Raw genomic sequence first — 115,343 nt, forward strand, 5'->3', positions numbered from 1 at the left:
TTTGAAGGTATGGTGCACAGCAAAGTGGCCGATACCAGTCAGGGCCATCAGGCTCTGATCAATATAGATGCTGAGAGCCCAGGCGAAGTGGATGCAATGGCAGAGACTGTCCGGAAGGCAGGCGGTAAAATATTTGCAGAACCAAGCCCTGCAGAGGGCTGGATGTATGTATTCGGATTCGAAGATCCGGATGGCCACCGCTGGGCTGTACTGCATATGGACATGTCAAAAATGCCGAGTCAGTGAAACCAGTATAAGTCACCGTTTTCGATTCTTAAATAATTCACCATCATCAAATCTTATTCATATGCCTACCATCAATCCTTACCTGAATTTCAACGGTAATGCCGAGGAAGCCTTCAGATTTTACCAATCCATATTTGGCGGACAGCTTTTTATCCAGAAAATGGGCGATGCTCCCGGTTCAGAGAACTTTTCGGAAGCAGATAAGAATCTGGCGATGCACGTTTCACTGCCAATTGGCAACAACATATTGATGGCTTCCGATTGTGTCGAATCCATGGGTCACAAACTAGTTCCCGGCAATTATTCCTACATCTCGCTCAGCCCCGACTCCAGAGAGGATGCAGACCGCGTCTTCAATGCGCTGGCAGACGGGGGCGAGATTGAAATGCCTATGGAAGATATGTTCTGGGGTGATTACTTCGGATCGTTGAAAGACAAGTTTGGTATTCTCTGGATGATCAACTACAATACAACTACGCAACCATAATAGCCTGAAATAACAACAACGCCTTCGTAAATGAAATGCGAAGGCGTTGTTGTCATTTAATTGATATGTAACTATCAATTATCATTTGATGGATTAAATGCATCAAGAATTTTAGATCTCTGTGACCAAGGTCTGATAAAAGGTTTTGTAACACCAGTAACGACCAGTAACATTTATTATCTCCTAAAAAAAACAGCATATCGCCGTAAGGTAATAGATAACTTAAAAACGCTATTATTCTATTATGGATGTTTTTAAAATGAGCAGAAGCACTATTTTGGATACACTAAACTCTGATTTCAAAGACTTTGAGGATGCTTTTGAGCACTTCTCTGCGCTTAGGGAAAAAGAAATACAAATCATTATTATGAGGAATATCAAGGACTACAAAACAAGTGAACTATCCGTAATGACTCCTGAAAATTATTTAAAATAAATCCTGGGACGATCCACCCTGAGTCGATAGGTATAAATCCCAATCCACTACTTTTATTACCTCAACCAAACTGGTAAGGTATGAAAGCATATCCTACATCTCTGATTGTCTTATTATTATTCGGCTTGCTGTCAAACTGCAGCAAATCAACAGACAAACGCAACGCCTTTTGGTATGATTTTAACGGATCCGCTACCATCGAGGTGGTTTATTCCAACAATGCACAGGAGCAGCCTAGCAGTGTATCTGCTTATAAAATGTTTCCTGAGCAAGACACTAAAATCACAGATACGTTGAAAACCGGATCAGGTACACTGACGTTCCATGTACCCACAAGCTGGCCCCAAAGAATAACGTTCTCAGCGGCAGGTAAGGATTACAAGATGATGTTACTTCCAGGATCCCATCTTACATGTCAAATTGATTTTTCGACTCCCGATAAAATCAATTTTGAAGGTCCTGATGGTCTTTCAGCTGTGAATGACTACATATCTCAAAAGGAGTCTTCCGGTTCTGAATCTTTCAAAAGCAGGCGGACGATGGCGCTGCAATCTTCCCCGGATCTTGAAACATTCAGTAAAACTATTGATGTCATCCACACTCAGGAATTGCATTTTTTTGATCAATATAAAAACACACTTCCTGACTGGTTTCAGAATTACGAATACTGGGATATCCGCTACGGTGACGCCATGTTGCGGTTACATTCCATTCCCCAAAGGGCCTATGCAGGAAAAGTAGATGAAAAGATTCCTGAAAAGTATTTCGATTTTTTAAAGACGACCAAGGTAGATAACCAATCGGCGCGAAACTCGATATCTTATTATTTGTTTCTCTATGAATTATTTAACGAAGGTTTAAATGATAAATCTTTCGTTAACTGCCCACAAAAAGATTTCCTAAATTATCACCTGTGCTGGGCAGATCATGAATTGTCCGGAGAGGTAAAAGACATGTTCAAAGCCTACACCATTCAGAATGTTTACAACTACTACAAAAGGGATGTGGCCATGGACTACCTCAAATCTGCCGGGCCTGTTTTCATTGATAGTGTATGGAAACAGCAACTGCAGACTTACTTTCAGGACAAAGAAATACAATCGCCAAAGATCAGCTGGCTCCTAACTTTGTACTCGCAGATCTTCAGGATTCGCTCACTTCCCTTCGCTCTTTTAAAGGAAACATTGTGGTGTTGTCCTTCTGGTTCTCCGGATGCAAACCATGCATTGAAGAATTTCCTGCTGAAAATTCCCTCGTAGAGCATTTCAAAGATAAACCCGTTAAAATTGTGAGTGTTTGTGTAAATACTACTGAAGAACAGTGGCTGCAGGCAAGCAGAAAGTTTCAACTGAACACCATTAATCTTTGGGCTAATCCGGAATGGCAGAAAACAATTATTGAAAAATATGACCTGTATGGTTTTCCCAGATATGTTTTGATAGATCAGCATCAAAAGATTGTAAATTCTAATGCAGACAGGCCTAGCCTGAGCTTGGAAAAGCAGATCAGTGAGCTGCTTAATAAATAGTCTGTCATACAAAACAGCAACGCCTTCATGAATGTATCACAAAGGCGTTGCTGTAGTTAAGAAGCTTAGGAAGGTTACGGTTGGAAAATACCGTCGTAAGGATTCTGGTCAGCACTTACAAGATTTTTATTACTGTTGAATTCATTGACAGGTATCTGCAGAACGAATTGCCATGAACGCGCCGGAATCGTTACTTTCGCCGGATGGTCCCCGGTCCGGGTAAATCCTTTCTGTGTACGCTTCAGGTCAAACCAGGCTTTCCCTTCGGCATAAAGTTCTTTTCTTCTTTCGAGCAGAATACTTTCTACCAAAGCAGTGCCAGTAGTTGCAACGCGGGTCGCCTTTCTTGCATCCTGCAATTGCCATAAAACGGTCTTCGCATCAGCTTCTTTTCCCTGGCGTGCAAGCGCCTCAGCCTCGATCAGATACATTTCTGCTGAACGCATCAGTACCACATCTCCGAAAAAGTCGTCCTGCGCTTCTCTGAATTTGTCAGAAGTCCAGTGTCCGTGATCCGTTCTGAACCAGAACTGGTTACGTACATCGCCAGCCTCAAAAAGGTTTTTAAATGTGTCATTTACATAAAGGAAATCGAACGTCCAACGCGTACCTCTTGTCTGATTCGCCCAAAGTGTAAACGGAGATCCGTTACCGAAATTCTGGGTAGAGGACTGATTGACACCCCACATCCACTCACCCAAAGTCCAGTCATTAAACCCTGACTTAAACTGTGTTTCGGTCATCAGAGGGAAGTTTGTTTTCGCCGCTTTCGCCATCGCTTCCGCATTGGCCCAGTCCTCCATGGTCAGATACACCTCTGACAAAATACCCTGCGCCACAGGTAAGTTGATCTGGCTCTTATAATTACGGGAATAACCTCCCAGCAAATCAATCGCACCTTTCAGGTCATTGACGATATTTGTGTAAATCACTGAGACCTTCTCACGAGCCTTGCCTTCTGTAGTTCCGCCCACAGCATAGTAAGGTACTCCCGGCTGGTCTTTGGCAATAGAATAAGTCTGCTGATAGAAACGTACCAGATAAAAGTAGGCCCAGCCACGGATGGCCATCGCCTGCCCCTTGATATTATTCTTCTGTGTTGCGCTTCCTTCTGCCCTGTCGATATTATCCAGAATAATGTTGACGTTATTGATAATCGTGTAATAATAGGCCCACACGTTGGACGTCATCGCACCATCGGCTCTGGTCGGGTTGGTGTTATGGGCATAGTAGACCTGCATCTGTCCCATCGAATTGCGGACAATCAAGTCCTGCGCCATGATGTCAAAACCATTGTTGTATTGCAGTATGGTACCGAATTCAATGTCCTGATTACGCAGACGCATGTAGTTGTACACACCGTTGATCGCATTCTGAGCACCTGACACCGTTCTGAACAACAGTTCATCCGAAATAGCTGTAGAAGGTCCTGTTTCCAGAAATTCATTGTCACAACCTGTCGATGCCACTGCCAGCATCGCGGTCATTCCATATATAAAAGCATTTTTAAATCTCATGATCTTAATATTTTACCTTGATAGTATCTCGATTTACAATGTAACCTGAAGTCCGAATGACCAGCTCTTACGGATAGAGCCTGCACCGCTTCCGTTTGTCCCGTTCGCCACTGTTCCATTCAGCCCTGTTTCAGGATCTGTTCCTCTTCTGGCTGCTGCTCCCCAAGTCAGCGGGTTAGTCGCCTGACCAAACACTTTGATGTTACCAACATATAGCTTCTGAGCTACCGCTCTTGGGATGTTGTAACCCAGTGATACGTTACGTAGTCTCAGGAAACTGTTATCAAACAAATACTGAGAAGAAGCCACAGTGATGTTGTTTTGTGTAAACTCAGACAAACGTGGAATACGGGTATCTCTGTTTTCAGGAGTCCAGCGGTCAAGGATATCAGTACTCATGTTAAAACCTCTTCTGTAACGTACACCTTCAGCATAATCCTGATCGTACATTTTACCACCTACACTGTAATACAGCATTACTGAAAGATCAAAACCTTTGTAAGTAAATGTGTTTGTCAGTGCGCCGAACAGATCAGGCAGTGAGCTTCCCTGGAAACGCTTCTGATCGTTGTTGCTTACCTCTGTATACAATTCTGTAGCCACCCGGCTTCCGTCTTCATTGTATTTCCACCAGGTATTGTTACCAGTTTCAGGATTCACACCAGCCCAATCCACCAGGAAAAACTCGTAACGCGACTTTCCTTCCACCATCTTAAAACGGCCGTCAATAATTTCAGCTTGAGGTAGACGGGTAACCACATTTTTGTAGTGAGATGCATTTAAATCGATATCCCATGAGAATTCTTTATTTCTTACTACGTAAGTACCCAGTTCTACCTCAATACCATTGTTCCTGATATCACCAATGTTCTCAGATATACTGTTCAAACCCACAGAAGGAGCAAGTGGTCTGCTGAAGATCAGGTCTTTTGATTTACGACTGAATAAATCTACCGATCCGTGAAGTCTGCGGTTAAATAACTGGAAGTCAACTCCAAGATCCGCCTGCTCGTTACTTTCCCAGATCAGATTAGGCGTAGGTAACTTGGAAAGCAATACACCTGCATCGTTATAGTCGTTATACCCTGTAGCATATAATCCCTGATACGCGTAGTAACCTACCTCTCTTGACATCTGATCATTTCCGACAGTACCATAGCTCGCTCTGAGTTTCAGATTATTCAACCAGTTAGCTCCGGCCATAAAGTTTTCTGCTGAAAGGATCCAGGCTCCGCCCACGGACCAGAAGTTACCCCAGCGGTTGGCTTTTGAAAAACGTGAAGAACCATCCTTACGGAAAGAAGCGGACAAGTAGTATTTCTGATTGTAGTTATATTCAACTCTGGAAAGGTAGCTCATCAGGCGATAGTTGTCTTCCGAAGAAGTCGAAGATGACATCTGTGCAGCTGCACCCAGTTCGTAGAGTCCACCCAATGCGAAACGCTCTTTTGCAGCATTCAGGTAGTTATATCGGGCGCGGTACATTTCCTGGCCTACCAATACGTTGACATTGTGCTTGCCAAAATCTTTATCAAACGTAACCAGATTGTTGATCGTATAGGTAAAGCGGCGATCCGACCAGCGTGAAGACCAGCCACCGTTGCCAGCCGTAGAAGTAAGCGTTGCAGACTGATAGTTGTGTCCTCCACTAAGTTGAAAATCAGTACTGATACCACTGCGGAATTTCAGGAAAGGAAGAATCTGAATCTCTGCAAAATTACGGGTAGATATGTTGTCATTCTGGTTAAAGCTGAAATGCCAGTCGTACGGATTTTTGTAATCACCTACAAAAGCCGGGTTCCATCCTCTCCATTCCGTTCTTGTTGCGTCACCGAAGTCAGGCAGCAGGTTTCCGTAAGGGTCACGTTTGTAAGCACTGGCAGTATAATCCCATTCATATACAGGATAAACTGAAGGCATTACACGTGTAAACCGCGCTTCGACATTCGGATTCTGTTGTTTTGTATGCGTGTAGGTAAGGTTTGTTCCTACATTGAGCCATTTAGTTACCTGAGAATTCAAATTAGACCTTCCGGTAAAACGTTCAAAGCCCTGTACTTTGAAACTTCCTTTGTCATTCAGATACGCTCCCGAAATGAAGTAAGAAGTTTTGTTGTCAGTTCCGGTAGCACCGCTGATATCCAGACTGTACTCTTGTCTGAGACGCGGTTTAAAATATTCTGTTAACCAGTCACCAGAGAAAAGCTGAACTGCATCTGATTTCAATTTACCGTCCAGTCCGATGGGTGTGGGTGTATTATAAATGTTTCTGTTACGGTTCTGGAAATACTCCTGAACCACGTTGTCCGTAGCATATTGTGCAGCAGCTTCCGGAGTCAATCCTCTGTCCATACGGCCATTTCGCAATGCTTCCCAGGCCAGTTCCATCACTTGCTGCGGCTGCGCTTTATCAGGATAAGCAACTGCCATATCTGAATAACCCCAGTTGCTTCTTACGTTAACGGTCGGCTTGCCGGCTTTTCCTTTTTTGGTGGTGATCACCAATACCCCGTTGGCAGCACGTGAACCGTACAGGGTTGTAGCTGCGGCATCTTTCAGCACGGTCATGCTCTCAATATCATTGGGGTTAATTGAGTTCAGACTCCCGTCGTAAGGCATACCATCCAGAATATATAAAGGATTGTTACCGCCTCCTACTGAACTTAATCCACGAATCACGATCGTCGCATCACTTCCCGGGGCGCCGTTGGTGTTCAGCACCTGTACACCAGGACTTGTTCCCTGTAGTGACTGCGTGATGTTTGTGGGTTGAGTCGACATCAACCTCTCGCTGCTTACCACAGTGGCCGAGCCGGTAAATGCTTTTTTGTCAGACGTACCGTATGCAGCGTTGATTGTAACCTCCTGCAAAGAAGTGGCGTCTTCTGAAAGATAAATCTTATAATCTGTTCTGGAATCAATAGCAATGGTCTGCTTTACATAACCAATAAAGGAGATCGAAAGCGTTCCCTTGCCTGAAACCTGAAGAGAGAAAACGCCGTCAGAATTGGTCTGCGTACCTGAGCTCGTACCTTCCACCAGAACGGTAGCACCGGGTATGGGCTTATCATCATTTTTCCCGATCACCGTTCCGGTGATGGTCTTTGTTTGGGCCAGCACTACCTGGGCGAGCAGCAAACAGAACATTAAATAAACATACTTTCTCATACTGTATCTACTGGTTAAAGGATGAAAGTGGGGTTTAGAAATAGCATACAACAGACATGGACTGGCGCAACTGCACCATCCGAAACTAAAAAAGCAAACAATTGCAGGCATGCCCGTCCCCCTGCTACAGGAACAGCATGAATACATCATCCTGAATGCGAAACACACAGGCCGCTTCAAAGGAAACGATTCGGTTACGCGTCAATCCGCCAGATATCTGCAAACCGGAATAGCATAACGTACACAGATATACGCAAAGCATAGCTTACTTTAAGATTGAGCAACGATTCATTTTTTATCACATCATAAACAAAAATTGTGGAGCGCTAAATAACATTTTTCAAATACCCATGGTAAGGCGATTCCGGTTTCGCTTTTACAATATTAGTGACATTGAAAGAGCATTTCTTTACCGATATTAACACAAAGAGTATCTTTTTTAACTTATTTTAAACTAATATTTGGCATAAATACATTATTACAATCGTATATATCACCAAAGTGTATTTATGTGGAATATTATATCAGATTTATACAATATTATTACTTTAACAAGAATAAAGTTTTGACATAACGCAAGTATAGCAAATCTATAAAATCAACAATTTTTATGCATGTAGTAAAAAATCACGTTCCCAAAACGAAGTTCAAGAGTATAAAAATTTCATTTTGTAGCAAAACAGGATTATAAGCATTTTCTACAAAACATACCTTGCTAACAAAATAGTACCATTTTATGGCCAGCGGCAGAATCATCATATAGTACCTGAAACTGTGCCCAAACTCCCTGAATAGCGTTGTTGTATCAGTCTGTCATTGCAAAAATCAAACAACATCCTGTTTTTTCATCCTGACCTGTCTTTTCCTGCTGACAGATATATATCTTTGCGATATATCCGACAATACATATCGAAACCAATGAGAAAAAAGCTACTATTTTTCATGCTGAGTGAATGTTCAGCCACATTTGCCAATGCACAACAATCCACTAACACTTTAGCTGCTAACAGGACCTTTCAGTTGGGCGAAGTAACCATTTCGGGCTTGCCCGGCAAAGACAGTAGCTCGGTGCTGTCCTACCAGCGTGTTGAAAAATTCAACCGCAACGATCTTTCCAATGCACTCAATATCCTTCCCGGCGTCAACATTGCCAATGTAGGTCCCCGAAACGAGTCGGTAGTGTATGTACGCGGTTTCGATCTCAGGCAGGTCCCTGTATCTATAGATGGTGTACCGGTATATGTTCCCTACGACGGCTACGTAGACATGGGCCGTTTCACGACTTTCGATCTGGCCGAAATTAATGTATCCAAAGGTTTTGCTTCCATATTATATGGTGCCAATACGATGGGTGGTGCTATTAACCTTGTATCCCGCAAGCCAGTCAGTAAATTCGAGATCAACGGACGCACAGGTGTGTTCAGCGGAGAAGGTTACCGCTGGAACGTAAATGCCGGTTCCCGCTTTGGTAAATTCTTCTATCAGGCCGGCGCATCTCAGTTGAAGCAGAAGACCTATCCGTTGTCGGCAGATTTTGTACCAAGGCGGTATCAGCAAACCGAAGATCGTGAAAGTGCCTACAGAAACGATCTTAAGTTCAGTGTAAAAGCCGGATTCACCCCTAACGCTACCGATGAATACGTAATCGCTTATGTGAATCAGCAGGGTGAAAAAGGAACGCCTCCTTATAGGTGATGATACCAGGATCACGACCCGCTTCTGGAAATGGCCTAAATGGAATAAGCAGAGCCTTTACTTTATATCCAGCACAAATCTGACCGAAAAAAGCAAGATCAAGTCCCGGCTTTACTACGACACCTTTGTAAACCAGCTTTTCAGCTACGACGATACTACCTACACGGCACAGACACGCGGATATGCTTTTCAGAGTTTCTACAACGATTATACTGTGGGTGGAAATGCCGAATACGAATCCCGAGCTATTGAAAACAATGTATTCAAGCTCAACGTGCAGTACAAACGCGATATTCACAGAGAAAACAATCTGAACGAACCCGTACAGAGCTACATTGACAACACACTTTCCATTGGTATTGAAAACACTTACCATATTACACCTGCACTTGCTTTCATTCCAGGCGCCAGCTTCAACATGCGAAACAGCGACAAAGCGGAAGAATACAATGCTACGACAAAAGAAATTACCAATTTTGCTGACAGTAAAAACAATGCTTTCAATTTGCAAGCTGGTTTGTTCTGGGACATCAATACCAGTCATTCATTGAAAGGATCAGTTGCACGCAAGACTCGCTTCGCAACGATCAAAGACAGATATTCCTACCGCATGGGACAAGCCATCCCTAATCCTGACCTGCATGCAGAAACGGCTGTAAACCTGGACCTGAGTTACACCGGAAAAATTGCTCAGCGACTTGGTATCCAGGCAAGTATTTTCAATAGTGCTATTAATGACATCATCCAGCAGGTTGACAACGTACAGCCTAACAGATTCCAGTTACAGAATGCAGCTAAAGCCCGTTTTTATGGAGCAGAAGCCGGACTGGATTACGCTTTAGCGAAAGGATTGAAAATAGGATCGAACTATTCGTTTATCAAAAGAAAGAATATCAGCAACCCGAATATCCTTTTTACCAACGTACCCGAGCATAAGGTATTCGCCTACGCAGATTACACATTCCTGGGAAGAGCGAATGTTCTGGTCAGCTATGAACACAACAGCGACCGGTACAGCACCTCTTACGGCACACAGGCAAAAGCTTACAACCTTGTGAATGCCAAGGCAAGCGTGAAACTTTACAAAGGGATATCTGCCGAAGCGGGTATCAACAACATTTTCGATAAGAATTACAGTCTGGTGAAAGGCTTTCCCGAAGCAGGACGAAACTTCTTTGTAAATTTGGTTTTCAGTCATTTCTAAAATGAATCAGAGCAAGCCAAAGAACAGTAATTTTCAAAAGCCGGGACGGATCAAACTCGTCCTGGCTTTTGGCGTTCTGCTCTTTTGTATAGTTATCCAAAGTTTCCGCCCGGCTGATGAGCCCATTCTGAAATATCCTTCCAATTTCGGCTCCCGGTTTACCATTCCGGCCGACAATCCAACGACCGTCGCAGGGGTCAAACTCGGAAGGCACCTGTTTTATGAAAAAGCACTTTCTGCTGGCAACAAGCTATCCTGCGAGAGTTGCCATGAACAAAAACTGGCTTTTACGGATGGGCGCCGAGTCAGCATGGGCGTCGATGGCAACTTCACCAGCCGAAACGCGATGTCTCTGGCCAACTTGCTATGGGTCAGAAACTTCTTCTGGGACGGCCGCTCTTCGTCCCTTGAGGACCAGGCGCAGTTCCCTCTTACCGACGCGCACGAAATGGGACAATCGTTGTCTGAATCCATTCAAAAAATCAGCAGGATTTCTGCATATCCCCTCTTGTTTAAGCAGGCATTCAGTACCAACCAAGTCACAGAAACCAATATCCTGAAAGCCCTGGCACAATTCGAACGCACACTGATCTCAGCCGGATCGGACTATGACAAGTACCTGGCAGGTCAGTATAAACCAACACCACAACAACTGAGAGGTATAGCATTGTTTGAAAATGCCCCGAATCCGACGACCGGCAAACGGGGTGCTAACTGCGCGCATTGCCACGGGACACCAAAAATGTATAAGGAACTGTTTCACAACAATGGTCTGGATGCCGATCCAGCAGACCGCGGAATAGAAAAACTTACAGGACAGCAAACAGATCGCGGAAGGTTCCGGGTGCCTACGCTGCGCAATATCATCCTCACAGCTCCTTACATGCACGACGGACGTTTCGCTACGATTGAAGAAGTGCTGGATCATTACAGCGACCATATTCAGCAGAGCCCTTCACTTAGTATCTTTCTTCAGGATATTTCCAATGACAAGCATGGCACTACGCTTGCCCTCAAAACTGAAGAGAAAAAAGATATTATTGCCTTTCTTCAAATGCTGACAGACTCTTCCTTTATCAACAATCCTGCCTTTTCAAATCCGCACACCAGACTTACATCTAACGGACCAGATTAATGATTTCGGTAAATTGCAAAGACTTTTCCTTCGCATTCACTTCGACATTTTTCAAAATCAGATTATCGACATACTGAAACTGACCTGCATCCTGAGCCTGTATAGCCACGTTCTCAAGCAAAACATTTTCCGCATGCGCCAGTGGCCATCCGAGAAAACTAATTCCTTTTTTCATTCCTGTAGCTTTCACATTGCGGATCGTAATGTTTCTGTAACGCGGAGTAGCCCTGGCAAACGGAACTACATTTTTTTGCCATTCGTCGACATAATCATCCCCATTTACCTTCCTGAGTGCATAATCAATAGCCGTACCGCCATTTTTGATTTCCCAGCCATCGTGCGTGATATTCTCTACCACCCCTCCCCTTCCGGGCCGCGGTTTAAATTTGATGGGAGCGCTGTTACCATCCGCTTTACAATTACGTACCAGCACATTACGGACACCGCCGGCGGTTTCTGTTCCCATAGAAACCCCACCGTGCCCGGCTTTGAATAAACAGTTCTCTATCACCACATTTTCGGTAGGTGTATTGACACGCAGGCCATCTGATCCCCGTCCGGATTTGACCGCAATACAATCATCATCCACCGAAATGGTGCAATTGCTTACTAAAATATCCCGGCTCGAATCAATGTCTATGCCGTCCGTGCTGGCAGCCCGTTTCCCCTCTTCATTGATCGGACTGAATATATCAAGGCCATCAAGCGACACTGATTTACTGTAGCAGATATGCACCGTCCAAAACCCCGAATTCATCAGTTTCAGCCCCGAGATGCGCGAGTTGGTTACTTTATCAAAAAGCACAAGTCTGGGGCGTGGTACATACCAGTCAATCAAATCGCCAGGAATCGTTTTAGAAAGTGTATCCCGTCTGCCCCAGTAATTTTCCCACCAATAGTATCCCGAGCCGTCGATAGTCCCCTCACCTTCCAGCACCACATTTTTAGCTTCAATGGCATTTATAAAAGCAGACGGCCAGTCCATCTCAATTCCGGCAATACGGGTATTTTTTAAAACCGGATAGTTTTCAATACCAGCCACTGCACGGAGTTTAGCCCCTTTGTCAACACGAAGATGTACATTGGATTTCAGGAAAATCGCACCTGATGAATACACACCTCCGGTCACAAGCACGGTACCGCCGCCCAGGCGGAAGCATTCATCCACCGCCTTTTGAATCGAACTGGTATTGACCCGTACCGAATCGCCCACCGCACCGAATTTTCTAATATCCAGCACCCTGCCCGCAACAGAAGCTTTGTTTGAAGACTGGTTCTGTGCCAGCAAGCCCTCTGCTGTATAGGCCATTAACACGATAAACAATATATATTTCAATGCTTTTTTCATTGTTGGCCTGATATACTTTGTAGTTGCCTATGGTGACGGAATATGGGTGGGTTGACCCTGGGTTGGGAGAGGGAAGAGTATTTTTAACGTGAAAAAGAGTTTACCATAAAATAGGATTTCATTCTAACCGGTGACCGTTAACTCAACGACCACCGGAAAATGATACTAAGCAGAGAATAAAATCCGATATTTGTAGTTACATTTCAGCTATCTCGTTTGTCTATCTGCAACTATAGGAATCAACGAGAAAACTCATAAGAAACATAAAACACTAATAATCAAACAAATAAAAAACCACAACCCTTACTCTCGTTAATAATTCCCACCAACGTATATGATTCATAAAAACTTCCGTATTACATAAATCCATGGCTGACGTACATTCCAGGGAAGTAAGAAGCTATAATATGAGCCGGATTAAAGGGAAGGACACCAAGCCTGAACTTTTGATAAGAAAATTCTTGTTTGCGAATGGTTTCCGATTTAGATTGTACGATAAAAAACTTCCCGGGAAGCCGGATATCATTCTACCAAAATATAAGACAGTCATTTTTGTCCATGGCTGTTTTTGGCATGGACATGAAGGTTGTAAATCAGCCACCCTGCCTAAAACAAGAACGGAGTGGTGGCAACAGAAAATTGATAATAATATTAAAAGGGACCAAAATAATATTCGAGAATTAAAAAGTATGGGATTGAATGTTTTACTAGTGTACACATGCGAACTAAAAAAACATAGCCTCCAACAAACATTAAACCAATTGTTGGTAGACATACAAAAATAGTTTTCGAAACAAGTGAAATATGAAGGCAAAGACCAATAACAACTTAAAAGCAGTAGATTTTTTCTGTTCCGGTGGGGGCATGAGCTATGGTATACAGGAGGCAGGAATTCAAGTTATTGCTGGTATCGATTTCGATAAAAATTGCAAAGAAACTTATGAAGCTAATATCAAAGGAGCTCAATTTATCGAGGCTGACGTTTTTAAGTTAAAAGAAGATGAACTTCAAAATAAACTTTCTTTAAATAAAAACGATGACGACCTGATCCTCATAGGATGCAGTCCTTGCCAATACTGGAGTAAAATAAATACTGACAAAAGTAAATCATTGAATTCTAAAAATTTGCTTTCTGAATTTGCACGATTTGTAAAATACTTCCGCCCTGGATATGTGATAGTAGAAAATGTTCCAGGAGTTCTGAAAAGGAAGGAAGAAAGTGGATTAACCGAATTCGTCAATTGGCTGATGGATAATGATTACACTAATCCTCATTTCAAAGTTCACAATGTAGGAGACTACGGCGTAGCGCAAAATAGAAAACGATTTACTTTGATTGCCAGTAGGGTAACAAATAATGAAATTTCACCCACCGTGAATTTGGAAAAGAAGAAACACGTTAGGGATGTTATCGGTCAAGAAAATGGATTCCCAAGAATTGAGGCCGGACATCGAGACTCTACAGAGTTTTTACATACTGTACCCGGCTTAAACACCTTGAATCTTAATAGACTTAAAAAAGTCAAAAAAGATGGAGGTAACAGATTTGGATTTGCAAATGACCCGGAACTACAACTAAAATGTTTTGTCGGGAAAAACAAATCATTTGCTGATACATTCGGTAGATTATGGTGGGATAAACCCGCACCTACAATCACTACCAAATTTATGAATATATCAAATGGACGTTTCGTTCACCCGGAAGAAGATCGTGGACTTTCTTTAAGGGAAGGTGCAGTCCTGCAGTCTTTCCCCAAAACATACATATTCAGAGGCTCCAGCATTGCAAATATTGGAAGAATGATTGGTAATGCTGTACCTCCGAAATATGCCACCGCAATCGGTCGCGCAATAATTCAAAATCACAAGGATGCAGTTTAGAACAAAAGCAAGGGCAGTTGACTTATTGGGTAAAGGGCAAATTGCAGATTTGCCTACTGCCATCACAGAGCTGTGGAAGAACGGCTATGACGCATATGCCGATAATCTAAGAGCTGAAATCTATGAACAAGGCTACAATGGACTTAAAACGTCTCATTTTCTAATTTCTGATGATGGGAAAGGTATGTCCTACAAAGATATAGTTGAGAAATGGCTAGTTCTAGGCACTGACTCAAAATCCCGACCGAAAGTAGAAGAATTTGAATCAGAAGAGACTCTTTGGAAACGTCCTAGAATAAAAGCAGGAGAGAAAGGTATAGGGCGCTTATCGGTGGCTTATCTTGGAAATCCAATGCTAATGATTACCAAAAAAATTGGGCATTATCCGCAAGCGATGTTCTTTGATTGGCGGATTCTTGAAAACTTCAACTTGTTCCTGGACGACATCTCAATACCTGTAAAAGAATTGAGGCATCATGATGACTTCACACAAGTATTTCAAATACTGAAGAAAGAGTTTCTTAACAATTTCGAAAAGGACTCAAGTTCCGATGGTAATGAAATTTGGGAGTCTCACCAAATTTCATTAAGAAACGAAATTATTTCATCTACATCGAGCGCTACCGTTGAGAGCTTCCTACAAAATGATCTACTTCAACAACTAACCGGAACAAACGATCATGGGACCAAATTTCTAATCTTCGAACCAATACAACAAGTTGTACAATTAGCTGAAAGAGACGTAGATGACTTAGGAGACAGAGCATTTGTTATATCAAGTTTATCTGGATTCACTAATCCTTTTAAAGAGATAGACATTAATGTTAAGACATCATTCCCTATACACAAAAGCCAAAAAAACGATTATGACCTCTTAACAAGCCAAGGAAATTTCTTTACAATTGAAGACTATAGCCTCGCCGATGTAGTTATAGATGGATATTTTGATGGGCAAGGATCTTTTGATGGATATTTGAGAATATATGACACTAAACTAAAATACTCCTATACAAATCCTAGGAAAAAGGATCCTAGAAATGATTATGGAAAAACATTCATAAAAGTTGGGTATTCTCAGGGAGAAGAAAAATCATCACAGTTGGACGAAATTTCGTTTAAAAAATTAAAAGCGAAAGTTACGTTATATGGAGGACTATACATCTATAGAGATGATTTCAGAGTCTTGCCTTACGGTCGAGACAATGCCGACTTTCTTAATTTTGAAGCCAGACGTTCAAAAGGAGCTGGATTCTATTATTTTTCTTACAGAAGAATGTTCGGATACATCGACATATCCAAGGAAAGGAATCCGAACCTCAAAGATAAATCCAGCAGAGAAGGATTAATTGGCAACTCCCAATATAGAGCATTCCACAATGATGTTAGCAATTTCTTTGTAGAGCTGGCTAAAGATCATTTTTCTAACTCCGCAAGAGAGAATATATTTATCAACAAGAAAAAGGAGATCAATGATCGATATGGGTCTATTAAGATTGATAAAGCAAGAGAAAAACAAGCAAAAATAAATTTCACTAAATCTTTAAACGAGTACCCTGAAAAATTAAAACAATATCAAGAAGAATACGAAAATCTATTAGAAACTCTCGACACTCAGCTCAGTAAAGCCGAAGTTGCATACACTGAGATAGAATCAGCACTTGACAAAATTCACCAGCTAGATGCAGAATTCAACAAGTTACTACCAAAAGTATCTAAAAGATATGAACCAACAGACAACCAACTTGACAAGCTCTATAAATATTCATCTCAGCTAAATTTGTTTAGCGAAAAAATTGCGACAATAAAACATCCAATTTTTTTAAAAGCACAGGACAAACTAAATGTTAGAGATCTAAAAATTGATTTTTCTAGAAAAATAGCTAAATACAATGGTCACATAGAAAGTATAATCAACGAGAACAGACTTACCCTAAAAGAATCGTTTAACAACATATCTAACGAATATAATAATCGATCTTCAAGAATTATTGAACATCTAAATGTTGACAAAAATAAAATACTACTTGATATTGACACAAAAGAAAAATTACCATTTTATACTTCCTTAATTGAAAATAGATTCAATACTTTACTTGACGAAGTAAACAACAATTTAATTCCATTGGTTAATCATATTAAAAGTTTAAACTTTGATTTTGACGAAGAATTAATACAAGGAGCTTACAAGGCGGAGTATGATCAAATGAAATATCTTTGGGAACAAACTAGAGAAACTGCTCAATTAGGTATAGCCGTAGAAATAATTGATCACGAATTTAATCAATTATATGCAAAAATAAACAGTCAGTTAGAATTTATTGTTGAGCAAACCGATCTAAACACTGGAAATAAATTAGATCTACTAATAAAAAACTTTAAGCAACTAGAAGACAAATACACATTACTTTCTCCACTTTACAGAATATCAGGAGCACTCGCAAAAAATATATCCTGTGATCGAATTTTAAATTACTTGACCGATTTTTTTGAAAATCAATTAACAGAATATAGAATTGAAATAAAAGCATCTCAGGATTTCATCAATCATTCAATATTCATTAAAGAGCCAATTATTCACACCGTATTTATCAATATAATTAATAACTCAATTTATTGGATGCGAAATAGTAAAAGTAAAATAATTAGTATAGATTACAGAATCGACTTAAATGAAATTATTATTGCAAATTCAGGAGAAAAAATACCAGACCATAAGATAGAAAAAATATTTCAATTATTTTACTCCCAAAGACCTAACGGACGAGGAATCGGGCTATACTTATCTAAGCAAAGCTTAAATGAGTCAGGCTTTGATATTTATGCCACCAATGATAAAAATTACAATTTACTAAATGGAGCTTGTTTCGTAATCAATTCAGTTAGCTATGACTTATAGTGATAAAACATTAGAAATAGTAAAAAAATCCATTAGATCGGCAATATTCATAGATGAAAAAGCCAGGGATGCTTACGAATATGAAAATTTAAATGACAATCTATTAGAGGAGAAATTATCGGTTTCTATATTTAAAAAATTTAAAGCTAGTGGAATATCATTGTCAGTACACAAGTTTAGGACTACCGATCGAGAAAATAAAGATCTACTCGAATATTTATTTAACAACAGGGATTTAGTCTTACTGGATTGGAAACTACAGGGTGAGATGGGAGAAGAATACTCTCTAGAACTGCTATCTCATGTTGTAGAATACAATCACATTAATTTTTGCTGTATATATACAACAGAAACCAACATAGACAATATCTTCTTTAACATACTTTCATATTTTTCAGGCATTGACGAAGACACTTTTACAAGTATTAAAGATAAATATTTTTTCGAATTCGAGGAGTCGTTGAATGAGATTAAAGGGACTTATAATTATTTAGACTACAATAGCCCTAACAATGGTAGACATCTAGGCAGGATTCACAGAGAAGGATTAAACTTCAATGAATTAATACAATTATGTGGAGGAAATATAGACAAGAAAGAAGCATTCTTTCTTTTAATGCTATCCATTGAAAATTATCATAAAAGCTCAAAACCTAATCAGAGACCAACGTTAGTTTCTGTGGAAACCAAGTCAATGATAATTAACAACACCATCATCTGTATTCTAAATAAAGAAAATGCGATTAATGAAGAGTCTATAGAAATAATTAAAAATCTTGCCAAAAAAATTGAATTATCAAAGAACAGTTTTACTCAATTATTAGGCATAGAGATGCAGAACATCTTCAACTCAGATGGTTCTTTTATCGATGAAAACTTAATAAAGATATCAAAGGAAGCGCTATTTGCTCATCGTCAGTATATAAAAAAGAAAAATGAAGAAAATGATATTCCTTTTAAAACTTTAATAAAACAAGTATTATTGGAGCATGCGTATCTTAAGCTAAGAACAGCAAAATTGTCTTTATTAAACGATGAGTTTCTAGAGTTACAAGTTAGTGACACAAGAGATCTACAGAATGATGAGGTAGCTCTAATAAATACATTTTATAATTCCGTAAGTATAAACGGACTTAATGAAGATAGTCAGCCAAATTTAAACTTTGGAGACGTGTTTAAAGACAAGAACAATGACTACTTCCTTTGTATTACAGCTCTTTGCGATTGCTTAAGGCCAGAAAAAATAAAACAAAACTACTATTTTGTTAAAGGAAAAAAAATAGATATAGAATTTGCAAATACTCTAGGTGACTCAGCTTTTATAAGTTATGTTGGTCAGAACGAAGCGATTTGTTGGATAGCACTGGAACCAGATACACCAATTTCAGTTGACGAAAATGGAAAAACTAACTCAGAAATAGAATTAGAACGATTGAGAATTGAAAATAAAATATTACATTCTCATAAATATCTCCCTGTCTACATTAAGCCTCATTCATTTAATGTTAAAGATCCTAAGATAAAAAATTCAACAATTGAGATTAGAAGAATCGAATCAATAAAAGTAGAAAAGGTGACTCATGATAACGGCGATATTTCATTTGGTGAAATAAAGTATATCACCACACTTCGGTCTAACTATACACAACGTATTGCAAACCATGCTTTTACTCATCCTGTAAGAGTTGGTATTGATTTCGTGAAAATTTAAGATGTACTAGGCATTTCTTACTGTATAATTCCCCATGCTCTCCCCACTCCACCAGCACATCATCAAAATCCTGAATAACGATCCTGCATTTTCGGAGGAGATCAGTGATAGCTTTAGGCGATTGAAAGTGAAGAAGAAAACCGTTCTTCTGAGTGAAGGCGATCCTTGCCGCTATATCTATTTTGTGGAGAAAGGATGTTTGAGGCTCTATTTTACAAAAGATAACGGAACACAGCAAACCACACAGTTCGCTCTGGAAAACTGGTGGTTGAGTGACTATACCGCATTTAACGCACAAACTACAGCCCAGTTTGCAATTGAAACAGTAGAGCAAAGCGAGGTTCTCTGTATCGACTCTCAGGGTTTGGAGAAATTATTTGCAGACCATCCCGCATTTGAAAAGTATTTCAGACTTGTCCACCAGAGAGCTTCTGCAGCAGCACAAAACAGGATCCGCTTTCTGTACGAATTGACCAGGGAAGAAATGTATACCAACTTTATTACGAAGTACCCCGACTTCTGCCAACGTATCCCACAATACTTGCTGGCTTCCTTTCTGGGTATCACACCTGAATACCTGAGTGAGATCAGAAGAAAGGCTGCGCAAGGGAATGGGTGATTTGTTTATATACTGGAGGAATGTACATCGGACAAGCAACTGGCTAAAAACTGTCTATCAATTTTCTTCCTCATCAGAAACAGCATCAGCATGTGACTCAGCTTCATAACTGTCTGCGTATTTAATCTCTTCCAACCAATATGCTGAACTGACAATATCGTAAGTAACAGTAGTCTCGGTTTTTGAAACGACGTTCAGTTGCCATAGAATGTCCTTTGCTTCTTCAAACTTATCGCCTTCCAGTTGATCCGTAAACAAGCGGCTGATCAGACTCCGGTCCGACATACCGGCAGCAAGAATCCTTACTAAAGGACCAGCAGGATGCGCATTAAAAATACTGACGTCTCCCTCAATCTCAACGGAGAAACGAACTGCCTCGGCACGCGGAAATTTTCCATTGTAAGCATCATAAAGCAACTGCGTGGATCTGAAAAGATCCGGATGCAAATGCAGCTCAGGATATTCTTCCCAAAGTTTTTCGCTCAGAATTTCATGAGACAGGTTTTGGATCTGTCCGTTTGTCAGGCGTCCGTCAATGGTGTAGTCCAAAACGATCTTAGCCGCTTCTTCAGGTTCAAAGTCGGTCAGCGACATCATACACATTTCTTTTATTTCAGCATCTGCAATCTCTGACGGATTATCATAATCCATCGCATTCAGCAGATTCAACAAATCATTCTTTTCCCAAGAGCCCGGCAATTCATGAATCTGCTCGAAGGACAAAATTTTAACTTTGTAGTTACTCATATTTTTTATTTGATTAAAGGTCTTAGCGGTGAACTGTGGCTTTATACCCGTTTACTTATCTTATTCATGCTGATCTGCCTTTGCATATTCGATTTGAATCGCAGATCCTCATTCCCCGGCAATTTCATATGTTTGGTGACCCGCCCTTGTACACGCTCACGCCACATTCTGAAACTGCGGGGCCGCATTTCATTACGCATCATCGCGATCACCTGCTGTTCACTTAGTAGAAACTGCGCCTTGATTGCCTCAAAAGGCGTCCTGTCTTCCCAGGCCATTTCAATGACCCTGTCAACGTCTTCCGGCGTTAATTTTTTATCGTTCTGCTTCATACTGATAAATATCTCTTGCTGGTAAACTGCCCGACGCATACAAGCGATCGGTATTCCAACATGTCTGTATAAGTGTATCAATATTATGCCATCGAACCTGATTGCCTCTGTTTCGTATGCCGCATAACAATGCCCGAACGTTATTAAAGACCAAAAACCAAAACGACTTATGTCTGAAAATGTCTGTTGATCTGGTTTAAAGAGCACATCATTTTCATATCTCAGGATTTCAATCCAACAATATCATCACCATACCGGACTGAGGAGATTTTATTTTTTTATATAAGAACCCGAATGAGTAACTTCTGATTATCCCAATGATATACGTTGATATCTTAAAGTATTCAGCAAAATTCCCGACAGCAGGTGGATCACATGCTAATCCGAACAATACATTGTAAGGTCATATCTGGCTAAAAACAAATCTGATTTCTGCATTTTCCTAAACCAGTTTAAGTTTTCCCGAACCTGGATCCACCACCTTTGTCATGTTAATCAAACAACACAAAAAACAAAGGAAACCATGGAAAACCGATTCAATATGCAGCACGTACAACCAGAGGGATATAAGGCAATGCTTGGTCTGGAAGGTTATTTACAGAAAAGCGCACTGAGCAAAACACATAAGGAACTGATCAAACTGAGGGCATCCCAAATTAATGGCTGCGCGTACTGTCTGGATATGCACAGCAAAGATGCGATCAAACTGGGAGAAAGTATTCAGCGGATTGTACTGCTGGATGCCTGGAAGGAAACCAATCTGTATACCGAACAGGAGCGCATCGTACTGGAGCTGACGGAAGCAGTGACGCTGATTCACCAGGGTGGAATCTCAGATGAGTTGTACCAAAAGGCGGAAGCTGCTCTTGGAAAGGAATATGTAGCGCAGGTGATTATGATGATCGTCACGATCAACGCCTGGAACCGTATTGCGATCAGTACACATTTGCAGCCGGGAGAATAAAGATCATTTACATTGATCAAAAAGAGGAAGCCACTTTTTCGGGTCGCAGAAGTGGCTTTCTCTTTTCGTAGTATTTGAATTATTTCTTTGAAATCACAATTCCTTCGTAGTCTTCCAATCGGTTCAGATCAAGTGTAAGATAACCCTCTTTCCAGGTATATTTCACAGGCTTCTTGGATTTCATAGCAAAGACTTTGGCCGGTTTGAAATCAGATTGAAGGGTAAACTTCAGATCCAGAACGGGAAGTGGCTCGAAATAGGTATTGCCACTGAAACCAGTCAGGTTCACCAGATGCAGCATCAAACCTTCCATTTGCCGTGTCTTCCGGTTTTCCGGCGTATTGCGTGCATATTCCTTCAGGATCACTTCCACCTTTGCAGGTGCGTTGGTCTGTACTAGCTTCCCAGCATCAGGCATCACGTGATCCAGCGCTTCCAGTAGTATGTTTTTGTGCTGCTCATAGCCATGCACAAAGTATAAACGTCCTACATTAATTGGCAATAGTGCCGCTTTGCTCTTCGCATGTTTCTTTACCCCCATCGCATAATAACCGGTAGGCTCATGCCCGCCAATGATCTCTGGCGGACCCGGACGACCGCTGCTCAGGATCGGGAAGAATTTCTCATCTGCCCCACTGAAATCAAAGAGTCCCAGATTGAACTTCCAGAACAACATCTTTTGTAGAGCGAATCTTTTGAATTCTTTTTGATCCGGAACCAGATAATTACCTGCGCCGTCATTTTCTTTACTGACCACTTTGGCACCGAAGACCTCCGAGAGAAAAGAAGGATAAGCTGAAAACGAGCGGTTCGTTCCGATCAGGTTCGTTCCGCCGGCAGCCGCTTGTTTGAGTACTTCCAATGCCTCTTCTGAAAGGTTGGTTATTTCAGGAAAAATCACCGTTTTGTAACCTTTGATACGTTCTGCGAGTTTGGCGATCTGGGTAAACTCAATCACATCGAACTGAATATGTGCCTCTTTCAGGATCAGCGATACGCCGCGGTACTCCTGCCCCTGCTCACCATGCACCCACGAACCGGGCGCAATCACCGCTACTTTGGCTACAGACTTGTAGTTGCCATAATAAGGCTCAAATTTTTTGTGGTGGGTGTATACCTTTCGGATCACATTGAAATTGCGTTCATCTTCGTAACTACGCGTGTCACCTGCCATGCTCAGATCAAGCCCTGAGCCATTGGCGATGTTCTCATACAGCCTGATCTGTACCTCCATAGGTTCCACGGCGTTGAACCTGGATTGAAAGGAGATTTGCTGAATGGAGGCATTGCTGATGATATGGTCCGGATAGGAATTGCCAGCATTGGACACATTATCCGAAGCCGTATAAGGCCAGTATGGTAACGATGTATTGTTCTGGGATTCGTGACGGATGATATCGACGTGCTTGTCCATATAGGTACAAATCGCCGTCTGTTTATTTTTTGCTTTTACAATTTTATTCAACCGCTCAGACCATTGATCTACCGTAAACTTTTTGAACTCCATGTATTTTCTGAATACGGGGTCCGAACCATCTTCCTTGACGGGAAGCTTCAGGCCGTTACTGTAAGCTGCGAAAGCTTTCTGGTCATATTCATTCTGGTCAATCCCATGGTATTTGTCTGCGTACGAATTACGCGTCTGGTAACCGGGCATGTTCAGGAAAATACCATCCACAGGATACAGATCCATGATCTCTTCTATGATACGAAAGGCCTTGTCCTGCACATAAGGTGCGTTGATTGACACCACATACATATCTGTATTGATCATGCGTTCCCCCTCCGGCGAGATGTAACACCAGTCGGGATGTTGCTTGTATATACTTTCATGCATACGACTGAAATCCACCCTGACCATCACCTTGATACCGTTCTGATGGCACTTCCTGACAACTTCTCCGAGCATCCCGGATTTCATATGCGGATTGGTATAATGGAAATCCAGTTTGGTAGGATAAAACGCCATGATACCACCTGCATTGATGATCAGTGTATTGGCGGAAAAGGCTACCAGATCTTTCACCAGGGAATCCGGATTAAGAGTCGCTGCTTCATAATCAGGCAGATTGGTCTGAATTACGCGGAGATTATTTTTACGCCACCACAATTCTTCTTCGGCAGAAGCATTCTGTGAGACTGCTGCAGCGCCGGTAAGCAATAAAAGACAAAATGATAAAAAGGTTTTGAGCATAGGAATAGTAAAATTTGCTGCTAATTGAAAAGGTCAGTGTTTAAAAACAGCATTGTTAGCGATTGAGATATCCTTTTCTACCTGAGGACGTAAAAGCTCCCAATGAAAAACCTGGAATTCAGGTCCGTAATTTTGGGTCATCACATGCGGTGTAGGCATATACCTGTCTTTGGTAAACCGGATCACCTCGTCCCAGTGAGACAAGCATTTTTTCAACAATATAACAGCTTCTTGTTTTTTAACCGGGTTTCCGGTTTTATAAAATGTTTTCAGTGCTACACCTGCTCTGAGCTTGTCTGCCAAATACAGCCCCAGATGCGACCAAACGGCCACATCTTCTAATTCAGATACAAGCACGCGGGTGCCAGCGTCGGCATGAGGCTGCAGGTCTTCGATCAGCTGAAGCGCTTTTCTGCTGTCGATTTCCGAAGAATCGGCCAGTGCCAATGGTGTGATGAATCCCTTGGCAATTGGCTTTTTCATCACCAGACTATCTACATAGTCAGCAATGGACAGCATCGCAGGATCAAGCGTTGGGTGATCCATCAGGTCGGTAATGGAGATAAGCGGATTTGATCTGTCGAATTCTCCCTTTTGTTCTGCGGGTTCTGCTTCAATAAAACCTTCGCTATACAGGGTGTAGTCCCAGGTAGAACGGTAAAAGCTGGCCAGCCTCAGCGGCATATTGCCCGCCAGTTTAGATGCAAGCAGCAAGCTCTTTCCTGTTCCCTTTCCATATCTGAGATCAAATGCATTTTCAAAAGTACTGTCTTTGGTATCAGGGTTATAGAGCAGCTTACCCCAAACCTTGTAAAAAAGCCATTGCTTTTCGAAAGCGTATTGCCATGTCTTGACCGGCGAAGGTTTATGGGAATAATCGGCGGCAGGAATGTATCCTTCCGAACCTATGAAATAGCCATTCACATAGTCTTTACTATTGAGCGCTATATGCTGACGGATAAAATCGGGCTGTCCCCAGCGGAGTATGAAAAAATCCTCATTTCTGACCATCCACTGAATGTTGTAATTTTTGGGTTTCGGAGTCCAGAAACGCTGGTCGATTTTTCCTGAATGAAAATCGTGGGAGATAGACAGTTTTGGAGTTGAATGTCCATGTGACCAGTTAAATTTGATCTCCACCAGGGCAGGGTCTTTCAAATCAGCTTTGGAAATCAAATCCCGCATCGCTACCGGATCACCGGCCAGGACTGAACGGTGGATGAATTTCACGGGTCTTTTTGCAGCCTTCATTCCCGCCACAAAGGTATCATCGATCCAGTCTTCCCTTTGCTGAGGTGTAAGTTTATCCGGGAAATTCCCCATCCAGTCGGCCAGCGTGACACCAATACCGGTCAGATCTTCATATTCATCGATCAGCTGGGTTACCGATTCTTTGGTGTATTGTTTTACCTGATCGGATAAATCACTGTATTCTTTACCGCCATAAGTTTTGGTAAATTCCGGTGAGACAACCACATTCCAGTTGATGATGTATGTCTGAATACCACGCTGTTTGGCCATACTGAAAAGCTGTTTCCAGAAACTCTGCCATTCGAGCATTTCCTGCTCACTCAATCCACTTGCTAAAGGAAAGTTGCGAGAGCGGATCATATATGGAAACGGGTGATTGTTCCACAGCGACAAAGCATTGAGCCTGTTCTCGGCCATCATATCCAGAAACTTCTCCCAGAATTTCAGGTCACGGCAGGTTTCTATATGCACATCCGTTGCCTTGCTCACCCGGTAAGGCGACCAGGGCAGATTGAATTTAACGATCCGGTATTCAAACTTGGGATTGATGTGTTTGGTTTTAATACGATCAAAGTGACCATGCAGATCTACCTGATCAGCCAACTCCAGCAAACCATACTCGGCTCCTACTTCATCCTGAGAAATAATAACAATCGTCTCATGATCTGCAATGCGCTTGATGGCATACCCTTCCGGGTTCAAACCATCAAAATCTTTCGGGGAAACCCATTTGCGAAGTCTGCGGGGAACCGTTCCTTTTGTTATTGCCCAAACCGACGGCATTTTCTTCGGATCGGGTTCTGATACAATTTTGATGTTTTTTCCCTTACGGGCCAGTGCGTCACTCAGTTTGCCGGCAGCATAATGCACCGGCTGCTGACTGCTGTCATAGGCCAGCGTGATCTGCGCATACGCATCACGATGACCTATAAACAACACGAACAACAAACAACTAATAAAAACTAAATACTTCATTTTTGACAGCAATCGGTTTATCAGTCGTAACCAGGGTTCTGAGGAAATACATTCCTGTCATTGAGCACCTGGATCTGATTAAGGGGTATAGGAAATATAGTCATGTAATCCTGAATTCCTTTCGGGCGCAGTACTTCCAGCGCTTTTCCGGTACGCACCAGATCAAACCAACGGTGCCCTTCAAAAGACAATTCCAACCGGCGTTCGAGTGCAATTTTCTCACGTATGTCCGCCTGGGTAGTTGCTGTATACACAGGCACACCAGCTCTTTCCCGCACCTGGTTGAGCACCGGCACGGCCTGCGCTGTTTTGCCGTTTTCATTGAGTGCTTCAGCATACATCAAAAGCACATCTGCATAACGGATCACTTTCCAGTTGGCTTTACTATCGTTCTGAATAGCAACCGGGGTAATGTATTTTTTCGTGTACGTCTGGCTCGGAATAGGCAATCTTATGAACTCACCCTGGGCATTGTAAAACCCTCCCTTGGGCCCCACAGTGACATCTTTACGGCGGTCACCTTCTTTGAAAAGACTGATCAGTGCATCTGTAGGAGAATTGGTTTCGGACAACTCACTGCCTCTGATTCCGTAAAAACCTGCCATCGTTGTAGAGTTGGGCATGAAGCGGTGTGTGAACACACTTCCCTGTCCGCCCAAACCTTCTTCATATTCCACATCAAATATATACTCGCTGTGGTGCTCGCTTTTGTTGTAGTCAAAAAGATCGTTATAGTTAGCCAAAAGCCTGTATCCCATGGTAGTTACCTGCTGGAGTTTTTCTTCGGCCTTCACAAACTCCTTGCGTGTCATATAGACTCTGCCCAACAAGGCAGCAGCCGCACCTTTAGATGCCCGGCCTACATTAGCACCGGTATAGCTTGCCGGTAATTTACTCTCTGCATCCAGCAAATCAGGAATGATCACGTTCTCATAAATGGTTGCCACATGATCACGCGTCTTCTTCAAGGCCTCTTCATTGGTGATCAGTGTGGTGATCATAGGAACATCACCGAAAATCCTGACCAGATCGAAATAGGCCATCGCTCTGAGGAATTTGGCTTCACCAATGTGGCGGTCGCGGTTGGCCAGTGTCGCTCCATCAACCTGCGCTATGCGGTCCAAAATAGTATTTGCACGTGTAATCAGCACGTAGTAATTGGTCCAGGTATTATTCAGCAGTATCAGATCATTGTTGATCGTGAAGGTATCTGCAAAGTACCAGGGATCGTTTCTGGCTACCTGCTGCTCAGAGTCGTCTCCGGGAACATCACCAAAGATCCAGAAATCCTGATACTGCATCTGCAGACTTCGATATACGCCTGTCATGGCATCCCGGAAATCGTTGTCTGTTTTATATAACTGGTCCACATTGACTGTCGAGATCGGTGGCAGGTCTATAAAGTCCTGGCTGCACGATGCACCCAGCATGGATGTAAGAAGGATTGCACTTGCTATTTTTTTCATTTTATAAATCTTTAAAGGTTTGCTGTGACCCGTTGGATCACAGCAGGGTTTAGAATGTTACATTCACACCAAAAATCAGACTTTTCGGCAGCGGGTAGTTGTTATAGTCTATACCCGGAGTCAGTGCACTTGTCGTATTGCTCACGTCAGGATTAAATGAGGTGTTTTTTGTAAAAATGAATGGATTGGTCACATTCACATATACACGCAGGGCACTCAACTTTACAGCATTGGCCACTTTCTCAGGGAACAGGTAACCGAAGTTGATATTGTTGATCCGCAGATAAGAACCTGAATCCATGTAGCGCGGACTCACCAGACGCACACCTCCTGTGGGGGCATCGTTAGGACGGGGCGTCATACCATCCCCCGGATCCTGCTCTGACTTCCAGTAATTAACCTGTGTTGAAAGCGTACGGCTGCGCGATCGGGTCGTCAGACGGATATCGTTCGCAGTACTTGTAATTTCATTGCCATAAGAACCTTGCATGCTTACGCTCAGACTGAAATTTTTGTAGGCAAAACGGTTAGTCATCCCGTAGTAAAAATCAGGATAGGGCGAGCCGATGATCGTGTAGTCGTAGCTATTGATGATGCCGTCGGGCACCCCATCAGGACCACTTACATCTACAAAGCGCTGGTCACCTACACGTGAGCGGTCAGGCGCACCGGGATTGTATATAGGACCTGCATCGAGCTCAGCCTGGTTTTTGAAAATCCCATCTGTTTGCAGACCATAGAACATTCCGATTGGCTGACCAATCATGGTGATGTTTCTGGCCGAAATAATCGGATCTCCCGAAGGACCCAGTTTCACCACTTCATTTTTATAGGTTGAAAGGTTGAAATCCGTACTCCACTGAAACTGTTTTTCGATGTTTACTGTGTTCAGGACAAATTCCCATCCGCGGTTTTTAACCTCTCCCACATTTTGAAGCATCGTATTAAACCCGGTAATCGCAGGTACGTTTACGTTCAGCAACAAATCGGTATTTCTGGATTGGAAGCGGTCAACGGTCAGCATGATTCTTCTGTTAAAGAAAGCCAGATCCACACCGAAGTTGATCGACTGCTGCTTTTCCCAGGTAAGACCCGGATTGAAAGGTTTTGCCGGCGCATATCCTCCAACTGCTACCCCACCCAGATTGTACTTGTGGTAATTGATCGTTGCGTAATGCTCATAATTTCCAATGTTGTTGTTACCTGTTGCACCATAACTGGCACGTGCTTTGAATTCATTCAGGAAATCGACATCCTTCAAAAATGCTTCGTCCGACAGACGCCATGCCAATGCCGCAGACGGGAACAAACCATATTTTTTATCTGCTCCGAAGCGGGACGAGCCATCTGTTCTCACAGATGCGGTCACGTAATATTTGCCCTTGTAGTTATAGTTAATACGCGAAAGATAAGAAAGCAGCGACCATTCGGCTACAGCGGAAGAACCATTGGTAATAATGCCACTTACTGCTCCCAGGGTCGGCACCAGGTTATTAGGATAGTTATTGCTGGTCAGAAAGTTAGACTCATACCTTTCTTTTTGGGTGGTGTACCCGACCAATGCTGAAAGACTGTGGTCTCCGAAAGATTTGTTGTAGTTCAACGTCGTTTCAGTGATCCAGTTCACCACCATCGAGGTGCTATCCACGCCCACTGCCGGTGTATTAAAGAATACGGGCAACTGAGGTGTAAATTTGCTAGCCTTGTTGCTGTTGAAGTTCCCTCCCAACATCACATTCAGTTTCAACTCGTCGGTAAAGGCATATTCCAGATTGATATTCCCCAGGAACCTGGCCAGACGACCTCTTGACTGAATCTCATTCGCCAACGCAACCGGATTGTTCAGGTTAGTGGATGCATCAAGGTTTGCGTATACGAAGTAGCTTCCATCCGGATTGTAAAGGGGATAATAGGGCTGTGCAGAGGTTGCCTGCGCAATGATGCTCTCATTGGCCCCGCCACCCCATCCACTTGGTGCTACAATCTGACGGTCGGCCAGTGCTGCATTCATATTGACTTTTGCAGATAGTTTTTTGCTCAGTTGGGCGTCTATATTGGCTCTGAGCGAGTAGCGGCTGAAATTACTGTTCTTGATAATACCATCCTGATTCATGTATTCGGTGCTCACCGCATAGCGGATATTTTCAGATCCTCCGTTTGCAGACAGCTGATATTGCTGCTGGGATGCCGTTCTCAATACCGCATCGAGTGCATTGGTATTGTTGGTATTTCTTCCGTCGAGCACATCCAGCACCGTTTGAGGCACGGGTACTCCCCAGCTTCCCGGCGCTCCTGTAATGTTGTTTCCCACATCCAGATTTCGATTGCGCACACCATCATAGTAGTATTGGGCCTGCTGGCGGGCGTCCATGAATTCGGGCTGCTTGGAAATCTTCTGCAGACCATAATGCGCATCAAACGATATGACAGACTTGCCTGCTTTACCTCTTTTGGTATTGATGATGATCACCCCGTTGGCACCTCTGGAACCATAAATGGCTGTTGCAGAAGCATCTTTCAGAATATCCATACTCTCGATATCATTCGGATTGATTGTCTGGATGTTATCAGTTGGAAAACCATCTACCACATACAGCGGCTGAGAACCGGCCGATATACTTCCGATACCGCGAATCCGGATCTGCGGATCCGCGCCGGGTGCCCCTGATACGGGCAATACCTGCACACCAGCTACTTTTCCAAGAAGCGCCTGGTCCACACGTGCCACACCCAGATCCTTGATTTCCTTTGCATCCAAAGAACCTACAGAACCCGTCAGATCTTTACGTTTCACAGTTCCGTAACCAACAACCACAACCTCTTCCAGCGTTTTGTTATCTGCTCTCAGCACGATATCCTGCACCGAGTTGTTACCAATCGTAACTTCCTGAGACAAAAAACCTACATAACTGAATACCAGCACCGCACCCGATGAGGCCTCAATAGTATAACGGCCTTCAATATCAGTGCTTGTTCCGGTTTGCGAGCCTTTTACCAATACGTTTACACCGGGCAATCCTTCACCATTCTCATCACTGACCTTTCCTTCCACACGGGCTACAGCCACTCTGGACTGCTGATAGGCAGCTACTTCAGCCACGCTCCGGCCTGCAAATGCATGGCTGGCAGGCAAATCAGGAGATAGCCGGTTTTGTATAGAAGCCTTTGCCTTGTTATCCGGTTTGCTTATATTTTTATCCAGAATCAGATAGGATTTACTCTGGAAACGTTCAAATCTCAACTCTAACGGTAACAATAAACGTTTTAACTTATTTTCCAGATCCTCTTTGACTTCCAGCTCGCTGCGATCAACTGTTTTATTTTTGATCAGGTTGTCATTGAATTCAAAGAGAACCTTATGCCTTTTGGAAAGGATGTCAAGCGCCTGGTCCAGAGATAGTCTGGCAGGAGCTACAACTTCCTGTTGCGGTTTTTGCTGCACATTTTTTGCCAGCGTCTGGGAAGCAGCCTGCCCGGGCAAAGCGCTAAACCCACATACCAGAACAGACGGTACGATTGTGCGTAGTTTTTGGAACATTATTGATAATTAAAAAGGGTATTGGAAATACAAAACAATATCAGGATGTCCGTAACGGGCATCAAAGCAAAGGCTATATGTGTGTTAAATTTATTTCAGATGGTATGTGCTGCCGTCTTTTGAAATATGCATCGGATACATCTTCTCCAGTTTTTCGAAGAATACCTCAGCAGAATCAGTTGGAAATGACCCGGTGAAAGTTTCCCGGGCCAGCTCAGCATTATCAATCACCACATCCAGATTGTACATATCTTTCATCATCACGGCTATCTCACCCAGTGACTTACGCTTGAATAATATTATATTATTTTTCCATGATGTATATTCTTCTATCTCAACCTGTTGTTTCACAATCTCAGCTTTCTGAGACGTCCGTGACGCCTTCTCGCCCGGTTTGAGAAGAATGGCATGGTTCTGGTCTCTCTCATCGATGATTTTCACAGAGCCGTGTTCCAAAGCAACATCCACATGCCCATGCCTGTTGTTGACATTGAACGCAGTGCCGAGCACCTGTATTTCCAATGTATTGGCATGAACCATAAACGGAATTCGCTTTCCTTTAACTTCCCGTTTGGCGACATCGAAGTAAGCTTCTCCGTCAATCCATATCTCACGAACCGCCTTATCAAGAAAATTTCTGTCATACCGTAGCGTTGAGTTGGCATTGAGCTTCACAACGGATCCGTCGGCCAGCCTGACCTCTTTGATCTCTCCGTAGGCTGTGTGTATTTCAACTGACTTAAATCTGAACATGTACAAACCGGCTCCCGCCACCAATACCAATACACAGGCTGCAGCAAACCATTGGAAACGTCTCCAAAGCGGAACCACCGGAGTCTCGGCAGTGATGCCCTGCTGAATATGGCTCCATATATCTGTTTTTTCAGCCGCTGACCAGCTCTCATTGAACGTGATATTGCGGATGATCCATTCCGCCTTTTTTATCGCTTGCAGCTTATCGGGATTTTCCGTCAGCCAGTTTGTCCAAAAAACATCCGACTGCTGATCAGGATATAATATCCATTGCTGGAAATGATCATCAGCTGCAAAATCTTCCGGTTCAAAAAAACGATAATCCATTAGAATAAATCAATTATAAGAGCAAATTGTCTAAGTCTGAATACAGAGAGGGGAAAGGAGTCATTTTGTAACCTTCAAAAAAATAAAAAATTACCAAAAAAATCCATTATTATGTCTAATCATCTACCTGTCAATAAATTACACTAAGTAAAATAATCATCAATAAATCTAGTGTAAGTGATAATTCTTTGTGCAGTGCCTTGATGGATCGGTGGATCGTGTTACGCAGAATTTGATAATCCAGACCCGTCAGAGCTGCAATGTCGTCATAACTCATCTTTTCGAAAAAGCGTAAAAAAATAACTTCCTGCTGTCTTGCAGGTAAGCCCCTGACCGCATGTACCAATCTGGAGTTAAGATTCTCCTCCAGTTCCTGCCGGCTACGGGTTTCGTGATCCAATAGTGACAACGCATCCTCGGGGAACTCATCGGTCGCCAAACGTCCCCTTCCAAGCTCATCGATGATAATTCTTCGAAGAGAAGAGATCAGATAATACTTGACCGAACGCGGTGTAGATAAGTTCTGTCTCCGGTTCCAGATCTGGATAAATAATTCCTGTACACAATCTTGTATCAGCTCTCGATGGTAAGAAACCGAAAGCCCATATTTCAAAAGCACATCTGCATATTTTTCATAAAAGAATGCGAGCGCATGCTGCTCTCCATTACGGAGTCTGCTCCACTGAAGGGTTTCTTCATCATTTGGCTCAGAAAGCTGCATTAGATTATTATTTGAAATAATGTGTCAAAAAAGACAAGCAAGTTATAAAAATCCGGCTGTTTCCTGTCAAATTTCAATTAATAATCAAAAAGTTTTAACTACCAGCGTATGCGTAACCGCTGAAAACACATGTGCGATACACCGAAGAACGAAGTTCCCCATGCATCGCACCGCATCACTGCTGTATTATCTTTTCTCCCCTACTGCATCATAAATCACAACCTTCTCCCACAGGTGTGCATAGTTATTTCTGAAATCATCGTGGATCGGATGTTTTTGATAAGCTTCCTCATCGGCAGCACTGTCAAAAAAGCAAAGCCATGAATAGGCATAGCTGCGTTCGATCACATCACGTGTTGTACCGGCAGGTGTACCTATATGAACCAGTTTAATGGTGGGACATTTGGCGAGTTTATTTAATCCTTCATAAAGCTTGGCCTTATCTTCCGCACTGGACGGGTTTTTCAGATAAAACATAACATGATGTACAAATGTCTCCTTAGGCTTAAGGCCGGCAGGGATTCCCAGTCCAAGGCCCGCAGCCATACTGCTCTTTACAAATGATCTTCTGGATTGATGCTTCATCTTTTATGGTATATTTAATTAAAATGATGGTTCTTTAAAACAACTTTTGGTAAACTTCCGGCATTTTATCGAGTTTCATGATATGAACGTCCCGATAAAAAACTTCAGCTGCCTCACTTTGTAATTGAATTTTTCCACTCGTCATCGCTACTTTCTCTCCGTTGGGTTGGATATAGCCCGAATTTTTCAGTACCATCACCACATGTCCGTTCACGATATGCAGACTCTTGTCTTCAAAACATATCAGTTCCAACGTATTCCATTCCCCTGCCGGACTTTCGTAATCCTGTGAGCGCATGCAATAGTAATCTGATCCTGATTTATACGAGCGGTACGGCTGTTTTGCATCGGCTACAGCACTCATGACTCCCTCTGATGGAAATGAGCGTATATCAACAACGGAATTGGCCTGGCACCAGTAATCGCCGATATGTCCTTCCATAATCTGAAACTCCTGAGAAAGCATCCACGTCCGCCAGTATTCCGCTCCGGCCGGTCCGTTGGAGTGGTAGAGTATTCCTGAGTCCTTTAACTTCTCCAAACGCGGTTCAAATTTATCTTTACCCCATTTGAACTGCAGCCTGAGATGATAATTAGAAAATTCCTGCTTTGTAAAAACACATCCATATACTTCCCCACTTACTCTTAGGACAAGTCCTCCGGGCTCATCGAGCACCTTAAAAACGCCCGAAGGATCTCTATCATAGCCTATCGGATCCAACTCTTTACCATTGGCATTTTTTGGTATATTTCCATTGTAGTTGGGCTGATGTCTGTAACTCAGATAGGTTTGCCACTGTGACATACTTTTGTCCAGAAGCGGGACCCATTGCGCACAGGTCAGATTGGGAAAAAGCATAGAAAAAGTAAAAAAAGAGGATATAATTGTAAAACGGTTTATCATAAAACTTTCATTCAACAGTTTAGATTTGTCAGATTCTGTTCAAAATTAGTGGCACTCCCGTTGTTTATAATTGTAAAAATCCATTAATTACCGGTAGATTTATCACAATATTGGTATCATGAAACGCTACACCCTGCATACGCCTTTTAGTATCTATCATTTTGAGGCTAACACCTGGGCACATGCTGTTCATAAGCATACCTATTATGAGATCATATTTATTCTGAGGGGCTCCGGCCAGCACTTTATCAATGGCAATGAATACCCCTATTCCGACGGTGACATATTTATGCTCGGACCGGAAGACTTTCACCATTTCCATATCGATGCGCTGACTGAATTCTGCTTTGTCCGTTTCAATGAGTCTATTCACAAAAAGCAAACTGACGACAAAGAGCAATCGGTGATCACTACTTTACTGGGGACATCATCACAAAGCCGAGGGTCTATCGTAGTCGATGTGGAAGAAAAAAAGAAGTTACACCAGTTACTTGCTATCCTGGAGTCTGAGGCGATTAACAACCAGTCACCGCACTACGAGTTGATCCGGGACAGTATGATGCGGACCATGCTGGTGATGCTGGCGCGGAATCTGTTTACAGACATTTTGCCCAAACCTGTCGTTAAGCGATCGGTAGAAGCGATCCTGATGTATATCAAACAAAACATCTACAAACCAGGTCTGCTTAGTATCGAGCATCTGGCTCACACCTTCAATTATTCACCAGCTTACATCAGCTTGTTTTTCAAAAGCCAGACCGGCGAACCACTCAAACAATACATTATCCGTCACAGGATTAAGCTCATCGAAGCGCGGTTACTGTACAGCCAGCACACCCTTACTGAGATTGCCGACGAATTCGGATATACCGACGAAAGCCATCTCTGCAAACAATTCAGAAAATACAATGGCAATACGCCATCTGTTTTCAGGAGAAAATTGTGAAGTGCTGACCTAAGGGTGTCGACATGCAGTGGTGAGTCCAACATGCATTTTTATCTACCCGGCCATCTGGCTTGTGGCTCTGACTATAGCTACCAGTACAGGTGCATATAACCCATATGTATCAACGCTTTCTCAACCCATTACTGATGCTGGGACATTTTCACAGCTCCTTTTGATCTGCCGGATTCGCCCATTCTTCGTTTCATTCTATAATATGTATGAAAAGAAGATTAATATTTGAAAATCAGTCATTTATATACCATAAAACCAGTCAGATGAAAAAATCAAAACTACTTAAATACAGATGATGTAGTAGAAATGTAGTGGTAAATTTTTCTTGATTTTGTGCCATTTGTGCAATATGAGGTAGTAATGTAGTAACCCATTAATTTACGGAACCTGATCAACTGTATACATTTGCCACAAGGTTAAATGTATTACTATTTTAATATTTAATTGATTAATTATCCTTTCAAAAAAGCCCAAAACCAGGTCTGAAATTACTATGAGAAGAAAACTTGTACTGTTATGTTGTATCCTGTTGTTAGGCGGGGTATTGGAATCTGTATTTGCCCAAAGTCAGGTGATCAGGGGAAGAGTCACCATGAAGGCGGCAAACGAAGCACTTGTGGGTGCCACGGTTATGATCGAAGGCACATCCTATGCTACCATTACGGACGCATCGGGAAACTACACAATCGAAGCGCAGCCGGGAGCCGTGCTGGTAGCAAGCTTTATTGGTATGGTCAGTCAGAAAATGGCTGTCAATAACCAGACTGAGATCAACTTTGACTTGCTAGAATCAGCGGATAATCTGAGCGAAGTTGTGATTGTGGGATACGGAGTTCAGAAGAAAAGTGTCGTAACAGGCGCGATTTCAAGCGTAAAAGCATCTGATCTGGAAACCATGCCGATCAACAGATTGGAAGAGGCTTTACAGGGCCGTACATCCGGGCTGACGATTGCATCCAACTCGGGTCAGCCGGGGTCGGCCGCTACAGTGCGGGTGCGCGGTATCACCACGCTGAACAACAACAATCCGCTTTGGGTTGTTGATGGAGTGGTCGTGGACAATGGCGGTATCGGTTATCTGAATCAGTCGGACATTGAATCCATAGAGGTATTGAAAGATGCTGCATCACAGGCAATTTATGGTGCCAGAGCTGCATCAGGCGTTATTCTGGTAACTACCAAAAAAGGTAAAGCCGGTGGCATCAGCGTAAACTACAACGGGTTCTTTGGCACCTCTGCACCTGCTAAAAAGTTGGCTTTACTCAATGCAACACAATACGCAACCCTGCGCAATGAAGCGGCAGTTGCTGTCGGGCAACCGGCGGTCTATGCAAATCCCTCCTCTTTTGGAGAAGGCACCGACTGGCAATCGCATATATTCAACAACAGTGCAAAACGCCAGAACCACGAGTTAAGTGTAAGTGGCGGAAACGAAAGGTCGACCTTCTATCTGTCCTTTGGTCATTTAAGCCAGGACGGAATTGTGGCCACGCCCATATCCAAATACAGAAGGACAAGTATACGCCTGAACTCGGAACACAAGATTGCCAAATGGCTGAAATTTGGCCAGAATCTGGGTTATTCAAATGAAAAAAATGTGGGGCTGGGTAATACCAACAGCGAATTCGGCGGACCGCTGAGCTCGGCAATCAATCTGGACCCGATTACACCGGTCGTTGTCACAGACCCGGCTATAGCCAATGCTGCACCTTACACCAATAAAGGCGTCATCCGGGATGCGAACGGCAACCCTTACGGGATCTCCTCTGCGGTTGGTCAGGAAATGAGCAATCCACTTGCGTATATACAAACACGTTTGGGGAATTATGGCTGGAGTGATAACATCGTCGGAAATGCTTATCTGCAGGCTGAACCTGTTGCCGGCCTGGTATTAAAAACGACGCTGGGTACAAAACTTTCATTCTGGGGTAATGAGAGTTTCACACCGATTTCCTGGCTGAACGCAGCTTCTGTAACATCTCAGACCAATTTCAATCGGGCAAATAACCGGCGTCTGGATTACAATATTGAAAACACGATTTCCTATACGAAAGATTTTGGTTTGCACAATGTCAACCTGCTGCTAGGGCAGGGCGCTTATCAGGATAATAACACAAGAATGACCAGTGTTACCTTCTTTAATGTGCCTGCCAACAATTTCGAAGATGCTTCTCTCAACTTTAAGGTACCTGCCAATCAGCGCAGCTCGGATGGTTCAGAAGGCGCACTGCATACAGTAAGCTCTCTTTTCGCAAGACTGAATTATAATTACAACGAAAAATATATTGTTCAGGCCCTGGTAAGACGTGACGGGTCCTCCCGCTTTGGTGCGAATCATAAATATGGTATTTTCCCGTCCATTTCCCTGGGATGGGTATTGACAAAGGAAAACTTTATTACTACCAACAACATGGTTAACTTCCTCAAACTTCGCGGAGGTTATGGTGTGGTCGGAAATGACGGAATCGGCGACTTCGCTTATTTGTCTACCATCGGCAGCGGCAGGAACTATGCCATAGGCAATTCAGGAAGTTACATCATCGGGTACAGTCCTAATGCGCCCGCAAACCCGGATTTGAAATGGGAACAAACCAGTCAGACAAACATCGGGATTGATGCGACTGTGTTCAACAACATCAATCTGACGTTGGAATGGTTTAGAAAAGAAACAAAGGACATTCTTCAAAACCCAAGAATTCCGGGATACGTAGGCGCAATATCGAATCCGGCTGCCAACGTGGCAGATATGGAAAACAAAGGTATAGAGCTTGAACTGGGTTATAAAAAGACGTTCGGACAGGTCGATTTCTCGGTCAACGGCAATGTGTCCTACATTAAAAACACGGTAACCAATCTGGGGACCGGGATTGAATACCTATCTGGCGGACAGAGCTTTCAGGGAGCACCACCTATTACCAGAACACAGGTAGGCTATGCCATCAACTCTTTCTACGGCTACAAGCATTCGGGCATATTCCAGACTCAGGAAGATGTGGAAGCGCACGTGGGGTCGGACGGAAAGAAAATTCAGCCTAATGCGAAACCGGGAGATTTCAGATGGGAAGACCTGGATGGAAACGGAACGATCACAGAAGACGATCGGACCTTCATCGGAAACCCGACTCCGAAGTACTCATACGGTCTGACAGTGAATGTGGCTTATAAAGGTTTTGATGTGGTTATCTTCGGGCAGGGCGTTGCGGGCAATCAGATTTTCCAAGGACTGCGCCGGCTGGACATTGCCAATGCAAACTGGCAGACAGATGCACTTGACCGCTGGACGGCACCGGGCACATCCAACGATTACCCGCGAATCGTGAACGGCGATCCCAACAAAAATTTCCAGAACCCATCGAGTTTTTATCTGGAAAAAGGCGACTTTTTCCGCATGAAAACATTGCAGCTGGGTTACTCTCTACCCAACGCGCTGATCAGTAAAATTGCCATGAGAAAAGCGCGGATTTATGTGATGAGTCAAAACCTGTTTACGCTCACGAAGTATACCGGCTATGATCCCGAAATCGGCGGAGGCGTGTTTAGTATTGATAAGGGAATTTATCCGCAAGCGCGCTCATTCATGGTTGGTTTGAATATTGGTTTTTAATATTGATTGTATAGAAATGATGAAAATAAAATACAGCAAACATCTTATTGTTCTGGCGCTTACAGCCGGAATGCAACTTTCCTGCTCTGACAGTTTCCTGGATGTCAAACCGAGAGGATTGGATCTTGAAGCTAACTATTACCGTAACCAGGAAGAGGCTTTTAACGGTATCGTAGCCGCTTATGACGTGGTAGGATGGCAGGGAAATGGATACGTGAATACCATAGCGACCATGAATGCAGCTTCTGATGATCATTATGCCGGCGGTGGCGGTCCCAGCGACATCATGGATTTTCAGGTGATCTCCAACTACACGTTGAACCCTACCACCGGCCCGCAGGGTGAGCTTTGGAGAAAAGGATTCTCAGGTGTGTTCCGTGCCAACGTGATTCTGCAAAAATTGCCGGGCATACCTATGGATGAAACACTAAAAAAACGGTACATAGCAGAAGCGAAATTTCTTCGCGGATACTTCTATTTCGAACTGGTCCGCCTGTTCAGACATGTCCCGCTTTTCACTCTTCCCGTCGAAACCAGCGCCATGTATGACGTGCTGCAGGCATCACCCGAGGAGGTTTACGCGCAAATTGAAAAAGATATATCCGAATCGTTAGCTGATCTGCCTGTGACCATCAATGTTGCCACAGAGGCCGGCCGTGCTGGTCAGGGAGCTGCATATGCGCTTTTAGGTAAGGTATACCTCTATCAGAGCAAGTTTACCCAGGCCGCACAGCAGCTTGCAAAAGTAAACGGAACCCCGGGCGGCACCAATGCCTATGGCTATAAATTGCTGGCCAACTATGCTGATCTGTTTAAGACTTCAAACAAGTTCAACAGTGAGTCGATTTTCGAGATATCCTATACCAATACATCTGCCGGAACCTGGAATTGTGTTTCCTGTACGGAAGGAAATATCATGAACATCATCACTGGGCCAAGGGGATACAACCGAAAATCGGATACAGCTCCTGATTATGTTTCCGGCTGGAGCTTTCTGCCAGTAACACCGGATTTGTTCAATACCATGCACTTCGATCCGCGTAACCGTGCGACCATTGCCAATCTGGACAGCCTGGAAAAAGCCGGACTTGCCACTTATGAGAAAGGGTATCAGAATACAGGTTACTTCCTTGAAAAATTTGCCGGACGCGTTTCAAACCGCTGGACCGGCGCAGGAACGCCAGAGCTGAATTTCCCTCAGAATATGTATGATACCCGACTGGCAGACACCTACCTGCTGGAAGCCGAAGCGCTGGTGCGGGGCAGTGGAGATCTGGTACGTGCAGCAGCATTGTTGAATGCGGTGCGTGCACGTGTGGGCCTTCAGCCAGTAGCGGCGACTTTTGACAATATCAAAAAAGAGCGTCGCCTGGAACTGGCCGGTGAGGGTCACCGCTGGATGGATCTGGTACGCTGGGGAGATGCGCCTGCTGCTTTGAAATCAAAAGGTTTCGTGGCAGGAAAACACGAAATTCTTCCTATACCATTACTGGAACTGGAAAACACCAAAATAGAGCAAAGTAAGGAATGGGGAGGCTCGAAGTAACAAGCTGATCGCTATCACCAAAACACATCAGGAAACGGGTCGGAACACTATTGCTCCGGCCCTTTCTCTTTTGATTCATCCACATGAAAACCCAGAAAGTAATTAAACATATTGATTTCGGTCGGCAACTGGAGCTTTTTACGCAGCCGGTATCTGCCGACTTCCACGCCACGAAGTGATATATTCATCAGCTGGGCGATTTCCTTACTGGATAAGTTCATGCGCAGATAGGCGCTCATCTTCAGCTCAGTGGATGTCAGATTGGGATATCGCTCCTTTAAGGCAATCAAAAAATTACTATGTACATTATCAAAATGCCTTGAAAACTGTCCCCAGTCCTTATCCACTTTATTTTCTTCACTAACCACTTTAATCATCTTTTTCAGCTCTTCATTGACATGCTCATCACCGGAATTTTTAAGGATTCTGGTCAGGTCTGTTCTGAGCCTGGACAACAACTCCGATTTCTGAACAAGATGCATCGCCGAGGTAGCCAGATCCGTGTTCTTGTGTGTTATTTCTGCTTCAAGCTTTTCATTATTCAGTTTAATGATCTGCTTTTCATTTTTCTCAATCTCAAGCTGGTGGAGCGATTGTAGCCTTCTTTGCTCCTGCTGGTATTTAACCTGCTGCTCTTCAAAGCGTTTTTCCTGCCACAGATAAAGCACATATCCTGCCCCAAGCAGCAGTAAACCATAGAAAACATATGCCCAGCTGCTCAGATACCACGGCGGCAAAATCAGCAGTTGATAAGCAGAAACGGATGATTCACTTCCCAGATTATTCCTTGCCTTGACCTTGAAAACATAGCTGCCTGCAGGTAAATTCGTATATTCTTTCTCGCCCTTTGCCGACCATCCCGACCACGCCTGATCAAAGCCCTCAAGGAGATAAGCATAGTCAATATTAGAATGCTGACTGTAAAGCGTAGAAGAAAATTCAAACCGAAGCGAGTTGAAGGCATAATCTATGCTCAGGTGTTGTGAACCTAATTCAGATCCGGCCGCATTGAACTTCTGATCGTATCCGCCAAAAAGTAAGGAATCCGAGTTTCCGATCGCCCGCACCGTCCGCAGTTCTACCTGCAGCTTATTCTTGTTTTGCTTATATTTTTCATAATTAATGTGGTAAAAACCCCTCTCTGCTCCCACCAGGATATTGTTTTTATCCACCGGATAGACATTATCAAAACCGGATACAAGCTTATGATTCAATTCCGGGATGTAGATTATTCTCGGCTCATTCCCCTCCATATCCACCACACCCAGCTGCTTTTCACTCACAAACCAGATATTACCCGATTGATCTTCTTTTAAAAAAGAGACTTTGATCTGTTTAAAGATTTCATTGTAAAATCCGGAAGGCTCAAACCGATCTTTTTGATGGTCATACTGATATATGCCCGACTCGGTGGCTACCAGTATCTTATTTTTTACTTTGTAAACAAACTGATTATTAAGTGATACCGGCAGTCCCTCTTTGCTGGTATATAATTTTGATCCGCCTGCCTGTCTGCCATCTGTTGTAATCTTGTATACTCCGCGGTAAGGATGCGAAGCCCACAGCACATGTTCATCCCTAGTATCACTGCAAAGGAATCTGGCTCCGACATCAAAATTACTGACTGAGCCCGCAGGTGTAAAATGACCGTTTCCATAGGTAAGAAAATCAATCCCATAATAGGTGCCAACGGCAATATTGGTTACAGGTGATATCCGCGACAAAGGCAAAAAGCCCCAAAAACCGTTTCGTTTTTCGATAGGCCGCGCAACAGACCCCGCTATTTCAAAAATCCCGTCGTGATGCGCCATCAACAACTTTCCATTCACTTCCGACAAACTCCATACCTGACCGTTAGAGTTCTCAACCAGCGAAAAATCACCCTTTACCAGACTCAAATCACTGAATTTGCCCACAGGTACCGAAAACAGCCCAATGGATGTACCAATATAAAGCTTGTTATCAAAAATCAGAGAAGCATATCCCCCACCCTCCTTCGATGCTGCAGGATATATGTTTTTAATGGCGTTACTGTTGGCTACAAAGTCAATGCCATTATCCAGCCCAAGCCATAAGTTACTGTGCCTATCTTTGAACACACTGAGAATGTTATTGTTTTGTAACCCATCCGACTTATTGAACCGGTAAACAAAAGCTCCTTGGTTATCAATGGTGTAACATCCTCCCTGCTGGGTGCACAATGCGATCAGGTTCTGATCAATCCTTGTGGTGGCATATATTCTCTCACCGGTCAGCTTTTTAATGAAGTCAGATTCCAGTCTGCTTATTTTATCCGGGCCAACGATAAAAATACCATGGTCCAGTGTCACCAGTAAAGACTTTCCGTCTCCATAGGGAATCAGCGCTGTGCTCAGATAATTATCAGGAAGGCCCTGCTGACCGGCCAGCAATTCCCACCTTCCGTTATTGAATTTTAACAGACCGTTGGCAGCATCCTGAGCAATGAGCAATTTTCCGTATGAGCCCATATACCGCCAGGACGATTTAGGTTTGTATACCATGATTTGGTCGTCTTCAAAAAGAAAAATCCGGTTACTCGCCCTGAAAAAGATCCGGCCTTCCAGATTGACCACATTCCAGATATCAGCAAAACTCTGGTCTTCTGCCGGTAGCAGCTTTTTAAGTGAAACAAAAACCAGCTTACCCCTTGCATCCGGCGAGAAATATCCGAATTCGTTTTCTGCACCTATGTAAATACGATGATCGGAACCTATTTCTAGAGATCGGATTTTTGTTCGGTTCGGCAGCGGATACAGTCGCCAGTATATCCCGTCAAATGTCAGAAGCCCTTCATTATTGGCAAAATACATGACTCCTTTACTGTCCTGACGAATCGCCCAGTTCTGTGTTCCTCCTTTATAATGCTGCTTTGTATAATTGACAACTTCCGGTAGCCCGATGGTGTTCTGAGCAGCTGACTGACCAGGGAAGCCGTGCAGAATAACCAAAAAGAATACAACTCTCAATGCCTGACAACGTTGTAGCAGCATTTGAAAGATGACGTAGTGTTGCAGTGCTTTATTTCCGTGAATATGCAATGTCAGAGGCGTTGTAGTAGTAATGTAGTAGTAGTAAATTAGCTCGGTTGTGCAGGTGAACCTACTTTTGGGTTCGCAATATATTACATTATTTTCGAAGTAAGTCACTATTAACTTTCCGTACTACAAACATCATTTTGACACTTATAGAAGCTACTTTCATGATTAAAATTGATCAGCATTTAAGATTTTTATTCCTGACCCTTTATCTTTTCTGTTTCAGCTATTTCGAATCCCTGGCGCAAAAGCCGGGATCGATATGGCTGACCAAAACGGATAAAACGGCTCTTTTTGAAATACAGCAAAACAGATTGGTTTTTGATCAGTCCGCATCGAAGGCCTTGACCATTGACTTAGACGCCCGGCAGCAGTATCAGACCATAGACGGATTTGGGTTTACGCTCACCGGAGGCAGTGCCTCCCATCTGATGGCGATGAGCACACCGAAACGTGAAGCACTTTTAAAAGAACTTTTCTCACTGAGCGGCATTGGAATGAGCTATTTGCGGGTAAGCATCGGTGCGTCTGATCTGAACGAAACGGTCTTTTCCTACAACGATCTACCAGAAGGACAGACCGACCCGAAACTTGAAAAGTTCGACCTGGGAGCCGACCGTAATAATGTGATTCCCGTCTTAAAGGAAATCATTGCCATCAATCCGGAAATCAAAATCCTGGGTTCCCCATGGTCACCGCCGGTATGGATGAAAGATAATCGTGATACGCGCGGAGGAAGTCTGAAAACTGAATACTATGATGCTTATGCGAGGTATTTTGTCCGCTATATTCAGGATATGAAAAAGGAAGGGATCAGAATTGATGCCATCACCGTACAGAATGAACCCTTGCACCCGGGAAACAATCCGAGTCTGCTGATGCTGGCCAAAGATCAGGCTGCATTTATCAAAAGTAGTTTGGGGCCGGCATTTAAAGCTGCTAAAATTGATACTAAAATTATTATATACGATCATAACGCAGATAAACCTGAATATCCCATTTCGATACTGGACGATCCCGAAGCCAGGCAATACATAGATGGCTCGGCTTTTCATTTATACGGGGGACAGATTCAGGCCCTTTCCCAGGTTCATGAGGCACATCCGGACAAAAATCTTTATTTCACCGAACAATGGATGGGCGGCCCGGGTAATTTCGAAAAGGATTTTACGGATCACATTAAAAAACTGACCATCGGTGCTACCAGAAACTGGAGCAGGACTGTTCTGGAGTGGAACTTATCATCGGACCCCGACTACAGGCCCTATACGGACCGTGGTGGATGCAATAAATGTCTGGGAGGAATTACGATAGATAAAGATAGCGTTACCCGCAATGCAGCTTATTACGTAGTAGCCCATGCTTCCAAATTTGTTCGTCCGGGTTCTGTTCGTATCGCATCCGGCTATCTGCCGCAGCTACCCAACGTTGCCTTCAAAACTTCTGACGGCAAAACCGTTTTAATTGTGCTCAACGATACCAAGGATACACAGACGTTTTCGATCAAACCCGGTAAAAGAGCCGCTGTTACCAGCTTGCAACCAGGCTCAGTCGGCACGTATGTCTGGTAAAGATTTTTTGATTTTATCCTCAAGTTCCTGACCTGAAACCTCTTTGATTTTTATGAGACTATTTCGCCCGGCATCACCCGTGCTGCTTCTCTTATTGTGCTTTATCATTCTGAATGCAAATGCGCAGGGATTTTTAAAAACCAGCGGCAGACTGATCGTTGATGACAAAAATCAAAAAGTAATACTTCGCGGAATGGGATTGGGCGGCTGGCAGCTGCAGGAAGGATACATGTTCAAGCTGGGTTTTTCCGGGCAGCAATACCGGATCAAAGAAAACATTACTGATGTGATTGGTGAGCAACAGGCAGAGCTATTTTACGAAAAGTGGCTGGCCAACCACACCCGCAAAATCGATATTGATTCGATGGCATCCTGGGGTTTCAACTCGATCAGACTACCCATGCATTATAACTTATATACATTGCCGGTGGAGTCTGAAAAAATAAAGGGTGAAAACACCTGGCTTGAGAAGGGATTTGCGATGACAGACAGTCTGCTGGCCTGGTGTAAGGCCAATAACATGTATCTGATACTGGACTTACATGCAGCACCCGGAGGCCAGGGAAACGATCTTGCGATATCAGACAGAAATCCTTCGCAACCTTCTTTGTGGGAAAGTGAAGAAAACAAACTGAAAACGATCGCGTTGTGGCGAAAATTGGCCGAGAGATATAAAGATGAACCCTGGATTGGCGGTTATGATATCATCAATGAACCCAATTGGGGATTTGAAAGTAAAGAGGATCTTCGCGGGACTGCCGAAACTAAAAATGAGCCGCTCCGCAAATTGATGATGGACATCACCAAAGCGATCAGAGAAGTTGACAAAAATCATATCATCATCATTGAAGGAAATGGTTTTGGGAATAATTACCGGGGAATATTCCCATTATGGGACGATAATCTGGTTGTCAGTTTTCACAAATACGGAAATTTCAATGAGCCGAAGGCGATTGCGAATTTTCTCGAACTCAGCACGAAGTATAGCGTTCCGCTTTGGCTGGGTGAATCAGGAGAAAACAGCAATAACTGGTTCACGGAAGCGATCAGGCTGGTGGAGTCCAACGATATAGGCTGGGCGTGGTGGCAAAACAAAAAAATGGGGATCAATAACCCATTGGAAATCCGTCAGCCGGACGGTTACCAGAAACTGATTCATTACTGGTCCAAAAAAGGGGAAAAGCCATCCGTGCAAGAGGCACAAAAAACGCTGGATGAGTTACTGGATAACCTGCAGCTGGAAAATAATATCTTCCACCGTGACGTAACCGATGCTATGTTCAGGCAAGTTCATTCTGATCAGCACATCCCGTTTAAACAGGTAGAACTAAACAAATCAACTGTGATAGCAGCGGTAGACTTTGATCTGGGAAGACAGCGCCAGGCATATTACGATAAGGACACGGCCAGTTATCACTACACCCCGGGAGTGAATACCAAAGGCAATCGCGGCAATACGTATAGAAATGATGGAGTGGATATCCGCACGGATCGGCATGCAGAGCCTTATATATTCAATATCGAGGATCAGGAGTGGCTTAAATACACTGTTCAGTCTGCCGGAAAAAAAACATCTACCATTCAACTGAAGGTCAGTTCTGCTATCAACGATGCAAAGCTTTCGCTTTTTCTCAACGACCACCCTGTATCATCCGGGACGGTGGTTCCTGATACAAAGGCAGAAGATAACTGGCAGTTGCTTACGATTGGAAAAGCTGCTTTCAATCATGGAAAAAATGTATTGAAAATTGTTGCCGATAAAGGGGGCTTTACATTGAAGCAGATAGAAATACATGAATTAAAATGAATCACAGCGCAGCTTACTGCCGTTTATGGAGTGCCCCTACCATGGGAATTGCACCGAATCTGCTGGTATGCGTTTTGCTAATGCATGACTTTTTTGATCTGCAGCTTTTGGAATCGGGCAACTGAATAAAAAAGAACATAGTTCGACAGCGGGAAAGTATTGTTTTCAGTGCACAGTAACACTTATATGGTATGCATGCTTCATTGTACTTAGGAATGAGTGGTCTTGTACTTCCCTACAAAAATAAACAGTATTATCCCGTTGAGCAGCAGGGGCTCAGTCGTATGAGCGTCTATGGAACGCTGTTTAACACCATTGAAATCAATTCCATTTTCTATAAGCTTCCGAGAGCAAATACAGTCACTCAGTGGAGCGGACAGGTCGGTGATCCCTTTCGGTTTACTTTCAAGCTCTCCAAAAAAATCACACACAATCCGTTGCTGGCATTCGATCCGGCAGATATTGAGTACTTTTTTGAAGTTATTTCAGGTGCTGTGGGAAAGAAAGGCTGTATTCTGGTTCAGTTTCCGGCATCGGTAAAAAGTCATCTGACAGGGAAACTGGCTGTAATGCTGGAAACACTGCAAGCGCACAACAAAGACAACTGGCCACTTGCTATCGAGTTACGACATGCTTCCTGGTACAATCAGCAAACGTATGATCTGCTTGACGAGTATGGTGCTTTTATCGTATACCATGATAAAAAAGGTAGCCAGTCGCCTATGCCAGCGCCGTGGAGCGACCAGGTCTACCTCCGCCTGCACGGACCCGATGGAGACTACAAAGGAAGTTACGATACCGGGCTTCTGCATGAATATGCCGGTTATATCGCTGAGTGGTTAGCAGATGGCAAGCAGGTCTATGTGTATTTCAGCAACACCATGGGAGACGCGCTGAACAACCTGCGTACGCTGGAGCAATTTCTTATGGAATAAGCCTCATTTGATTATCGTTTTTCAGGGCCGATTTAGCAGCCAAAGTACTTTCTTTTCAAAGACTTATCTGTAAATGATGCTTTGGCATGATTTTGCATTTACATCGCACCGACAGCAACTTACTTCACCACAAATGACAACTCAACAATTATTGATCTCCGGGCTATCCGAAATGTATTGGTTTGAAAATGCCTGGGTTTCCATGCTCGGTCAGATCGGACGCTCTACCTGCCTTCCTGATCTGGGAGCGATTCTTAAAAAGCAACGGGCTTATACACAGGAACACGTCAGTCGGCTGGGACAGATCTTCGGCTCGATAGATGAACCTATAGAGAGCAAGGAATGCGATGCATTAAAAGGTTTGATCATGGATCTCAAAGACAGCTGCAAATGTCTCGATGAAGATAATATATCCTGCGATATCTCATTTGCGCTATCGGTCATCAAAGCGGCCAATTACCAGATCGGCGCTTATTCAGGCCTGTTAATGCTGGCCGGCGCTACCGGAAATGAGGAAGCAGCCGGCCTGATCCGAGACACAATCAGTGAGGAGCAGCAGACGATTACCGACCTGGAAAAACTTGTGTTACAACAAGATTTGTAATCGGTAGCAAGAGATTAATAGTCACATCACTGTGTATCATCGGCAGGCGCTATGCCAAACGGTTTTGGGCAAGATACCCCGGCCGGATGTTCTTATTGCTTGTCTGCGCTGCAGATCGTGATGGTATGCAGGGTTATCTCAGCAGAAGCGAGCTTTTTTTGCAATGCAGATCTGCTTTTGAAAGCAAGCTGCTCTATGGTGCGGCTCTCATAATTAACCTGAAAAGAAGACTGCTCAAATGGCCAGGGTGTAACCATTAATTCATCATTATTACCTGTGCAAAGCTGATAGATTGTGCCGTCAGGACCGCAGCTGATGTCCATGCTACGACTTTCGGGCGGCACAAGCTGCTGGCAAATGATCAGTGAAAATGCATCACAGAACTCCAGCAGTTCGTAGCTTGCTTTGACCTGTTCCAAGCTTGTACCAGCCTGTTTGATCCAGGATTTTTCTTTTTTTGCCAAAGATGCGCAATATGCTTTTGCCGAGGGCTGGCCGCTGAATAAAAAACGGATGTGCATTGAAGTCAAAAGCCCTATGTACCGTCCCTTAGTCAAAGCATTGTCCAGCAACCTGTCGCAATAGGCACGGTCAAAAACAACCATCTTGAAATTCTTCGGACCTCCGTTTTCGTCAATCAGTTCCGGATGGGTCACATCATCATTCTGATCATCATGTTCTGCAGTCGCAATCAGGGTTTCCACCCATCTCATCGGCTGTTTGTCCTTACGCCAGTGGGCACAGATCTGCGCGGCCAACAGGCCATGGGACCGTTGCGTAATCATTTGCCAACCCTGCTCACAGTAATTTACTATCATTGCCTGATGCTTATTCAAAAAGTGTAATGCCTATATACCCCCGCCGCCTTAGATTAACATAAAGTGATGTCAGGGCTGTGGCCTGTTACAATATTCGTGCCTATGACCGCTGCCCCATGCTTCTTGCAAATATGTCCTGTGCCTGGTGGAAGATTGATATGATACCAGACAAGGCACCGATGCTTTTCGCCCCCCAACTCCGATACGGCAAAATCATCGTCCTTATACTATCCGGAGCACTTTAAAATTCCTTTGATTAAAAATGGTAGCCCAGCGTTATTCTCAATTCCCTCGGTGCATGAGGTACATAGGCAAACAGTCCGGCAGGCCGCGTCCAGCTGCTGCCGTAATTGAAACGGTTGAAGACATTATTAACAATACCGCTCACCGAGAACCGATTGTTTGACCAGCTCAGTCCGGCATCCACGCGGAACAGATTGGCAATTGAAAATGCAGGATCCTGAGGATATCTCCCTTTTCTTCCGGCATGAAACTGGTAGCCCGCAGATACGGAAATGCCTTTGATTTGCCGTAAAGGCAATCTGTAATTCAGCCAGGTATTCTGCACATGTCTGACCAGTAAAGGCGTAGCGAGTCCGATGTTGCGCTCGTCCGCATCAGCGGATATATACGAATCAGTAAAAGCATAATTGATCACCGCGTTCAGCCCCGGAAATAGTTCGCCTTTCAGATCAAATTCAATTCCTTTTGATTTGGTCTGACCGATCTGAGACAAAATGGCTGTATTGACAGGGTCTGAGACAATAATATTATCCCGTGTGATGTCGTAGACAGAAATGGTCGTGTTCCATTTGCCTTCGTTCCAGTCCTTTTTCAGACCCGCTTCTATGTTTTTACCCCGGAGTGGCTTGAAAATGCCACCGCCCCTGTCAACACCGCTCTGCGGCGTATAGGTATGATCCAAAAGTGTATAAACTGAAAAGTCTTTCGCAATCAGATAGCTCGCTCCCAGCCTTGGTGTCAGTACCACATCTTTTACACTACTCTGCCTGGGCAGCAGAATACTACTTTCAGACGAAGTCAGTCTGGCTGCCAATGTAAGATTTAACCTATCGTTGACCAGACCTATCTGATCCTGCACATATCCTGTATAATACTGTATTTTGTGTTGGTTTGTAGCGATATCAGAAAGCCTGCCGGGTTTGATGTTGGAATCAAACGCAATGCCATATACCGGATTGCTCGCGCTGAGCGGGTACAGCTGCGGGTTTGCACCGGGATCAAGGTAACCGGCATACCCCAGAAAGTCTTTCCGGTTAAAATCAAAACTTGCCAATAGCCTGTGGTTAACAGAACCAGTGACGGCTTTCCCTGACACAACACCCTGCACAGCCCATATCCCCGAGCGGAACTTTTCATAGGTGAGCCGCCGTGGAATCAGATCGGGAGTAGCCGGATTGTAATGAGATACAAGAAAATAATTGCCTGCAAGCTGGTTTTGAGAATGACTGACCGTAGCCGTAAACTTCCAGTGATCGCTCAATTGCAATTGATACGTCAGAAACCGGTTGTGCTCACTGGCTCTGGTAGGCGTCTTATTCGGGTCGCTGATGCTGAAAGACCTTGGCAAGGATGCAAAACCGTAAGGGGAAAATACGGTAAGCAGATATTGCTGAAAACTTTGCTTGTTGTAGTGGTACTCCGCAGTCAGAGAAGATCTCTTATTGATCTGGTAGCGGATCACCGGCAGGGCAACCAGCTTATCATGGAATGAAAACTGCTGAAAGGATTTCGATTTTTGTCCTGCCAGGTTCAATCGATACAGCCACTTTTTACTGTTTCCAATCACACCGTCGAAATCGCCAGTGCCCCTGAACAGTCCAAAACTTCCTGCCGTCAGCCGGATCTGATTCGACGGCGTGCCGCTGGGAGCTTTGGTGACGATGTTGAAGCTGCCGGCCGGATCTCCGATCGGATTGGTAAAACCAGCCGGGCCTTTAATAAATTCCATCCGGTCAATGATGGCTGCATCTTCGGGCATCGGCCCGTAATAGGACATAGACAGGTCTATACCGTTGCGCAGCGTACCTATATTGGCGCCCCGCATCATGATCATCGGACCGTAAAAATCGGCTACGTTGCTTCTCGTGGCCCCACTGACATTCCGCGTCACACTCTCGCTGACATTGATAGCCTGCTGATCAGCAATAACACTTTTGTCAATCTGCTGAATATTCTGTGGAATTCTTAGCAGTGTACCGCCCAGCTTTAAGGAGGCCGATACATCGTCGATCTTATAATGCCTGGCGTATTGTGAACTTACAGTTACTTCATTGAGCTGCCTGCCCGTACTGTCGGTATGCTTGCCGGTAGTTGTTTGGTTCTGAGCATATAAAGCCGGAGAAAATAGAATGGCACAGGTAAATGGTACAATTAATTTCATGTGATGATTAAGTGGGCAGGTAATTATAAATGCAAATGTAAATTCAAATTTGCATTTATGATTACCTATAATCTTGCCATTAATGGTCTTTGAAGTTATTTTTCGTCCTGGGCGCAGCAGAGAGCGTCAAAGTAACTTTTGCCCCCATGCTGTTCTCAGCATAAAGCGCTACATCTAGTATCTTGATAATGTGCATGATGATCATCAGCCCTAAACCCTGATAGCCAGCCGGCACGGAATTCTCCGACGCATCGGAGCCTGCATTGAGCCACTGCATAATACTATTGGGGAAACCCGGACCGCTATCGGACATGATCAGTTTGACGGTGGGACCATCCTGCTCGGTTCTGATCGTAATGCTGTTTTTATCGCCTGCCTTGATGGCGTTATCGATCAGATTATGTATCAGAATACCCAGCAATCTCGGATCGGAAACAATGACCAGCTCTTCGGGTATGACCACATGGATGACAGACTTTCTGAAATTGATCAGATGCCCGAACGATTGAAGCCGCTGACGGATCAGATCGGCAAGTACGATTTGCTGCAGCTCAATCGCAGATTCATATATATCTGACTTTAAGAAATTCACCATATTGTCTACATGACTGAAAATACTATCCGCTGCTTCCGAAACAGTCTCCGTAATTTCAATGGCTGTTTCCACCTCTCCCTTTTCGAGCAGTTCCGGGATTCTCTTTAAAACCACGGATATATACCTGACCGGTGACCGCACGTCATGGGAGATTGAAGCAATCATCCGGCTGTAGAGCTCACCTTGTTTCTCAAGCTCATGCTCCGAATCCCGAAGCACGCCCACCGTATCCTCCAGATGCTTCGTTTTGGCTTTTACAGCTTCTTTGAGTATGTCTTTCTGCCGCTGCGTTTTTTTGATCCTGCTATTCAGGACGACGTAATACATCAGTATCGTGAGCAGGACAATCACACCAATAAAAAGCCAGGATTCGTACCAGTGTTTGCCGACAATGATCGTCACAGTGCTGTAAACAAAATTATTGACACCAAAACCACGGTGCTTCCTCACACTGAGCGTATGTGTTCCCGAAGCCAGCTTGGCAATATTTAACTCCATCCCCGCCGAAAGCGGTGTCCATGCCTGCGTGTCTTCAGGCCGGGTCAGTGAATAAGAAACAGTCAGATTTTCTCTTCTTCCGAAATAAGCGGTGGTGAACTTAAAGAAAACAGCGCTCGACGGATTTTCAACCAGCACGGTATCTGCATGAAAATCCAGCTTTTTATTGTCTATTCTTACCTCATCCAGCATTACTTTTTCATCCGATACCTCTGCTGCCGTTTTTTCCGGATGAAACCACACCAGACCTTCCATAGATGGCAGCGATACAAAGCCGTTGTTCAAGCGTACCGCACATTTCTGGCAACCACCATTAAATTCATTGGACAAAAAGCCTGCATCCCTGGCATAGTGGTGGTAATAAATATCAAACCTTTTGACACTGTAAGCGATCAGATCGGCCTTACTAACCTGGAAAAGCCCTTTGTTGGTGGGTATCCAAAAAAAGCCCTTATCGTCTTCTACAATACAGTGTGCACTGGCCAGGTACCTTTTGCTATCCATCGGAAACCGGGTGAGCTTTCTGCCTTCAAGCATAAACAACCCATTGTTGTAGGTGGTAATCCATAATCTGTGATCCTCTGCCGACAGATACAGGCTCCGGATATGAAGTCCTTTGGTCGCGGTGATAAAGACTGCCTTGCGGGTATGCAGTGAGACTTCATACAAGCCGCTGCCGGTTCCTACCAGCATTACTCCTGCATGCTTTTCCTGTATCCATGATATATCCTTTAATGAACCATCCAGAAAAATAGCTACGGAACTGGTCTGATCATCAGGATTAATCCGGCCAAGGCCCTGATCTCTGCTTCCGACCCAAATTGTACCATCTTTCGCTTCATAGAGCTGGGTAATCCTGCCTTCAGAATCGTATGTTTTCAGCAGCCTGGTTCCCGACGCGTCCAGTTTAAAAACCCGGTATCCATTCTTGCACCATATAAATCCCTTCCGGTCTCTGATCATGCTGTATTTATCCCAGTCAGCCAGACGTGCCAAAAGGGGCATCTGGCTGATACGCATCTGATGCCTCGCGTTATCCAGTGCAAACACGCCGCCCTGATTGGATAGCACCGTGCTGTCGTTGAACGCAACCTGAGCATAATAGACATCATCGGTCAGCGGGTCATCTGAGACGTAGGTACGGAAAATTTTCTTTTTCAGCACATACAGTCCTGAAACTGTGCTCCCTAAAAAAAGTCGATTCTGCTCCTGCTGATAGTAAACCGACTTGATGGCGTTTTTTTCAAAATCAAAACCGGAGAGTATAAGCTGCGTATTCAGCCCGCCATCCTGATCAGCAAAAAGTCTGAAAAGGGATTGTCCGGCCTGCAAAAATGCCTGATCCGAGGCATTGTTCCAAAACAGCCGAATGCGGCCTTTTATTGGCTGCTTCAGCACAGGGGCGATATCCCCGCGCACGCTTACCCTTTTGGCGCCTGACCGCGCCCCGGCAAGCTCCAGATGGTAGAACTGGTTATCCTCGCCATGCCAGTACAATCTGTTTCCTATCCGGAAATAACCCCAGATATCACCTTTTTTAAATGTAGTACTGGCTGTCTGCTGTCCTCGTTCATAGCGGCTTACCTGATGTGCTGCGACCACAAAATAACGACTGCTGCCAAAAGGAATCACATAAGGATCTGCTTTCACAAACTCGGTGAACATGGGCGGAGAGCCCTGGGGAAGAAGGCTTTGTTCCGGTTTGGAATGAAAGAATGGCTGCCTGCTGAGCGCTGCCAGGTAGGCGCCCGAATCCTTGAAGGCAACGCCGTTACGGATACAGACAAAAGATCCGTCAAATGCTTTGGCATAGAAACTAAGCCTCTCACTGCTGCCGGGATTGATGTGAAACGCTTCCAGACTACTGCTGAAGTAGGAGTCTCCGAAGCCATCGAAAATCCGGAATTCCCGTCCGTTAAACCGCGCTAATCCACCTTCCGTGGCCAGCCAGATATTGGAAAGAGAATCTTTGATGATGGACTTGACGCTGTTCTGCGGAAGCCCGTTCTCATCGGTATAATGGACCAGGTGATAATTATCAAGGTGATGATCCGGCTGGGCCAGACAGACCGGCGCATCATAATATAAAACGGCACACGCTAAAGCCAGCGCTCTTTTAATTAATTTCAAACGCAATCGTTGTTTAATACAAGATAAAACCAGCCATCGGTATCCAACACGATGCCGGGCTAAACTATCCGAAACTACCTTACTTCCTGCAACTATTTTATCAGCTGTGAACTGCCAAGACAGGATTCATTATTCCATTTCCTTCGTATATGATGTGCCGTGTTTGGTAAATACTTTAAGCTCCGCTGATCTTACACTTTATTTGATGCTCAGCTCATTCAGATAAAAAAATCTACATTTAAGCTACGATATAACTTTGCAATTTTTCTATCATTTCCTGCTCATTGCCATGAAATATAAAATAGTTTTTACCACCTAAACCGGCCAGGTTTAAATAGTCATGGTCCCAATAGACAAAAAACTTTGTCCCCGGCCTGTATTTACGGATATAGCTGGTCAGCGATACAATATCCTGTTTGGTTGTTTTTTCTCCGGGTAAAATAATTACTACGGGTGCGGAGTCCTGCGTCCGGAATCCGATATTGTTTAAAAATGAGCTTACCGAGTCAGTTTCTATAAATGATACATTCCTTTCGCTTAACATCGAGGAAATCTTCATTTTACTGTGGCTGTCAAAACTTAACATGATCGTTTTTAACATGATTAACATCGGGAGGGTTGGTATAATCATCACTGTAAAAATGCGCCTTCTGATGGCATTCATAGACACACTATTACTGACCACCGTTCAAATGTCGTGCAGGTAATTATAAACTCAGACTCACCATAACCTTCTGCAAAGCCATCACATTGTCCACATTCATTTTGCGGAACACATTGTTTTTGATCGTACTGATGGTGGTAGACTTGCGTCCCAACCGGTTGGCTATGTCCGAGGTCTTCATGCCTACGATCAGATAGTTGGCAATTTCAGCTTCCCGGGCCGACAACCTTGTCAGCGGCGTAGCCGCCTGTGCAGATTGCTTCGATGGCAGCAGGTTCGTCATGATCAGCCCCATGAGCTCCTCACACAGATAATAGTCCTTGTTCTGAATTTCTCTGACACATTTTACCAGCACCGATATATCATTGGCCTTCAACACAATGCCCGTCACACCTTTGGATATGAGATTGGTTACTTCTTCAAAAGTGAAATGGTCACCGTAAACCATGATTCTCTTGTCAGGGAACGTTGCTTTACAGGTATTGATCAGCTGTAGAAATAAACCGAAATCCTGCTCATTTCTGGCCAGTACAACGATATCCGGCAGCACTTGCAGGTTCTCACTTTGAATATGGGTGATGTCCGCTGCTGTTTTCAGATCATACTCGCCCGACAACTGTTCTTGCAGCAATGAACCCAACCCAGAACGGACCATTGCATAATTGTCAATCAAAATTAAAGATTTCATAGAAGAAGGAAATTTACGATTTGTGTTGATAAACTAATACTACTGCCAGACCGTATGGACTGCTCTGACACCCAAACAAATCTAAAGTTTTAGTAAAAAAAATTCATCACGATTATTCCGTGATGTAACTAGAAATATTTCTAATCCAAGCCTCGGCATTTCGGTCTGATCCTACCGCTTTAGACTGATGTAGATGATGGATTCTCAGCTCAAACAGCACAATGGTACATGCATGTCTATTAACCATTTCGCCGCCTACCTGCAACTGACATTACACCGTTATGCCGGCTTGCAGCACGATATACACAGAGATCCAACAAAAAGGAGTACACAAAACTGTGTACTCCTGAAAAAAAAACTTGAATGTCACTTTTACATGTGATCGCTACAAAGTGAATTTTCGTCTGATGATCGTATCATTCACCCGGTACTCGAGTACGTAGATGCCCGGTACTGCATTTTTATCTATATCAAACTGATACCGGTCTGTATGCCTCGTCACCTTTACACTCACCTCGCTACCCTTCACGTCATACACATGCACTGCCTCAATCGGGAAATAATTGTGAATATTAAGTGTATGGTTACGGCCAGGATTCGGGAAAACGACGTGCTCATTCTCTCCGTAAGGCGCATAAATCTGAATGATTCTTGAATAAGCGAAGCTGCCATCGGTATCGATCATTTTCAGCCTGTAATAGTTATTACCTTTTCCTGGTTTTGCATCATTGTAATGGTATACATGGCTTCCTCCGGCCACAGATCCGATTTTTGTAAAACCTTGCTGAAGGTTAAAGCTTCTCTCTATCATAAAGCCCTCAAAGTGCTTTTCTTCGGTAGTTTTCCATTGCAGAACTATTCCCTCATTACCCTTCACTGCCGCAAAGGAAACCAACGTCACAGGCAAGGCGCTACAGGATAGTATCTGACCGTTCACAGCATTGCCATAAGTATACACGCCTGTGTACACACCCGTTGTTACTGACTCAAAACGATCATCAAAACCATTGTTATTCTGATCCTGGAATGTAGCGGCTGCTACCTGTGAGATGAGCGCAGCAGAACTACCGGTTGTATTCTCCACATCGATATTGGCAAATTGCACATCCGGGAAGGTTTTGACTACCGCCGCCTCCTGAGAATCAGGGCAGCCATCGCCGTCACTGTCCAGATCCAGCCTGTTGACAATACCGTCTTCGTCCGTATCCAGATCCAGCTGCGGTGTGCACGTCTTCAGGTTAACGTCTTTCCAGATCGCCTCAGCAGTACCTGTTCTTCCGCTTCTGTCCGACAGATCCGTAAGTGTAAATGATGCCACTCCGTTTAATGGTGTAGGGAAAGTGAGCACGAATGGTGTAATCGTGCTGGCCTGCGGGATCACCACATCATCCTGCTGATACAGCAATTCACCGGATGCATTATAAAATTTCACGGAGCCGATGTGTGTCACCTGCCCGTCATTCAAAACACTGCCGCCGTTGGAATAGAACTGAAATTCGGTAACATGATTCAATGGCGTGGTGTATGTGTAGGTGATTGTTCCGATCAACTCGGCCGTCCCGCCCGCTGTACCGCCAAACGTTCCCAGATTGTTATCATATGTGTTGGCCAGTTCTCTGCCCGTAGGGAACACCGTAGCTGACGCGCTAACGTCAGCGGTAGCACCATTCGGATAATGTGTTGCGCAAAAGTCAGCGGACTCCACTGTATCCAGTATGCCGTCGTTGTCGTCATCAATATCAATATCGTCCGGTATTCCGTCGCCATCTGTATCCAGGCTCGCAATGCAGGCTGCATCCGATGCGTTCACGGCTGTGTCATAGGTATAGCTACCGGAATAAGAACCCGCCGCAGCCGTTTCCAGCCTGTCGTCAAAACCGTTTGCATTGGCATCTTTGAACGTGGACAGGTTAATCTGCGAAAGAACTGCCGGCTGCACACCGCCAGTATTGAACACACCTGTGCTGGCAAAAGGAATGCGGGGGAAGCTGTCGGTCACGGATGCTTCCTGCGAATCAGGACATCCATCACCATCGCTATCCAGATCGAAGCGGTTAGGTACGCCGTCATTATCCGTATCCATGTCTTCCCAGGCGCTCGTACAGCTCACCAGGTTGACATCCTTCCAGATCGCTTCAGCTGAACCGGTACGGCCGCTGTTGTCAGACAGGTCTGTCAGCGAGAAGGAGGTTACGCCCTGCAGCGGTGTCGGAAAAGTGAGCACAAACGGAGTGACGATGCTGGCCTGCGGAATCACTACATTATCCTGCTGGTAAAGCACCGTACCGGTTGCATCAAAGAATTTGACTGATGCAATATGTGTTACCTGTCCGTCATTGAGCACACTTCCACCATTAGAGTAAAAGTGAAATGCAGTTACGTTGTTGACAGGCCCGCTATACTGGTAAGTGACAGTTCCGATCAGTTGCGCGGTTCCCAGCCTGGCACCTCCGAAGGTACCCAGATTGTTGTCATACGTGTTGGCCAGTTCCCTTCCCGCCGGAAACTGTGTTGCCGATGAAACGATATCCGTAACTGCATTGGTAGGATAACGGTCAACGCAGGTGTTTCTGAGCACCATTTCCTGTGTGTCCAGTACGCCGTCATTATCATCGTCCAGATCCAGTGCATTGATGACGCCGTCCTTGTCAAAGTCGTCGTTGGGGCCATACTGTAACTGGTGCGGATAGCCTGGAATACGCAATGCTGAGGCACTTTGCGTACCCACTTCCAGGTCCCAGTCTCCGCCCTGGCCTGTGATATCGTCGGATGCCGCTACTGTTTTGCCCAGAGCCAATTGCAGGTATTGCACCGCAGCCCTGCCGCGTGACCCTTTGCCAAATTCACAGCCATAAATATTCACCTGACTGATGTCCTTATCACCTGCCAGCTGCTCCTGCAGAAAAGATGCAATTTGCTCCTGCCCGAGCCATTCGCCTTTGATGAGTAACCGGCCCGGTTGGCCATGCGTGAATAAATGATAGCTTCCGGATGCTGCCGATCCGGTGGCAGCCAGGATTTGGGTTTTCTCCTTTACACCCGCATCGATGTAGTGAGATGCCTGTAACGTACCGCTCAGCATGGCCATTAAAAAAGCTGCAGCACAAAGCGACTGAATGAAACGTAGAGAATGTCTGATCATAATTGTTGAATATAGGTAAGGAATGAGCTTAAAGAAGCGGGCAGTTTCATGCGCCGACATGCAATGATGGGGAGGAAGAATGTGGAATGGAGAGCTGTAATCATGCTGTTGTTGAGTAAAATTTTTACTATCTACCCGTACCCGTGCAGGCAGGATCGGCGGCAAAATTAGTGATTATACAAAAGGAAATAGTTAGCAACAACAGGGCAATAATTGTAGAAATGTATCGATAGACTTGTAGGACATTTCCAGTGCACATGATGCTTTACTGCTGGCGGATCAGAAAGGGCATGTGTGTCTTGCATCAGAACATGGCCGCTATGTAGCAAACAAGAAGTACGCATCACTGCGTACTCCTGTTGAAGTTTAAACACATCGCCGAATATTACTCCACTATGTAATTATAAATTATAAGGCTCAAAGGATCACTCCTAGTTGGATATTTTGGCGATTTGTAGAAATGCCTTACTTAAACCATCATTGTTTATGGTAGATCTGATTCGAATCTCCATTACATCTCCAGCATTTAAACGTATCAATCTCATGCCACTAGCCACATAGGCAGTCACGGCTTCAGTGTATTGACTAAAAAGCGGCCCTTCACCACTATCTGCATTATTCACATATATAAATGGTTCAAAAGCGTTTGCAATGCTAGTATTACTTCTATTAATGGCTAAATTTACCATGTAATAGCCAGTAGAAGGTGCTGTCAGCTGATCGGAAGCCAAATCAAAATTATTATTTTTATCAAATGTCTCAGCGTCAAAATTTATTTTTGTTAGAACATAAGTTGGCAATGACTGTGTAATAGTAAGCTTCGCACTCACCATCACTTCCGAATTAGGCACCCCAGGCACACCCGCCTGCCATGACGAAGCACCGTTGGCATCAGAAATAAGTACTTTGCCTGCTCCCTGTGTACCATCCTGGATGGTAACCTGGCCGGTTGCTTTGTTTACAATGGTTTTGTTTCCATTGGCCGCTTCCACTTCCAGGTTGCTATTGGTACCAATGGTAGCAGGGTTCGTTCCTACTTTTACTTGCGCGTGAGAAACAGTGGCAGCACCAAATAGAAGGGCCGCGATGATGATTGAGTTTTTAAATATTGATTTCATGATTGTTTTAATTAAGAATGATGAATTAAAAATGAAGAATTGAGGTGAAGCAGATGGTACTGATTTGAAGATTAGAAGTTTTGATTAGCTCAATTACCTACTTTAATAATATCCAAATTAGCTCTGGAAACACCATGAAGTGAGCCATATGAAGTAGCTAGTGGAGTGACCACATCACCAGCCTTTAAAGCCAATATAGTTGTTCCCGAATAAGCGCCTCCGTAACCAGCAGGTACTACAATGCCTTCCAAAACTCGAGTGAAAGACTGAGAGCCAGCAACAGAGATAGCAATACCTCTGCTTGCTGTAACAGCGTTGTTGGGGCTTTCGGCGGTCAAACTTATCGAATATCGTCCGTCTGATGGCACTGTAAATGTACTCGGTAACGCAAAATTGTTTCCGTCATCAAATATCTCATTAGTAAAAACCAATGCTTGCGTTCCATTACCAGTTGCAATAGTTTGATAAGTCGACGTTTCTACTGATATCAACACCTCCGGCGTCAACGTACCAGTCGCCGGTTTCCATGACGAAGCTCCATTGGCATCGGATGTCAGTACTCTATTTAAAGCCTGAGTACCATCCTGGATCGTCACCTGGCCGGTTGCCTTATTCACAATCGTTTTGTTTCCATTGGCCGCTTCCACTTCCAGGTTGCTGTTGTTACCAATGATGGCAGGGTTCGTTCCCACTTTTACCTGTGCATTTGAAACACTTGCAGCACCTAATAAAAGAGCCGCGATGATGATTGAGTTTTTAAATATGGATTTCATGATAAATGTTCGAAGTTTAATGATTAAAGTATAGAGATCTTACCCAATCCTATAAGAATGAGTGTAACATTCCTCGTGTACTGACTAGATATAACAAACTGTAACTAATTTGAATCTCCTAAGTTATCTAGATACCAACTTTCATAATTTGAAGAGATGCGTTTGTCGCAGTGTGTGGAGCACCTGAGCCTGTTCCTGTTGTAAGTTGATCACCAGCTTTCAACTCTATTGTAATAGAACCATTGGCAATATTGCCAGCACCTGCAGTGACATTAGTCGATTGGATGATTTTGGAGTAATTCTGAGACCCAGTAACAGATATATATATACCCCTGCCTCCAGTTGCACTTGCCGTGCCACTTGTGACAATCATTGTTATCATATAGTATCCGTCAGATGGAGCTGTAAACGTACTTGGCAAGGTAAAATTATTACCTTTATCGTATAGCTTAGTCTCATACTGGAGAGTAACTGACGTGCTATTTATAGATTGCCCTGTGCTTCTTTGAACAGATAATAGTACTGCTGGCGAAGGTTCAGCAGTAACCGTCTTCCACGAAGAGGCGCCGTTTGCATCCGAGGTGAGCACTCTGTTTACTCCCTGCGTACCATCCTGAATCGTTACCTGGCCGGTTGTCTTGTCAACAATGGTTTTGTTTCCATTGGCCGCCTCCACTTCCAGGTTGCTATTGGTACCAATTGTAGCCGGGCTGTTACCTACTTTTACCTGCGCATTTGATATACTAACTGCCCCAAATACAAAAGCAGCTGCGATGATTGATTTTTTAAATATAGACTGCATGACTTTTAAATGAAGAATTAAAAATGAAGAATTACCTTAAACTGAATCATTCTTAATCCGTTCCGGAGGTACTGAAGCTACGTCCCTGTAGATCACTAGTTGATAGGAGGCTGCCTCATCGTATTGCTGAAAGATTTTAGCGGAAAAGTTTTTGTCTCCTTGCGGGAGCGATGTCAGAATGGCTTTTCCGGCTAATTCAATCTGGTGTGTATGGTTGCTACGCAAGGGCAAACCCGCTATCCGGGCATGTTGTAAGATATGGCCTCCGTTCTGTAATTGGATGCTTGCGCTGTCGGCTACATCCAGCTTTCCGTCCGAAATGTCAAACGTACCGGATTGTATGGTCAGCGACTGATTGACAGCCAGTTCCCCTTCCAGGCTTACGGTGCTATTTGTAACGATTTCCAGCTGGTTGACTTCGCTTCGGTCGGAAACGATTTTAGTGTCTTTTTCGCCCCGAACCACCAAACGTCCCTTTCCCAATACATGTGCCTGCTTCAGGTATACATCCCCGTGGATGCGCAACCCGCCATTTTCTGCAATAGACAGGGTATCAAATATCCCAACGCCTGTTTTCACTACAGATGTTTCGCCGAGGCAAAATGTTCCGCCAAACACTGCAAATACCACCATTACATATCGGAGTAAAGTATAGGGCATATACGTCACGTTAAAGTACGACCCTGCTGTCAGTTACCTCGTAATCCGTCCGGTGCCCATCGTTTGTATCAGTCGTCGTTGTTTTGAGGCAGCGACCTACTGATACAAACTCAGGAGCTTACGCGTTAGCATGGTTTTCACCGGTCTTGAATTCTGGCAGAGCGAGGGGTTTACAGTAAAAGCGTTGTAAATAAATGAAGGGGTAAGGTATAGTAAGTTCGATCAGGATGGTTAACGGAAAGCCTGCACAGTGTTAACTATAACAGACTTTCCGGCTAACAGCCACTGTATTATCTGGCGATCACCAGCTTATGCACGGTCTGTGCTCCGCCCTGTCTTTCAACACGAACTGAGTACATACCTGTTGCAATATTTTTTACGCTGATCTCTCCTTTTGCAATTTCCTTTGACTGATATACAGTCTTACCATTCAGGTCAATGATGGATACCGCTTTTACGTTGTCAACATCGCGCAGGCGGATAAAATCCGATGACGGATTAGGATATACGGACAGTTCCACCTCAAAATTTACGCTCTTTACTGAGCTATAGGTGAACTTGGTGTCCAGGTCAACCATTTTCAGACGGTACAGGTTTTCTCCGTTCAAAGGTTTAGCATCTGTGAAGCTGTAGTTCTGAAGCGTTGTGCTTTCTCCCTTTGCAGCCACTGTACCTACCTTGTCCCACTGCTTGCCATTGCGGCTACGCTCGATCTCAAAACGGTCGCTGAAATTTTCCTCCGTGGTGGCCCAGCTCAGGTAAGCGGTCGTGTTTTCCTTTGTTGCATTAAAACCTGCCAGCTTTACCGGCAATACATTGGCGACGTTCAAAGGAGAGCCTGTAGAGTTCGCAACCGGGTTCTCATTGATGAAAGGATCATCCCACTGTAATACAGTCGCCGTTGGCTGATCGTTTGCAGGCCCTATAATCTTGATAGGAAGCGCAAAGGTACGCACTGCTGTCGGCCCTGAACCTGACCAGTCGCCTGTGATCTGGATCTCGACTGACGATGAACCGTCGGCACCACTGATGACGGTAAAACCGTTAGGCAATACTGCGCCGCCTGCGTAAACCGCACCAGCGGGAAATCCGACAACGATTCTGAACTGGCCATTTGTGAACGTATGTCCCGATTTACTGGCGCGAATGGTGTATGTTCCAGTTACAACCCCACTAGGGTGGTAAGCCGGATAAGGATCCTTATCGTACGTTCCTGATAAAAGGTTAATGTTTTCACCCTGGCCGAATGCCATGGTGACTCCCAGCATAAATACCATTATAAGCCGGAATGTCGACTTCAATAGGTTCTGTTTCATAATCTTGGTTTTTAATTTAAATTATACTTAATTGAGTCTCCCCGATCCACTCGCGGTTCTAAGGTATCAGTTACCCGATACGGTTACTTCTATAGGTACTGTGTTGTTCAGAATGTTTGTTTCTCCACCTGATCCGCCTTCAATCTCAAAATCGATGGCGTACTTTCCTTTTGATGTCCCGGCAGCAGCTGTGATCACCAGGTTGACAGGTTTGAAATTTGCAGCTCCGTAGGCCACAGTCGTCGTAGTCGACGTAAGCGTATAATAGTTGTTAGCTGCATCATAAGCAATTGCCCAGTCAGGACTTGCTCCCAATGCTACGCTGAACTGGCTGCTCGGCGGGTAGATATACACGGTAATCAGTCCACTTGCGATAGAGGTCGTCTCCCCTACGTTGAAAATACGTAGCGTCGCATTTTTGGTGAGCGATGATGGCTTGATGAAGTTCACATCGGACATCACATACAAAGGACGCAAGTCAGGTGTACCCACACCAGCCGGAGCTACACCAAAGGTAAAAGCCGAATATGTATCCGGCGTCACGCCGTTGGCAGTGATTGTTCCGGTAGCAGCCAGTGTACCTGTTGTTCCGCCCGCTTTGCCCAGGTTTTCCCATTTGCTTGTGGCTGCGTTATAACCAACTACCACCAGATTGCTGATATTGGATGAAGTCAACGTGTTCAGGTTACTGGCCGCATCCCATGATAGGGTCAGATTCACTGCTGAAGGACCATCTACATCCCAGTATTCCACCGTACTTACTCCAGTGACGCCAGTCCCCAGGTTTCCGGACCCTGTTGGAAAAGGAGCCCCTGCAGGTAATGTGGCCACTGCCGGACTTCCCAGGAAGTAAGCCGCCTTGAAGTCCCCTGACGTGGGTGCTGAAATGCCTGCTGATCTCAGCTTGGTAGCCGTTCCGATCGGGAAAGTGAATGCCGTGGTTCCGTACTTCCGTACATAGCCATCCACGTGGTTCGCATCATCCGCACCTGTGTAGGTAGCAGCAGGGCCATAGGCCAGTACACCTATCGGAGAACGCTCCGTTTTGATGATGCCCGGCTGTGTACCTGTGCCGCCAGCGACAAAAGTGTGTGCGCCAAAAAGCGTAGCCTGCCCGTTGCCACCCACAGTGGTGTTACCCCAGCTGCCCTGCTGTGCAGAAGCGAGATTCGGCATGGCAAATAATGCCGCAAGCACAAGCGGACTGATCCAACGTTGGGTCAGCTTATTGGATGCATATTTGTATTTCATATTTATTAAAGTTTTGGGGGTTGATTAAAAGTATATTGAGAATACGGAATCAAAACAATTATCTTTAGAAGTCACAAGAATGCGGATATTATTATCCCACTTTTACTCTCTTGTGTACATTTGGTGTATCTTAAAATGCTTCGACTAAAAGACTGTAATATGAGTCGGAAATGACATTAGCAGAAACTCTGTAAAATTTACTTTCACCGGTTATGTTGAAATAGGTAAGCGAAAAAGCTGTATTTGCCACAGCGTCCACACTTTTCCATTGATCCCAATCAGATACGCTCCAGGTTGTTGAAAGGTTTATACTAACCGCCCCATTTCCGTTAGGACCTCCCCAGGTTAATCTTGATCCGCTAATGGTTATTGGTTGATTAGGCGGACTAAGAAGTCTGACTTGATAAGTATCCCATGGTGTACCTGCTTGCGCTGGAGATATATACCTAAATTCATAGTTGCCAAGCTTTATGGTTCTATTCGGATCTACGGGGCCACGGTAAATTAACTTATTTGCTGAACCGCCAGAAATATCGGTAGTAGCCTCAAGTTTGCCCCAAATAGGTGATGCAGGCGTACCGGTATTAATGTATATGCCAGTACTAAGATTTGAATTTACAGTTGTATTGTAAACTAAAAGACCTGTGGCAGGAGTTGGAATAGTAGTTGCGTCCTGTAGCGACTGCAAGCCAACTCTCGGAGGCAAAAACCCCTTGTTCGTACTTTCCAAATCCAGCACCGCAGAAGGATTGATTGTACCCGGATTATTACCGATTTTCACCTGCGCGAATACAGAAGACGAGGCGGTGAGTGCAGCAGCGAATAAAAATCCGGCTAGTAGTTTTGTTTTTTTCATGTGTAAAGTGATTAACAGATTATTGATTATTGATTTGAAAGGTATTCGATTAGCGTACACGCCAATTATTGACATGCGGATTGTGATGGATGAATCTGCGCCTGATCGTGTCAAATGACCAGCGCAAACCGGGACCGTCAAACTTTTAAGAAATGAATTGGGTAACATTCGTACAGACGGAAGTCGGCAGAATAAGTCACCAGGCCAATTGCCCCCTACTTGCCGATGGTGTTAGAGGGTTTACAACAATGCCCGGAAAAAGAAGATAAGGAAATGTGTTTCATAGTGCGATCGTGTTTTTGTGTGTATTTAACAGCACAAATATATCTTCCTTAAAACTACCAGTAGTAAGCATATAACTTGCCGAAACTAGAAACATTACTAGGTGACCGGTAACTATTTTTACCGTAGTCGAATTTTCCAGTCAAATAGAGGTATTTCAAAGCATTAATGCCCTATTAACAGAAAAATAAAATTATATTTTCGCTATTAATCATCCATGACCCGGATCATAATTCCTACTTCTATTTTGTAAAGTAGAATGTTTATGACATTTTCATTGCGAAGAACTTTTCATCAATAACAAGGTATTTATTTCGCCTCTTATCTGTATCCTTTCTAAAAAAAACATTGATAAAATTCGGTATCCCAATTACTTATTTTACCTGACTCAAAATATATCTTCTGCATTTCTCTTTTCGGTTTCTAATGAATCATTCACAGATTTGATATTCAGACGTCACGTATATGGTTATCCTATCACAATGGCGCTAAATCACGATTATTTAATATCCAAAATATATCGATCCGGGAACCGAAATAATTAGATTGTTATTTGTTTTTTGATATGGTAGTTTTGGACAGTACCTAATTTACCCTTTATGAAAAATATACTCATCGTGGATGATCATCCGCTCGTTCGTATGGCCCTGGAAAACACTATCCATAAGGTCGTCAAGGAAAGCAAGGTCATCCAGGCAGGCACACTACAGGAAGCACATACACTCATTGGCCAACATGCGCTGGACATGATCATTCTGGATCTGAGCATCCCCGGCGGCACAGGCGTAGGCATGATTCCCGTGATCCGAAAGCTGGCTCCCAGCACGCCTATACTGATATGTAGCGGGCGGGACGAAGATGTAAATGCTCCGCACTGCATATCCATGGGTGCAAACGGATACCTTCCGAAGAGCGCTTCTGATGAAGAAACAGAGACGGCCATCCGCGTGGTCATGCAAAACAACAAGTACCTGCGCCCGCACGTGCAAGCCCAGATCCTGGAAAACTTCCTGCACCGAAAACCCATTCTGTCCAATCCTATTGAATCGCTGACACCCAGAGAAAGGGAAGTACTGGATTTATTAATTAAGGGGAAATGGACCAAAGAGATTGCTAAAATTCTCAATCTTAAATTTTCGACTGTAAGTACGCATAAGGCGCGTATACTTGAAAAAATGGGAGCTGAGAATACCGTAGAACTCTATAAGAAAGTGGAGGAGTACGGCAATGAATTAAAAATAAGTCCGAATTAGAAATAGCGGAAATTAAAAAAAAACCAGTGGCCGGAGAACAATCGTTCTTGACCACTGGTTTTTTCAATTATAATACCCCTGTTGCATTCCGAATGGGAATAGTTATTCCTTCTTCATGCAACGTATCAATCAACCCTTTTTTCTGTTTAACCCAATGTTGTGCTATCCGGTGTGTGAGCGGCCGTGTTCATTCCTGACCGCTCACACATCTGATATTTTTCAAATTTAAAATGTGTGTATAGTTGTAATCATTCAAGTGTGTGTGTATAGCAGTTCATAGCACGGACATGGAAACTGTCGCAAAAGAATTATTTGTTTCAACCTAATTCATTCTGTCCAATGATCCGGTTTTCGGTTCTCCTTTTTGCTTATACAAACTTAGGTTGTAAAATATATATACAATTAGTCATACAACTTTTCATTTGTAGAAATATTTTGATAGTGAATTGGAGAGCTGTACATGTATTATACTGATGATGTATTAACCTGCTACAGACATTTATTATTGGCAGCCATATACGTACAATTATTATTGATTTTTTTTATCAGACATAACTATCGATCATGAAAGAATTACATCTGCTGATATGAATCATTTCATCTCGTTTTTGTTCCGCATGCGTGCTTTACCAACGGGATATTGGAACGTATCGAAAAATTTCTCATTCGCATAGGATAGACGACTACGTTGTAACAGTTGCGAAGTCACTTTATTTGTACTTACCACAGTGAAGATTTTGTAAAGGGGCAATAAAGAGCTTTTGAGGAGTTAAATACGCTTTGGCTTCACCTACAAAAGAGCTTTATCCGACATCTTCATTGCAGCAATGCTAAACCGTTTTAAATAAGCTCCTAACTCTACTCAACATGACTTGTATATCGCCAGACGAAACAAGCCTTCACATCCTGCAAATCATACTGTTTATCCCACTTGCCGATCTGCCGATCCTTCACTTTGTTGCATGGATTGCTGGTGTGGCCGCATTGCTGTTCCTCCTGTATCATGCACTGGCTATGCTGCTCAGGTATACCATTAATACAAACGATGCAGAGCACACGGGCGATGAGCACAGCCAGAATCTGCAGGCGCAGCTGGATACGCTCAGGCAGAGGGAATCCAGTTTGAAACGGAGTGTCATTTTACAAAGCATTGCCATTGCCTCCATTTCACACGACATTAAATCCCCCGTTAAATTTATCGTCAAGTCGGCACAGCAAATTGAGTCATTAATTCATGACAACCAGATGGAGCGCGTGGCCAAAGCCGGTCAGGTGATCAGCTACACCGGAGACAGAATCTTTCATCTGATCAATGAGATGTCAGAGTTTTTTAAAACCTCCATAGGTGATCAACCTATTATGGAAGAAGAAATTGTTCTGGCAGATCTTGTGAGGGAGAAGATCCAAACATTTTCCGGTATCCTTTCCACGCACGACACCACGGTTTGCATACAAATTGCTCCTGAAGAGAAAGTGACGACCAGCTCTAAATTATTGGGCATCGTGATCCACAACCTGATTGATAATGCCGTTAAAGCCAAGTCCGCCAACAACATCCGCATATTCACCTCAGAATCGGATAACGAGCTCCACCTGGTGATAGCAGATGCCGGTCCGGGATTGCCAGCCCCCGTTATTACATCCCTGAACAGAAACCGGACCCATGCAGGTCAGCTGGGAGATGCCAGCGAGAGCGGCTGGGGGATGATCATCATCAAGGAGATCTGCGAGTTACTCCGGTTGCAGATAAAGGCCCGCAATTCACCCGGTGCGCATGTGCACATTATTTTCGACACAGGACAATATAGCAGATTACAGGCTTAAGCTATGTAACAGGCATCAATGATGATCCGCAGCACATCAGTGATGGTCTTTTTTGAAAAACAGCTCAAAGGTAGTTATGTCTGCTTCTGACCGTACGGAAACCCGTATACCCAGTATGTTGCTGACATCCTTGATCAGAATGAGTCCTATGCCCATGTCCTGCGCTTTCCCCTGATAACCCTGATCCTGAGCACCTTTCTCTGCATTGATCCAATGCGAAACGTGTTCCGGAATAGGATATCCTTTGTTTACGACCGCCAACACATGGTAGTGCTCCGTGTCTTGCAATGACAGCTCAATAGTACCCGACCGTGAGTAGCGGTTTGCGTTATCAATTAAGTTGTGAAGCACGATACCCAGCAGCGTCCGGTTCGATTTAATACTGATGTTTTTTTCAATATCAACTACCAACGCATTGTCATTCACCTTGATGATGCCTGCAAACAGATCTACCTTTTCAGCGACCAGATCGTGTAGGTTGACGGTCTGGTACCTGGAAACCTGATCCTTCAAAGGCAGCTTGGTAAACTCAAGCAGGTTCTTCACAAACGTGAACATATTTTCCAGGGCGTTGCTCAGCTCCCGCGTGTACAGCTGCAGGGTTGCGTCTTCTTTTTTTGCTGCCAGCCTGGATACCTCTTCGGATATCTGTACCAGGAATTTGAAAGGGCCGCGGATGTCATGCGTGATGGATGCAATCAGCCGGGATTGGATAAAAAACTGGTGTTCCAGCTCCGACTGGGACTCTTCCAGAAAACTCAGGGTCTCCTGTAATGCATAGGTACGCTCCGAGACGGTTCGTTCGAGCAGGGCATTCTGTATCTCGTATTTTTCCATCAAAAGGCGCTGGTTCTCTTCCCGGATCCATTTCGCTTCCTGATCCCTCTTAATATAATAAGCTGCAGGAATAATGATCACACTCATCAGAATACCCCGGCTGCTGAGCATGAGTATGCGTATGGGAAGTGGGTTTTGTACGGTACGAAAAGGAAAGTCTTTGAAAAACGGATTGAATGTAAAATAAAAGACATTGGATAAAATGCAGCATGCCAATACGGAGAGTATCACTTTGGCTACCAAAGGCAACTTCTGATAACTCTGAATAAAAATGATGGTATACCAACAGGCCAGGCACATCAGAAAGATAACGATCTCTGAACCAATCAGATTCACCGGATCATTGAGTTGTCCTTCTACAATCCGTGCAGGCAATACGAATATGGGAATAGAAGCAGCAACGATCAGCCCTGCTCTATGAAGTTTTTTCATGACGATAGGTTTAGTAGTTAAAAGTTGTCGAGTCTGGCACAAAGATCGAACCAAACAGCGAACCATTTACCTGATTCGTGGTAGATACATTCATTAAGCGTGAAAAAGTATTTTGACGCGTGATTTAGAATTCATTACACAGGAAGATCATGTCGCAAGCGCAGGAAACGGGAGCAACAGTTAATTGACAACTTTCAGCCAGAGATCCGCCACTACCTGACTTCCGTCATCGTGTTACCTATGCCTTCTGAACGCCACCTACAGCGACTCACATCGATCAACGTATAGCAATGAGAGTTAATAAAATACAGGAATTTGGTTTGCAGTCAATAGCATGTCAGGATGATAGAAATCCAGGGTATAGTCAAAGTGACCGGTGTTTTGTAACTTGCACGTTTAGCCATGAAAGATAAAATAAAATGACACAATCATTCACTCAGCCGGCGCTGGTTCCTCAGCAGTCGAAAAACAAAATCGCTTACATTGATCACCTGAAGGCGTTGCTTACTGCCCTTGTGATCGTACATCATGCACTGGTCACGTACGGTGCACCCGGCGGCTGGTATTATGCCGAGAAGACCGAACTGACCGGCGCACTTCTTCCGATGACGATGGCCGTCAGCGTGAATCAGTCCTTTTTTATGGGCTTTTTCTTTTTTCTTTCTGCATTGTTTATTCCTGCATCCCTGAAACGTAAAGGAACTACGGTTTTCATCAAAGACCGGTTTTTCAGACTGGGCATTCCTTTGATTTACTACTCGCTGATTCAGGCTACGGTTATGAATTACCTTGTTTACCGCTACGGCGAAAACCATAATGTTACTTTTTTACAGTTTCTCTCCGGTTATAACGGCTGGATTGATGTAGGCGTGCTTTGGTTTGTACTGGCCCTGCTGCTATTCACGCTATGCTACGTGGTTTGGAACAAAGTCGCTAAGCAGGATTTTAATAAATGGCCATTGCCATCCCGGAAGCAAATTTTGCTTTTCGCTGCGGCGCTTGCCATCATCACTTTTTTGGTCAGGACTATCTTCCCGGTAGGCTGGGTTTTAAAGCCATTGGGTTTTCAGCTGGGACATTTCCCGCAGTACATGGCCGTATTTATTTTTGGATTGATAGCTGCAGAAAACAAATGGCTCGGGCAGATGGGTCAGCTACGTGACCGAAAACTTCCTGTCTTTATCCTCTGTATGATTTTCATTGGCTTCCCTGCTATTTTTTCCCTCAAAATGGTTTTTGGACAACCTTTGGAATGGTTTGTAGGAGGATGGCATATCGCTGCCTTTTTGTATGCCTGCTGGGAACAGATTATTGGCATTTCCCTGATGGTGGCATTGCTGGTCTTTGGGAAGAACCGCCTGAACAGCCACTCTGAATGGATGCGTAATATGTCGCGTTGCGCCTTTGCGGTCTACATTCTGCACCCGATGGTGCTGATTGTACTATCGCTTATGCTGAAAAGCTGGGCCATAGATCCGGCTATCAAATTCTTGATCGTCGCACCGCTTGGCGTGCTAGCCAGTTTTTTACTGGGTCATATTGTTGTGAAGATTCCAGGTGTTAACAGGATCGTTTAAAATCGTTATACCTGGATGAACTGATGACATGACGAGTCCAATCGCGTTGAAAAGAAGCATGTCCCTGTTCAACGCGATTGTATACTTACCTGTTTGAGCAATAGCCAAGGGCCGCTTCTGACTCCGGTCCAACGCTAAAAACAAAGATTTAGACGCGGTTAGCCGCGCCGGTTGTCGACTGCCTAAAGCTAAATTGCCATACTAATCATTTCTGCCCCTCTTTATCTTTAAAGTCCGTGATGGTCTTTCCGTCATAACGACATACGCCGTTTAACGATCCAAACCAAATACTTCCATCCTCCGCTTCCAGAATCCCACAAAGCATCTTTTCAACTGACATGATTTCGGTGACCGCGGGATTTTGATCGTACAACGACTTTTGATCATAGCGCAGCAGTTTCCACGCCCCTACCCCATTAGGATTAACTGCGCCGGTCGTCCAGATGTTTCCTTTTTTATCTTCAATAATAGCAGAAGTAGCCCTCTGATTAACCTTGGTAAAGTCACTGCCATCATAGCGCCAAAGACCAGTTGTAACGACCAGCGTATCGCCTTTTTTATTTTCGATGATGGTTGCACCGAACCAGATATTACCCTGTTTATCTTCGATAATGCCCCAAACGTTGGTGAAGGCTTTCCCGTCTTTATTTCTGAAAACGGTAAAAGTCTGACCATTATAAAAACAGGCCTCCCCTCTTGTGCCAATCCACAATCTCCCGGTTTTGTCTTCTACGATCGTACTAATACGGTCATCGGGAAGTCCGTCTTTCGTTGTAAAAATTTGAAAGGATTTGCCAGCTGCACCTGAGGGATCATAACGACTTATTCCGCCTCCGGTCCCAAACCAGATCACGCCGGATTTGTCTTCATAAACAGACATGACGCTATTACTGGCAAGGCCATCATTGGTTGTAAAATGTTGAAAGGATCTTTTCGCCGTCCTTTTGTGATCGTAATAATAAACGCCTGAATCAGTAGTCGTGACCCAAAGATTTCCGCGACTGTCTTCGAGAACATCCCAGAATCTGAGTGAACCCAGACTACTGGTGAGGTTGGTAAACGATTTTCCTGCCGGCTTTTTGGCATCATACCGAAAAACACCATTCAATGACGCTGCAAGCAGAATGGTACCATTTCGGCCTTGTTTTACATGACGAACCATTGCATTGGGTCGGTAGGCACTTACGGTGTCTTTGGTTTGCGCCTTGGCAGTATCTTCTGACGTGTCAGATTGATCTTGTTTTTTACAGGAAGTGCAAAAAACTAACAGCAATAAAACACAAAAGTAAACTGGTTTAATCATTTCTATTTGAATTTTAATTATTCCAACAAAGCTAAAAGCTCCTGTTTCGGCGTCTGTTAGTAATCTGTAAAAGAAGGTTAATGAAATGTAAAAGTTGCTGAGGTCGCCTTGCTTATCCCGTGAGAAAAATAGGTATTTTGCTCTCTCAGCTCTAAATTGTCACTTTTTCTCAAGTTTAAGCTGCCATGCATCTTATTTCACAGCGAGAATCGAAATCTTTCATTGGGTATGCTAAAATCCGGAGCTCAGTGAAAGGCCTTCATCATATTCCAGCATTCCGAAATCAATGCATTACCTTGTCCGGACCTTTGTGTTTGCCCATTTTTATAAGACTAGACTGGTATGAATAACATTTTTCCCCTGGATAATTTCAATGACGGTTATAAAGTCAGACTGGCCTTATTGTTTTTGATTCAGGTTTTTGTGACAGCGCATCAGACATTAAAAGCGCAAACCATCTATTCACAGGATTACGGTGATAGACGAAATCCGGCTATTATTTATGTACACGGCGGTCCACGAGGTAATGCCACCTTATTTGAAGGTACCACGGCAGAGAAGTTAGCGGAAAAGGGCTATTATGTGGTCGCTTACGACAGACGAGGCGAAGGGCGCTCAGCGGATCCGGATGCAAAACTGACCTATGATGAGGCATTTGCCGATTTGAATGCGCTTATAAAAAAATACAATCTGGGAAAAGTAAGTCTGCTCGGTCATAGTTTTGGAGGTATGGTTTCAACCTTATATGCGAACTCATTTCCTGAAAAAGTAGCCCGTCTTATTTTAGTAGGTGCACTGTTTTCCCAACAGGAGTCTTACGACCATATACTGGCCAGCAGTCAGAAAATCGCGGCCACAAAGCAGGATACAACCATCATTCAAAAAATAGCTTATATCAATACATTGGATAAGCGGAGTGCGCAGTACCGTAAACAGACCTACGAAGTAGCATCCCACTTTGGTTTCTTCAGCATGCCAAAAGCGACCGGGGAATCTAAAAAAGTAAATGCGGCATATGAAAACTCACGTTTTTCCAAATCAAATATCCGTAACGATCAGGCACCTTTACTGTTTTATAAGAATGAAACACTTGTCAATATTGACACCAAACCGATACTAAGAAAGCTATCAGGAAAAGGCGTAAAGCTTGCTGCTATCTACGGCGCTCAGGATGGGATTTTTTCCAAAAAGCAGTTGTCAGATTTAAAAAAGATCGTTGGTCCGCAGAGCTTTTATACCATAGAGAATTGCTCCCATTATCCTTTTGTTGATCAGCAGACCATGTTTTTGCAACGTTTGAAAGAGATCATGTCCAAATGATTCGGGTGGATGACTATTTCGAAACCTCAGCACCATTGTGGCCATCGGGCCGTGAACCAAGCGCTTTGATATACGCTTTGACGAGCCGAACACCTTCATCATCCAGAACACTCGTTCCTATTTTAGGCATATGATAATCTCCCATTGTGCTGATCCTGACCACAATGCTCTGCTTATTGAAATCAATTCCTGTCTGCTCAAATGGGACGGAATAACCCAGATTCAATGAAGTATTGGAAGCCATGCGGGTAGGTTGGTGGCAGTGAGCACAGTTTATATCGAGATACGCCCTTACACGTTTGGACAGCACCAGAGAGGAATCCGTATAGCGAGGTAAAGAACCGATTGCAGCCGTAGCAGCATGTTTGAATATGCCCTTCTTCATAAAATAGTCGAGTTGATTCTGATGCTTTCCTTCTGCAACAACTGTCCTGTTCAGATTTTGGGCTTTGGGGCCAATCGGAATTAATTTGTCATCGGAACGGTGACAGGCACTGCAATCCTTTTGCGAGGGAATCTGATAGGTTAACTTTCGCTGCACTCCCGAATGATCTTCTAAAGCGATCGGCACGACAGCGCCGCCGGTCAGCAGATCCGCATTGGTCTGCGCTGTATTCCATTGGTAGGTAGCAGCATTCCATTTTCCCTGTGCAAGAATAAGCAAACGCGTTTCAATGATCTGTCTTTTTCCGTGGTCAGGTTTTGAGTAATAAAAAGTCTTAGCCAGTATGGTCCCATCCGGAAATACAGGTAATCCACTCCCGTTGACCGTAATACTTTCACCAGCAGGAATTTTCAAAAGCCTTTGTTTTTCAGCATAATCTGTAAACAGTGCAGAACCGATTTCATAGATTTCGACTCCTTCTTCTGGCATCAGGTCTGCCATGCCGGTTTTATACAATCCATAATCGGACAGTTTGCTATGAAAAGAAATAGTGTTGGCAATGACTTCCCCGGTAGATCTGCAAGAGCCGGTATAAAACACGATGGCCAGCAGCAATAGGCAAGCGGCAAGACTTGCCTGTGTTTTTCCGGCTAGCTGGCCTGTTGAATGATCAGTCATTCTGACTTCCGCTAAGTATTTCCTGCGGTTTGAGAATATGCTTGTCAATGTAAAATGTTCCAAATGGAATCATGCACGCCAGCAGTACTTTCGAGGATGTTTCCAGAAACTTCCAGCGGTAGCTTACTCCTACACTTAGCGTAGTAAACACAAACAGCGTAAACAGCAGCCCATGCAACTGCCCTATCAGTTTTACCAGATAAGGCTGATGCCCCCAATATTTCAGAGGAACCGCTATAAAGATCAATACAATCAAAGAAATTCCTTCCAAAAAGCCAATGATTCTCAGTCGGCCGATCGGCGTTTTAATCAGATGTAACATAAGCGTGCAGATAAGATTAGAATGACCGGAAATACGGCCTGTTAGCGAGTGGTGAAAAGGGCCAGGGTATGGCGATTAGTATAACCAGCAGTGCCACGCAGAACCAAAGCAATATTGTTTTAAATTTCAGGTGATCAGTCGCTGCACGCTTAGCCCTGGCCGACCCTATTGTGATCAAAACCACAGAAACAACCATCAGGAATATGTGAATCAGACGAAAGAACAGGTGGTCGCTAACCAGCACAGAGTCCTCAGTTTCTGCCACACTAAACTTGACGATCGGACTGATCATGTACAGGTAAAGACCCAGCAGCAACTGTATATGAGAAATGGTTGCGGTGAGGTGCCGTGCGGTATTATCCAGACCGGAAAATACCCTTTCCGAGCTGTAGCCCTTCCAGCAGATGTAAATGGTAAACACAAGGCTGAACAGAACCAGCCATCTGTTTAAAGAATGTAGTGTTAAAAGTGTTTGATACATGATATCTGGATTACCGTGCAAAACTATTAAAAAACATACTAAGTAGTATGTTTTTTAATAAAAAGTATTTTCGATGCCTTGTATACCAATGATACCTGATGTCATTTGGCACGACCGGATGCAACATGTTCCTAGTTTACCCTTGAATCTTTCTCGGTCTTCCTGGTCTGTCTGGATTTGAATGATTGCCCCAAGTTATAGGCCAAATTTAATTTTACATACCTTGTAGTACGCTTGTTGAGAGATTCCATAGAAAGAAAATCGCTATATAGGGAAACTGGAAACTGCTGCGTGTTAAAGATATCTTCGAAGTTTAAACTGATTATCAATTTATCCGATAGCACTTTCTGTTGAACTCCTAACGTGACGTAACCTGTCGTTCCATTCTTGATTTGAAACGAATTACTTTTGGAAATGTAAAAGCCAATAGCCTGAAGGGTTGTCTTTGGCAATACATTAACGAACATGTTGATATTGCCCATAAAATTAGTGATTCCAGACAATAGAAAATCTGATGAAACATTGGAACTGAAACTTGGCCGCTGTACCGACAGATATGTACTTACATTCACTTTTTCCCAAAAGCGGTTTTGCAACATCATGTAACTGCCGACTTGTCTGATATTGTAGTCATTATAGGAATTTATCTCCGGGGTACCCAATTCTGCATTGTACCGGGTGATTCTGCTATAAATGTCTTTTGATGAGCTGCCATATACAGCGAGAATCATGGAGTGATCCTTTCCGAACTGGTGTGAAAACTGAGCATCCAGCCTATTGGTGAAATAGGGGCGAAGATTTGGGTTTCCACTACTGACATATCCGATATTGTCGTTGCGGACAAAAGGATTGAGAAGGCTGTAACCGGGGCGGTCAATTCGCCTGTTAGCAGATAGTGACACGCTGTTATTCTTATTTTCAGATTCATATCGGATAGAAGCATTAGGAAAAATATTAGTGTATTTGTTCTTTATTTGTTCATTCACAGTAAGGGATCTTAGTGTATAATCGAAAGACTCCAGACGTAATCCCACATTAAATGAAAATTTGGAATAGTTTCCACTGACTGTAGCATATGCTGATTTTATATTTTCATGGTATTCTATATCGTTGCTTAATGCCTCATCAAGAAATCGTACCCCGTTCTCGGCAACGATAAAACTTTGAAAGCCACTTTGAGTTTTGGCTGTCTTGTAGTTTGCACCTAGTTTGATCTCGTAATGTTTATTCATACGCTTGCTGTAATCGGCATTTACAGCCCATATTTGATAAGGCCTTTCCACATTGAAGTTCCTAGTTTCTTTTTCAGAGGTGTTTATTGGAGTTCCATCAACAGCATACGCTTGCCGACTGAATGAAGTGGTATTCTTATTTTTGTAATTCGAATAATTCACCCCTACCGAAAGCTTACTTCGGACACCGAAATCCTTGTCGTATACGGCATCTAGAATCTTAAAATCATTGTCCAGAATGTTAGTGTCGTTTTGTTCCAAATGCCTCTGCAAATTGCTAACTCTGTTAAAGATATCCGCAGTCCTTTTGTTTGGCGTATGGTTAAAAAGGTATGCATACCAGTAGTTAACTGAAACAGCACTGGTGGTATCTATATTGTAAATAATATTGGTCCTGATCGAATGGCTGCGCTGAAGTTCATCCATGAGCTGGTTCTGTAAAAACAGATAGCTTGTATCCGGCAAGTTATAGTTCTTGATGACGTCACTTCTCCGGTAGAGATTCTTACCAACACTAAAATTATAGCCTAGTGAAATGTCAACTTTATTCATTTTTAAATTAAGATTGACTGATTCATCCGTTCGCCACAAAGTGGACACGCTGGTGCTTGCTGATCCGAAAAAACCCAATTGAGATCGCTTTTTTAAACGAATGTCCAGCACACCGCCACCACCTGATGCATCGTACTCCGCGCCGGGACTTGTCAAGACATTTACAGAAAGAATTTCATTACTTGGCAAGGATCGCAGGTATGATAGAAGATCCTGACCACCGATATTGACTTTTCGGCCATTGATCAGAACGCTAGGCGCCTTGCCCAGAATTTCGATCTTACCTTGCAGTTCATCTACGACTAATCCGGGCACCTGTTTTAGCATCTCTGCCATGTTCGAGCTAGTCCCGATAATGTTGTTATTTGCATTGAACCTATATCCCCCCGTTATCATTTCGAGAATCGGCTTCTTTGTACTGACAGTAATTTCATTTAAAATATGAGACGATTTAATAAGTCTGATCTCGCCAACATTCAGGATTCCATTTGCAGGCTTTATATAGTTTAACAGCCTGCTTTCATATCCTATAAAACTAATATGTAAGAAAATCGGAGAGTGATCATGTTCCAGCTGAAACTCTCCGTTCTCGCTTGTCAATACTACTTGTAAAGATGTTAAAGTGCTGTCATTCCGCATTAAGTTAATAGTTGCCAGCTGTAGGGGGTTATTAGTTTGTTCATCAATCACTTTCCCGATAATCGTGAAAGTTGAATCGGCAGATCCGGCCCTAATCTTACCATTCAATTCCTTTTGCTTAACGTTATCCATTATCATTGTTGGCCCTGTGCCATGTAATAGTGTTGGCTGATCTTCACAGGTGTCGCATTTCTTTTTAAAGGCGTTCTTTGCAAACAATATATGAGTGATTCCGGTCATCAATAGGCAAAGCAATAGCTGTCTCATATAAATATGAAATTAAAATAGAAAAAATGAAAGGAGTTATTTTGTGGTCTCTGGGACTAGTTTGTGCGCAGGTAAATCTTATTATTTGTTTTCAGTATCAAATCCAGGCCACCACCATTAAGTTTCCCCTTTATAGTTGTTGATCTGCTCCATTCTTTTAACTCTGAGGCGTTTGCCGCGTCACTATTCTTTTTTTCCTCAGGGATTTCCTTTATGATATTCAAGCCATCGGCAGCATAAATATTCCCGTAATTTGTAGAGAGGTTAACATTCGCTTTCAGACTGGCAGGAATACTTACATCAATATTTTTATTAACCGCAACCAACGATATAGGGCCTTTCAGGCTGGAAGCGAATTTTGCGTTCAGCTCACCATATATTGTTTTCGCGTTGATAGGGCCGGTTACATTTTGTAAAGAGATGGTGTTGTAAACAGTACTGATATCCGATTCGCCTTTGAAATCTTTTACATACACCGTACCATCAGAACTCATATCACCCGTCGTTGCCACCTTTAAGGACATGGTATTTGGGACCTTAACCGTAACCAGCACCTTTTCTTGTTTGCCTACATAGTTTACATCTATGTTGCCTGCGTTGTCACTTACGTTCAGATTAAGCCCTGTATTATCTGTCAGCCCCGAACCGGAAAGCAATTTCAGACCTGCAGCTTTTTCATCTTTCTCTGTAAGAGGTGGTGCGGAGAAAATAATTTCACTGCCATCGTAACCCTCTACACTTACATCTGAAATATTAAGATTTAGCCTTCCTGTTCTTTTCGACAATTTGAATTGCCGTTCCTGTGCATACGTTAAAGAAACTGATGCTACAAAAAATATAATGACTACAAGTAACTTTTTCATATATGGTTTTACACTCTTTAAATTTTAATATTTGCTCGAAACAAAACTTCATATGCCTGGTCACGTACCAAATCTAAATGTTTATCGTCCTGACTTAAATCCAACAGCTTCTGTTTGATTTTTAAGGCTTCATGTGAGGATAAACACGACAGCAATTCCATCTGTACAACGGGATCGTCCTGTTCTGCAACAGACTTTAACATGAATTCTTTTACCAACGATTGGCTTTCCTGTTTTTTTAGCACATCCAAAATAGCCAGGCGTACATTACTGCTTTCGTCAGTGCTCATTGCGTTGAACAACGTGCGCAGATCGCTGACAGATAATAAAGCATTTCTTTTCTGCAACATTAAAATTGCTGATAACCGGGTAGATGAACTTTCACTTTGCAATCCTCTACCCCAATCCTTCACTAAGATGTTGCTTTCGGCTATTTTTTTTTCAGAATTGATTTGGCACCTTTCCTTTATTCCCATCTGCATCGTTGCGGCTGCTTTCTTTTTCTCAGCATCCCTCAGAGCTAACACTACCGGCGAGTGAGTTGATTTTAACTCTTCTTTATCCGTTTCTTTGGAAGGGGTTGCCATCCTTTGTACCTTTTTACCTGCTACGACGCCTCTACTTTTTATATTATTTTCGAAAACAATGACATAGGTTATCCCAATAATTAGGATGGCAGCTGCCCACCAGTATTGCAACTTGATCCTCTTTGAGTGAGGAACTAAATCGGCCTGCTGCAATTTGAGCTTGGCCTGAAGTTTTTCGAGTATGTCCGAACCTGGCTGTAGGTCGTCGAAATAGTCCAGGTTGGCAGATACCATTTCTTTTAAGCTATCTTTTTTCATCTGATGCAATCTCTTTTAATAACCGACTGTATTTTCTTTTTGGCACGATGATATTGTGTACGCACTGTTGTCTGAGAAACACCCAGCATTTCAGCAATTTCTTCATGCGACAATCCTTCCACCACATATAGATTAACTACCGTCCGAAAACCATCCGGTAAGGATCTAATGGCTTTTTTCACTTCTTCCAGTTGAAACTCAAAAAAATCTTCGTCTTCTGGTTGCTCATCCGCGAGATTATCATGTATATTTTCAAAAACTAGCAGATGCTTATTGGCCCGCAAAAAATCAATGGATTTATTAACTGCGACACGTTTCGAAAAACCTCCAAAATGCTCAATCTTGCAACCTTTCATTATTTCCTGATAAAGCAACATAAACACTTCCTGTAACAGATCTTCTGCTTGCGCAAAATCAGGTACCAAACGCATGATTGAGTTGAAGACCGCCTTATTGTAACGGATGTATAACTCAGAAAAACATTCTGAACTGCCTTGCTGGCAAAACTTCATCAGTTCCTGATCAGTTAGATTTTTCGGTAGTAACAACGTATTCCAGTTTCTGTTTTTTAAGCCATCTGTCTTTCAGATCCTTTTTTATCTAAGGCGAAAGATGGTTTAAAATGTTGCACGAGTTCATAAAAAATTTTCGCCGTAATCCTTGAACGATACAACTACCAACCAAGTCATAGAAAGCACTCCTGAAATTGTAATGACTGGCTATGAAAAGGGCAGCAATGATCAATCACTGCCGATGTTGCAGCAGCAGACGGTACGATCAGCAGCTTGCAACAGAAGCTTATTTTAAGTATCTACAATTTTCGAAATTTTCAGGTCTTATAGCTGAAGCAATGAGCAAGCATACATTTAATGATCATGCTTATAGCAGCCACTAGCTCTTACTACGTTCCAATGATTTTTTTGCGGTGCGCTATACCCCATTCTGTCAGATTATTAATAATCGTTTTCAGAGACAGACCATGTTCGGTCAGTTCATATTGTACACTTATTGGCTGAGTATTCAAAACTGTCCGCTTGACAAGCTGGTTCATCTCCAGTTCCTTTAATTCTTTGCTGAGCATCTTATTGGAAATACCATCGACATCATGCAAAATATCGGAAAATCGTCTTTTGTTATAAAAGCAAATGGAAGAAATCACCGCTATCTTCCATTTGCCGTTAAGCACATCCATCGAATCCTGAACAGCTCTCATTTCTTGTTTATGCTCCTCTTGAAAGTCTGGTTTACATGTCATAAAGTTACTTTGTTACCTGAATGTTACTGTTACTTTTCGTAACAAAGTTACCAAAGTCAACAACCATAACCTAGTTTTGCATCTCAAACAAAAATCATTTATAATGGATTTCTTAAACAAAAATGTGGTCATTACCGGAGCAAGTACGGGAATCGGATTGGCAACTGCCCAAGCTTTCATCAATGCAGGTGCAAATGTGTGGATCACGGGTAGAAAAAAAGACAACCTGCAAAAAGCAGCCGCTCAGATCAATAGCCCAAGGCTTCAGACAGTTGTTTCAGATACTTCGGATCTGAAAGGCATCGAAATCCTGGAAAAAGCGATTATGCAGAGTGGAAGCAAGTTAGACGTACTTTTTCTTAATGCCGGTATCGCCGTTTTCGCGCCCATCGAACAGGTCTCAGAAGCCGATTTTGACGCACAGTTTAATACAAACGTGAAAGGTTACTTCTTTACCCTGCAAAAGTTGCTTCCGTATCTGGCAGACGGAGCGTCGGTCATATTTACCTCTTCGACAGTTGCAACGGCGGCAAACCTTGGAACCAGTGTATATTCGGCCACCAAGGGAGCTGTTAACAAAATTGCTCAGATTGCAGCCAACGAGCTGGCAGGAAGAAAGATCCGGGTAAACATTGTCAGCCCCGGTCCGGTAGAAACGCCAGGACTGGAAGGCGCTGTAGTTCAGGAAGCAAAACAGCATTTGGCCAACGCCACAGCAATGCAACGATTGGGTCATCCTGATGAAATAGCAAGAACAGTGTTGTTTCTAGCTTCAGCAGATGCAAGCTTTATTTCAGGAACAGAGCTGGTTGCTGACGGTGGATACACAACGTTTGCCCGTAAGTAATTATGAATGTGAAGTAGATTAACATTCTGCTTTCGTGTCTGACTACGGTTGGCAAAGTGGCAGAAAAATTGACAGTCTATCTGAAAATTTGTCTGTCGTTTTGGTGCTGGCATATCCTTTGTTTTTAGCTGAAACAGATGGCTAAAGATGTCATTTACAAGTTCATTTTATTTATTGTTTAACTTTTAAAAAGGAGGTTGATTATGTCACTCATCAGAAGGAAAGGGCTATTGCCCGAAAATTTCCCGGCGCTGTTCGACGATTTCTTTGGCCGCGAACTTTTCAACTGGGAAAACAGTAATTATTCACCGACCAGCACCACTGTGCCGTCGGTAAACATCAGGGAAACTGAAGGCAATTTTGAGGTTGAAATGGCTGCACCAGGTATGCAGAAAACAGACTTTAAAATTTCGCTGGAAGGTAATACCCTTTACATCTCCTCTCAAAAACAACACAGTGAAGAAAAAAAAGAGGAAGGTTATACCCGCAGGGAGTTTAGTTACCAGTCATTTCAGCGGAGCTTTGTACTTCCCAAAGATGTAGTTGACGACGAAGGGATTTCTGCCCGCTATGAAAATGGGCTGTTACATCTTACCATACCCAAGAGAGAAGAAGCCCGGCAAAAGGGGCCAAGATTAATTGAGATTATGTAGTAAATCGTGAGGGCTTCGCTGAAGCCCTCACGATTTCTTTGTATCGTTATCAAAAAGTGGTGGAGACCTTACTCAAAAAGGGAAAACAAAATCTTCACACATCTATAAAATGTAGTGATTATTACTTTTATCTCGCGAATGAGAAACATTGCCGCACAATGAGTCCTTAAAGGGAAAAAATGCATGGCCCCTCGATTTAAAATCCGGCTATACCTTACTGGATGTCCCCCGAAACCGTGATAGCATAGCCAAGGACTGTGCTACAACAGCTTTCTGATCTCCTTAATAGATTCCAGTACATCTTTAAAAGTCCCACCCTTTAAGTGCAACCTTGTCTTGTTGCTGCGACTGTCGTTGTCCAGATTTTCCATCGCAATAATCTGATCGCTCCGAATCTGAAGCTTATTGCTACTGTGGTCACTTGTAATCATTAAGGTACCCATAAGTCAAGATGTTTAGTGCCAAGTTGAGCAGTGATGCAAATTGCTGATTATGAGTAAATATACCAATATCCTAGCAGACTTCACCACCTTTTCACAACAAATAGTTGTAAACAAAAACCTGCTGCCTTGGCACGCTTTTATATAACCTGGCCGACTACTACCATTGATAATTATCAATGGATAGCATTTTAGCCATGGGCATATTTATGTTATTTTAAAAATCCTTGTTACCTCATCTTTACACTAAATCTATTTCAGCATTTATGCAAGATCTTATAGAAAATGAAGTCGTTCGAAAAGGGCATTCCCATCAGCTGACCGTATATCCTGGTAGTCCCTACCCACTGGGTGCAACCTGGGACGGTAATGGGGTGAACTTTGCCGTCTTCTCTGAAAATGCGCAGCGGATGGAGTTATGCCTGTTTGCATCCGAGCAGGATGATCATGAGGACGTGATCAAAATCGAAGAAGTATCTCATAATGTATGGCATGTCTATGTGAAGGGTATTGGTCCGGGTCAGATGTATGGCTACCGCGCTTATGGTCCGTATGAGCCACACTACGGTCACCGTTTCAATCCTAACAAGTTGTTGATTGACCCTTATGGCAAAGCTGTATCCGGCACCATCAAATGGGACGATGCATTGTTTGCCTATCAGTTGGGTGATCACCAGCAGGACTTAAGTTTCAGCGACGTAGACAGCGGACCGTTTATACCTAAATCAGTGGTGATTGATAATGATTTCGACTGGGAAGATGACTGCCCTCCCAAAATCCCTTACAACGATACGATTATTTATGAAGCGCATGTCAAGGGCCTAACCAAACTCCATAAAGATATTCCTGAGCAGCTACGTGGAAGCTTCGCCGGCCTTGCCCACCCGTCCATGATCGCATATCTGAAAGATCTGGGTATCACAGCTATTGAATTGTTACCTGTACATCATTATGTTGCAGACCGGCACCTGGTTGAAAAGGGCCTGACCAATTATTGGGGCTATAATACGCTCAACTTCTTTTCTCCTGATGTTCGATACAGCAGTAGCGGATCACACGGCGGCCAGGTCAATGAATTTAAAAATATGGTCAAGCAGATGCATAGGGCCGGTATCGAGGTTATCCTTGACGTGGTGTACAACCACACTGCAGAAGGAAACCACCTGGGGCCGACACTCTCTTTCAAAGGCTTGGACAATGCATCTTATTACCGTTTAGTTCATGACGACCCACGGTACTACATGGATTACACCGGGACCGGAAACACGGTTAATGCAAGGCTACCATTTGCATTAGGCATGATCATGGATAGTCTCAGGTATTGGATAACCGAAATGCACGTAGATGGTTTTCGGTTTGATCTGGCTTCAGCACTTGTCAGGACATTGCATGAAACAGATACACTGAGCGCCTTTTTCAGTATCATCCATCAGGATCCCATTATTTCACAGGTCAAATTGATAGCCGAACCCTGGGACATCGGAATGGATGGTTATATGGTTGGCCAGTTTCCGGGCGGTTGGGCAGAATGGAACGGAATGTATCGCGACTGCGTGCGTGACTACTGGCGCGGGGCAGATAGTAAACTGGCTGAATTTGCCCAACGCTTTACGGGTAGCGCGGATCTGTATCAGGGAGGCTACCGTAGGCCAACTGCCAGTATCAACCTGATCACCGCGCATGATGGGTTTACGCTTCACGATCTGGTCAGCTACAATGAAAAGCACAACGAGCCTAATGGGGAAGACAATCGTGACGGCGCCAATGATAACAACAGCTGGAACTGCGGGGTTGAAGGCCCGACTGATGATGCTGAAATACGTGCGTTAAGAGACAAGCAAAAGCGGAACATGCTGACAACCTTATTTTTATCCCAGGGAGTGCCCATGCTGGTAGCGGGAGACGAATTTGGACGCACGCAGCAGGGAAATAATAATGCTTACTGTCAGGATAACGAAGTCTCGTGGCTGGATTGGGAAGCGGCCGATCAGGAGTTATTGGAATTTACCAAGGGGATCATCCGCTTCTGTAAGGAGCATCCCACCTTCAGAAGAAGGAGGTGGTTTCAGGGAAGAGCTATCAAAGGCTCCGATGTACATGATATTATGTGGTTTCTGCCGGAGGGAACTCAGATGACAGAAGAAAATTGGGCGCATGGTTTTGCGAAATCGCTGGGCGTCTATCTGGACGGTAACGGGATCAAAGATGTAGACTATCAATCGCGCAAAATAGTGGATGACACATTTTACATCATCTTCAATGCACATTACCAGCCGCTTGACTATACGTTACCATTAGCTCAGAGTGGCGGGAGCTGGTGTAAGGTCATCGATACAAGCAGTGGATTTATTGGAGAGGACAGTCAGCAATATCAATCCGGCCATTCCGTACAGGTCGATGCCCGGTCAGTTACCGTCATGAAATTCAGCACCTGATTAGTCCGCTAAAATAAGCCTTACCAACTTTCCTTCTGACAACATGGGATATACTACTGAAAAACAAATGGGAAATAGCCTTAAACTGGTCATGATAGACGATGACTCCGAAGATCACCAGATCTTTGAAATCATTATGAAAGAAATAAAGGGGACATTTGAGATTGTCCACTTCGAGGACTGCGAACAGGCAATTTCACATTACGCTACGCCAGGTGCAGATCAGCCACATATGGTTTTTGTTGACATCAATCTGCCCAGAATTAACGGAACAGAATGTATCAACAAACTGCAGACACTGCGCAGATTCGATCACCCGAAAATTGTTATTTATTCATCGTCCATTCAAGAACATCTGATAGAAGATCTTCGGCTAGCCGGGGTGGACGATTTTTTAGAAAAAACCGGATCACTTGACGTCCTGAAAGAAAAACTGACCACGTTATTGTCCGATACTCAGCATATCAAAAGATAGCCTGAATGATTAACTGGTAAGTGCCTGATTTGTGCCTGTGCCCGGCAGATTATTCGGATGCAGGCACAACCTCCAGTAGCTTACAATGCATCTTATACTCTCTTTAAGTTCTTCAAAGCCATCGGACTTTTTATAAAAACCCTGAACCGTACCTCTGTACGCTTTTCTTACGAGAGCTTCATTACCTGAAGTACTTAAAAAGATAAATGGTATGGATTTATTTCTCAGATAAGGATCTGTTTCAATAAGGTCTCTGAGTTCGAGGCCATTCATAACAGGCATGTTGATGTCGCAAAGTATGAGAAAGGGTTTATGTTCTGTTACCAAAAAATAATCGTACGCATCTTTGCCGTTATAGAAACTTATACATTGGTTGTCTATCTCCAGCTCTGCCAGACAACTCTTTATCAAATATTGATCGTCTTCGTCATCTTCTATAATGATGATTGGGCCTGATTTCGACATAAGTAATTTCTTTGTTGGAAACCAAAGGTATCACTATTTAATACATTCTCTATGGCTGGCAGCTCGTACAGTGTATCTTGGAATAGTATCCCTGACAACTAATACAAGCACACATCAGTCTGACATTTCAGGATACAACACAGCCAAATACCGCAGTACTGATGCCAGAACAGATCAGATCTTTTGATACCCGCAAGAAAAAAGGTGTGACTAGCTATGCAGATTTTTATCAGTTTTGATATTACCTCACAAATCAACAAAATAGCTAACTAATGATCCTGGAGTCTGGCTTTGAACGTATATTTGAAAATTAAAAATAATAGTTATTGCCGAATGAACAGGATACAAACGCTTAGAGATAACACATCAGAGTTAAGAAAGCAGCTCACTACCCACCCATTATACACGCAGATCCAGAGCCTTGAAGATCTGAAAACTTTCATGGAAGCGCATATTTTTGCGGTATGGGATTTTATGTCATTACTTAAAGCCCTTCAGCAAAAACTTACCTGCACTGCTGTTCCCTGGATGCCAGTAGGCCATGCACAGACGCGGTATTTGATCAATGAGATTGTGACAGGCGAAGAAAGCGATATAGACCAGCATGGGGAGCGCTGCAGTCATTTTGAGCTTTATTTAAACGCCATGACACAATCTGGATGCAGCCTGAATCAAATCAATTCTTTCTGCGAATCCGTCAGGTCAGGCACAGCTGTCGGGCAGGCACTTTCGTCTGCTGGTGTTGCTGCGCATGTTACAGAATTTGTCAATCATACCTTCTCGGTAATTAGCCAGGATAAAGCGCATGTATCGGCAGCCGTTTTCACTTTTGGCAGAGAAGACCTTATTCCGGATATGTTTCTATCTTTCGTAAAAGAGCTTCATGCTCAAAAACCTCAGCAAACCGACATTTTCAAGTACTATCTGGAAAGACATATTGAGGTAGACGGTGAGCATCACTCGCAACTCGCCTATCAAATGACAAGCTCTCTTTGCGGGGAAGATGAAATCAAATGGGAAGAGGCCACTCTTGCGGTTATTGAATCGCTTCAGAAACGTATTCAATTATGGGATGGTATTGCAAAGTCGATTCAATCTAACTGATATTTTGATCCAGCTTTTACACAGAAATAACTAGGCTTCCACAAGCTGCCTGAGGCGGGTCTGATAGGCCTGCAAGTAATTTTGTTTGGTTACTTCGTCCAGGAAAGACACAGAGATTACTGCTCAACTTGATCGGACCCGCTGAGCATACGTGAGACTATTCCGGCAAATACTTTTGAGTTGATTCCTGCTATCTCAGCCAGTAAGGCAAATTGCTGCATCACCTTACCCCGGCCCAGTGTTTTGGATAAAAGGCCGTCGTCCAATGCAAAGTTTTTATCGCGGATATGTATGCGGCTGTTGAGCAAATCATAGGTTGGACTCAAACGTTAGTCGTTCGGTTTGGAGCAATGAGAAGTTTTTGATGAGAGATAGATATCCTAAAATAGGCGGTAAAATCTTTCATTCCTGATACTTATAGTCAAACATCCATCATCGAATTACATTGCAAAAATGATCCTGTCCGTATCCAATAACAGCCGTACAAGTTTGATTCAAAGGCATTTGCAGACTAGCAGATCAATCTCGGTTGTTGTGGCTTAATGTTAATTATTGGTCACACATCTTTCCTGTCTGGATTATGTAACCAACATTAGCAAAAATTGTATCTTTAAAGGCAGAAATGAAATCTTTCATTTTGTAACATAATACTTCTACGCATTGGATAAGCAAAGCCTCGGCACAGAAGCCAGTTTTTTAGTAAATGCAGGCGAAATGGGTCAACTGATCCTTCTTCATGACTGGGATAAATCTTCATTAGGACCTATCAGATCATGGCCTGCCAGTTTAAAAACAACATTAGGCATCGTGCTTCATTCTGCTTTTCCCATGTTTGTCTTTTGGGGGCCGGATAAAATCTGCTTCTATAATGACCCCTACCGGCCTAGTTTGGGAACAACAGGCAAACATCCTGCAATAGGAAAGCCTGCGATCGAAGTCTGGCCGGAAGTCTGGGAAGTAACTGCTGCCTTGATAGACGATGTATATACTACAGGTACATCTTCCTGGTTCGAGAACAGATTAATACCCATAGAAAGGAATGGCCGAATGGAAGACGTTTACTGGACATTTAGTCATAGCCCGATATTTGGAGAACATGGTAAGATTGAGGGTGTACTGGTTACATCACTGGAAACAACTTCTGCGGTATTAGCGAAAAAAACGGTTGAAGAGTCGGTACTCAAACGAACAGAAGAACTGAGTCAAGCCAATAGTTCCGTCCTGCGGGCAAACAAATACCTGCAGGATATTATCAATTCATTTAAACAACCCCTGCAGGTACTCTCGCCAGTCTACGAAGAAGATAAAATTGTTGATTTTCGTTTTAAACTGACAAACCAGGCTTACGCGTCCTATTCTGACACTACTCCACAACAAATCACTGGCCGCAAAGTAAGTGATATATTTCCCGGATATTTAAAAACTACAAGTTTCAGTAATGTAGTTGAGACCTATCTCTCCGGACAATCTAACACCTGGATGATTCATTACGACCAGGATGGCTTGGATTTATACAATGAAATGACAGCGATTAAAATGGGAGAAGAGGTCATTCTACATTTTGCAGATTATACTAAGCTGAAGTATCTCGAATTTGAATTACTCGACAAGATCACAGATCTGGAAAAATCCAATCAGAATCTGGAAGCCTTTGCGCATGCTGCTTCGCACGATTTAAAGGAGCCGTTACGGAAAATCCAGATGTTTGCTAACATGATACAGGATCAACTCGGAGAAGAATTGTCTGAACAAAACATACTGATGTTCTCCAGGATCATATCCGCAGCCGAGCGGATGGGCAAATTGATCGATGACTTATTACAGTATTCTCAGTTAAGCCTGGTCCCGCCTTCCAAAGAAAAAGTTGATCTGAATGAGAATGTACGTCAGGTGCTGGAAGACCTGGAAATTCACATCCGGGAAAGCAATGCATCCTTCATTTTTAACAATCTACCTGTTATCAGTGGCTATAAAAGGCAGCTTTATCAAATGTTTCTTAATCTGATAAGCAATTCCCTGAAATACAGAGATCCTGAAATCCCTTTAAATATCGAAATTTCTGCGTTTCCACACCTTGAAAATGGAATCCAATATTACCAGTTACAGGTACGGGATAATGGCTTAGGTTTTGAACAGGAATTCGCCGATAGTATTTTCCAGCTTTTCACAAGGCTACAAAACAGCAGTATGCAATCCGGCAGCGGCATAGGTCTGTCTACCGTTAAACGGGTTGTCGATAATCATAAAGGAATCATTAAAGCGGAAAGTCAACCAGGTAACGGTGCAATATTTAGTATTTATCTGCCCAATGAACAGATTGAAATGGTGATGTAGAATTCCCCTTTTCAGGTAAGTGTCAACAACATGAGAACCTCATGTGCAGCCAGACCAGCGTGATGAATAAGGCTTCAGAGTTGTTCTTAAAAATCCGGTTACCTTATCTGCTTATAAGCATCATGACCTGACTGCACAATAGAGGTTCAAAGCATTGTTTTTATAGTCCACTCGTTAAAACGTCCGTCAATTCACACCACCACCCAAGGTCCGGTACAGATCTGTGACTGCATTGAGTTTTTCAAGTTGAATGCTGATTGCTTCCAGATCATTTTGCAACCGGCTGTTTTGTGCCGTGATCACTTCAAGATATGTCGCCATGCCACTTTTGTAGAGCTTCTGGGCGTCCTCAGTAGCTTTGTTGAGCATAGCTGTCTTTTGCCCGACCAGTTCCAGTCGCTGCGAAGCACCATTGGATCTGGCCATTGCGTCCGAAACTTCGCCAACAGCCACCATCAGGGTTTGCCGAAATTGTATTACCGCTTTTTGCTGTTCTATAACTGCTGTCTCATAAGCCGTGCGCAACGCACGTTTCCGGAAAATGGGCTGCGTCAGGTTTACCGCTATGGTTTTCGCCATTGATCCGGGAAGATTAAACCACTGGTTAAATTTAAATGAATTGGCCCCGATCTGAGGTGTGAGACTAAAGGCCGGATACATGGCCGCTTTGGTCAGCCCCGCTGCCGCGTTCGCGCTGACCACCGCATACTCCGCCGCTTTTACATCAGGGCGGCGGCTGAGCAACTGTGCAGGAACAGCAGCTGCAAATTGATCTTCCGGCATCACATCCCTTAGATCGCCTGCACGTGCGATACTGTCAGGATAATGACCGCATAAAATACTTAGCGCATTTTCCTGAACTGCAATATTCTGTAATGCTAAGGGCACCAGCAGTTCTGCCGTCTTCTTTTGCGCTTCTGCCTGATCTACCGCCAACGAAGTAATTTGTCCGGCCGTGTACTGTAAATGCATCATATGCAGTGTACTATCACTCAATGCAATGTTACGCCGGGCAATGATCAGCTGTTCGTCCAGCGTGATCAGGTTGTAATAGGCCTGAGCAACCTGACTGATGATTCTTGTTTTGAGCGCCGAAAGATTTTCCCTTTGTCCAAAATAATTGGCTATGGCTGCTTCCTTTTGCATTTTTGCCTTTCCCCAGATATCCACTTCCCACGAAAGCTGAAAGGTAGCATCATAGTTATCCATATAGGATGTACCGACAAACTGCTCACTTAAAGAACCGTTTAAAGAGTTCCGGGACAGGTAGGCGCGGTTGGCACCGACGGTGAAATCCAATGTGGGAAGTAGTCCCAACCTAGCCTGTTTTACAGCGAGATCCAGCTGCTCTATATTTTTCACGGCAATTGATACATCGTTGTTTTTGTCCAACGCCTTTTCAATAAGACCCACCAGTTGCGGCTCCCGGAAAAAAGTCCGCCAGGGCAGCTGGACGGTGTCCGCCGTCACCATCATGGTAGCACGGAATTGTTCCGGCACCTGCAGGTCGGCACGCTTGTACTTTTTACCCACGGTACAAGCCGCCAGACTACCAGCCAATAGTAAGGCTATAACTATATTTTTATTTATTGCTATCATTATTGCTCAGTTACCGGATGAAGAACTTCTTTGTTTGTCCCAGCTATTTTTTCTTGCAGGAATTGGAACAGGATGTAGAGCAACGGGATTACAAATATTCCCAGTACTACACCGCTCAACATCCCCATAGCCGCACCCGTGCTGATAGACCTGTTTCCGGACGCGGAACCTCCCGTAGCTACCATGAGCGGGATCATCCCGACAATGAAAGCCAGCGAGGTCATAATGATTGGCCGAAGCCTGGACCTGGCACCTTCAATAGCAGAGTCCACAATCGACAGCCCGGCCGCACGCCTCTGAACAGCAAACTCAACGATCAGGATCGCATTTTTAGCCAGCAGACCTACCAGCATAATCAGGCCGACCTGTACATATATATTATTATCTAGCCCAATAGCCTTGGTAGCAGCAAATGAGCCGACTATACCGGTCGGGATCGAAAGCATTACAGCGAACGGGATCAGATAACTTTCGAATTGGGCTGCCAGAAGAAAATAAACAAACAACAAACACAATGCGAGAATGAACATCGTCTGATTGCCTGATGATTTTTCTTCAAGACTCAACCCTGTCCACTCATAGCCATAATCAGAAGGCAGTTTTTCAAACACATTTTTTTCCAGATTTTCCATCATGTCTCCATTGCTGACTCCCGGAACCGCCACCACGGTAATGTTTACTGCATTGAACAGGTTGTACCGGTCTACAGATTCGGGTCCATACACTTTATGTAATCTGATCAGGGATTTGACAGGTACCATCTGATTTTGGTCATTACGAACAAAAATCTCATTGAAAGCCTGCTGGTCCATTCTGAAAACGCCATCCGCCTTCACATTCACCCGGTAAAATTTACCAAAACGGGTAAAGTTCAAACTCTGATCGCCGGAGAAATACGTTTGTATCGCGCCCATCATACCGCTAACACTCACACCCATTTGCTGCGCTTTTTCATTATCAACTTCCATTTCCAGCTGTGGAAAATCAGTGCGGAACGTGGTGTAGGCAAACTGCACACCGGGCTGCTGCATAATCTGGCCAATTACCTTGTCAGACATGGCCTTCAGTGCTGTGGCATCCTTACCGGTTTTATCCTGTAACACCACTTCTGCACCGCTCGTAATTCCATAACCTTCCACAGGCGGACTTCTGAAAGCCATAATCGTCCCTTCTTTTACAGTGGCAAACTGAGCGGTCATATTGCCCAGGATAACATCAATATCCTTTACAGCACCACGATCTTTTTTATCTTTCAATTTAATAAAGCCTACTCCGTAGGCCGGACTTGCACTGTTGGACAGAATATTAAAACCTGTAATGATTGAACTTGTCTGTACAGCCTCGTTTGCCGAGAGTATTTTTTCTATTTTATCAGCAGCTGCTGTAGTGCGGTCCAGTGCTGTGCCCGGAGGCATGCTCAAACTGAATATGACGAAACTATCATCTTCCATCGGAACAAAACTTCTGGGCGTGCTCATCATCAGCCATCCGGCAATACCCGTGATCAGTATGATCAGGCCTGCCCCCAGCCATTTACGTTTGATCAAAAATTTTAATCCATTGATGTACTTGCCGGTGAGATTGTCGAAACCGGCATTAAATGCGGTTGCAAAGCGCTTTCCGAAACCTTTGGAGTCTGCTTTTTCACCGTGTCCTTCTGCATGTGTATTTTTCAAAAGTAACGCACACAAAGCGGGTGTCAAAGTCAAAGCGTTGACCGCTGAAATGATGATGGCAATCGCCAATGTGTAAGCGAACTGTTTGTAAAAAATACCTGAAGAGCCTGTCATAAATCCTATGGGAATAAAAACCGCTGACATGACCAGCGTAATCGAAATCACTGCGCCGGTAATCTCGCTCATCGCACTATGGGTGGCCTGACGGCCGGTCATCTTCGAGCCTTCCATTTTACTATGGACCGCCTCGACGACGACAATGGCATCATCGACTACAATACCAATCGCCAGCACCAGTGCAAAGAGTGTAAGTACGTTGATCGTGAACCCCAACACCAGCAGGAAAAAGAAAGTACCAATAATGGCGACGGGAACAGCAATGGCCGGAATAATGGTGGAACGGAAATCCTGCAAAAAGACAAAGACCACAATGAACACAAGAATAAAGGCTTCGATCAAAGTCGATTTTACCTGACTCGTTGCTTCATCCAGACGCTCCTTGGTGCTCATCAGACTTGTATACTTAACACCCGGAGGAAAAGATTTGGAGGCCTTTGCCAATACATCCTGTACACCAATTTCGATTTCGTTTGCATTCGAACCTGTGGTTTGCAGGATCGCAATGGTAACGGCATTTTTCCCGTTAGAAGTCGTATTGCCACCATAGTTCAAAGATCCGAACTCGATCCTTGCTACATCTTTTAACCGCACCAGGTCAGCCCCGTTTCGTTTTACGACGATATTTTCATATTCCGAAGTCTGGTTTTTTTTGCCTTTGTAACGCATCACATATTCCAATGCCGCGTCGGACTCCTGGCCCAGTTTACCCGGCGCTGATTCTAAACTCTGATCGGCAATGGCCTGGTTTACATCCGCAGGGACTAATCCGTAGCTCGCCATTTTTTGCGGATTGAGCCACACACGCATGGAGTAATCCTTCGCCCCGAACGACTGCGCCTGCCCTACCCCAGGCACCCGTTTGATCTGCGGAACAAGATTGATATTGACATAATTTTGCAAAAAAAGCTCATCGTATTTACTATTATCAGTTGTAAACACATTGAAGATCATGATCATACTGTTTTGCTGCTTGGAAGTAGTCAGTCCCATTTGAATTACTTCCTGCGGCAATATCGGCGTGGCCTGCTGCACGCGGTTCTGCACATTCACAGCCGCCTGATCCGGATTTACGCCTTGCTTGAATATGACGGTAATGGAAAAAGAACCATCATTACTTGCAGTGGATTTAATATACTGCATATTCTCCACTCCATTAATCTGCTCTTCCAGAGGTGTTACCACTGATCGTATGACGGCCTCACTGTTACCACCGGGGTAGCTCCCGGTAACCATCACAGTCGGTGGCGAAATGTCAGGAAATCTTGTAACAGGCAGACGCATCAAACCCAGTACACCCAACATAAGCAGCACCACGGAGATTACCGTGGCCGTTACGGGCTTATCTATTATATTTTTTAACATGATCTGATTTTATCTTTGGAATTACTTGGAAAGCGAGTCCGCTGCCACAGTTTTTGGCGCTACTACCATTCCTTCCTGCAGGACATCAATGCGGTTAACGGCAATTTTATCGCCTGACTGCACGCCGGATCGGACTAAATAATTTTGACCCGATACCCCGGCGATTTCAATAGGCGTCATCGCCACTTTATTGCTATCGGCCAACCTGAATACGAAATACTTGTCCTGGATGTCTTTTACAGCAGCCATGGGCAAATCCAGCACACCATCCAGTACCCGGTGTATGATCACTTTTCCGGAACCTCCGGAACGCAGCAACTTATCCGGGTTTGGAAATACGGCCTTCAGAGACATACTGCCCGTGGCGCGGTCAATGTTACCACTGGCACTTTCAAGCTTACCCTTGTGTGCATACGCAGATCCATCGGCCATAATCAGCTCCACATTTTCACCTTTTGATGTGCCTGCTTTTTTAAAGGCAATAAAATCGGCCTCGCTCATTGAGAAGTATACAAAAACAGTATTGATATCCGAAAGCGTCGTTAACGGAGCTGCGTCGGATGGCATAACCAGGTTGCCGATCCGGTTGGGTATACGGCCAATGTAGCCACTCACCGGTGCTTTTATTAAAGCAAAACCTGCATTGATTTTAGAAGATCCCAGAGCCGCCTTCGCCTGGGCTACCTGTGCTGTGGCTGCGTCATAACTGGCCTGTGCTGCACGCAGCTGCATATCTGATACCACTTTACCTTCTACCAGCGGACGTATCTTTTCCACCTCCAGATGAGCATTGGCCTGCGATGCCAACGCAGACTTCAAGCCGGCATCGCTGTTGTTTACCTGTTCATTGAATACTTCACTTTTAATTTTGAAAAGCGGTTGCCCCTTTTGGACGTAATCGCCCTCTTTGACGTAAATACTTTCCAGATAACCGCTTACCTGTGCCTTCACATCCACATTTACAACCCCTTCTATTGCGCCGGGATAGCTGCTTTCGACCGGCGCATTGCCATTATGTAAAGTAATAAAGTCGGTTTCCTCTGGCGGCGTCTGGCCATATTCGCCCTGATCTGCCTTTGTGCTGCAAGAACTAGCTATGGCAAATGCGGACAACATCCATAATCCGGTTAACAGATGCTTTGTTTTATATTCGAAATGAAACATTGTACAAAAATTATTTTGGTTGCAAAGAAAGCCCGGTAGGATGGCAAAAGGCTTATTTTTTGACCGAACCGTAGTTTTTTACGACTGAAACGACAGATGTGTCCCACTGAATTTGAGCTCATCTTTCTGCTACTTTCCTGACTTGATCATCGGTTGCCAATGATAAGTAACCTTAGCATGCCGGTTGGATAAATCGTATTTTCCGGCTCAGTAGCTAATTTTTACGTTTCAGTTAAATTCCCGGTAGGTACTGTTGTGATACGCTTCAAATTTGTACGTGAATTAACGTGTAACTTTGCCGTAATTCTTAAACGGAACCATCATGTCATGAGAAAAGAGCCTAGTCAATTGATAACCAGAAAAAGCAAGTTGATCATACTTGCCTGTTTGTCATTTGTTATGTTTTATGTTTTCACCTACATGCTCAATCCTTTTGATATCTGGTGGCAGCAGTATTTTGCAAGGTCTGTAGCGGATATACTCATTGAATGGGCTCTTTCATGGCTTTCCTGTACATTAATATCCCTGTCGAGCATCTGGATTCATGAGCGTCTCAATCAAAAGCTGCCATGGATAGAAGTGCCGGTTCAGCGGCTGACAGCGGAAACTACCTTAAATGTCGCCAGCGTTGTGTTACTGATTTTCAGCCAGTTAATTTTCATGTATCTGTTGGAAGATAAAAGTTCAGAACTTTTTGGAGACAACAAAGAGAATCTGTGGTACTGGCAATGGCTGACAGTCAGTATTTTTATTGCCCTCACCGTAAGTGCTATCAATACCGGAGATTATCTGATTCTTAACTGGAAAAATGCCGCTCTGGAAGCAACTGAGCACAAACTGAAATCCGCGCAACACAGACAGGCAGCCACTGAAGCCGAACTTGAAGCACTCAAACTGCAGCTCGACCCCCATTTTGTTTTTAATAATCTAAGTGTACTCTCCGAACTGATCCTTGAAGATCAGCAGCTGGGCTATCAGTATTCAGAAAACTTTTCCAAAGTATACAGGTACTTATTACTACACTCAAAAACCGACCTGATTACGCTTAAGGAAGAAATGAAATTTCTAAAAGCTTACATTTTTTTGCTGCATCACCGCGCAGGATGTGGCATTGCCTTTGAAATCAAAATAGACCAGACTCATTTAAATCTGAGTCTTCCTCCTATGACACTGCAACTGCTGATCGAAAATGCGATGAAGCATAACAAATTCTTAAAATCCAATCCCCTTCAAATTACAGTGAAAAGCGGTGAAAATTCAGATCTGATCGTCTCAAATTCAATCATTCCCCTGCAAACAAAAGAACGGTCTTCCGGACTGGGACTTAAAAATATAATACAGCGATATCTTTTGTTAACTGACAGAACACCCCAGATTATAACCACCAGCAATATGTTTGTCGTTTCCATTCCTTTGATAAAGTCATGATAAAAAATATCCTAATCATTGAAGATGAGAAACCAAATGCCGACAGGCTTAAACGGATCATCTCGGCTGTAAATCCGGGTGCGAAGATCCTGGCTATCCTGGAAAGCGTTTCAGAGAGCGTCGACTGGCTTTCAACGAATGATTGTCCAGACCTGATCATCATGGATGTACGGCTGCCTGATGGGCTTAGTTTCGAAATTTTTGAGAGAGTGAACCCCAAATGCCCTATCATTTTCACAACCGCCTATGACGAGTACGCCGTACGCGCCTTCAAAGTGAATAGCGTCGACTATTTACTAAAACCAGTGGTGCAGGAAGAACTGGAACATTCTTTCCGGATGGCGGAAGAAAAAATGCACAGTCACCAAACTATTTCTATTGAAAGCCTTTTAAGCCATATCGGCAAAAAAGAATACCGCAGCCGTTTTTTGCTGCCATTCAGAGATAGCTACAAGACGATTCTTGTCAATGATATAGAGTACCTTCATTCAGAGCTCAGGATTACAAAAGCAAAGCTATCCAATGGCAGCGAAGAAGTATTGCCCCAAACACTGGAAGAACTAGAACAGCAATTGGATCCCAAAATATTTTATCGTGTAAACCGTCAGTTTATCGTTCATATCGACTCCATCCGGCATGTCCACAATTATTTCAACGGCAAGCTAAAAATTGAGCTGAAACAAAACCAGAATGTCGAAATCATCGTCAGCCGCGATAAAGCTGTACTCATTAAAGCCTGGCTGGATTATTAAAGGTCACTGCGTTTAAGTATGGATAATGACGTTCCGGAGGATGTCATCATGCAGCTATTTTCAGGAATCTGAATTAGCGGCAATATTGCCCGCATGTTACCAGGCTTTACAGCTTGACTGATGTGCATAAAAATCATATACAAAACCTCGTAAAACCACATCTTTTAAAATGAAATATCTTTTTCTGGCAATTGCTATCACCTCGGAAGTCATCGCCACTAATGCCATGAATGCTTCCCAGCAATTTACAAAGCTTATTCCGAGCCTGATAACCATCTTAGGTTATCTATCGGCCTTCTACTTCTTAAGTCTGACACTTCGCACAATGCCATTGGGAATGGCTTACGCAGTTTGGAGTGGCGTCGGCATTGTATTAACAGCGTTGGTTGCAATGGTGCTATTTAAACAGGTTCCTGATGCTCCTGCGATAATCGGGATGGTATTAATCATTGCCGGAGTATTAATCATGAATGTATTTTCAAAAACCACTGTCCACTGATTAATAAAAGAAATGTAAACCAAGAGTCGAACTCTTAATCAAAAATGCTACTTTTTGACAGACGTCTTTCCGGCTCAGTCAATACTGATTGAAGCCAGGGGCTTAATTTTTATGACGATGCCTTAAATCGTAGATTTACTATTTAACAACTTGAAGATCCTATGCAGGCTGGGAAGTTCGATATCATCATAACCGGAAGTGGGCTGGCAGGCCTGAGTTTGGCTTACAGAGCAATAAAAGAAGGTGTCTGGCAAAATGAAAATATACTGATCATAGATAAGGAGCCAAAAGGCAAAAACGACCGGACCTGGTGTTTCTGGCAGGATGAAAAAGCCGCTTCCCCCTTTCAGGATATCATTTACCATTCCTGGAAACAACTTTCATTTTTTACAAATGACGACAGGAAAATCAGCTTGAAAAATGGCAGTTATGCCTATCACATGATCCGTAGTGTTGATTTCTATGAACATGTGCTTTCATTTTTGAGCCGGTGCCCGCAGATAACTTTCGTTTATGGTACTATAGTCTCAATTCAAAACATCGAAAACGGAGGCAGGGTCGACACACAGGATGCTTCCTATCAGGGAAAATATATCTTTAATTCGGTTTATGCCAAGCCTGAGTTAAGGCGGTCAAACCAGTACTTTCTTCAGCACTTCAAAGGTGTCACCATACGGACCGACCAGTTCAAAGCCAGTCGGCTGGAAATGTATCTGATGGACTACAGGACATCTCAGGAAAATGGGACCACGTTCTTTTATGTACTGCCTGTATCTGATCAGGATATTTTTGTGGAGTACACGATTTTCTCAAAAAACCTGCTGCAACAAAATCAGTACGACGATAAAATAGCTGAGTACCTGACAGATGTTCTTGAAATCACTGATTACAAAATCATTGAAAGTGAATTCGGCATCATTCCCATGACAGACTTCCCGTTTCAAAGAAGATCTGAAAATATCATGCATATCGGTACCATGGGTGGTGACACCCGGGCTTCGTCAGGCTACACGTTCACGAATACACAAAAAACAGTTTCCAAGATCCTTTCATCCTACCGCAAGTATGGTCACCCATTTTCAATATCTGAAAATATAAACCATAAGCATCAATTACTGGATAGCACGATCTTAAACGTGCTAAACAATAATCATTACCAGGGTCACCAGATCTTCACTGATTTATTTACCCATGTTAAAGCGAAAACAATTTTCCGATTTCTGGATTCAGAAAGCACCATTCAGGACGATTTACGGATCATGAGCAGTTTAAAGGCAAAACATTTTATCAGGCCGTTTTTACAGGTGTGCCTTCAAAAGTTCACCTAATTGTATGTTTCAAGAAAGCGATCGTTTTGTTTGGCAGATAAAGTATCCGGCCGCTTATCAATCAACACAGTGCGTCGATGCTAAAGCAGCTTAGCAGGCGAGGTTTTATAAATCATATACCACTTTGTTCTTTGTTTGCTATGTACTGTTCCGCAAAAAAGGGAAACAGTGATAATTATTGATGTTAAATGCGTGTTTGCCGCTTAAGAACTTTCTCCAGTCTATAGGCTTATATATACTAATTATGCACTACTCCGATACTATTTATGGCCCTGCTTTGATCGAGGAACCTGTCCTGATCGATCTGATGAACTCTAAGGCATTTCGTCGGCTCGAGCATATCCGGCAACATGGTATTACAGGCTTTCTGGGGATGACCCAGCCAATCACAAGATTTGAGCACTCAATAGGCGTCATGCTGTTGACGCGCCGGTTTGGCGCCAGCCTGCAGGAGCAGGTTGCCGCTTTACTCCATGACGTGAGTCATACGGCTTTTTCACATGTTATTGATCATGTCTTTAGAGGCCAGCCTTACCATGAACGCATGAAAGGGTCATACCTTGAGCAATCCGATATTCCCTCCATTTTAGCCCGCTACGGCTACAACTGGCAGGAATTTATTGATGAAGAGGCTTATCCCATTTTGGAGCAGCCTGCCCCGGCACTCTGTACCGACCGGCTGGATTACTTTTTCCGTGACAGCGTGGCGCTGGGTTTGCTGACAAAACAGGATGTAATCCAGGCACTGTCTCATTTGCTAGTGACAGATTATGCGATTGCTGTTGAAGATCTCAAAACCGCGCAATGGCTTGCCTACACGTATATGAAAGCTGATGAACTGAGCTGGTCAAATATGCAATCTCTTGGCCTGTACGAGCTGACGGCGGAGCTTATCAAAGACAGCTTACAGTTAGGGGCTATCGCAGAATCGGATGTGTGGCTTACCGATCAGGGACTATGGGATAAGATGGCGAGTTTTCCGAATCATGATCTACAGGCCCAATTAACTCGGCTAAGAAGTCCTATTCATTTTGCAGAAACGAAAACATCGCCTTGGCGCAAACTGGAACCAAAAATTCGGACGATCAATCCAACAGTTTTAGTCGACGGAGAGGGCATTCTGTTATCTGATCTGGATACAGATTTTAGTCGTGATCTAACTGCATATCAGCAACGAAGGCAGGGCTATCTATCACTTAGCTACTCGCTTTCATAAATTCATCTGGTTTGCATAAAGCGATTGAAGTGTAGGAGAAGAATTAAACAACTATCGCTGGCCTTGCAGTGTCAGGTTACCATAGAAATTGTCTATTCTTAAACAGTATGATTTTTGTTTACTCTCAATCCATTTAGCTCCAGGAATGTGTACCACTATTTTAGACAATTTTAATGCAGACAGTTCCTTTGATATCCTTTACATCAATAGGTATTTCCTTTTGTGTTATCACTACACGACCGTTGTTATGCAAATCAATTGCTACCTGACGTACATCTTTCATATACTTATGCCAGTCGTCAGGAATTAGCATGCGGGCAATTTCCTGACGACTGGCACTTTTCTCCCTCCCACGTTGAATGGCAGTAGATAGGATTATTGCTGCTATTTTCTGGGAATACTGCATGTGTATTTCATTTATTTAAGATCAGAATAATCCACTCCTATCACTACCTGTTTTCTAAGCTGTCTGCTAGTTTAATATTCTCGCCTGGCTGTTCAAGCACTCTTGAAAACCCAGCAAGAAGAGGCTTTTTTAGAACTCATATGTTATCTATAATCGGTAATTATTATCCTGATAACAAACAACATATGAGCTTAAATTATTTTCCAAAGGCATTTTATTCCGGATCTGCTTCGGTATTTTTAATCTTCATCAATAATGCATAGGCATTCCTGACGACCAGCTTTGTGCGGTCATTAATTCCATCTGCTTCTATCTGTTGCTTGCCTGCACGCACCACTCCTGGTGTTACGGGCGTCATTTCAAATTTCCCTCCTCCATGGTCAGTGAAGATGTAAAATTTGTTCTCCCAACGCACCAGCGCGTTCTCGGGAACCGTAAGCGCCTTTTGGTTACTGACTGATACTTCACCATTCATAAACATACCGGGCACCAGAGACGCATCGTATTTATCAAAATGGCAATGCACTTCGGCCATCCTGTCCTGATCCAGGCTTTTTGTGATCAGGATTATTTCAGCCCGAAATTTTTTTGTTGGATCGCCATTGGTAAATGCGGTCACGCGCTGGCCAACTGATAATGCGCCCAGGTCCTTTTCAAATACATTTAAAACCAAATGAATGTCATTTGGATTAACCAGCTCGAAAAGCATGTCCGTAGGCGCGGTGTATTTACCCACATTAACATTGACTTTGGAAACAAAGCCATGAATAGGCGATTTGATAGACACATTTTTGGATATCTTATCGGCTTTGAGTTTGCCCGGATCAATGCCGATCACTTCCAGTTTTTGTCCTAATGCGCTCACCAGTATACGCTGTGTTTCCATTTCCGCTCTTGCTTGCTGAAAAACCCGGTCACTGCTGGCTTTGCTTGCATTCAGGTCACGCTGGCGGTTGAATTCGGATTCTGCAAGGAGCAACTTTTCTTTGGCGGTGAGATAATCCTGTTGCAGCTGGATGAACTGCATATCTTCCAATTCAGCCAACACCTCGCCCTTGCGTACGTGCATTCCGGGGAGCATTTTGGTGGATTTCAAATAACCTCCCAAAGGAAAACTAAGGCTTATCGTGCTTTGAGGCGGCACATCGATTTTCCCTTGCAGCAACAGCACGCCGCTGATATTCTCCAACGCAGGCGTACTGACTTCTATGCCCACGCTTTTCTGCTGCGCATCGCTGATGGAAACGAATGTTTCACTTTGCGTCGCTTCCGAAGCAGCTTTTTCACTTTGAGCCGTTTCCGGTTGGTTATCCTTTTTGCATGCAAGCATAAGCAGCAGGCTCAGACAGACCATGATGTGATTCTTCATTTAAATATTTTATAAATTGTTCAGTTTCAACCATTCGATCACAGCCAGATTATAGCTGTTCAGCGCATTGATATACTCGTTTTTAATTGAAATCGCCTGGTCGGCAAGGATGGCCCATTGCAGAAAATCAATATCGCCTTCCTGGAATTGCTGGTCGGCTGTGGCAATGATCACGTCGGCGTTTTTAAGTCCCTGCCCCTGATAATACTTCAGGCTTTGCTGGTATTTTTGGATCTGCTGACTGGCATTATCCAGATCATTTTGCAGCTTTAATCCGATCAGATCTGACTGCGCCTGATTCCTTTCCCAGTCCAGTTTTGCAGCCGCGACACGTGCATTTTGTGCTTTAAAGAACAAAGGAATGCCAATGCCTGCACTTACATAACTAAACCTTTTTGATGCTCCATAAGTAAGCTCCCGACCTCTGACCACCTGCGGACCGATCAGCGTTTGATTGTTGTAACCAACCGTAAAATCCGGTAACAGTTTTGACTTTTCAGTTTGCCAGCGATATCGGGCAACATCCTGCTGATGCCGGGTCAGTTCCATTAACGGAAGTTCACGGGTATCAGCAGAGATCAGCGGATCATCAATTTTGAGCCGATCCACTTTTGGCCTGTAGGTTTTTGAATCCTGCACAAAGAAGTTAAACTGCCTCACAGCGATTTCCAGATCATGATTAATCAGGTTGAGTTGATTGGCAATCTGTTGCCTGCGCGATTCTGCAGCCGTTTTTTCCAAAAGATTGGCAGCACCTTTTTCAAAACGGAGATTGGATTTTGTTTCAAATAAGCTGTATATGCTATCCGCATAGACAAGCAACCGTTTGCGTTCTGTCATGGAAATGTATTCGTAAAACAATTGCCGCACATTGCCGCGGATTTCCTGTTCAGTAAGCTTCGTACTAGCCCTTGAAGCGAGAAAGCTTGATTCCAACAACTTCCGCTGATTCGTATAAACACTTGGAAAGTTGAACGTTTGACTGATACCAATCCGGTTATCATTGTTGATACTATTGACTTTTCCGTAATCCGCACTGATGTTTGTCCTGGCAATATCAAGCGAACTGGATTGCAGACGCTCACTTGCTTTTTCACCCAGACGGTCACTTGTCACCTGCAAGTTTTTTTCCAAAGCGATCTTCATGGCAGAATCAAGGTCAATAGGCGTAGGCGTCGTCTGAGAGAAACCGGCATGTGCAAAGAGCATTACCAGTAATGTCAGTGCTGGTTGAAGTCCTTTGGTTTTAGGCCTTTTATCAAATAATAAATATAAGCCCGGCAGCACAAAAAGCGTTAATAGGGTTGCACTGATCAACCCGCCGATCACCACCGTGGCCAGTGGCCGCTGCACTTCCGCACCCGCACCATTACTGAGTGCCATTGGCAAAAATCCCAGTGAGGCAACAGCCGCCGTCATCAATACGGGGCGTAGCCGGTTGCGCGTGCCGGTCATCACAACCTGCATTGCATTCAAGATCAAGCCCTCTTTCCTGATCCTGTTGAACTCAGAAAGCAGCACGATCCCATTTAGGACCGCGACGCCAAACAATGCGATAAAACCCACCCCTGCCGAAATGCTGAACGGCATTCCGCGAAGAGCCAGCCCGAAAACGCCTCCAATCGCAGAAAGCGGAATGGCTGTATAGATCAGCAAACCATCTTTCACAGATGAAAATGCGAAATAAAGCATAATAAATATCAACAGCAGCGCAATGGGAACGGCAATGATCAGCCTCGCTTTGGCCTGTTGCAAATTCTCGAACGCACCGCCATAAGTAATGCTGTAGCCAGACTCGAACTTCATTTTTGCATCCACTTTTCCCTGTAATTCCTCCACGATAGACTGTACATCCCGGCCTCTGACATTAAAACCGACAATAATTCTTCTACGTGTATTTTCCCGCTGGATCTGATTGGGACCTTCCACTTCCTGTATGCTTGCAACCTGATACAATGGAATCTGAATGCCTCCAGGCGTAGTGATCAGCAGATTTTGAACATCATTGATGCTACTTCGGCCTTCATGGCCCACCCGCACGACAAGGTCGAATTTCTTTTCACCTTCGTAGATTTGCCCTGCGGTGGCTCCCGCAAAAGCAGCGTTGATGGTGCTGTTCACCTCGTCAATGTTCATGCCGTATTTAGCAATTTCGTCGCGGTTGAATTCGATCACAACCTGTGGCATACCAGTCACTTTTTCGATATACCAATCTGCCGTGCCATCGACGGTTTTGGAAATGCTTCCCAGTTGCTCGGCATAAGCGGCGAGCTTGTCGAGGTCTTCGCCGAATATTTTACAAACCACATCCTGCTTGGCGCCGGTCATCAACTCATTGAAACGCATTTGTACGGGATATTGAAATCCGGTTGTGACACCAGGCATCACTTCCTGCGCCGTGGCCGCCATTTTGCTGGCCAGATCCGGGAAAGTTTTCGCACTTTTCCACTCCGTTTTATCCTTTAAAACAATAATCATATCCCCACCTTCAATGGGCATCGGATCAGTTGGGATTTCTGCGCTGCCGATGCGGGACACTATTTTTTCTACTTCGGGATAGGCGGCTTTCAGTTTCTCGGAAATAACCTTGAACGCATCAATGGTTGTACTCAGGTTTGTGCCGACCAGCAGCCTGGTTTCTGTTGCAAAATCACCTTCTTCGAGCTGCGGGATAAATTCTCCGCCCATTTGCATAAATAAAAACACAGCGAAACCAAACAATGCAAATGCTGAAGCCACAAGCGTTTTCCTAATCGTTAATGCGCCGGACAATAGCCGGGCATAACCATTTTCCAGACGCGTCATCACCCGGTCGGAGAAGTTGGGCTTGTGTACAATTTTCTTACTGATCAACAGCGAGCTGATCATGGGAATATAGGTCAAAGACAAAATGAATGCGCCCATTACTGCGAACGCAACGGTCTGTGCCATAGGCTTAAACATTTTGCCCTCAATGCCGGAAAGAGAAAGAATGGGCAGATAAACGATCAGGATGATAATTTGTCCGAAAACCGCTGCATTCATCATCCGGGAAGCCGAACTAGTCACTTCTTCATCCATTTCGGTCTGCCCTATCTGCGCTACATTCTCGTATTTTTGGGAGAAATGCATGTGATGCAAAATGGCTTCCACAATAATCACAGCTCCATCCACGATCAGTCCGAAATCCAGCGCGCCCAGACTCATCAGGTTACCGCTCACCCCGAAGAGGTTCATCATGGTTATGGCAAAAAGCATAGATAAGGGAATTACAGATGCCACAATCAGTCCGGCGCGCAGGTTTCCCAGAAATAGAACCAGTATCAAAACAACGATCAATGCACCCTCCAGAAGATTGTGTTCAACCGTACCGATAGCATTATTCACCATTTTGGTACGATCCAGAAATGGCTCGATTTCCATTCCTTCGGGCAATGTCTTTTGGATTTCAGCCACGCGAAGCTTTACATTTTTGATTACCTCGGAGGAATTCCCGCCTTTCAGCATCATTACAATCCCACCCGAAAGCTCGCCTTTGCCCGCCATCGTCAGCGCGCCATAACGGATGGCCGAACCCAGCCGCACCTGCGCCACATGACTGATCAGCACCGGCGTTCCGTTGCTGTTATTTTTCACAACAATCTTGCGAATATCGTACATCGAACCTGCTAATCCGACGCTTCGTATATACAGTACAGCCGGACCCTTTTCTATATACGCGCCTCCCGTGTTTTGGTTGTTGCGTTTTAACGCGGTGAAAACATCGCTGATTGAAAGGCCTAGTGCTTTCAGGTTTGCCGGGATTACGGCCACTTCGTATTGTTTGAGCTCACCGCCAAAAGTGGAAACATCCGCAACGCCCGGCGTGCCCAGCAGCTGTCTGCGCACGATCCAGTCCTGGGTAGTCCTAAGATCAGCCAGGGAAAATTTTTTCTCGAAACCATCCTTTGGTTTCAAAACATACTGGTAGATTTCTCCCAGCCCCGTCGTGGCCGGTGCAAGTTGCGGCGTGTTGGCATCGTTTGTGATTTCTACCTGCGAGAGCCTCTCTGTAACCTGCTGGCGCGCCCAGTACACGTCGGATTCATCGTCAAACACAATGCTGATCAGCGAAAGTCCGAATCGGGACATGCTGCGACTTTCTTTCAGACCGGGAATGTTGCTGATGGCCTGTTCGATCGGAAAAGTGATCAGGCGCTCCACATCTTCGGCGCCTAATGAAGGTGCGGTGGTAATCACCTGTACCTGATTATTGGTAATGTCGGGAACGGCATCTATAGGCAACCTGGTCACTTCATACGTACCGTAGATTACCCACAGTAGCATAAATATCCCTATTACCAGTTTATTCTTCACAGAAAACCGGATAATGTTATTCAACATATCGAATCAAAATTAAATATATAGCAAATGAGGCCATATGCGCCCTTATGCAGCACAAATGGAGACCCAGGATCAAATCCTGCGCATTGATATATATTTAAGCCTGGGGAGGACGGAACAGGGACCCCAGCGTTGTACAATAGGCAACCTGAGGTTGGTCAGGCCCGTAATCGGCCCTGATCACAGGTTGTGAATGCCGAATGAATGTGAATCTTTCAGGATGCGCAAAGAAGAAATTGACGTGATGCATTTCAATTTTCTTGAAAGGCAGCTGCATATCCTTTTCGTCATCATTATCATCCAGGTCTTCACCCCAGTAATGCATGGAAAGGAAGTCGACAAAACTTACATTTTGATCCAATGATTTGTGTTCCAGAAAATGCCTGATCAAAGACGGTGCCTTCATAACCTGATACAATGATGTCGTATCAAGAATGACAATTGTCAGGAGCATATTTCGGATAAACCTTTTCACGCCATAAAATTAACTCGCACCCATCTGAATCACAAGAAAAAACTATTTTATCCTTCTTTAAAAGCTTTATTCATTGGCATTTTGACAATCTTTCTCGCTTGTCGGGGAGACGCAGACAAAATAGTGTTTCTGGAAATTTCCGGGGTTTATCAAATCACAACGCTCTACAATATGGAGGGTGAGAAGCTTAATTTTCCGGAGTCAGTGGTTGGGAAGGGTACCATCAAGTAGCTATTATTTGATGGTACTGATAATTATGGGAAGCGTTTTAAGAGATTCCGGCACTTCTGGCTTTCCATATCTTAATGGTTAAATGCTTTTGATAACTATTCCTGCTTTTGAGCAAAAAGCCAATCCAGCAGCCCGGGGGTAGTTTTCACCAGGTCCCAGATGCCATGTTCACGATCCGGATATTCAGTGTATCTGGGATGGCCACCGGCTTTCCGGATCGAAGCAATCAGATCGCGTGAGCCTGCCACAGGTACGTTTCTGTCCTTTGCACCATGAAAGGCCCACACGGCCACATGAACCATATTTTTTCCCAGCAAAGCGTCATCCCCGCCGCAGATCGGTATGGCAGCAGCAAACAGGTCTGGCCGAGTGCCAATGAAATGCCAGGATCCATATCCGCCTCTTGAAATACCTGTCACATACACCCTCTTTTTATCGATTCCGGGTTGTTTCACCAATGCAGATATTGCTTCCAAAGCCAGCTTTTCTACCGAAGAATTATTGGGAACACCACCCCATCCTGTTCCTTTGGGGCATCTGGGAACGAATATAAATGCCGGATACCGTTCTCTGTTCTTTTCCTCTGTCAACCACTGCGCAGGATCGCACGCCGCTATCTGTCGTTCATTATCATCAGCACAGGTATAAGGAAGGCCTACTACGAGTGGGTAGCTTTTTCGGGAATCATAATTCAGCGGCTTCATGATCCTGTACATCAGCGTATCTCCGCTATGGCCTACATAAAACCTGGCTTCAAAAGGCTCAGCCATTAATTTGGCCCTTTTAGGTACATGCAGTACATCATATCCCCGAGATGCCAGCATTACTCCGGCAAATAGTCCAAACAAAAGACACAATAAAGCCGACAGTCCCGCCCAGGTCTCCGAAATCTGATCGGTTCGGCTTAGTTTTTCTTTTGCGGCATGCTTTGATTCATCTGAAAAATTCAGAATAAAAAAAACAGGAATCAGGTTGCCAAGCCGCAGAGTCCAGAAGTAAATTTTAATAAGTGAGCTCGATGCGGACAACGGATTACCCGACATAAAGAATTGGTAAATACATATGGCAAGCAGCACCAAACCTACAATGCCTGATGCAACGCCCGCCCATTTAAGCCACGTTCTCTTGCCCGATTCGGAAAAGATCAGACTGAGCGCATGCACTATTCCGGTGCTGACCGTGGCCAAAACCATGGGAATATAATAAATATGCAATTCCCGGTACATCAACATCAGCGCATAAACCAAAATGGCATAACATACAGCTGTTACTGCTGCTACGCCTGCAGTCCATAAAGAAACCTGGTATTTTTTGACATGAAAATAGCGCAGCATACACAGCATCACTGCTACCCCAACTACATTTTCAGCCAGATACCAGTTTTTGAACGCATCGAGAAGCAAATAGCTCTCACCGAGAAAGTAGTAAAGGATACTATTAAAAACAGCCATCAGGATCGATAGGCCCAGGAAAAAATTAGCAAAGGTGTAGAAGCTCTGTTTCATAGCTGACTGATCTGTATCCTTTTTCGTATTCAAAAAAGCAGGTAGCAATGAATACTTACTTAACATTAGTATGAACGGTCGGAGCATTTCATCGCCCGGCATGTTGTCAAAAACAATCCTTTATTCATTGGACTTTCAATCAGCTTTTTCCACAAAAGAAATGAAGACAGAGAGCGATAATATTAAGACCGTCAGACGAAGATTGGAAAGACGCAGAAAAATCATCCGAATGCATCCTTACCTGGATCGGAAACGCACCCTTGAAGTTTACTAAACCTTGCTGCAGTAACACTTTTTCTATACCTCTGAGAGGTGCTGATTACCAGTCTCTTTGGGTGAAAAACCAAATTTCTTTTTAAAAGCATAAGAAAAATGGGAAAAACTTTCAAAACCAAGTTCCAGATAAATAGCTGAAGGTTTTTTGTTATTTTTCACAATCTGAAAATGAGCCTGTTCAAGCCGCGTGTCCTGTAACCAATGACGCGGTGGTTTGCCGAATACTTTTTGGAAGTCACGCTTGAAACCTGCCAGACTCCTTCCTGTCAGTTTTGCAAAATGCTCTACAGGAACATTGAATTTGAAATTGGCCTGCATGAACTTCTCCAAGTCAATCTTATGTGGCTCAAAGAAGTCAAAAAGAAAGTGTCCAAGCCCAGGTTCGATAAGCAGTAAAATTTCAATAGCTTCTTTTACCTTCAGAATGCTGAGCGGGTGGTCTATACTTTTTGAATTTTGTGTATAAGGGATCAATGATTGGAAAAAGCCTTTTAAAAAGGCATCTTCAGCCAAACGAATATTGGATTTACCCCGATATCTTACCGCTGTGTCCATTTGTTTTTCCAGGGCGTACTCCCGCAGGATATCTTCTTTCAGAATAAACATCAGCGCCTTGTAGTATTCATTATTTTGAGGCGTCTTTGTAGTCTTCACAAACTGATGCTTTCGTACCAGATACACCTCTCCGGGCCTTGCTGTAATCCTGTCACCGGAAGTCTCAAATGTCATCTCGCCACAGAGCTGTAATAAAAGAACACTTTCTACCAGCAGATTATCATATTCTGTTGTCTTTTCTGTATCCAGAGAATAGACAATGGAGTTAGAAAAAAGGTTTTCGGTTTGCTTTTTCATATTTCAATAGCTATCTGCTCAGGTAATCCTACCATCTTAGCACTTTCTTTCCACAACAAATCTCTGTTATCAATGCTTTGCGCCAAGCGGGATGGATTGGGGAAGGTTATTTTTCCTCTAACCAGCGAGGCGTAGATCTTGCCATCAGGTGGCACTACGCGACCCAATGCAAGTTCAGCCAAAGCTTCCCCCGCCCTCTTTGCCGTCCCCATAAAAAACGCTGGTTTGAACAGACTGATGACATAAAATAACGAACGAATAACAGGTACCACAAATTTTAAAAAGGCCGATTGCTTACCCATTAATGATGTATCACCAGTCAATCCCGGATTGTATGCAACTACAGATATATTTTTACTATCTCCAAACTTTTCTACCAAACCACTTGCGGTAAGCAGATTACATAATTTCGTCGCAGCGTAAAATGCCATACCCTTCGGACTCTGCTGGGTCGGATATGCCAATGCATCAATATTAAAGCTTTTCGGGCCGAAAGGTATAACAGCCGGATCATGTGCGTCGCTTGTCGTGACAATCACCCTGCCTCCTTTTGCCAGATTGGGCGCTAACAACCTGGCCAGTAAATAATGGGAAAGGTGGTTGGTCGCAAATGTCAGTTCAAATCCTTCTTCGCTTCTCAATTGATTATCAGTTGCCTGTATTCCTGCGTTCAATACCAGAATGTCTATTTCATCCTCTCCCAGACGTTGTTTGATATTGTCAGCAAAAGAACGCACGCTCTTTAATGAGGAAAGGTCAAGCGGTAAAACTTCCGCTGCCGCCGGCGCGATACGTCCGGTTCCACGTGCACCCACATATACTTTTGCACCGGGCACTTTTGTAAAGTGATTCAATGCTTCCGCTCCGATTCCTGCCGTTGCCCCAGTCATTACTATGATCATTGTAAATTGATTTTGTTCGGCTGCAAAGTTGCGCGTAATTGCTGAAGCCAAATCACCTGTAAAGCTCAATTTTATGTCTTATATGGCTCATCTGTGTAGTAATTCAACTTACTCCTGTGGTAAGGATTCTGCCGGAACATGGGGCAAACCAAAGGCTTAAATTCAGTGATGACGCTGATTGTGAGTTCATCACCAGATCGGGACCAGGTTAGTACTGATTTTTTTTGTCAGCCTTGATATCCATCGAAACCTCAAAGTCTCTATTCCGGATCAATTAAATGATTGTCTGAATTCAACCGGCGACATCTGCGTTTTCTGTTTGAACAACCTGCTGAATGACTGTGCGTATTCGAAACCTAGTTCAAACGCAATTTCACTTACAGATAGCCGTGTGATGGAAAGCCGCTCCTTCGCCTTTTCAATGATGCACGACTGAATATGTTGCTGCGCATTTTGTCCGGTGAAACTTCGAAGCATATCACTTAAATAGCCTGGTGAAAGATGCAGCTCATCTGCCAGATACTGTACCGTTGGAATGCCGTTGGTCAGGTGCTTTCCGGTATTAAAATAATCATTGAGCAAGGATTCCATTTTTTGAAGTAAATCGGCATTCACAGCTTTTCTGGTAAGAAACTGGCGTTTGTAGAAACGGTTGCTGTAATTCAGTAAAGATTCAATTTGTGATATGATGACGTCCTGACTGAAATCATCCATCCGGCTGTGCAACTCTTCTTCTATGTTTTTAAAAATAGCAATGATGGTTTGCTTTTCTCCTGCTGAGAGATGTAATGCCTCGTTAGCAGAGTAGGAGAAAAAACCGAACTTTGTGATTTTGCTCGCCAATGGATAAGTCAATAGAAAATCAGGATGAATGATCAATGTATATCCAGAATGGTCACCGTTATTGTCTCCACCAGCTGTTACCTGATTGGGCGATACAAAGAATAACCCACCCTCATCGAAATCATAGTATTGCTGACCGTACTTCAATTTCCCTTTCAGATTTTGCTTGAAAGAAATTTTGTAAAAGACAGAGGTATGCGTATCGGGCAGCTGACTTGCATCCAACCTGTTCTCTGCGTTGTTGATCAGACTGATGAGTGGATGCACGGGTTTTGCCAACCAAAGCATCCGGTGCAGCTCTGACAGTGAATTATAATTGTAAGGAATAATCGTATCCTTTTTCATCCTGTGAATTTACGATAAACAGCTATTTATTTACCAGGGAATTTCGCCGGTTTCCGGATTATTATCGACGCAGAAAAATTTGCCTGTCGGTCCGTCATTGTCTACCAGGCTGTATCGGAGGATATGTTCTGCACCCACTTCAACACTACTCGTACCGAGATGATGATTGAAGTCAGTCGCGGTAGATGGCGGGCTTACCGCATTTACCTTAAAATTGGTATCACGCAGTTCAAAGGCGAGTGCAACAGTATACATATTCAAAGCCGACTTCGAAGACTGATAGACTGCGCCCTTTGCTTGATAGTATTTGTAGGCAGGGTCGCTGTGCAGCGCAAGTGATCCCTGGCTCGAACTCACATTGATAATACGGGGTTCCGGGGAGCATCTCAATAAATCGATGAATGCCTGCGTAGTCCTGATGGTACCAAAGACATTTACTTCATACACTTCCTTGAATTTATCAACGCCGGTTTCCAGAGCGCTGTGCATGATGGGTGTGTTGCCATTAAATTCGATACCGTTAATACCGGCATTGTTGATCAGCATATCCAGCACATGTGTTTTGGTGCCGATTGCGATACGTGCCGCATTTACGGACTGCTGATCTGTAACGTCAAGCTGTACTACGTCCATATTTTCCAGGCCTTCTGCCTTTAAAGTATGCACTGCATCCCACCCATTCTTCAAATCGCGGCTTCCTATAAAAACACAATACCCTTTTTTGAGCAACTGTCTTGCCATTTCAAGACCTAAACCTTTGTTAGCTCCTGTTATTAATACCTTCTTCATTTGCACTTTGTATTTTAGTTTACAATACAAAAGTCGGCATCACCGAAATGATCCGTATAACCATATCGCAGGAGTTCATAACATAATCACGGACGCTTAACAGAAAATGTGATTTATCAATTGAATGAAGCCCTGAACGCTATGGGTGATTGTGAAGTCTTTGTTTTAAAGAGTTTACTGAATGACTGCGGATGCTCAAAGCCCAGTTCGTATGCAATCTCACTGACGGAAAGACTGGTCGTAGATAGTTTTTCTTTCGCTTTCTCTATCAGCTTTTCGTGGATATGTTGTTGTGTGGATTGCCCGGTCAATTGCTTTAA

Annotated in this window: 89 protein-coding genes (2 of these 89 cut by a window edge); 36 read left to right on the plus strand and 53 right to left on the minus strand. The window is 43.8% G+C overall.

The features are described 5' to 3' along the window. The 4 genes from AC1XUE_RS13660 to AC1XUE_RS13675 form a co-directional block, all read left to right on the plus strand. Nucleotides 1-246 carry the 3' portion of a VOC family protein gene (locus tag AC1XUE_RS13660; protein WP_483356533.1) on the plus strand. The gene continues 174 nt to the left of window position 1, outside the view, so 246 of the gene's 420 nt are visible here — the last part of the coding sequence; the start codon falls outside the window, past its left edge; its stop codon occupies nt 244-246. 61 nt (nt 247-307) lie between these two features. Beyond that, nucleotides 308-733, plus strand: coding sequence for a VOC family protein (locus AC1XUE_RS13665; protein WP_483356534.1), 426 nt, complete (start codon nt 308-310; stop codon nt 731-733). Nucleotides 734-992: 259 nt separating this feature from the next. Further along, nucleotides 993-1,169, plus strand: a complete 177-nt coding sequence (locus AC1XUE_RS13670; protein WP_483356535.1) for a twitching motility protein PilT — start codon at nt 993-995, stop codon at nt 1,167-1,169. A gap of 1,054 nt (nt 1,170-2,223) precedes the next feature. Beyond that, the gene (locus AC1XUE_RS13675; protein ID WP_483356536.1) at nt 2,224-2,697 is read left to right on the plus strand and encodes a TlpA family protein disulfide reductase; all 474 of its coding nucleotides are present in this window, start codon (nt 2,224-2,226) and stop codon (nt 2,695-2,697) included. 74 nt (nt 2,698-2,771) lie between these two features. Here the strand turns inward: AC1XUE_RS13675 and AC1XUE_RS13680 are convergent, their stop codons facing one another. Next, nucleotides 2,772-4,214, minus strand: a complete 1,443-nt coding sequence (locus AC1XUE_RS13680) for a RagB/SusD family nutrient uptake outer membrane protein (RefSeq protein WP_483356537.1) — start codon at nt 4,212-4,214, stop codon at nt 2,772-2,774. A gap of 33 nt (nt 4,215-4,247) precedes the next feature. Further along, entirely contained in the window at nt 4,248-7,382 is a 3,135-nt protein-coding gene (locus tag AC1XUE_RS13685) for a SusC/RagA family TonB-linked outer membrane protein (RefSeq protein WP_483356538.1), read from the minus strand. A 109-nt stretch (nt 7,383-7,491) separates the two neighbouring features. Between AC1XUE_RS13685 and AC1XUE_RS13690 the strand changes: the two genes are divergently transcribed. The 4 genes from AC1XUE_RS13690 (at nt 7,492) to AC1XUE_RS13705 (ending at nt 11,416) form a co-directional block, all read left to right on the plus strand. Continuing rightward, nucleotides 7,492-7,620, plus strand: a complete 129-nt coding sequence (locus tag AC1XUE_RS13690) for a hypothetical protein (protein ID WP_483356539.1) — start codon at nt 7,492-7,494, stop codon at nt 7,618-7,620. A gap of 680 nt (nt 7,621-8,300) precedes the next feature. After that, nucleotides 8,301-9,077 carry a TonB-dependent receptor plug domain-containing protein gene (locus AC1XUE_RS13695; protein ID WP_483356540.1) on the plus strand — a complete coding sequence of 259 codons (777 nt, stop codon included), beginning with the start codon at nt 8,301-8,303 and terminating at the stop codon, nt 9,075-9,077. Further along, nucleotides 9,049-10,281, plus strand: a complete 1,233-nt coding sequence (locus AC1XUE_RS13700; protein ID WP_483356541.1) for a TonB-dependent receptor — start codon at nt 9,049-9,051, stop codon at nt 10,279-10,281. The genes AC1XUE_RS13695 and AC1XUE_RS13700 overlap by 29 nt, the downstream gene beginning before the upstream one ends. Before the next feature lies 1 nt (nt 10,282). Continuing rightward, nucleotides 10,283-11,416, plus strand: a complete 1,134-nt coding sequence (locus AC1XUE_RS13705; protein ID WP_483356542.1) for a cytochrome-c peroxidase — start codon at nt 10,283-10,285, stop codon at nt 11,414-11,416. Here AC1XUE_RS13705 and AC1XUE_RS13710 read toward each other — a convergent pair. Continuing rightward, nucleotides 11,400-12,764, minus strand: a complete 1,365-nt coding sequence (locus AC1XUE_RS13710) for a glycoside hydrolase family 28 protein (protein ID WP_483356543.1) — start codon at nt 12,762-12,764, stop codon at nt 11,400-11,402. The two genes, AC1XUE_RS13705 and AC1XUE_RS13710, sit on opposite strands and share 17 nt — an antisense overlap. A 368-nt stretch (nt 12,765-13,132) precedes the next feature. Here AC1XUE_RS13710 and AC1XUE_RS13715 point away from each other — a divergent pair, with 368 nt between their 5' ends. From AC1XUE_RS13715 to AC1XUE_RS13735, 5 genes are read left to right on the plus strand one after another with little or no spacing between them, the layout of a single operon-like run. Next, nucleotides 13,133-13,549: a very short patch repair endonuclease gene (locus tag AC1XUE_RS13715; protein WP_483356544.1), complete on the plus strand. Its 417-nt coding sequence runs from the start codon at nt 13,133-13,135 to the stop codon at nt 13,547-13,549. Between the two features lie 19 nt (nt 13,550-13,568). After that, nucleotides 13,569-14,645, plus strand: coding sequence for a DNA cytosine methyltransferase (locus AC1XUE_RS13720; protein WP_483356545.1), 1,077 nt, complete (start codon nt 13,569-13,571; stop codon nt 14,643-14,645). Then, nucleotides 14,635-17,541 (plus strand): ATP-binding protein, encoded by a 2,907-nt coding sequence (locus tag AC1XUE_RS13725; protein WP_483356546.1) that lies wholly within the window; start codon nt 14,635-14,637, stop codon nt 17,539-17,541. Before AC1XUE_RS13720 ends, AC1XUE_RS13725 begins: the two co-directional genes overlap by 11 nt. Continuing rightward, nucleotides 17,531-19,252 carry a response regulator receiver domain gene (locus AC1XUE_RS13730; RefSeq protein WP_483356547.1) on the plus strand — a complete coding sequence of 574 codons (1,722 nt, stop codon included), beginning with the start codon at nt 17,531-17,533 and terminating at the stop codon, nt 19,250-19,252. Before AC1XUE_RS13725 ends, AC1XUE_RS13730 begins: the two co-directional genes overlap by 11 nt. 34 nt (nt 19,253-19,286) lie before the next feature. Next, nucleotides 19,287-19,871 carry a Crp/Fnr family transcriptional regulator gene (locus AC1XUE_RS13735; RefSeq protein WP_483356548.1) on the plus strand — a complete coding sequence of 195 codons (585 nt, stop codon included), beginning with the start codon at nt 19,287-19,289 and terminating at the stop codon, nt 19,869-19,871. Between the two features lie 57 nt (nt 19,872-19,928). Here AC1XUE_RS13735 and AC1XUE_RS13740 read toward each other — a convergent pair whose 3' ends face one another. Together AC1XUE_RS13740 and AC1XUE_RS13745 are read right to left on the minus strand one after the other, a co-directional pair. After that, nucleotides 19,929-20,618 carry a hypothetical protein gene (locus AC1XUE_RS13740; RefSeq protein ID WP_483356549.1) on the minus strand — a complete coding sequence of 230 codons (690 nt, stop codon included), beginning with the start codon at nt 20,616-20,618 and terminating at the stop codon, nt 19,929-19,931. A 41-nt stretch (nt 20,619-20,659) separates the two neighbouring features. Beyond that, nucleotides 20,660-20,950: a TIGR03643 family protein gene (locus tag AC1XUE_RS13745; RefSeq protein ID WP_483356550.1), complete on the minus strand. Its 291-nt coding sequence runs from the start codon at nt 20,948-20,950 to the stop codon at nt 20,660-20,662. A gap of 523 nt (nt 20,951-21,473) precedes the next feature. Here AC1XUE_RS13745 and AC1XUE_RS13750 point away from each other — a divergent pair. Continuing rightward, the gene (locus tag AC1XUE_RS13750; RefSeq protein ID WP_483356551.1) at nt 21,474-21,914 is read left to right on the plus strand and encodes a carboxymuconolactone decarboxylase family protein; all 441 of its coding nucleotides are present in this window, start codon (nt 21,474-21,476) and stop codon (nt 21,912-21,914) included. Between the two features lie 79 nt (nt 21,915-21,993). Here the strand turns inward: AC1XUE_RS13750 and AC1XUE_RS13755 are convergent, their stop codons facing one another. The 8 genes from AC1XUE_RS13755 to AC1XUE_RS13790 all read right to left on the minus strand — a co-directional run bounded on the left by AC1XUE_RS13755 (nt 21,994) and on the right by AC1XUE_RS13790 (nt 34,583). Further along, nucleotides 21,994-24,108, minus strand: coding sequence for an alpha-amylase family protein (locus tag AC1XUE_RS13755; protein ID WP_483356552.1), 2,115 nt, complete (start codon nt 24,106-24,108; stop codon nt 21,994-21,996). Nucleotides 24,109-24,141: 33 nt separating this feature from the next. Beyond that, nucleotides 24,142-26,334 (minus strand): beta-N-acetylhexosaminidase family protein, encoded by a 2,193-nt coding sequence (locus AC1XUE_RS13760; RefSeq protein ID WP_483356553.1) that lies wholly within the window; start codon nt 26,332-26,334, stop codon nt 24,142-24,144. A 20-nt stretch (nt 26,335-26,354) separates the two neighbouring features. After that, a complete protein-coding gene (locus tag AC1XUE_RS13765; RefSeq protein ID WP_483356554.1) occupies nt 26,355-27,800 on the minus strand; it encodes a RagB/SusD family nutrient uptake outer membrane protein in 1,446 nt (481 codons plus the stop codon). A gap of 49 nt (nt 27,801-27,849) precedes the next feature. Then, entirely contained in the window at nt 27,850-31,338 is a 3,489-nt protein-coding gene (locus AC1XUE_RS13770) for a SusC/RagA family TonB-linked outer membrane protein (protein ID WP_483356555.1), read from the minus strand. 90 nt (nt 31,339-31,428) lie between these two features. After that, nucleotides 31,429-32,418, minus strand: coding sequence for a FecR family protein (locus AC1XUE_RS13775; RefSeq protein WP_483356556.1), 990 nt, complete (start codon nt 32,416-32,418; stop codon nt 31,429-31,431). Between the two features lie 130 nt (nt 32,419-32,548). Next, nucleotides 32,549-33,139, minus strand: coding sequence for an RNA polymerase sigma factor (locus tag AC1XUE_RS13780; RefSeq protein ID WP_483356557.1), 591 nt, complete (start codon nt 33,137-33,139; stop codon nt 32,549-32,551). Nucleotides 33,140-33,325: 186 nt separating this feature from the next. Further along, nucleotides 33,326-33,724, minus strand: coding sequence for a Dabb family protein (locus AC1XUE_RS13785; RefSeq protein ID WP_483356558.1), 399 nt, complete (start codon nt 33,722-33,724; stop codon nt 33,326-33,328). Nucleotides 33,725-33,758: 34 nt separating this feature from the next. Then, nucleotides 33,759-34,583 carry a 3-keto-disaccharide hydrolase gene (locus tag AC1XUE_RS13790; protein WP_483356559.1) on the minus strand — a complete coding sequence of 275 codons (825 nt, stop codon included), beginning with the start codon at nt 34,581-34,583 and terminating at the stop codon, nt 33,759-33,761. A 163-nt stretch (nt 34,584-34,746) separates the two neighbouring features. On the opposite strand from AC1XUE_RS13790, the gene AC1XUE_RS13795 reads away from it, so the two are divergent. The 3 genes from AC1XUE_RS13795 (at nt 34,747) to AC1XUE_RS13805 (ending at nt 40,736) form a co-directional block, all read left to right on the plus strand. Further along, on the plus strand, nt 34,747-35,574 hold the full coding sequence (locus AC1XUE_RS13795; protein WP_483356560.1) for an AraC family transcriptional regulator: 828 nt from the start codon (nt 34,747-34,749) through the stop codon (nt 35,572-35,574). A 505-nt stretch (nt 35,575-36,079) separates the two neighbouring features. After that, nucleotides 36,080-39,190: a SusC/RagA family TonB-linked outer membrane protein gene (locus AC1XUE_RS13800; RefSeq protein WP_483356561.1), complete on the plus strand. Its 3,111-nt coding sequence runs from the start codon at nt 36,080-36,082 to the stop codon at nt 39,188-39,190. 16 nt (nt 39,191-39,206) lie between these two features. After that, nucleotides 39,207-40,736: a RagB/SusD family nutrient uptake outer membrane protein gene (locus tag AC1XUE_RS13805; RefSeq protein ID WP_483356562.1), complete on the plus strand. Its 1,530-nt coding sequence runs from the start codon at nt 39,207-39,209 to the stop codon at nt 40,734-40,736. A gap of 47 nt (nt 40,737-40,783) precedes the next feature. Here the strand turns inward: AC1XUE_RS13805 and AC1XUE_RS13810 are convergent, their stop codons facing one another. Next, complete coding sequence (locus AC1XUE_RS13810) at nt 40,784-43,795, minus strand: ligand-binding sensor domain-containing protein (protein WP_483356563.1); 3,012 nt, start codon at nt 43,793-43,795, stop codon at nt 40,784-40,786. A 161-nt stretch (nt 43,796-43,956) separates the two neighbouring features. On the opposite strand from AC1XUE_RS13810, the gene AC1XUE_RS13815 reads away from it, so the two are divergent. The 4 genes from AC1XUE_RS13815 to AC1XUE_RS13830 all read left to right on the plus strand — a co-directional run bounded on the left by AC1XUE_RS13815 (nt 43,957) and on the right by AC1XUE_RS13830 (nt 48,709). Beyond that, nucleotides 43,957-45,363 (plus strand): glycoside hydrolase family 30 protein, encoded by a 1,407-nt coding sequence (locus AC1XUE_RS13815; RefSeq protein WP_483356564.1) that lies wholly within the window; start codon nt 43,957-43,959, stop codon nt 45,361-45,363. 52 nt (nt 45,364-45,415) lie between these two features. Further along, nucleotides 45,416-47,170, plus strand: coding sequence for a cellulase family glycosylhydrolase (locus AC1XUE_RS13820; protein ID WP_483356565.1), 1,755 nt, complete (start codon nt 45,416-45,418; stop codon nt 47,168-47,170). Between the two features lie 191 nt (nt 47,171-47,361). Next, complete coding sequence (locus tag AC1XUE_RS13825; protein WP_483356566.1) at nt 47,362-48,105, plus strand: DUF72 domain-containing protein; 744 nt, start codon at nt 47,362-47,364, stop codon at nt 48,103-48,105. Between the two features lie 133 nt (nt 48,106-48,238). Further along, a complete protein-coding gene (locus AC1XUE_RS13830; RefSeq protein WP_483356567.1) occupies nt 48,239-48,709 on the plus strand; it encodes a YciE/YciF ferroxidase family protein in 471 nt (156 codons plus the stop codon). Nucleotides 48,710-48,801: 92 nt separating this feature from the next. Here the strand turns inward: AC1XUE_RS13830 and AC1XUE_RS13835 are convergent, their stop codons facing one another. The 13 genes from AC1XUE_RS13835 to AC1XUE_RS13895 all read right to left on the minus strand — a co-directional run bounded on the left by AC1XUE_RS13835 (nt 48,802) and on the right by AC1XUE_RS13895 (nt 66,424). Then, complete coding sequence (locus tag AC1XUE_RS13835; protein WP_483356568.1) at nt 48,802-49,527, minus strand: DUF3891 family protein; 726 nt, start codon at nt 49,525-49,527, stop codon at nt 48,802-48,804. Nucleotides 49,528-49,783: 256 nt separating this feature from the next. Beyond that, on the minus strand, nt 49,784-51,931 hold the full coding sequence (locus tag AC1XUE_RS13840) for a TonB-dependent siderophore receptor (protein ID WP_483356569.1): 2,148 nt from the start codon (nt 51,929-51,931) through the stop codon (nt 49,784-49,786). A gap of 79 nt (nt 51,932-52,010) precedes the next feature. After that, complete coding sequence (locus AC1XUE_RS13845; protein WP_483356570.1) at nt 52,011-55,154, minus strand: two-component regulator propeller domain-containing protein; 3,144 nt, start codon at nt 55,152-55,154, stop codon at nt 52,011-52,013. Between the two features lie 238 nt (nt 55,155-55,392). Then, nucleotides 55,393-55,713, minus strand: coding sequence for a hypothetical protein (locus tag AC1XUE_RS13850; protein WP_483356571.1), 321 nt, complete (start codon nt 55,711-55,713; stop codon nt 55,393-55,395). A 148-nt stretch (nt 55,714-55,861) separates the two neighbouring features. Beyond that, the gene (locus AC1XUE_RS13855; RefSeq protein WP_483356572.1) at nt 55,862-56,506 is read right to left on the minus strand and encodes a LuxR C-terminal-related transcriptional regulator; all 645 of its coding nucleotides are present in this window, start codon (nt 56,504-56,506) and stop codon (nt 55,862-55,864) included. 385 nt (nt 56,507-56,891) lie between these two features. Next, a complete protein-coding gene (locus AC1XUE_RS13860; RefSeq protein WP_483356573.1) occupies nt 56,892-59,813 on the minus strand; it encodes a DUF4347 domain-containing protein in 2,922 nt (973 codons plus the stop codon). A gap of 266 nt (nt 59,814-60,079) precedes the next feature. Further along, complete coding sequence (locus AC1XUE_RS13865; RefSeq protein ID WP_483356574.1) at nt 60,080-60,766, minus strand: BON domain-containing protein; 687 nt, start codon at nt 60,764-60,766, stop codon at nt 60,080-60,082. A gap of 89 nt (nt 60,767-60,855) precedes the next feature. Then, a complete protein-coding gene (locus AC1XUE_RS13870; protein WP_483356575.1) occupies nt 60,856-61,539 on the minus strand; it encodes a hypothetical protein in 684 nt (227 codons plus the stop codon). A gap of 127 nt (nt 61,540-61,666) precedes the next feature. Then, on the minus strand, nt 61,667-62,341 hold the full coding sequence (locus tag AC1XUE_RS13875; RefSeq protein ID WP_483356576.1) for a hypothetical protein: 675 nt from the start codon (nt 62,339-62,341) through the stop codon (nt 61,667-61,669). Nucleotides 62,342-62,377: 36 nt separating this feature from the next. Beyond that, nucleotides 62,378-63,001: a hypothetical protein gene (locus AC1XUE_RS13880; RefSeq protein ID WP_483356577.1), complete on the minus strand. Its 624-nt coding sequence runs from the start codon at nt 62,999-63,001 to the stop codon at nt 62,378-62,380. A 290-nt stretch (nt 63,002-63,291) separates the two neighbouring features. Next, on the minus strand, nt 63,292-64,317 hold the full coding sequence (locus AC1XUE_RS13885) for a T9SS type A sorting domain-containing protein (RefSeq protein WP_483356578.1): 1,026 nt from the start codon (nt 64,315-64,317) through the stop codon (nt 63,292-63,294). A gap of 66 nt (nt 64,318-64,383) precedes the next feature. Then, complete coding sequence (locus tag AC1XUE_RS13890; RefSeq protein ID WP_483356579.1) at nt 64,384-65,568, minus strand: hypothetical protein; 1,185 nt, start codon at nt 65,566-65,568, stop codon at nt 64,384-64,386. A 130-nt stretch (nt 65,569-65,698) separates the two neighbouring features. After that, on the minus strand, nt 65,699-66,424 hold the full coding sequence (locus tag AC1XUE_RS13895) for a hypothetical protein (protein ID WP_483356580.1): 726 nt from the start codon (nt 66,422-66,424) through the stop codon (nt 65,699-65,701). An 881-nt stretch (nt 66,425-67,305) separates the two neighbouring features. On the opposite strand from AC1XUE_RS13895, the gene AC1XUE_RS13900 reads away from it, so the two are divergent. Together AC1XUE_RS13900 and AC1XUE_RS13905 are read left to right on the plus strand one after the other, a co-directional pair. After that, nucleotides 67,306-67,959 carry a response regulator transcription factor gene (locus tag AC1XUE_RS13900; RefSeq protein ID WP_483356581.1) on the plus strand — a complete coding sequence of 218 codons (654 nt, stop codon included), beginning with the start codon at nt 67,306-67,308 and terminating at the stop codon, nt 67,957-67,959. Between the two features lie 867 nt (nt 67,960-68,826). Further along, entirely contained in the window at nt 68,827-69,783 is a 957-nt protein-coding gene (locus AC1XUE_RS13905; RefSeq protein WP_483356582.1) for a sensor histidine kinase, read from the plus strand. 36 nt (nt 69,784-69,819) lie between these two features. On the opposite strand, the gene AC1XUE_RS13910 is transcribed toward AC1XUE_RS13905, so the two are convergent. Continuing rightward, nucleotides 69,820-71,052, minus strand: a complete 1,233-nt coding sequence (locus AC1XUE_RS13910; RefSeq protein WP_483356583.1) for a sensor histidine kinase — start codon at nt 71,050-71,052, stop codon at nt 69,820-69,822. A gap of 419 nt (nt 71,053-71,471) precedes the next feature. On the opposite strand from AC1XUE_RS13910, the gene AC1XUE_RS13915 reads away from it, so the two are divergent. After that, nucleotides 71,472-72,629, plus strand: a complete 1,158-nt coding sequence (locus AC1XUE_RS13915; protein WP_483356584.1) for an acyltransferase family protein — start codon at nt 71,472-71,474, stop codon at nt 72,627-72,629. Nucleotides 72,630-72,834: 205 nt separating this feature from the next. Here the strand turns inward: AC1XUE_RS13915 and AC1XUE_RS13920 are convergent, their stop codons facing one another. Then, the gene (locus AC1XUE_RS13920) at nt 72,835-73,932 is read right to left on the minus strand and encodes a ligand-binding sensor domain-containing protein (RefSeq protein ID WP_483356585.1); all 1,098 of its coding nucleotides are present in this window, start codon (nt 73,930-73,932) and stop codon (nt 72,835-72,837) included. A gap of 342 nt (nt 73,933-74,274) precedes the next feature. Between AC1XUE_RS13920 and AC1XUE_RS13925 the strand changes: the two genes are divergently transcribed. Continuing rightward, on the plus strand, nt 74,275-75,252 hold the full coding sequence (locus AC1XUE_RS13925; protein WP_483356586.1) for an alpha/beta fold hydrolase: 978 nt from the start codon (nt 74,275-74,277) through the stop codon (nt 75,250-75,252). Between the two features lie 13 nt (nt 75,253-75,265). Here the strand turns inward: AC1XUE_RS13925 and AC1XUE_RS13930 are convergent, their stop codons facing one another. From AC1XUE_RS13930 to AC1XUE_RS13965, 8 genes are all read right to left on the minus strand, one after another. Further along, on the minus strand, nt 75,266-76,315 hold the full coding sequence (locus tag AC1XUE_RS13930) for a hypothetical protein (RefSeq protein WP_483356587.1): 1,050 nt from the start codon (nt 76,313-76,315) through the stop codon (nt 75,266-75,268). Continuing rightward, on the minus strand, nt 76,308-76,637 hold the full coding sequence (locus tag AC1XUE_RS13935; RefSeq protein WP_483356588.1) for a DUF3817 domain-containing protein: 330 nt from the start codon (nt 76,635-76,637) through the stop codon (nt 76,308-76,310). The genes AC1XUE_RS13930 and AC1XUE_RS13935 overlap by 8 nt, the downstream gene beginning before the upstream one ends. 16 nt (nt 76,638-76,653) lie before the next feature. Then, on the minus strand, nt 76,654-77,118 hold the full coding sequence (locus AC1XUE_RS13940) for a hypothetical protein (protein ID WP_483356589.1): 465 nt from the start codon (nt 77,116-77,118) through the stop codon (nt 76,654-76,656). Nucleotides 77,119-77,249: 131 nt separating this feature from the next. Next, nucleotides 77,250-79,673, minus strand: coding sequence for an outer membrane beta-barrel protein (locus tag AC1XUE_RS13945; protein WP_483356590.1), 2,424 nt, complete (start codon nt 79,671-79,673; stop codon nt 77,250-77,252). 191 nt (nt 79,674-79,864) lie between these two features. Beyond that, a complete protein-coding gene (locus AC1XUE_RS13950; protein ID WP_483356591.1) occupies nt 79,865-80,671 on the minus strand; it encodes a DUF4097 family beta strand repeat-containing protein in 807 nt (268 codons plus the stop codon). Between the two features lie 17 nt (nt 80,672-80,688). Beyond that, on the minus strand, nt 80,689-81,516 hold the full coding sequence (locus tag AC1XUE_RS13955; protein WP_483356592.1) for a HEAT repeat domain-containing protein: 828 nt from the start codon (nt 81,514-81,516) through the stop codon (nt 80,689-80,691). Then, nucleotides 81,513-82,028, minus strand: coding sequence for an RNA polymerase sigma factor (locus tag AC1XUE_RS13960; protein WP_483356593.1), 516 nt, complete (start codon nt 82,026-82,028; stop codon nt 81,513-81,515). Before AC1XUE_RS13960 ends, AC1XUE_RS13955 begins: the two co-directional genes overlap by 4 nt. A gap of 389 nt (nt 82,029-82,417) precedes the next feature. Next, nucleotides 82,418-82,771 carry a winged helix-turn-helix transcriptional regulator gene (locus AC1XUE_RS13965; RefSeq protein ID WP_483356594.1) on the minus strand — a complete coding sequence of 118 codons (354 nt, stop codon included), beginning with the start codon at nt 82,769-82,771 and terminating at the stop codon, nt 82,418-82,420. 103 nt (nt 82,772-82,874) lie between these two features. On the opposite strand from AC1XUE_RS13965, the gene AC1XUE_RS13970 reads away from it, so the two are divergent. After that, nucleotides 82,875-83,618, plus strand: a complete 744-nt coding sequence (locus AC1XUE_RS13970) for an SDR family oxidoreductase (protein WP_483356595.1) — start codon at nt 82,875-82,877, stop codon at nt 83,616-83,618. A 203-nt stretch (nt 83,619-83,821) separates the two neighbouring features. Beyond that, entirely contained in the window at nt 83,822-84,271 is a 450-nt protein-coding gene (locus AC1XUE_RS13975) for an Hsp20/alpha crystallin family protein (protein ID WP_483356596.1), read from the plus strand. Between the two features lie 260 nt (nt 84,272-84,531). Here AC1XUE_RS13975 and AC1XUE_RS13980 read toward each other — a convergent pair whose 3' ends face one another. Beyond that, complete coding sequence (locus AC1XUE_RS13980; protein WP_483356597.1) at nt 84,532-84,714, minus strand: hypothetical protein; 183 nt, start codon at nt 84,712-84,714, stop codon at nt 84,532-84,534. Nucleotides 84,715-84,977: 263 nt separating this feature from the next. Between AC1XUE_RS13980 and glgX the strand changes: the two genes are divergently transcribed. Next, nucleotides 84,978-87,146, plus strand: a complete 2,169-nt coding sequence (gene glgX / locus AC1XUE_RS13985) for a glycogen debranching protein GlgX (RefSeq protein ID WP_483356598.1) — start codon at nt 84,978-84,980, stop codon at nt 87,144-87,146. Between the two features lie 43 nt (nt 87,147-87,189). Beyond that, a complete protein-coding gene (locus tag AC1XUE_RS13990) occupies nt 87,190-87,621 on the plus strand; it encodes a response regulator (RefSeq protein ID WP_483356599.1) in 432 nt (143 codons plus the stop codon). Between the two features lie 9 nt (nt 87,622-87,630). Here the strand turns inward: AC1XUE_RS13990 and AC1XUE_RS13995 are convergent, their stop codons facing one another. Beyond that, nucleotides 87,631-88,086: a response regulator gene (locus tag AC1XUE_RS13995; RefSeq protein ID WP_483356600.1), complete on the minus strand. Its 456-nt coding sequence runs from the start codon at nt 88,084-88,086 to the stop codon at nt 87,631-87,633. A 333-nt stretch (nt 88,087-88,419) separates the two neighbouring features. Here AC1XUE_RS13995 and AC1XUE_RS14000 point away from each other — a divergent pair, with 333 nt between their 5' ends. Then, nucleotides 88,420-89,190 (plus strand): DUF3050 domain-containing protein, encoded by a 771-nt coding sequence (locus AC1XUE_RS14000; RefSeq protein ID WP_483356601.1) that lies wholly within the window; start codon nt 88,420-88,422, stop codon nt 89,188-89,190. Between the two features lie 116 nt (nt 89,191-89,306). Here the strand turns inward: AC1XUE_RS14000 and AC1XUE_RS14005 are convergent, their stop codons facing one another. Then, entirely contained in the window at nt 89,307-89,516 is a 210-nt protein-coding gene (locus AC1XUE_RS14005) for a hypothetical protein (RefSeq protein WP_483356602.1), read from the minus strand. A gap of 334 nt (nt 89,517-89,850) precedes the next feature. Between AC1XUE_RS14005 and AC1XUE_RS14010 the strand changes: the two genes are divergently transcribed. After that, complete coding sequence (locus AC1XUE_RS14010) at nt 89,851-91,524, plus strand: sensor histidine kinase (protein WP_483356603.1); 1,674 nt, start codon at nt 89,851-89,853, stop codon at nt 91,522-91,524. 186 nt (nt 91,525-91,710) lie between these two features. Here AC1XUE_RS14010 and AC1XUE_RS14015 read toward each other — a convergent pair whose 3' ends face one another. From AC1XUE_RS14015 to AC1XUE_RS14025, 3 genes are read right to left on the minus strand one after another with little or no spacing between them, the layout of a single operon-like run. Next, a complete protein-coding gene (locus AC1XUE_RS14015) occupies nt 91,711-93,123 on the minus strand; it encodes a TolC family protein (protein WP_483356604.1) in 1,413 nt (470 codons plus the stop codon). After that, nucleotides 93,123-96,281, minus strand: a complete 3,159-nt coding sequence (locus tag AC1XUE_RS14020; RefSeq protein ID WP_483356605.1) for an efflux RND transporter permease subunit — start codon at nt 96,279-96,281, stop codon at nt 93,123-93,125. The genes AC1XUE_RS14015 and AC1XUE_RS14020 overlap by 1 nt, the downstream gene beginning before the upstream one ends. 21 nt (nt 96,282-96,302) lie before the next feature. Further along, a complete protein-coding gene (locus AC1XUE_RS14025) occupies nt 96,303-97,445 on the minus strand; it encodes an efflux RND transporter periplasmic adaptor subunit (RefSeq protein WP_483356606.1) in 1,143 nt (380 codons plus the stop codon). A gap of 327 nt (nt 97,446-97,772) precedes the next feature. Between AC1XUE_RS14025 and AC1XUE_RS14030 the strand changes: the two genes are divergently transcribed. The 5 genes from AC1XUE_RS14030 (at nt 97,773) to AC1XUE_RS14050 (ending at nt 102,668) form a co-directional block, all read left to right on the plus strand. Further along, nucleotides 97,773-98,873, plus strand: coding sequence for a sensor histidine kinase (locus AC1XUE_RS14030; protein ID WP_483356607.1), 1,101 nt, complete (start codon nt 97,773-97,775; stop codon nt 98,871-98,873). Then, nucleotides 98,870-99,625 carry a LytR/AlgR family response regulator transcription factor gene (locus AC1XUE_RS14035; RefSeq protein WP_483356608.1) on the plus strand — a complete coding sequence of 252 codons (756 nt, stop codon included), beginning with the start codon at nt 98,870-98,872 and terminating at the stop codon, nt 99,623-99,625. The genes AC1XUE_RS14030 and AC1XUE_RS14035 overlap by 4 nt, the downstream gene beginning before the upstream one ends. A gap of 169 nt (nt 99,626-99,794) precedes the next feature. Further along, nucleotides 99,795-100,124, plus strand: coding sequence for a DMT family transporter (locus tag AC1XUE_RS14040; protein WP_483356609.1), 330 nt, complete (start codon nt 99,795-99,797; stop codon nt 100,122-100,124). A 161-nt stretch (nt 100,125-100,285) separates the two neighbouring features. Continuing rightward, complete coding sequence (locus tag AC1XUE_RS14045) at nt 100,286-101,452, plus strand: lycopene cyclase family protein (protein ID WP_483356610.1); 1,167 nt, start codon at nt 100,286-100,288, stop codon at nt 101,450-101,452. Between the two features lie 244 nt (nt 101,453-101,696). Then, entirely contained in the window at nt 101,697-102,668 is a 972-nt protein-coding gene (locus AC1XUE_RS14050) for an HD domain-containing protein (RefSeq protein WP_483356611.1), read from the plus strand. Between the two features lie 160 nt (nt 102,669-102,828). Here the strand turns inward: AC1XUE_RS14050 and AC1XUE_RS14055 are convergent, their stop codons facing one another. The 10 genes from AC1XUE_RS14055 to AC1XUE_RS14100 all read right to left on the minus strand — a co-directional run. Beyond that, the gene (locus AC1XUE_RS14055; protein WP_483356612.1) at nt 102,829-103,074 is read right to left on the minus strand and encodes a DUF3253 domain-containing protein; all 246 of its coding nucleotides are present in this window, start codon (nt 103,072-103,074) and stop codon (nt 102,829-102,831) included. Between the two features lie 214 nt (nt 103,075-103,288). Further along, a complete protein-coding gene (locus tag AC1XUE_RS14060; RefSeq protein ID WP_483356613.1) occupies nt 103,289-104,443 on the minus strand; it encodes an efflux RND transporter periplasmic adaptor subunit in 1,155 nt (384 codons plus the stop codon). Nucleotides 104,444-104,452: 9 nt separating this feature from the next. Then, nucleotides 104,453-108,805: a CusA/CzcA family heavy metal efflux RND transporter gene (locus AC1XUE_RS14065; RefSeq protein WP_483356614.1), complete on the minus strand. Its 4,353-nt coding sequence runs from the start codon at nt 108,803-108,805 to the stop codon at nt 104,453-104,455. 97 nt (nt 108,806-108,902) lie between these two features. Continuing rightward, nucleotides 108,903-109,259: a hypothetical protein gene (locus AC1XUE_RS14070; protein WP_483356615.1), complete on the minus strand. Its 357-nt coding sequence runs from the start codon at nt 109,257-109,259 to the stop codon at nt 108,903-108,905. Nucleotides 109,260-109,606: 347 nt separating this feature from the next. After that, complete coding sequence (locus AC1XUE_RS14075) at nt 109,607-111,082, minus strand: carboxylesterase family protein (RefSeq protein WP_483356616.1); 1,476 nt, start codon at nt 111,080-111,082, stop codon at nt 109,607-109,609. A gap of 231 nt (nt 111,083-111,313) precedes the next feature. Next, on the minus strand, nt 111,314-112,144 hold the full coding sequence (locus AC1XUE_RS14080) for a helix-turn-helix domain-containing protein (protein ID WP_483356617.1): 831 nt from the start codon (nt 112,142-112,144) through the stop codon (nt 111,314-111,316). Next, a complete protein-coding gene (locus AC1XUE_RS14085) occupies nt 112,141-113,046 on the minus strand; it encodes an SDR family NAD(P)-dependent oxidoreductase (protein ID WP_483356618.1) in 906 nt (301 codons plus the stop codon). The genes AC1XUE_RS14080 and AC1XUE_RS14085 overlap by 4 nt, the downstream gene beginning before the upstream one ends. Nucleotides 113,047-113,316: 270 nt before the next feature. Beyond that, the gene (locus AC1XUE_RS14090; protein WP_483356619.1) at nt 113,317-114,234 is read right to left on the minus strand and encodes a helix-turn-helix domain-containing protein; all 918 of its coding nucleotides are present in this window, start codon (nt 114,232-114,234) and stop codon (nt 113,317-113,319) included. Between the two features lie 30 nt (nt 114,235-114,264). Continuing rightward, nucleotides 114,265-115,023, minus strand: a complete 759-nt coding sequence (locus AC1XUE_RS14095) for an SDR family NAD(P)-dependent oxidoreductase (protein WP_483356620.1) — start codon at nt 115,021-115,023, stop codon at nt 114,265-114,267. Between the two features lie 116 nt (nt 115,024-115,139). Continuing rightward, nucleotides 115,140-115,343, minus strand: the final stretch of a protein-coding gene (locus AC1XUE_RS14100; RefSeq protein WP_483356621.1) for a helix-turn-helix domain-containing protein. It continues 705 nt past the right edge of the window; 204 of the gene's 909 nt are visible here — the last part of the coding sequence; its start codon lies off the right edge, out of view; it ends in the stop codon at nt 115,140-115,142.

Source organism: Dyadobacter sp. HNCC25DJ187, from assembly GCF_056895255.1.

Coding starts and splice junctions, on each gene's coding strand:
- AC1XUE_RS13835 (WP_483356568.1), bottom strand. CDS start 49,527: ATGATAGTAAATTACTGTGAGCAGGGTTGGCAAATGATTACGCAACGG.
- AC1XUE_RS13760 (WP_483356553.1), bottom strand. CDS start 26,334: ATGAAGTATTTAGTTTTTATTAGTTGTTTGTTGTTCGTGTTGTTTATA.
- AC1XUE_RS14000 (WP_483356601.1), top strand. CDS start 88,420: ATGAACAGGATACAAACGCTTAGAGATAACACATCAGAGTTAAGAAAG.
- AC1XUE_RS13680 (WP_483356537.1), bottom strand. CDS start 4,214: ATGAGATTTAAAAATGCTTTTATATATGGAATGACCGCGATGCTGGCA.
- AC1XUE_RS13915 (WP_483356584.1), top strand. CDS start 71,472: ATGACACAATCATTCACTCAGCCGGCGCTGGTTCCTCAGCAGTCGAAA.
- AC1XUE_RS14060 (WP_483356613.1), bottom strand. CDS start 104,443: ATGAAGAATCACATCATGGTCTGTCTGAGCCTGCTGCTTATGCTTGCA.
- AC1XUE_RS13770 (WP_483356555.1), bottom strand. CDS start 31,338: ATGTTCCAAAAACTACGCACAATCGTACCGTCTGTTCTGGTATGTGGG.
- AC1XUE_RS13855 (WP_483356572.1), bottom strand. CDS start 56,506: ATGAAATCTTTAATTTTGATTGACAATTATGCAATGGTCCGTTCTGGG.
- AC1XUE_RS13780 (WP_483356557.1), bottom strand. CDS start 33,139: ATGCAGCTTTCTGAGCCAAATGATGAAGAAACCCTTCAGTGGAGCAGA.
- AC1XUE_RS13695 (WP_483356540.1), top strand. CDS start 8,301: ATGAGAAAAAAGCTACTATTTTTCATGCTGAGTGAATGTTCAGCCACA.
- AC1XUE_RS13895 (WP_483356580.1), bottom strand. CDS start 66,424: ATGAAAAAAACAAAACTACTAGCCGGATTTTTATTCGCTGCTGCACTC.
- AC1XUE_RS13805 (WP_483356562.1), top strand. CDS start 39,207: ATGATGAAAATAAAATACAGCAAACATCTTATTGTTCTGGCGCTTACA.
- AC1XUE_RS14030 (WP_483356607.1), top strand. CDS start 97,773: ATGAGAAAAGAGCCTAGTCAATTGATAACCAGAAAAAGCAAGTTGATC.
- AC1XUE_RS13870 (WP_483356575.1), bottom strand. CDS start 61,539: ATGAAATCCATATTTAAAAACTCAATCATCATCGCGGCTCTTTTATTA.
- AC1XUE_RS14035 (WP_483356608.1), top strand. CDS start 98,870: ATGATAAAAAATATCCTAATCATTGAAGATGAGAAACCAAATGCCGAC.
- AC1XUE_RS13785 (WP_483356558.1), bottom strand. CDS start 33,724: ATGAAGCATCAATCCAGAAGATCATTTGTAAAGAGCAGTATGGCTGCG.
- AC1XUE_RS13685 (WP_483356538.1), bottom strand. CDS start 7,382: ATGAGAAAGTATGTTTATTTAATGTTCTGTTTGCTGCTCGCCCAGGTA.
- AC1XUE_RS13935 (WP_483356588.1), bottom strand. CDS start 76,637: ATGTTACATCTGATTAAAACGCCGATCGGCCGACTGAGAATCATTGGC.
- AC1XUE_RS13765 (WP_483356554.1), bottom strand. CDS start 27,800: ATGAAAAAAATAGCAAGTGCAATCCTTCTTACATCCATGCTGGGTGCA.
- AC1XUE_RS14020 (WP_483356605.1), bottom strand. CDS start 96,281: ATGTTAAAAAATATAATAGATAAGCCCGTAACGGCCACGGTAATCTCC.
- AC1XUE_RS13960 (WP_483356593.1), bottom strand. CDS start 82,028: ATGAAGTTTTGCCAGCAAGGCAGTTCAGAATGTTTTTCTGAGTTATAC.
- AC1XUE_RS13920 (WP_483356585.1), bottom strand. CDS start 73,932: ATGATTAAACCAGTTTACTTTTGTGTTTTATTGCTGTTAGTTTTTTGC.
- AC1XUE_RS14090 (WP_483356619.1), bottom strand. CDS start 114,234: ATGAAAAAGGATACGATTATTCCTTACAATTATAATTCACTGTCAGAG.
- AC1XUE_RS13995 (WP_483356600.1), bottom strand. CDS start 88,086: ATGTCGAAATCAGGCCCAATCATCATTATAGAAGATGACGAAGACGAT.
- AC1XUE_RS13705 (WP_483356542.1), top strand. CDS start 10,283: ATGAATCAGAGCAAGCCAAAGAACAGTAATTTTCAAAAGCCGGGACGG.
- AC1XUE_RS14080 (WP_483356617.1), bottom strand. CDS start 112,144: ATGAAAAAGCAAACCGAAAACCTTTTTTCTAACTCCATTGTCTATTCT.
- AC1XUE_RS13670 (WP_483356535.1), top strand. CDS start 993: ATGAGCAGAAGCACTATTTTGGATACACTAAACTCTGATTTCAAAGAC.
- AC1XUE_RS14050 (WP_483356611.1), top strand. CDS start 101,697: ATGCACTACTCCGATACTATTTATGGCCCTGCTTTGATCGAGGAACCT.
- AC1XUE_RS13815 (WP_483356564.1), top strand. CDS start 43,957: ATGATTAAAATTGATCAGCATTTAAGATTTTTATTCCTGACCCTTTAT.
- AC1XUE_RS14045 (WP_483356610.1), top strand. CDS start 100,286: ATGCAGGCTGGGAAGTTCGATATCATCATAACCGGAAGTGGGCTGGCA.
- AC1XUE_RS13825 (WP_483356566.1), top strand. CDS start 47,362: ATGCATGCTTCATTGTACTTAGGAATGAGTGGTCTTGTACTTCCCTAC.
- AC1XUE_RS13970 (WP_483356595.1), top strand. CDS start 82,875: ATGGATTTCTTAAACAAAAATGTGGTCATTACCGGAGCAAGTACGGGA.
- AC1XUE_RS13875 (WP_483356576.1), bottom strand. CDS start 62,341: ATGCAGTCTATATTTAAAAAATCAATCATCGCAGCTGCTTTTGTATTT.
- AC1XUE_RS14075 (WP_483356616.1), bottom strand. CDS start 111,082: ATGTTAAGTAAGTATTCATTGCTACCTGCTTTTTTGAATACGAAAAAG.
- AC1XUE_RS13690 (WP_483356539.1), top strand. CDS start 7,492: ATGCCCGTCCCCCTGCTACAGGAACAGCATGAATACATCATCCTGAAT.
- AC1XUE_RS13720 (WP_483356545.1), top strand. CDS start 13,569: ATGAAGGCAAAGACCAATAACAACTTAAAAGCAGTAGATTTTTTCTGT.
- AC1XUE_RS13880 (WP_483356577.1), bottom strand. CDS start 63,001: ATGCCCTATACTTTACTCCGATATGTAATGGTGGTATTTGCAGTGTTT.
- glgX (WP_483356598.1), top strand. CDS start 84,978: ATGCAAGATCTTATAGAAAATGAAGTCGTTCGAAAAGGGCATTCCCAT.
- AC1XUE_RS14025 (WP_483356606.1), bottom strand. CDS start 97,445: ATGTTTCATTTCGAATATAAAACAAAGCATCTGTTAACCGGATTATGG.
- AC1XUE_RS13725 (WP_483356546.1), top strand. CDS start 14,635: ATGCAGTTTAGAACAAAAGCAAGGGCAGTTGACTTATTGGGTAAAGGG.
- AC1XUE_RS13800 (WP_483356561.1), top strand. CDS start 36,080: ATGAGAAGAAAACTTGTACTGTTATGTTGTATCCTGTTGTTAGGCGGG.
- AC1XUE_RS13910 (WP_483356583.1), bottom strand. CDS start 71,052: ATGAAAAAACTTCATAGAGCAGGGCTGATCGTTGCTGCTTCTATTCCC.
- AC1XUE_RS13885 (WP_483356578.1), bottom strand. CDS start 64,317: ATGAAACAGAACCTATTGAAGTCGACATTCCGGCTTATAATGGTATTT.
- AC1XUE_RS14070 (WP_483356615.1), bottom strand. CDS start 109,259: ATGCTCCTGACAATTGTCATTCTTGATACGACATCATTGTATCAGGTT.
- AC1XUE_RS13890 (WP_483356579.1), bottom strand. CDS start 65,568: ATGAAATACAAATATGCATCCAATAAGCTGACCCAACGTTGGATCAGT.
- AC1XUE_RS13710 (WP_483356543.1), bottom strand. CDS start 12,764: ATGAAAAAAGCATTGAAATATATATTGTTTATCGTGTTAATGGCCTAT.
- AC1XUE_RS13945 (WP_483356590.1), bottom strand. CDS start 79,673: ATGGATAACGTTAAGCAAAAGGAATTGAATGGTAAGATTAGGGCCGGA.
- AC1XUE_RS13975 (WP_483356596.1), top strand. CDS start 83,822: ATGTCACTCATCAGAAGGAAAGGGCTATTGCCCGAAAATTTCCCGGCG.
- AC1XUE_RS14065 (WP_483356614.1), bottom strand. CDS start 108,805: ATGTTGAATAACATTATCCGGTTTTCTGTGAAGAATAAACTGGTAATA.
- AC1XUE_RS13965 (WP_483356594.1), bottom strand. CDS start 82,771: ATGACATGTAAACCAGACTTTCAAGAGGAGCATAAACAAGAAATGAGA.
- AC1XUE_RS13820 (WP_483356565.1), top strand. CDS start 45,416: ATGAGACTATTTCGCCCGGCATCACCCGTGCTGCTTCTCTTATTGTGC.
- AC1XUE_RS13930 (WP_483356587.1), bottom strand. CDS start 76,315: ATGACTGATCATTCAACAGGCCAGCTAGCCGGAAAAACACAGGCAAGT.
- AC1XUE_RS13755 (WP_483356552.1), bottom strand. CDS start 24,108: ATGCTCAAAACCTTTTTATCATTTTGTCTTTTATTGCTTACCGGCGCT.
- AC1XUE_RS13750 (WP_483356551.1), top strand. CDS start 21,474: ATGGAAAACCGATTCAATATGCAGCACGTACAACCAGAGGGATATAAG.
- AC1XUE_RS13980 (WP_483356597.1), bottom strand. CDS start 84,714: ATGGGTACCTTAATGATTACAAGTGACCACAGTAGCAATAAGCTTCAG.
- AC1XUE_RS14095 (WP_483356620.1), bottom strand. CDS start 115,023: ATGAAGAAGGTATTAATAACAGGAGCTAACAAAGGTTTAGGTCTTGAA.
- AC1XUE_RS13730 (WP_483356547.1), top strand. CDS start 17,531: ATGACTTATAGTGATAAAACATTAGAAATAGTAAAAAAATCCATTAGA.
- AC1XUE_RS13925 (WP_483356586.1), top strand. CDS start 74,275: ATGAATAACATTTTTCCCCTGGATAATTTCAATGACGGTTATAAAGTC.
- AC1XUE_RS13745 (WP_483356550.1), bottom strand. CDS start 20,950: ATGAAGCAGAACGATAAAAAATTAACGCCGGAAGACGTTGACAGGGTC.
- AC1XUE_RS13715 (WP_483356544.1), top strand. CDS start 13,133: ATGGCTGACGTACATTCCAGGGAAGTAAGAAGCTATAATATGAGCCGG.
- AC1XUE_RS13905 (WP_483356582.1), top strand. CDS start 68,827: ATGACTTGTATATCGCCAGACGAAACAAGCCTTCACATCCTGCAAATC.
- AC1XUE_RS13740 (WP_483356549.1), bottom strand. CDS start 20,618: ATGAGTAACTACAAAGTTAAAATTTTGTCCTTCGAGCAGATTCATGAA.
- AC1XUE_RS13840 (WP_483356569.1), bottom strand. CDS start 51,931: ATGAAATTAATTGTACCATTTACCTGTGCCATTCTATTTTCTCCGGCT.
- AC1XUE_RS13865 (WP_483356574.1), bottom strand. CDS start 60,766: ATGAAATCAATATTTAAAAACTCAATCATCATCGCGGCCCTTCTATTT.
- AC1XUE_RS13790 (WP_483356559.1), bottom strand. CDS start 34,583: ATGCTTTTTCCCAATCTGACCTGTGCGCAATGGGTCCCGCTTCTGGAC.
- AC1XUE_RS13955 (WP_483356592.1), bottom strand. CDS start 81,516: ATGAAAAAAGATAGCTTAAAAGAAATGGTATCTGCCAACCTGGACTAT.
- AC1XUE_RS14015 (WP_483356604.1), bottom strand. CDS start 93,123: ATGATAGCAATAAATAAAAATATAGTTATAGCCTTACTATTGGCTGGT.
- AC1XUE_RS13830 (WP_483356567.1), top strand. CDS start 48,239: ATGACAACTCAACAATTATTGATCTCCGGGCTATCCGAAATGTATTGG.
- AC1XUE_RS14085 (WP_483356618.1), bottom strand. CDS start 113,046: ATGATCATAGTAATGACTGGGGCAACGGCAGGAATCGGAGCGGAAGCA.
- AC1XUE_RS13950 (WP_483356591.1), bottom strand. CDS start 80,671: ATGAAAAAGTTACTTGTAGTCATTATATTTTTTGTAGCATCAGTTTCT.
- AC1XUE_RS13775 (WP_483356556.1), bottom strand. CDS start 32,418: ATGGATTATCGTTTTTTTGAACCGGAAGATTTTGCAGCTGATGATCAT.
- AC1XUE_RS13675 (WP_483356536.1), top strand. CDS start 2,224: ATGGAAACAGCAACTGCAGACTTACTTTCAGGACAAAGAAATACAATC.
- AC1XUE_RS13735 (WP_483356548.1), top strand. CDS start 19,287: ATGCTCTCCCCACTCCACCAGCACATCATCAAAATCCTGAATAACGAT.
- AC1XUE_RS13665 (WP_483356534.1), top strand. CDS start 308: ATGCCTACCATCAATCCTTACCTGAATTTCAACGGTAATGCCGAGGAA.
- AC1XUE_RS13850 (WP_483356571.1), bottom strand. CDS start 55,713: ATGAAGATTTCCTCGATGTTAAGCGAAAGGAATGTATCATTTATAGAA.
- AC1XUE_RS14040 (WP_483356609.1), top strand. CDS start 99,795: ATGAAATATCTTTTTCTGGCAATTGCTATCACCTCGGAAGTCATCGCC.
- AC1XUE_RS13900 (WP_483356581.1), top strand. CDS start 67,306: ATGAAAAATATACTCATCGTGGATGATCATCCGCTCGTTCGTATGGCC.
- AC1XUE_RS13795 (WP_483356560.1), top strand. CDS start 34,747: ATGAAACGCTACACCCTGCATACGCCTTTTAGTATCTATCATTTTGAG.
- AC1XUE_RS13990 (WP_483356599.1), top strand. CDS start 87,190: ATGGGATATACTACTGAAAAACAAATGGGAAATAGCCTTAAACTGGTC.
- AC1XUE_RS14055 (WP_483356612.1), bottom strand. CDS start 103,074: ATGCAGTATTCCCAGAAAATAGCAGCAATAATCCTATCTACTGCCATT.
- AC1XUE_RS13940 (WP_483356589.1), bottom strand. CDS start 77,118: ATGTATCAAACACTTTTAACACTACATTCTTTAAACAGATGGCTGGTT.